Source organism: Compostibacter hankyongensis (assembly GCF_039541075.1).
Lineage (GTDB): Bacteria > Bacteroidota > Bacteroidia > Chitinophagales > Chitinophagaceae > Compostibacter > Compostibacter hankyongensis.
This window is the reverse complement of sequence record NZ_BAABFN010000006.1, coordinates 57,672-173,014: the sequence shown is the minus strand read 5'-3', so window position 1 is coordinate 173,014 and position 115,343 is coordinate 57,672. Positions and strand designations below refer to the sequence as shown.

Sequence of the window (115,343 nt, the reverse complement as noted above, 5' to 3'; positions counted from 1 at the left end):
TCCGGGGTAAAAGGCTGGGAGATGGCCGGCAGCTGCTGGATACCGGGGTCCAGGTCGAAATCCAGCGCGGGTGTGATGCTGAAGCGTGCCAGGGCATGCTTCAGGGCCGACTGTACAAAAGCATAGATGAGCTTTTCGTCTTCAAACTTGATCTCCTGCTTGGTGGGATGGACGTTAATGTCCACATGAGCGGGGTCCAGCTCGATAAACAGCACATAAGGCGGAAAGGTATCGGCCGGGATCATATCGCTGAAGGCGCCCATCACGGCATGATGCAGGTAGGCGCTCCGGATAAAGCGGTTGTTCACAAAGAAGAACTGATCGCCCCGGGTTTTCTTTGCAGTTTCGGGCTTGCCGGCAAACCCGTATATATTCATGTAGTCGGTACTTTCCCGGATGCTGATCAGCTTGGCGTTGTAGGCGCTGCCGAGCAGGGCAACGATCCGTTGCTTGGCCGAGCCTTTTTCAAGATGATACTGCTCCTGCCCGTCCTGGTTCAGCGAGAAGCTGATGTGGGGAAAGGCCAGCGCCACCCGGATAAACTCCTCGGTGATATGGCGTATCTCTACGTTGTTGCTCTTCAGGAAATTGCGGCGCGCCGGTATGTTGAAGAACAGGTTTTTCATGGCGATGCTGGTGCCGGCCGGGCACTGGCAGGGCTCCTGTCGCTTTACGATGCTGTTGTCGACCTCCAGAAGGACGCCCAGCTCTTCTTCGGCCCGTCGCGTTTTCAGCTCTACCTGCGATACGGCGGCGATGGAGGCCAGGGCCTCGCCGCGAAAACCCATGGTACGGATCCGGAAAAGATCATCTATGGAACGGATTTTGGAGGTAGCATGCCGTTCGAAGCAAAGGCGGGCATCGGTTTCGCTCATGCCGCAGCCGTTATCCACAACCTGTACGAGTGATTTGCCGGCATCCCCGATAAACAGCTGGATCTGGTCAGCGCCCGCATCTACGGCGTTTTCCAGCAGCTCCTTTACCGCGGAGGCCGGTCGCTGAATCACTTCCCCGGCCGCAATCTGGTTGGCCAGGTTATCGGGTAAAAGCTGGATGATATCCGCCACTGCACGTACTTTTTGAATAAAAACCTGTTGTAAAAATAAAGATTAATTGCCTTAGAACCACATGCTGTCCCTGTACTGCACCTATATCCGGCCTTGCTGCGGAATAATCCGGCCCCCGGGATGACGAAATGACCGGCAACGGATGATCCGTGTCGGTGATCCGTAGCCGATAATGTTACATCAAAAACCTCTGAAACCCTTTACCATGCCCGCATTCACCGATTTGTTCATTTTGTTCATTTTAGTCCATCGCACTATAAATGACCATTCAGTACCTGTACCTTTAGCATTTTACCATACGCAAAATGCTTATGAACATTTTCTAAACCTGGAGAGGAAGCGGGAAGCCAGGCGTGCCGGGTAGCCGGGGCTGGCTGATTGGTACATATTTCGGCAATTTTCTGACCCTGTTTATGCTGACACGAATCTTATTTCTGCTAACCCATGAATGAAGACTTACCCTACTACGTTGACCTCCTCAAAAAATATGTCCGCTCCAAGGCCGGGGTCAGCGCGTTGTCGCCCGGGGATTGCCGCCGGATCGTACTCGATGTCCAAAAGACCACCGGAAAGCAGGTTTCGGAAACGACGCTGAAACGGTTTTTCGGTTTTGCCTCCCGCAAATACAATTTTTCCCGTTTCACCGTTAACGCCTTGTGCGAATATGTGGGGTTCAACGGCTGGGACGCCTTTATACAGGCGCTGGAAGGTATGAGCCAGGAGGAGATCACCATACAGTCCACCCACTGGCGGAACCTTCGCCACAAGGCCTCCGTGATCTCCGATATCACCCTGAAAACGATCCGCCATCGCTGCGGTATTCCCTTCGAGCTGACCATTCCGCGCCAGTTTGCGGAGACCGACTTCGCCCATTTTATTCAGAGCCCTTACCGGCTTACCGCCTTCATTGCCCCTCCGGGGGCCGGCAAATCCGTGCTGCTGGCCCATCTTACGGAGAAATTCTTCAACGACCCTTCTTCCCCCTATCATAACAGCATCGTGTGGTTCGTGAATGCGGGGATCATCAGCAGCCTGGGAAATTACGGGTTTCAGCTGGACGACTGGTTCAACGAGCAGATGGGTCTTGTGGGCGAAGTCAGCTTCCGGGAGTATTTTCAGAAACATCCCGAGGAAGTGAACGGAAAGGTTTTTCTCATCCTCGACGGCTTTGACGAATACATATTTAATAACGGTCAGCTTGGAAAGCTCTTCAGCAACATCACCGACCTGATCTGCTATAACGACAACCTGAGCTGGATGAAGCTCGTGATCGCCGTGCGCTCTACCACCTGGATGATGCTGGAGGAGCAGCTGAACAGCTCCGAGTACCTGAAAAGGAGCTGGTACCCGGGCCTGTACTTCCGGAAAGAGACCCATTCCAACATTCCGCCCCTGAGCAATGACGAGGTCGGCGCCCTGCTCACCCAGATCGAAGGGCGGCCTGTGACGGTGGACCGGTTGCCCGCGCGGCTGCTTTCGCAGCTGCGCAGCACCTTTTATATGCAGCTGTATTACCAGCTGCGGGAAAAGGAGAAGGATTTTGGTTACACGCGGCGGCATACCGCTTACGAGCTGGTATCCGAGTTCGTGCTCAAAAAGATATATCTCACCAAGCGCAGTACCGAAAAGCTGGTGCTGATCAACCGCTTTATCCGGCTGTCCGGCGAAGGGCAGGTGGAAAAAAACCAGCTGCTGCAGGAGATCATCCGTTATCCCGAAGCTTACGAGGAGCTCATCAGCAACGGCATCTGGATGGAGGAGAACCGCAGCGATACCATGCGTCACCGCGAGGTCATCCGTTTTGTCTACGACAACCTGTTCGAATATTTTGTAGCGCAGGACCTGATACAGCGGCATCAGCAGCAGTTCTCCCGTTCCCTTTTCAGGGAGGTGGAACGGGAGTACGGGCGCTCCCCGTTAAAGCTCGTCCTGCTGCAATGGATCGTCCGCCATGCGGCCCGCTCCGGCGAGTTTGCGGCCATAGGCGAATTGTTCCGCACCGGCCTGTCGCCCGCGGAAAAACACCAGCTGCTGCTCTTCACCGGCGACCTGCTCTCGCAGGAAAGACCGGCAGGGCAGGAGCAGGACATCGCCCAGGGCCACCTCATGCGGATCAGCCAGCTCTGCCCGGGCGCGCTGTTGCTCGATTTTGACGTGGCCGTGGCGGGTTACGAAGGCGCCCTGCTTTCTCTGGCGGCTTTCTCCAGCTTCCCGGAGGACCGCTCCGAGCTGTATTGCGTGCTGGCGTTGAATGCCCTTGCACGGCTGGATAAGGAAAAGCTCCTGTATTACCTCCGTTTGCTGAAACAGCATGCCGCTTCCGAACCCCTCCGTCTCCAGTATCCGATATCTCCCCTGAAGTGCCTGCAGTTTCTCGCGGGTTATTATACCCAGGCGGGGCAACCCGCCGAGCACGAGATCCTCTCTGCTATCGCCCATTTTATTCAGCAGCCTCCCGCGCAGCTCCGGGGAAAGCAGATGAACGGCTCCCAGGCCCTGTCCTACCGCCTGGCCCTGATGGTATACGTCCTGGTCCGTCCTCCCGCCGAGGTGATCCGCTTTATTGCGGCGATCCGCGAACTGCACCCCTATCTTTTTTCGCACCGCGACGATACGGGAATATCCCTCTTCCTGCTGGTGGAGCTGGGGCAGGCGTATATGCGGCTGAAGCAATACAAGAATGCCCGCCGCATACACCGGCACCTGCAGCGCCGCTATGCGCTGAGGGGAGAGACTTATTTTACCGCTTCGCAGCTGATCTGGATGCACCTGCTGGACAGCCTGCTGCTGCAGCACGACGGACAGTTCCGCAAAGCCGAAGCCCTGCGCAGCAAGGCCTGGCAGCTGGCGGGTCGCGCCGGGCTGCCCCTGGTAAAGCTGTATGCCGGCATCTGGCTCGTGGAAGGTTACAAGCGGCAGGACGATTTTGAAAAGGTGGCCCATTACATGCGGGAAATGGCCCTGCTCATGAAAAAACCCGGCTTTGCCCTCGAGGAGCGGCTGATGGACCGTCTGGCAGAAGCCTCCTGAGTCCTTACCTAACGTTTACGGATATTTCACAATGGCCGGTGAGGAAATCCTTCCGCACTGCTGTCCTTTGGGCAAAAAGCTGCCTTGCCGGCGGGGGATGCCGCCGGCAAGGCCCGGCTTCAGCTGCGGGCGTTGAATGAAGCTCACCGGTCCGGAACACATGAGCCGGAAATCTGAACAGGGCGCCCGTTTGCATCTCATGCCGTCTCAGCGGCCATGCCGGTAGACTATAGTCCCTTCAAAAACGGTACGCACGTTCACAATCCTGAATAAACTGAACAGGCTGTGCCCCTTGTGTAACGATATCTTTGTTACGGTATGTAATGTGTAGTCGTATGGCGTGTGGCAACTATGAACAGCGTATGAACGGCAGCTAACCCGTTCGCCTATTTGCCGCATGCTGAAACAGTACCTCAAAAAAATTATAAAACTATCTCCTGTAAAGGGCTAGCCTATGAAACCGACATCTACCCTTGCTTCTTTCAAGCGGGTTCTCCACAGCACGAAATGGCATCTGTTTCTCCTGCCGATAGCATGTCTTTTCCTGAACAGCAGCGTATTTGCACAGACCCACCGGGTATATGCCAATACAGAGCAACATAGCGATAAGCAGGTGCTGTTGGTAACCTTGTCGGAGGTGCAGAATCCCGCAGAGTCTGTTACAAAGAACAGCCTCTCCGATGCGATAAACAGGCATTCTACGCTCCGCGCCAATGTAGGAGCGTTGGCGCTTATACAGGCCTGGCAGAATCTTCAGTTTACAGGTGCCGATAAGCCGGCCCCTACTGATCCGGTGACGGTGAAGATAGGTCTTGGTGCATCCATCCTGGATCTGCTGGGTGGCGTGGAAATACAGGCTACGCTCAACGGTAATCCGGTAGGTACTGTATATACCGGTAATTCACTGCTTACCCTTCTTGGAGGAGCCAACCAGACAGAAGTGACGTTTACACCAGGTGTATCCTATGACGGGGTACGTGTTCTGGTAAAGCCAACCCTCGGTGTAGGGGTTACACTCGATCTCTATCACGCCTACTTTAATAAAGCCGGAGCCGCCTCCGGTTGCAGCGCTACGCCTATCGATCTGCTGACCGGCGTAGGGAAATATATTCCAAGCGTAGACTTAGCGGGCTTTACCGGCAGCGTAACGAATCCGCAAAATGCCATAGATGGGAATGAAAGTACCTCCGCAACGATTCTGGCACAGGCCGGCGTAGCCGCCTATACCCAGGAAACAGTTATCTTCTCCGGGCTTTCCCAGCCGGGCGATTCCGTACGCATGCTGATTTCCGTACCCGGCACGCTTCTGGAAGCCGACCTGCTGAATTCCATCCAGCTCGAAACCTTTAATGGCAATACCAGCACCGGTGTGATCGGCAGCGGTTCCGGCCTGCTGAAGCTCCGTCTGCTGAGTGGATCCTCGAACAAAGCCTATATTTCGTTTGCGCCAAATGCCGTGTTCAACAAAGTGCAGCTGCGGCTGGGCGGCCTGGCCGACGTATTTGCCTCGCTGAACCTCTTTGAAGTAAAAATTGTACCTGCCCGCCCGCAGATAAGTATAGGCGGCACGGTAGGCGATTCCATAAGCATCTGCCTGGATCAGGAACAAAAGCTGGACATCCAGAATCCTGACCCCGCCAATACCTATAACTGGTATGACGCTCCCACCGGCGGCACCCTCGTTACCACCGGCACGTCCTATACCGCTAAAGGAAGCGATCTGGGACTTGGTCGCCATAAGCTTTATGTAGAAGCTGCAAGAACGGCTTGTCCTGGTATGGTCTCCGACAGGACCGAATTCACGGTAAATGTAGTAGAAGCCAGCCAGCCCGGCATCGATCCTGCCGGCCCCATTAACCTTTGTCTCGGCGACACCGTCACCCTTACTGCTTCTTCCAATATTGATAGCGCTACTTACCGCTGGTACAGCGCCGCCACCGGCGGCACCCTCATCCGGGATAACGGCACCGATACCCTGCAGTATATCGCTACCCGCCTCGGGGACGATTCGCTGTTTGCGGAAACCGTGGCCCCTGCAGGCTGCGTGAGCGCCACCCGTACAGGGGTAAAAATCCACATAACCGAAGCACCGGTTGCCCCGCATGCTACGCCTGCGGATACCGTGAGCATACTTGAGGGAAGCACCCAGACCTTCGAGGTGGCCAATCCGGAGACCGGCGTCACCTACAAGTGGTACGACGTTTCGGACGGCAGCCTGGCCGGTACGGGTACCTCCTTCACCACGCCCGCGCTGACTGCGGACCATGCCTATGAGCTTGAAGCCACCAATGCCGGCGGCTGTGCCAGCCCGCGTAGCCCCTTGCTGGTGATGGTCAGCTCCGCAAATCCGAACACGCCCTGCAGCTATGCCAACCAGCAGCAGAGCCCTGTATACACGGGAACCATAAATATATGTCTGCTCTGCGGCGTGACCAACCCCGATAACGCAGTGGATGAGGATGACAATACCGCCTCCACGATCCGGGCTAATGTCGGCGTAGGATATATCGGACAGCTGCTGAAGTTCCCGCACACGTATGCTGCCGGCGACAGCGTGTCCCTCGTGCTCGAAGTGCCGGGCGGCGTGATCGACGCCCAGCTCCTGGGGAACATCCGCTTTGAAACCTACAGGGGTACTACGGCCAACGATGACCACATCAACCTCGATAATTCCCTGGTGCGTCTTTCGCTGCTCGCCGGAGGCAACAAGTTCCGGGTTACCCTGCCCGCTTCCAAGTCCTTTGACGGGGTATTGGTGAGCCTCGGCGGCGCCCTGACTGCGCTGACCAGCTTAAATGTATACCTGGCCTCGGCCGCCCCGCCTACTCCGGTGCCGGTTGACTCCGCTTATACGACCTGCCCGGGCGATTCCGTGACCCTCTCGGTCAACCCGATCCCCGGCGCTACCATCAGCTGGTACAAAGATGCCGTAGGCGGTCCGCCGCTCGATACCGGCGTTACCTTTACCACGCCGGCCCTCACGGCTACGACTACCTATTATGTTGGCGCCACCCGCTTCGACTGCGAAAATCCGCAGCGTACCCCGGTGACCGTAACCATAGCCAATCCGGAAGATCCTACCGTGGATCCCGCCGGCCCGCTGGACGTATGTGTCGGCGATACCGTGGTGCTTACCGCTTCTTCCAACATCGACAGCGCCGGCTACCGCTGGTATGATGCCGCCACCGGCGGCGCCCTCATCCGCGACAACGGCACCGATACGCTCCGTTATATCGTAACCGATACCGGCACCGTGAACCTGTATGTGGAAACCGTAGCCTCCGCAGGCTGCGTAAGCCCGGGCCGTACCCAGGTGGTGCTGCATGTCGGGGCCGCTCCGGCCGCACCGCATGTATTGGCCGCCGACACGGTGAGCGTAACCAAGGGCGATACCTATACTTTCCATATCGCCGGTCCGAACTCCGCCTATACTTATAAATGGTATGACGCCGCCGGCAATCCTGTTACCGCAGGAGTGAGCGGCGCCGACTTCACCACGCCGGAAGTGACCGCCGACCAGGTTTACTACCTCGAAGCCGTCAACGCCGGCGGCTGCGCCAGCCCGCGTACCCGCGTACTGGTGATGATGATCCCGCCGGGTACCAACCTGCCCTGTAATGCGGCCGACGCCCAGACGAGCCCCGTCTTCACGGGCGGCGCCCTGACCGTGAGCATCGGTAATGTATACAATGCCGGCAATGCTGTGGATAACGACAAAACCACCGCTTCAGATATCCGGTTGCTGCTCGGTGCAGGCATTCTCCTTGATGGACAATATATCGGACAGCTGGTGCGCTTCCAGCATGCCGGGATAAAAGGAGATTCCATCCGCCTCATCATCGGCGAAACCACCGGCCTCCTGGATGCCGGCCTGAACGACAATATCCGCTTCCGCCTCTATCAGGGCAATGCTCCCGCTCCGGGCAGCGCCAACCAAAGCTACAACCCGCAGATCCTGGATGTTAACCTGCTGACGGGCACTTCCCGCTACTCGGTAGTCCTGCCGGCCGATGCCGATTACGACGGTATCCTGGTAAGCATCGGCGGTACGCTGAATGCAGCCAAGACGCTCAATCTCTATTACGCCGAGCAGTACTTCTCACCGGCCGTACCCGCCGGCGGAGAAGATACGGTAACCATATGTAAAGGCGAGAAGGCCACGCTCGAAGTCACCGCGGCTGCCGGCGATATCGTCAACTGGTACGATGTGCCCACCGGCGGTACAGCGCTGCAGCAGAACAGCCTTACCTTCGAAACACCGAACCTGAGCGCTAATACCGTCTACTACGCGGAAGTGGAACGCGACGGATGTCCCAGCCCGGTGCGTACGCCCGTTACCGTGATCGTAACCAACCCGCCTGCCGACCCCGTTCCGGCGTCTGCCAACGTGGCTGTCTGCCTCGGCGATTCCGCCACCCTCTCTGTGACCAATGCCGAAGCCGGTATCACCTATAACTGGTACAGCGCCGACAGCGTGCTGCTGCATACCGGCGCCAGCATCACCACCGGACCGGTTATGGCCGACTCCGTATTCTACCTGGAGGCTGCCAACGGCGGCGGCTGTGTGAACGGCGGCGGTCGCGTAAAGGTGACCGTAACCGCCAATCCGCTGCCGGCTCAGCCGAAGGTAAGCCCGCATAACCTCAGCGTTCCCGCCGGTACGGATGCCACCTTTACGGTACAGGCTCCGCAGACGGGGATCAAATACAACTGGTACAACGCAGCTACCGGCGGTACCCTGGTGCACAGCGGTACTACCTTTACCATCAATAATCCCACGGCCAACGCTACCTATTACGTGGAAGCGGTGAGCGACAACGGCAACGGCTGTCCCAGCGCTACCCGCGATACCGTGGTGCTTGAAGTGATCGGCGGCGGCAACAGCCATTGCAGCTGGGCCACCTCCGCAGAAGAATACTTCACCGGCATCGCCCTTGGCAACCTGACCAGCGGAGCGCAGGCGATAGACGACAATGCCAATACGGCTTCCGATATCCGTCCTATCCTGACGGCGCTGAATGCCCGCTATGGTCAGAAGCTGACCTTCCCCTTCACCGGTAAGGCAGGAGATACCATCCGCATCAAGCTGAGCACCGGGTCTACCACCCTCTCGCTCGGCCTGCTGCAGAGCATTTCCGTGAGGACCTTCAACGGAACAACCGATAATAACGATGAGCTTGACCTGGATGACAATACGCTCGTGAAGCTGCGCCTGCTGACCAGCAGCTCCGATGCGGGTATCATCAGCTTTAAAGCGACCAAGGACTTCAACGGTCTTGCGCTCTACGCACATGGCACCCTGAGCCTGAGCATCGGCGGCAAGCTGCATATCTATTATGCCGAAGCACAGGTGCCGGATCCGGAAGTAACGTATACGGATACTACCGTATGCCAGAACGAAAGCGTAACGCTCCAGGTAAAAGACCCGGTTGCCGGCGTATCCTATAAATGGTATGACCAGGAGACCGGCGGCACCCCGCTGGCCAACAGCGACGCCAGCGGTAAGACCTTCACGGTCGATTCCCTGAGCGCCGACGCTACCTACTGGGTAGAAGCCGTACGCAGTGCCACCGGCTGCGCCAACCCGACCCGCGCTTCCGTAACCGTACATGTGAAACCGGGCGCTACCGCCGACGATATCACCGTCAATGCTCCCGCCGCCCTTTGCGTCGGAGAACAGGCCACGCTGAAAGCCAGCGCCACCGGCATCACCAACCCCGTATTCAGCTGGTACAGCGACAAAGAACTGACCCATAAAGTATTTACCGGCGCTACCTATGCGCCCGAGCTCAGCGCCACCACCACCTACTACGTGACCGTACAGGGTGAGGGCGTTTGCGAAAACACGCCGGGCAATGCCAAGGAAGTGCAGGTAAAAGTGAATCCGGCGCCCGACAAGCCCGTCGTAGCTTCGGATAACGTCATCACCTGCGTAGGTGTTCCGGCCATCCTGAAAGTGACCAACCCCCAGGCCGGTGTGACCTTTAAATGGTATACCGCCGAAACCGGCGGCACTGCCCTGCCCAATACCAGCAGTCCCGACGGCAGCACCTATACCATCAGCAGCCCCGCCGCAGCTGATGCCGGCAGCTACTGGGTGGAAGCCGTGAACAATACTACCGGCTGTATCGATACCGCCGGCCGTGTGAAAGTTGAGGTAATCGTAAATGCCCTGCCCCAGGCGCCCGAAGTGGATTCCGCCGTGGTGACGGTATGCTTCGGCAGCCCGGCCACCCTGAAGGTGAAGGACCCGCAGACCGGCGTCATCTATAAATGGTATACCACCGCCACCGGCGGCGCCCCCGTATACCAGGGCGCTTCGGTAACGACCTCGGCCCTGCAGCACGACTCCACTTATTATGTGGAAGCCACCAACACCAACGGATGCGCCAGCACCGACGACCGCACCCAGGTGAAGGTATCGGTAACCCCGCTGCCCGATGCTCCGGTCATCGACAGCGCCAACAGCAACCTGACCGTCTGCGCCGGCGAAAAAGCCGTGCTGGTACTGCAGGCTCCGCAGACCGGGGTTACCTATAACTGGTACGATGCGCCCACTGGCGGTACCAAGGTCGGCACCGGCGCTACCTTTACCACGCCTGTGCTAAATACCGCAGGGACGAAGAAGTATTATGCAGAAGCGGTAAATACCAAGGGCGGCTGTATCAATGACGGCGGCCGTACCGAAGTGGATGTAACGGTAAATGCCCTGCCGTCCAAACCGGTGATCGATCCCGCCAACAGTACCCTCTCGCTTTGCGAGGGCGAAAACGTAACGCTCACCCTGCTGAACCCGCAGACCGGGGTCACCTATTCGTGGTACAGCTCGGCCACCGGCGGCACCGCCCTGGCTACCGGTACCAGCTTCAGCCCCGTACCGGCGCCGACCGCTAACACCAGCTACTGGGTGGAAGCCGTAAACGCCAACGACTGCGGCGCTGCCGGCGGCCGCGTGGAAGTGCCGGTAACGGTAAATCCGAAACCGGATGCCCCGCAGGTGGACCCGACGACCCAAAAAGTACTGTCCGGTAACACCGCGACCTTTACCATAAGCAATCCTGTAACCGGCGTACAATACCGCTGGTACGATGCCTCCGGCAACGAGATCACGTCTGCCCGCGGCAAGATCAGCTTTACTACCCCCGCCATCACCGCCCCCGCTACCTTCAGCGTGGAAGCGGTGAGCGATAACGGCAACGGCTGCGCCGGCGCACGTACCCAGCTGAGCGTACAGCTCCTCGCACCGGGCGAAGTGCCCTGCGACTGGGCCACCATGCAGGAAGAATACAGCACCGGCATCAGCCTGGGTAACCTCACGGACGGTGACGCCGCCGTGGATGCCGACGCCAACAGCTTCTCCCAGATCCGTCCGATCGCCAATGTGCTGGGCCGCTACGGTCAGCAGCTGAGCTTCCCCTTCACCATACATGCCGGGGATACCGTACGGATCAAGCTGGGCAGCGGAGCGACCACCCTGTCCCTCGGTCTGCTGGAAAACATCTCCGTACGTACCTTCAACGGCACAGCGGATAATAACGACGAGCTGGATCTGGACAACAACGTCCTCGTGAAACTGCACCTCCTGACCGGCAGCGCCAATGCAGGAGAGCTGAGCTTTGCCGCCACCAAGGACTTCAATAAGCTGGCTATCTACGCTCACGGCGCCGTGAACGTCAGCATCGGCGGCAAGATATATGTGTACTACGCTTCTGCGCCGGTGCCCGATCCTGTTGCGGACTCTGCAAACGTGCGGATCTGTCACGACCAGTCCGCCACCCTCCGCGTGAAAGACCCCGCAGACGGCATTACCTATAAATGGTATGAACAGGCCAGCGGCGGCACCGCCGTAGCTACCGGAACCAGCTTCACCACACCGAAGCTGACGGCAGACATGACCTACTGGCTGGAAGCCCTGCGCGGCACCTGCGCCAACCCGACCCGCGTGCCGGTGAAGGTAACCGTGGACGAAGGCGCCATGTCTTCCGATATCACCGCCAAAGGCGATACCCTCTGCGCCGGTGAAAGCGCTGCGCTGACCGCCTCCAGCACCACCGTGAAGAATGCGGTATTCAGCTGGTACAGCGATAAGGACCTGCAGCATAAGGTACATACCGGCGCTACCTATCCCGTATCGCCCGCAACCACCACCACCTACTATGTAACGGTGCAGGGTACCGATAATGCCGGCAACATCGTTTGTGAAAACAAACCGGAAAATGCCCTGTCGGTGACCGTGAAGGTGAACCCGAAAGCTACCGCTGCCGATATTACGGCCCCGGCCCCGGCTCCGGTATGCAAAGGAGAAGACGTGACCCTGAGCGCCAGCTCCAAGATCCCCGATGCCGTATTCAGCTGGTACAGCGACGCCGCCCTGACCCAAAAGGTACATACGGGAGCAACGTATACCGTTACCCCGACCGCGGACGTCACTTATTATGTGACCGTAATAGGCGACGGGTATTGCGAGAATGCTCCGAATACCGGCAAGGCCGTGAAGGTGACGGTGAACCCGTCCCCGGCCAGACCCACCGTGGAATCTGCCAATGTGGTGACCTGCAACGGCGAACCGGCAGTACTGACAGTAACCAACCCGCAAACCGGGGTTGACTATAAATGGTACAGAAACGCCACCGGCGGCGCCGCCATATTCACCGGCGCTTCCTTTGAGATCGCTGCTCCCGCAGCTGCCGATGCCGGCGAGTACTGGGTGGAAGCCGTGAACAGCGCTACCGGCTGTATCAACGAAGGCGGCCGCGTGAAAGTGACCGTGACGGTGAATCCGAAACCGGCGCCGCCGACCGTGGAATCTGCTGCGATCGAAATCTGCAGCGGTGAAAAGGCTACCCTGGCCATCAGCAATCCGGTGACCGACGGATCGGTGACCTATAACTGGTATGATGCCGCTACCGGCGGGAAGATCGTATATACCGGCGCCAGCGTGACCACCGGCGCCCTGACAAAAGATTCTACCTATTACGTGGAAGCGGTGAATGCCAGCGGTTGCGGTAACGGCGGCGGACGTACCCAGGTAGCCGTAACCGTACACCCGCGCCCGGATGCACCGGTGATCGATGCCGCAGGCAGCGATCTGACCGTCTGCGTGGGTCAAAAGGCTACCCTCGTCCTGCAGGCTCCGGCCACCGGCGTAATCTATAACTGGTATGAGCAGGCTACCGGCGGTACCAAGGTGGCTACCGGCACCAGCTTTACAACGCCGGCGCTCACCCAGCCCGGCGTGAAGAAATATTATGTGGAAGCCGTAAGCACTACCGGAGGCTGCACCAACGAAGGCGGCCGTACCGTAGTGAATATCACGGTGAATGCGTTGCCGGCTCCGCCGGTGATCGATCCGGCAGCCAGCACCCTGGAGATCTGCTCGGACGAAAAAGCCACCCTGGCGCTTAAGGGTCCGCAGAGCGGGGTGACCTACAACTGGTATGCCTCCGAAACCGGCGGTACGCCCATCGCTACGGGTTCCACCTTTACCACGGCTATGGGTCTTACGGCCACCACCAGCTTCTGGGTGGAAGCCATCAACGACAACGACTGCGGCGCAGCCGGCGGCCGTGTACAGGTAACCGTAACGGTGAACCCGCTGCCCGATGCCCCGGCCGTAACGCCGACCACCGCCAGCATACCCGACGGTCAGACCGTGACCTTCCAGGTATTGGGGACCACGCCGGCGGGCATTACCTATAAGTGGTACGATGCCTCCGGCAACGAAATCACCGCAGCCCGCGGCAAGAGCAGCTATACCACGCCGGCCCTTCACAGCAGCACCACCTACAGCGTGGAAGCGGTGAACGCCAGCGGCTGCAGCAGCCAGCGGGTACAGCTGTCCGTACAGATACTGGGCAGCGGTGAAATGCCCTGTAGCTGGGCTACTTCCGAACAGGAATACAGCACCGGCATCAGCCTCGGCAATACCAACGACGGCGGCCTGGCCGTGGATAACGATGGCAATACCGCTTCGGATGTCCGCCCGATCGCCAATGTGCTGGGCCGCTACGGCCAGCGCCTGATCTTCCCCTTCACCGTAAGGAAAGGCGACAGCGTACACATCAAGCTGGGCACAGGCTCCACCACGCTTTCGCTGGGCATACTGAACAACGTCTCGGTGCGGACCTTTAACGGCACCACCGATAATAATGATGAAACCGATCTGGATGACAACGCACTGATCAACCTCCGGCTGCTGACCGGCGGCAACGGGGCCGGCATCCTCAGCTTCGTGGCCACGAAGGACTTTACCTCCATGGCCATCTATGCCCACGGCGCGGTGAATGTAGCCATCGGCGGCAAGCTGCATATCTACTACAGCTCCGCCCTGGTGCCCATACCCGCAAAAGCCGATGTGCCGGATGTAACCATCTGCCACGATCAGAAAGCGACGCTGGAAGTGAAGAAGCCCGCAGCAGGCGTGGACTACAAGTGGTACGATCAGGCCAGCGGCGGTACCCTGGTGGGCACAGGCGCCAAAATAACGACCCCGGATTCGCTCACCGCCAGCACTACCTACTGGGTAGAAGCCAGCCGTCATGACGATGGCTGCGCCAACCCGACGCGCGTGCCGGTGAAAGTGACCGTCGAAGACGGCGCTCAGGCCAGCGATATCGTCGCCAAGGGCGATACCATCTGCGCCGGTGAATCCGTAACCCTCACGGCTTCCAGCACCACGGTGACGGATAGTCCGGTATTCACCTGGTACAGCGACAAGGACCTGAAGACGAAAGCGCATACCGGCGCCAGCTTTACCCTCACGCCCGCCGCTACCGTCACCTACTATGTAACGGTACAGAGCGCCAGCATGTGTGAGAACAAGCCCGCCAATGCAAAGGCGGTGACCGTAACGGTAAATCCGAAGGCTACTGCCGCCGATATCACCGTAAGCGCCGGAGATACGCTCTGCATCGGTGAATCGGTGACCCTGACGGCCAGCAGCACAAAGGTGAAGAACGGTATCTTCTCCTGGTATACCGACAGCAAGCTCACGCATAAGGTACATACGGGCGCTTCCTATACCACCAGCCCCACCGCTACCACCACTTATTATGTGACGGTACAGGGCAACGGCTTCTGCGAAAACGCACCGGACGATGCGAAGAGCGTGAAGGTGACCGTAAATCCGAAAGCAACGGCAGCCGATATCAAGCTGGAAGGCGGAGGCATCATCTGTAAGGGTCTGAAGGCTGTGCTCGGCGCCAGCAGCACTACGGTATCCAACCCCGTATTCAGCTGGTATACCGATAAGAACCTTACGCATAAGGTGTTCACCGGGGCTACTTTTGAAACAACGCCCGCCACGACCACCACCTACTATGTGACGGTACAGGGCGACGGCTTCTGTGAAAATGCGGTAGGCGATGCAGCCAGCGTCACCATCACGGTGAACCCGAGGGCTACCGCCGGAGATATCAGCGTAAGCGGCAACACCGATGCCCTCTGTGCCGGTGGAAAAGCCACGCTGACGGCCAGCAGCACCACAGTACCCAACCCGGTATTCAGCTGGTACACCGACAGCAAGCTGACGAATAAGGTGTTCACCGGAGCGGCCTATACCACCGGCCCGCTGGATAAGACCACCACTTTCTACGTGACGGTACAGGGCGACGGCTTCTGTGAAAACGCCCCGGATCAGGCCAAGGCCATCACCGTAACCGTAAATCCGGAAGGTCAGCCGGGCGATATTACCGTGAACGGTAACAGCGACCCGATCTGTGCCGGTGAAAAGGCTACGCTGACCGCCAGCAGCGCCAAGGTGCCCAATGCAGTATTTACCTGGTACAGCGACAGCAAGCTCACCCATAAGGTGTTCACCGGGGCTACCTATACTACCGGCGCACTGGATAAGACCACCACTTACTATGTGGCGGTACAGGGCGATGGCTTCTGCGAAAATGGTGCGGATCAGGCCAAGGCCGTAACGGTGACCGTGAATCCGCATGCCACTGCCGGCGACATTACGGTAAGCGGCAACGACGCAGCCATCTGCGCCGGCACTACCGCTACCCTGATGGCCAGCAGCACCACCGTGCCGAACCCGGTATTCAACTGGTATACAGACAGCAAGCTGACCGACAAGGTGTTCACCGGAGCTACCTTCGAACCGACCCTGGATAAGACCACCACTTACTATGTGACGGTACAGGGCGATGGATTCTGTGAAAATGCGCCGGATCAGGCCAAAGCTGTAACCGTAACGGTGACGCCGTTGCCCAATCCGCCGGTAATCGACATCGCCGGCAGCAACCTGAGTATCTGCAGCGGGGAATCCGCCACCATAAAAATCCGGAATCCGGAATCCGGGATCACCTATAACTGGTACGATGCTCCCACGGGCGGTACCCAGGTAGGTACGGGCGTTTCCCTTACCACACCGGCGCTGACGGCCACCACGGACTACTATGTAGAAGCCGTGAATGCCGGCGGCTGCGGAAGCGCCACAGGTCGGGTGAAAGTAACGGTTAAAGTGAACCCCCTGCCTGCACCGCCGACGATAGATGTGGCCGCCAGCGACCTGTCTGTTTGCACGGGTCAGACAGCCACGGTAAAGATCAAGGATCCGGATGCCGACATAACATACAACTGGTATATAACGGAAAAAGGAGGAACCCCGGTGGCAACCGGGACCTCCTTTACCACTCCCGTACTGACCAAGGATGCTACCTATTATGTAGAAGCCGTGAATAAGAACGGCTGCGGATCCAGTGACAATCGTGCCGCCGTTACCGTTAAGGTGAGCGAGGTTCCCGACGCACCGGTGATCGATGCCGATGCCAGCGATCTGACCGTCTGCAAAGGCATGACGGCCACCCTGAAGATCAAGGATGCCGAAGCGGATGTGGTTTACGACTGGTATGATGCGCCCACCGGCGGCAACAAAGTCGGCAGCGGATCCAGCTTTACCACGCCGTCCCTGAGCGTTTCCACGGATTACTACGTGGAAGCCACCAACAAGAACGGTTGCGGCAGCGGCACGGCCCGTACAAAGGTTACCGTAAATGTGGTAGAAGCTCCGGCAGCGCCCAAGGTGGACGTGACGACGGATAACATCTGCCCGGGAACCCCGGCTACGCTCAAGGCCAGCTCCGACGATCCGGGTGTGATCTTCAAATGGTATACGCAGGCATCGGGCGGGGACGCCGTATTTACCGGCGCCGAATTTACCACCCCCGGGCTGGACGCCACCACTGATTATTATGTGGAAGCCGTGTCCGGCGACGGCGGATGCAGCAGCACCACCCGTACACAGGCCACCGTGCACGTAAGGACCCAGCTGCCGGCTCCGGTGATCCGTACGGATAAGAAAACCGGTACCAGCATCACCTTTGCCTGGAACGCGGTAGCCGGTGCGGAAGGCTATCAGGTGACGGTCAGCAAAGACGGCGGAACCACCTTCGGCGATACCCTCTCCGTAGACGGCACCACCTATACGGTGGACGAGCTCGAGCCTACCCAGAAGGTAACGATCAAGGTAAGGGCCATCGGTGAAACCGAATGTGAAAACAGCGCATGGTCCGAGCCGTATACCGATGGTTCCGACAATCCGCTGGGTGATGAGATCTTCGTGCCGAATGCCTTTACGCCGAACGGCGACGGTAACAACGATATCTTACTGGTTTACGGTAATACCATCACCAGCATGCGCCTGGTCGTATACAACCAGTGGGGTCAGAAGGTGTTTGAATCCCGCGATCAGAAGACCGGCTGGGATGGCACCATGAACGGCAGGAAACAACCGGTAGGCGTGTATGTATACTATCTGGAAGCAACGCTGCAGGATGGTAAGAAAGTAGAAAAGAAAGGGTCGATTACCCTGATACGATGACCATAAAAAGATCCCTATGAAGAAAATTTTAGCATCATTGGGCTGCCTTGCGGCAGTTATCCTGGCAGCGCTTCCCCAGCGGTCGCTGGCCCAGGTGGATGCGCATTTCTCGCAATATTACTCTAACCCGATGTGGCTGAACCCGGCCCTTACCGGGGTGATCGACGGGGATTACCGGATAACGGCCAACTATAAACGGCAATGGGCGGAGCTGTCCGATCCTTATTCGACGGGCTCCATATCCTTTGATACCTATCCGTTTAACAATCTGGGAGTCGGGGGGACCATCCTCAACCAGTCTGCGGGCGACGGAGGATGGAATTATACCAACGCCCTGCTCTCTGCGGCCTATCGTGTGCTGCTGGATGCCAGCGGGATGAATGCGCTCAGCATCGGGATACAGGGCGGGATCATCAACCGGCATGTGGATATAAGCAAGCTGCGCTTTGGCAGCCAGTATAATCCCATTACCGGCTTCGATCCGGGCGCCTCCTCCGGGGAGACGTTTCCCAAAACGTCTTCCACGGCCTTTGATGCCAACTTCGGGATCATGTACTTTAACGGCAATCCCAACAATACCCTTAACCCGTTTGCCGGGGCGGCGGTTTATCACCTCTCCCGCCCGGACGATCCCTTCCTGGGTACGGAAAACGAACGGCTGCCTATGCGTTTCGACGTGCATGGCGGGGTGCGGATCAAGGCTTCCGATGTGATCAACATTACGCCCCAGGCCCTGTACATGCGGCAGGGCAACGCGCATGAAACGGCCCTGGGCCTTTATGGGCAGTATATGCTCGAATCGCAGCTCACCGACCTGATATTCGGGGCCACCTGGCGCCTCCAGGATGCCGTAGTACCCTATGTAGGATTTCACCTCGGTGATTTTGTGCTGGGGGTAAGCTATGATGTCAATGTATCAAAGCTCCGGACAGCCTCGGAAGGAAAAGGGGGGATCGAGTTTTCCCTGTCCTTTATTCCGCATAAACGGATAACGGATCCCAAGTTTATCTGTCCGCGGCTGTAAGCGCCGGAAGGGATGCTTTTGCTTGCTTCCATCGTATGATGACCTAAAGAAACAAAATATTGCACATGAAGCCTTCTTTTACAACATATCGCTCTCCGCTTTTCGCTTCGCGCTCCGGGCTGACCCTGGGTGGCGTGATGCTGGTCAGCCTCCTCCTTCTGCTGTCCGTAAAGCCGGCTCATTCCCAGTTTGTGGTGGACTACAAAAAGCAGGGCGATCAGTTCTTTTCCGAGGGTAAGTACTATGCGGCAGCTGTGCTCTATCAGAAGGCCCTCGGTATCTTGCCCGATACCATGATGTCTCATTACGTGTATCCCTATACGATAACGCCGAAATCCAAAAAGCAGGAAAAGAACAAGAAGGAGTACGCCTACCTGGTTTATCAGCTCGGTGACGCCTTCCGGCTGTATAAGGATTACAAGAGCGCGTTGGACTGGTATCAGAAGGCCGAGCAGCTGAGCACGGGGGAATTCCCGATGCTGCCGCTGTGGGAAGGAGTATGCCTGCGTGCAAACAAACGGTATGAAGAGGCCATCACCCACCTGGAAGCCTTCAAATCGGCATACGGTAAATCGGATGAGTACAGCAGACAGGCCGACCTGGAGCTGAAATCCTGCCGGTTTGCCCTGGACCAGATGGAGTATCCCCGGCTTTCCGACATTGCGAAGCTGCCGGCTCCGGTCAACTCAGGGGAATCCGGATCCAACTACGCCCCCCTGCTGAAGGATCAGCAGCTGTATTTCACCTCCTCCCGCCCGCTGCGGGATATCAACGAGAAAAAGGACGATCCTTTTGTCAATAAGCTTTACAGTGCCGCCGAAGCGGGTACCGGTTCATTTGACAGCGTGGAAATGCTCGCGCTGAAAAACACGGCCAAGACCATGCAGCTGGCGGCCATGACCTTCACGCCCGACGGCGGTAAGGCCTTTATCACCGGCTGGACGAACAAGGCGAAAGGCGAAAAACAGCATAAGGCCATCTATATGATCAGTAAGGACGGCGACGGCACCTGGTCTGAGCCGGGCGCCCCGGTGGCCAATCTGAACATCGCCGGCTCCGATGCTATGGAGCCCTTTGTGACGGCCGACGGCAAATACGTGTTCTTCAGCTCCAACCGTCCCGGCGGACAGGGCGGATACGATATCTGGTACAGCGAGCTGGGCGCCGACGGCGCGCCGGCTACGGCGATCAATCTCGGGAATACCGTCAACACCCTCGGGGACGAGGAAGCCCCCTTTTATGATCCCGCGGAAAAAAAGCTGGTGTTCAGCAGCAACGGCCGTGTAGGCATGGGCGGATACGACCTGTTTGTCAGCCGCGGCATGGCCGACAACTGGACGATGCCCGTAAACATGGGCGCCCCGGTTAACTCCGAAAAGGACGATATCTTTTACAGCCCGCGACCCGAGGATACCACGGTTTTCTATACCAGCTCCGACCGGCAGTCTGTCTGCTGTCTGGAGGTGTTCCGGATAAAGCTGAAGCACATTACCATTGGCGGTACCCTGCTCGACTGCGATACCCAGCAGCCTATCGCCGGGGCCAAGGTAGAGCTCCGGGATTCCGCATCCGGCGAAGTGCTGAAAACGCAGATACTGGATGAATCCGGCCGCTATCGCCTTGAAGTCAATAATGTGAAGGCCCTTAAAATGACGGCCTCCAAACAAAATTACTTTACCAAATCGGTGGATATCAGCTCCAACGAGCTGCGCCGGACCGACACGCTCTTCAGCCCGGACCTCTGTCTGAAGGCATATGAGATCAACAAGCCCATCGTGATCCCGAATGTGTATTACGACTTTGACAAGGCCACCCTGCGGCCGGAATCGAAGGTCGTGCTGGATACTCTGTACGAGGTGCTCATGGAAAATCCGAAGATGCAGGTAGAGCTGAGCGCGCATACGGATAGTAAGGGTTCCGATAAGTATAACATGGGTCTCAGCCAGCGACGCGCTCAATCCTGCGTGGATTACCTGATCAGCAAGGGCATAGATGCCGGACGGCTGACCGCCAAGGGCTATGGTGAAAGCCGGCCCATTGCGCCCAACACCAACCCGGATGGCAGCGATAACCCCGAAGGACGTCAGAAGAACCGGCGTACCGAATTTGTGGTGCTGAAGAACGAGTAAGTACCTGCCGGAGCGTTTCCGGTAACCGACAATGCCTTCATTTTCCCATCCGTTCCGGATGGCATTTATAGGATCAGCTGCAACAACAGGGCTTCGGCCCTGTTGTTTGTTTGGGGACGCTCCCCGGCCATTTTTCTGTTGCCCAAAAATCTTGTAAGTTTATCGCATGATCCGGAAAACAATGTTAAGCATCGCATTATCATGGTTGTTGGGTTCGGCCGCGCAGGGGCAGCAGCCTGCCGCCCGGTCTTCCGCGGTAAATCCCGGCAAAGAGCCGGCGGCTTCGTCTGCCGCACGGCACTGGGCCGACAGCGTATTCAGGACCCTCAGCCCCGAGCAGCGGATTGCACAGCTTATTTTTGTGCGGGCCTATTCCAACCAGGGGGCGGCGCATGTTCGTGAAGTGACCCGGCTGGTGCGCGACAAGCATGTGGGAGGACTCGTCTTCTTCCAGGGCGGGCCGGTAAGGCAGGCCTCCCTTACCAATTATTACCAGCGTTTGGCGAAAGTGCCGCTCTTTGTCAGCATAGACGGAGAATGGGGCCTGGGTATGCGGCTGGACAGCGTGATCTCCTTTCCCCGGCAGCTGCAGCTGGGCGCGGTGCAGGACAGCTCGCTGATCTACCGGATGGGCGTGGCGGTAGGCGAGCAGTGCAGGCGCATGGGTATACAGATCAACTTTGCCCCGGTAGTGGATATTAATAACAATCCTGAAAACCCGGTGATCAACGACCGCTCCTTTGGCGAGAACAAATACCGCGTAGCCCGCTGGGGAATACAATACATGCAGGGCATGCAGCGCATGGGCATACTGGCCTGCGCCAAGCATTTTCCCGGCCACGGGGATACCAATACGGATTCCCATAAGGCCCTTCCGACCATCAACAAGAGCATGGCGCAGCTACACGCGCTGGAGCTCTATCCTTTCCAGCAAATGGTGCGTGCCGGGGTAGCTGCCGTAATGGTCGCCCACCTGGACATACCGGCCATTGACAAGCGGCCTCATCGCCCCACCTCGCTTTCGTACAAGAATGTAACCGGTCTCCTGAAGGGAGAGCTGGGCTTTACCGGCATCGTGTTTACCGATGCGCTGGGCATGCAGGGCGTAGCCGGTTATTTCACTCATGGCCAGGCCTCGGTGGAGGCGCTGCGCGCCGGTAACGATGCGCTGCTGCTTCCCCAGGATGTAGATGAAAGCATCACCGCCGTGAGGGCCGCCATCGGCAAAGGGATACTGCGGCAGTCGGAGATCGACGCCCGGGTGAAAAAGATCCTGATGGCCAAATATGCTGCAGGCCTCTCGCAGTGGGAACCCGTGGAGACCGCTCACCTGGTAGAAGATCTGAACAGCCACACCGCCGCCCTCAAGGATTCCCTGTGCCGCGCCTCCTTTACTGCGCTGCGGAACGAAAACAACATGCTGCCCCTGCGCGCCGAAAAAAAGGAGAAGCTTGCCTGTCTTATTATCGGTACGGCCGGTAATCATCCCTTGGTGCAGGAGCTGAAAAAATACCGGTCCGTGGATGCCTATTATTTTTCAGGAGGGACCTATGCGGCAGGTGCTGCGCTGGCGGACCGTCTGAAAAAAGGCTATGACCGCGTTATCGTTGCCGTTACGGGCTACAGCCGCTATCCCGCCCATAACTACGGCATTAGCCAACCCGAAGTGCAGCTCGTAAAGCAGCTCACCCAGGAAATGCCCTCGGTGGCCGTGGCCTTCGGCAATCCCTATGCTATCCGTAACTTCTGTGAAGCTCCGGCTTTGCTGGCTGCTTATGAAGACGATGCTACAATGAGTCGTATAGCCGCATCCGTTATATTCGGAAAAACCGACCCCCGGGGACGGTTGCCGGTAACGGTATGCCCGGGATTGCCATCCGGGAAAGGGCTTACCGACTTCGCCAGCTACCGGGGCTATCTGCCCTATGTGCCGCCGGAGAAGCTGGGTATGAACCCGGCCTTGCTGAAGGAGGTGGACTCCATCGCCAGGGACGGCATTGCCCGCGGCGCGTATCCGGGCTGTGTGATACTGGGGGTTAGGGACGGGCGCATCTTTTATCAGAAGGCCTTCGGCACGTTCAGCTATACAGATAAGCGGCCGATGACCACAGAAACCGTGTTTGACCTGGCCTCGGTGACCAAGATATGCGCCACCACCCTGTCCTGCATGCGTCTGTATGACGAAGGAGCGCTACGGTTGGACAAAACGCTGGGCGATTATCTCCCCTGGTTACGGGGTACGGATAAAGCCCGTCTGACCATTAAAAATGTAATGCTGCATCAGGCCGGCTTTATTCCTGATTTTCCTTACCGGGAGCTGTTGCTTACCGATGACCGGCAACCCAATACCGACATTTTTCATACCGTACGCGACTCCGCTTATTCCGTCCGGGTAGCGGAAAATATGTATATGCGAAAGGACTATGAAGATACCCTCAAAGCGGAAATACGGGATAGCAAATTGAATCACCGGCCCGGTTATGTTTATAGCGACATTGATTTTCAGCTGATGGGTTATATCGTGGAGGAAATTACGGGGTTAAGGCTGGATGAATATGTAAGAAAGACATTTTATGGCCCGATAGGAATGATCTCAACCGGTTTTCTGCCCCGCGAGCGTTACCCGCCGGACGAAATTGCTCCTACCGAATGTGAAAAAGAGTTCCGTATGCAATGTCTCCGTGGCGATGTGCATGATCCGCGCGCGGCCATGTTCGGCGGCGTGGCAGGCCATGCGGGCCTGTTTTCCACTGCCTATGATCTCGGCATGCTGATGCAGATGCTGCTGAACGGCGGCAGCTGGAACGGCAGGCAGTACATAAAGCCCGGAACCATCAAGCTGTTCACCGACTACAGCACAAGTCTCAGCCGCCGCGGCATCGGGTTTGACAAACCGGAAAAAGACCGCAGCGGAGACCCCAGTCCTTATCCTTCTGCAAAGTGCTCGGACCAAACATTCGGCCATACCGGCTATACCGGCACCTGCGTCTGGGTAGACCCCCAATACCGGTTTACCTACGTCTTTCTCTCCAACCGCGTGAACCCCGACGGCGGCGCCAATCTGAAGCTTTCCCACATGGACATACGCGGTAAGATACAGGATGCCTTTTATACCGCGATGGGGCGGTAGCCGCTCCCTTCCTGCCGCCCGGAAAGGCGGAAAGAATTCTCCTTATCTTTGTCCTCATATATGGAAGACATCACACAGCAGATCGCTGCCTACAAAACCGAAATTGCTGCTTTCCGTCCGTCCGGCGAGGCGGCCCTGGAGGCTTTTCGCGTCCGGTTTCTCGGCTCGAAAGGCATCCTCAAGGAGCTTTTTGCCGGTATGAAGACCGTAGCCCCGGAACAGCGTAAGGATTTCGGGCTCGTGCTGAATGAGCTGAAGCAGCTCGCCGAAGAGCAGTACCATAACGGCCGGGAACAGCTGCAGGACCGGCCGGGAGAATCCGGCGGCAGGGAAGCCGACCATACCCTGCCCGCCGAGCCGCAGCGGCTGGGCGCCCGTCACCCCATTAGCCTGGTGCGGAGCCGTATCATCTCCATCTTTGAAAAGATCGGCTTTTCCATTGCCGAAGGCCCTGAGATAGAAGACGACTGGCACAACTTCTCTGCGCTGAACATGCCTGAAAACCATCCTGCCCGCGACATGCAGGATACTTTTTATGTAGCCAAAGCGCCCGACTGGGTGCTGCGTACACATACGTCTTCCGTGCAGGTGAGGGTCATGGAGCAGGGAAAGCTTCCCATCCGTATTATCTGTCCCGGCCGCGTATTCCGCAACGAAACGATCTCCGCCAGGGCTCATTGCTTCTTTCATCAGGTGGAAGGGTTGTATATCGACGAAAACGTTTCCTTTGCCGATCTGAAGCAGACGCTGTATTATTTTGTGCAGGAAATGTTCGGAGAAGAAAGCCGGGTGCGTTTCCGCCCTTCCTATTTTCCTTTTACGGAACCCAGCGCGGAGATGGATATCTCCTGTCTGATCTGCGGCGGAAAAGGCTGCAGCGTCTGCAAGCAGACGGGCTGGGTGGAGATACTCGGATGCGGTATGGTGCACCCCAGGCTGCTTGAGAACTGCGGTATCGACAGCCGCCGTTATACCGGGTTTGCCTTCGGTATGGGTATCGAGCGCATTACCATGCTGAAATACCAGATAAGGGACCTGCGTTTGTTTTCAGAAAACGACGTACGCTTCTTAAAGCAATTCGAAGGCGCGGTCTGAAGTTTAAACTTTAGACTCCCGAAACCTCAAACGCAAAGCGTTCACGGAGACCGCTGAAAAACTTTGTGAACGCCGTAAACCAGAAACCTCAAATCCGAAACTTTGATATTAGTAACCGGCGGTACCGGATTTTTAGGGTCGGCCCTGATACAGTCGTTGCTGGAAACGGGGCAGCCGCTGCGTTGTATCTGCCGGCAGAAGCCGGCGGACCTTTCTGCTTCCACGGCAGGCGGTGTGGACTGGCGGCAGGGCGACCTGCTGGATGTGGACAGCCTGACTGCGGCCATGGAAGGCGTGGACCGGGTCTTTCATTGTGCAGGGATGGTTTCCTTTCAGCCCGGCGACCGGGACCGTATGCAGGCGGTAAACGTATCGGGTACGGCCAATGTGGTCAACACGGCGCTCGTCTGCGGGATAAAGAAGCTGATGCATGTCAGCTCGGTAGCGGCCATCGGGCGCGCCGTATCCGGCAAGACGATCAACGAGCACTGCAAATGGGAAGACAGTCCCCATAACGCTGCCTATGCGAAGAGCAAATACCTCGCCGAGATGGAGGTCTGGCGGGGCATCGGGGAAGGCCTGAATGCCGTTATCGTAAATCCTTCCGTTATACTGGGTCCCGCGGGAGACTGGCGCAGCGGATCTGCCGCGCTGGTGCAAAATGCCTTTGACGAATTCCCCTGGTATACCTGCGGGATAAACGGCTTCGTGGATCTTCGCGACGTGGTCCGCGCGATGCTGCTGCTGATGGATAGCGGGATAACGGCAGAGCGCTTTATCCTCAACGGAGACAACTGGTCGTACCGGCAGCTCTTTACCGCTATGGCGCAGGCCTTGGGAAAACAACCGCCCTCCCGCGAAGCCAAACCCTGGATGGGCGCTCTGGTCTGGCGCTGGGAAAAGATAAAGAGCCTGTTTACCGGAAGCGCCCCGCTGCTTACCCGGGAAACGGCACATACCGCGCAGCTGAAGGTGTATTACGACAACAGCAAAATTCAACAGTTTCTTCCTGACTTCCGGTTCACTCCCCTTGAAGAAACGGTGCGGTATACCTGCGAAGCTTATCTGAAAGGAGGTTGAGGTTTCCGGTTTCTGATTTCCAGTTTTGGGTTTGAGGTTTGAGGTTTACGGCGTTCACAAAGTTTTTTTAGCGGTCTCCGTGAACGCTGCGCGTTTCCGGAGTCTAAGGTCTAAAGTTCCATTCCAGACAGATAACCTTAGATGTTAAACTTTGAAATGCCTTTCATCCTTCGCCTGACCTTTTTCTGGTTTCTGTAATCATCAAATCATCAAATTTCCAAATCATCAAATCATTAAAATGCCCTTCACCCTTTACCTTTCACCTTTCTCCTTTGACCTTTCCCCTGCGTCCTGTGACAGTCCCTTGATCTTTTCCCATATCTCGGGAATCCGCTTGATCCAGGCCAGCTCTCTTCTTTTATACCGCGCATCCTCTGCCGGGTACCCGAAGAAAACCTTTCCCCCTTTCAGCGAGCTGGGCACGCCGCTCTGTGCCAGCACCACCGCGCCGGCACCGATGGTAAGGTCCTTGGATACGCCCACCTGTCCCCATAAGGTGACGTTGTCTTCTATTATGGTCTTTCCGCCGATGCCCACCTGTGCGGCAAACAGACAGTTCTTCCCTATTACCGCACCGTGGCCGATATGCACCAGGTTGTCCAGCTTTGAGCCACGGCCGATAATCGTATCTCCACTCACCCCTTTGTCGACCGTGCTGCCTGCCCCTATTTCCACATCGTCTTCGATAACTACCCGCCCGCAGCTTTCCAGCTTATCATAAGCCACTTCCCGATCGCCGCGTTTCTTATAATAAAAGGCATCGGCCCCGATTACGGCGCCCGCATGGATGATCACGTTGTTGCCGATGACCGTATGATCGTACAGGGTAACGTTGGGATGGATAATACAGTGGTCCCCTATCCGGACCCCATGGCCGATAAATACATTAGGCTGTATGACCGTGTCTTCTCCGATAAGGACATCGTCGGCGATCATTTTTGCAGCGGGGACAAAAGGCCGGAAATGTTTTACCAGCTTTACATAAGCGCTAAAGGGATCTTCGGTGACCAGCAGGGCTTTGCCCTCCGGGCACTCCACCTCTTTATCGATGATGATGATCGAAGCACTGGAACGCAGGCAGGCGTCGTAATATTTCTCCAGGTCGACAAAAGAGATATCGCCGGGTCTTACCTTGTGTATCTCGTTCAGCCCGGTAGCCTGCAGGTTTTGATTACCCGAAAGAACGGCGCCGATAAAACCGGCTACCCAGGTTACCGGTACAGGTTGTTCGAATTGCATGATCCTTTTGTTTAGCCGATAATGCCGCGGTTAAGATTCGCATACGCGCCTATTCCGGCAGCTTATAATAAAAGACATACAAAGTTAAGCGTTCGGCCCGATTCGTTTTTAAGCAATCTAAAGGATACTTTTCTTTATCGTTATCCACAGCCCCGTAAAAAATGTGAATAAAAATTTCACAAAAATGTTCTTTTGTGAGAAAATTATTTTTAATATTGTGTAGGGAAAATTTTATCCCTGTACTTACTAACCCATTCACATAACAAGAAAGCTCGGTTATCCTGCCGGGCTTTTTTTATGGACTGCTTTTAAAGGCCTTACTCCCGCTGCTTTTTCTGATGTTTTCCGTTTATCTTTAAAGTCATGCTACGTTACTACAGCGTTTATAAACCCTTCCGGGTAATGTGTCAGTTCTCACCGGTTCCCGGCAAACAAACGCTTGCCGACATCTTTGATCTTCCCCGCGATGTTTACCCGGTAGGGCGGTTGGATTACGACAGCGAAGGACTGCTGCTGCTTACCAACGACGGTCAGCTGAACCGGCGTTTGCTTCATCCTGCGGAGCGGCATGAGCGGGCTTACCGGGTACAGGTGGAAGGAGTGCCCACCGCCGGGGCGCTGCATCAGCTGGAACAGGGCGTAACGATTCATCTCGACGGAAAACCTTACCATACCCTTCCGGCCCGGGCTGAGATCTTTTCCGTACGGCCGGCGGTGGCGGAACGCCATCCCCCCATCCGTTACCGCAAATCGGTACCCGATACATGGATATCCCTTACGCTGCACGAAGGAAAGAACCGACAGGTGCGCAGGATGACCGCAGCGGTGGGTTATCCTACCCTGCGCCTTATCCGTTACCGCATCGGAGGGCTGGAGCTTGGCGATATGCAGCCGGGCGATGTCCGGGAATGGGAACGCGGCCCTTTCTTTCGTTTATTGTTCGGCGCATAGCGCCGCAACATACTGCCCGCCGTCTGCAAAAGGCGGTCGCCCTCCAGGCTTTACGTAAAACCAACTTTTTCATGTAGGTTTGTATGCAAACAGCGTGACCATATGTTGAGATCCATGACAGGTTTCGGCCGTGCGGAGACCCAGGTAGGAGATAAAACGATCAGCGTAGACATCAAATCACTGAACGGAAAACAGCTGGACATCAATCTGAAGATGCCGCCCCTGCTGAAGCCCTATGAGTTTGATATCCGCAACCTTATTCAGCAGACGTTGCAACGGGGATCGGTGGAGGTGATGGTGACGGTGAAGCAGAATGGTACGGCCAAGCCGGTAACCATCAATACGCTGCTGGCCAGGCAATATTATCATACCATCGCTTCGCTCGCCGGAGAGCTGCAGCTGCCGCAAACCGATATCCTCAATGCGTTGCTAAAGCTGCCGGAGGTGGTCGCCCCCGCCGCGGAGGAGCTTGCCGAAGAAGAATGGGAGGCGGTAAAGCAGGTTTTTACGACCGCCTTGCAGAAAACGGATGAGCACCGGCAGAACGAAGGCGGGACCCTGGAGCAGGATCTTGAGCTGCGCATCCGCAACATCCTTCTTTTGCAGGAGAAAGTGCAGGCCCAGGAACCGGCCAGACGGGAGCGGATACGTTCCCGCCTGGAAGCGTCGCTGCAGGAAAATACACCGAAAGAGAACCTCGACCAGAACCGTCTGGAGCAGGAGCTGATCTATTATGTGGAGAAGCTGGATATCTCCGAAGAGCAGGTGCGCCTCTCCAACCACTGCCGCTATTTTAAAGAAGTACTGGAGACGCCGGAGTTCAGCAAGGGGAAAAAGCTGGGGTTCATCCTGCAGGAGGTAGGGCGGGAGATCAATACCACCGGTTCGAAGGCCAACGATGCGGCCATACAGCAATGGGTGGTGATGATGAAAGATGAGCTGGAAAAAGCCAAGGAACAGGTGTTAAACGTCTTGTAAAAAAAAGCCGATGAGGTTGCTGGGGGGATGCTTACTTTTTGCGCTCGTAACGGCATGTTGCGGATGCCGCGGATGGGATACGCTGCGCGTATATGAAAAGAACGAAACCATTCCCGGTTATGCCTGGGATTACCAGTTCAGGCCCTCTTATGAGGTATCCATAACCGATACGGCGGCACGTTATAATATCTATGTTACCCTCCGGCATACCGATGCTTACCCGTTCAGCAACATCTGGCTGCTGATCCGTACGCGGCACGCGGGCGATTCCACACTTTCCCGCAGGGTGGAGCTACCCCTGGCCGACCGGCAGGGCCGTTGGCTGGGCAGCGGGGTGGACGATATCTTTGAACACCGGATACCCATACAGGAAAACGCACGTTTCGGCAAGCCGGGAACCTGGTTCTTCTCCCTCGAGCAGAACATGCGGCTCAATCCGCTTCCGCATGTGATGAACGTGGGCATACGCATAGAAAAGCTGCCGCCGGCCGCGAGACCGCCGGTTAACCGATAACCCCTCCAACCGACAAGCATGAGCTCCCGGAGCCGCAGAAAGATCGATACAAAACGGATTTCTGTCTTTTACTTCTTCCTCTTCATCTACACCATTGCCGCACTGATCTGGTGGGGCTATCTTTTGTTCGAGCAAAGCCGGGACATCACCCAATACGAAAAAAACAATCTCGAGCTGAAGATCGACCGCGACAAACACCCCGCGGCCTACCGTTATGAGCTGCTGCAGATCGAGCATCGCGAGAACCTGCGTTCCCTCAAGTACTGGGGCGAGGGGCTTACCTTCCTGGTGGTGATCCTGATCGGGTCCGCCTTTGTATACCGCGCTGTCCGGAAGCAGATGCGGCTTTCCCGGCAGCAGCATAATTTTATGATGGCCGTCACCCATGAGCTGAAATCGCCCATTGCCGTTACCAAGCTGAACCTGGAGACCCTGCTGAAGCGGCAGCTGGATGACGGTCGCCGGCAAAAGCTGCTGGAGAATACGTTGCGGGAGACCAACCGGCTCAACCATCTTTGTAATAACATGCTGCTGGCCTCGCAGATGGAAAACCGGCAGTATCATATGGTAAAGGAGCCCCTTGATTTCTCGCGCCTGTTGCAGCAGTGCATCGAAGACAACAAGGCCCGCATCAGCGATCATGAGATCAAGGGAGAAGTAATACCGGAAGTGTGGGTCAGCGGGGACGATATCCTGCTGCGGATAGCCGTCAATAACCTGGTGGAAAACGCCGCCAAATATTCCCCCCGGGATACGGAAATTGATGTGCGTCTTTCCCAGGACGATGCGCAGCTGCTGCTGCAGGTGGCCGACCAGGGAATGGGCGTTGCCGACGTGGAGAAGAAAAAGATATTTGACCGGTTTTACCGAGTGGGTAACGAAAATACCCGTAAAACAAAAGGGACCGGTTTGGGGTTATTTCTTACAAAGAAGATCGTACAGCAGCATGGCGGCATCATACGGGTGGTCGATAATATACCCAAAGGCAGTATTTTTGAGATCGTAATACCCGTTCACCGCTGACAGACCTGACAACGCCCATGAAGACACCGGCAAAAGCATCCATATTACTGGTGGAAGACGAGGAGAACCTGCAGGAGGCCCTGAAGCTGAACCTGGAGCTGGAGGAGTACGAGGTGACCACTGCAGACACCGGCACTGCCGCCCTCAAAGCGGTAAAGCAGGAGTATTTTGACCTCATCATCCTGGATATCATGCTGCCGGAAATGGATGGACTTACCGTATGTGAGAATATCCGCATGCAGAATAACGATGTGCCCATCCTGTTCCTGAGCGCCCGGAACAGCAGCGCCGACCGGGTGCTCGGGCTGAAAAAGGGCGGGGACGACTACATCACCAAGCCGTTTAACCTCGAAGAGCTGCTGCTGCGCGTGGACAAGCTGATCATCAAGAACAAGCGGCTCCGGAGCAAGGACAGTAACCTCAGCCAGTACCGGTTCGGAAACTGTATGATCGACTTCTCGGCACAGGAATGCATCGGTAAGGACGGTAACAAATACGAGCTCAGCAAAAAGGAAGCCATGCTGCTGAAGCTGCTGATCGAATACCGGGGAGAGGTGGTCACCCGCGAGAAGATACTCCAGGTGGTATGGGGATATAACGTGTATCCCACCACCCGCACCATCGATAACTTTATCCTCAACTTCCGGAAATATTTCGAGGAGGACAGCCGCCATCCCCGGCATTTCCACTCCGTCCGCGGAGTAGGATATAAGTTCACGGACTGATCCGTCCTGTACGCTCCGGGCTGTATCGGCCGTTCCCGCGCGGCATTATTCCTCCGGAAGGGTGCTTTATCTGTTTTTCGTATCTTTATAAAAAGAACAGTGATGCTGACCAGGATGTATGAAGTAAAGGGAATGAGCTGCAGCTATTGCGTAGCTACGGTAAAGCAGCGGCTGCAGGCCGTACCCGGTGTGATCGGGGTGGTCGTGCAGCTGGACAGCCCGCAGGTGATCCTTTCCGCCGAAGCGCCCCCGGAGCCGGCTGTCCTGCAGGAGCAGCTGGGAGAAGATTATACCATCAGCCTCCTGCCGGTGACGCCCGCTGCGGCATCTTCCCGGCAGGAACCGCAGTCCGGCGCCCTGCGCCGCCTCGGCGGTCTTTTCCACAAAAAGGACTGCTGCCGTTAACTGCCTTTGCCGGACGGATGCACGGTTGATGAGATGGAAGTTCCCGAATCCATTTCCACCATAAAACCCTCTCGCTATGAAAGCGCTCCTTCCGATAATTCTGCTGTTTTGCCCGCTTCTCCATGCCCGTGCCCAGGATAGTTCTGGAACGTATACCGTTGTCAAGAAAACAGCAATGCTCCGGGAAAATAATGATCAGGCTGCATTGACTGCGGCATTAGATGCGGCTCCGAGAACACGGGAAGCGAGAGTAGCGGTGTATTTAAAATTTGTCCGTACCCACCCTGATTCACAGGCAAGCGGCGATGCCTTGCGGGTGATCCAGAGCGAGATCTCCTGGCGGGAACTGGAAAGCCTGTACCAGGGTCTTTCGGAAGAGGTCAGGAACAGCAAGCCCTGCCGTAATATCCCCTATACTATCGCCGCCGGGAAAAGAACCGATATCGGCCGGCCGGCTCCTGACTTTACACTGGCGGATGTCAAAGGTGATTCCGTAAAATTGTCTTCTTTAAGGGGAAAATATGTACTGCTGGATTTCTGGGCCAGCTGGTGCAAACCCTGCCGGGCGGAAAATCCTTATATCCTGAAAGCTTACCGACACTTCAAAGACCGGGGTTTCACAGTGCTGGGCGTTTCCCGGGATGAGGACAGCGAGAAATGGAAGGCCGCGGTGAGAGAAGACGGGATGCCCTGGCAGAACACAATAGACCGTCAGCCCTGGGAGAAAAGCGTGATATGGCTGTACGGTGTGTACCCCATCCCCGATAACTTCCTGATCGATCCTTCGGGAAAGATCATCGCACGTGATCTCCGGGGCGATGATCTGGAGAAAAAGCTCGCGGAAGTGATGAACTGAGCTGCCGCTCAGCTTTCCCGCTTGTCGTGCAGCAGCATGTGCATGGCATGGTCCAGGGAGCCGGCGTTGACGACATTGCCGGCGTTTACAAAATAGATCTCATCCGCATTTTCAATGGTATTCAGCCGGTGGGCGATGATGACCCGCGTGGTCTCCGCAGGCAGCTGCTGCAGGATATCTTCCAGCAGCTGCTCGGTTACGGTATCGATGTTGGCCGTAGCCTCGTCGAGGATCAGCAGCTCCGGACGGCGCAGCACGGCGCGGATAAAAGCGATCAGCTGCTTCTGCCCCAGGCTGATGCTGTCGCCCGTGGCGGCCACTTCGGTATCCAGTCCCTTTTCAAACCGCTCCAGCAGATGACTGAGTCCCGCTCCGGCAATGACGGCTTCCAGCTGCTCGCGGGAAAGGCTTTCCAACTGCGCGTCCCCGTATACGATATTGTCCCGCAGGGTGCCGGTGAACAGGAAAGGGTCCTGCAGGATGAACCCTATCTTCGCGCTGCGCTCTTCCGGCGTATAGCTGCGGATGTCTTTTCCCGCCAGCAGCACTTCTCCTTCCGTAGGATCGTACAGCCGCGCGATCAGCGAGGCCGTCGTGGTCTTGCCGCCGCCGGTAGGTCCTACCAGCGCATAGGTCTTCCCCGGCTTGAGGTCCAGGTTGATATGATGCAGCACCTCTTTTCCGTCGGGATACCGGAAAGATACATCCTCAAAGCGGAGCAGCGAGGCCGGGGCTTCGGGTAAGGCGGCGGCCGCGGGAGCCGGCAGGGTCAGCAGGTCCGTCCTGAACGAAAGTATCCTGGAGATGCGGTCCCAGGCCGCCATGGCGATCTGGAAGTTGGCCCACAGGGCAGCCAGCTGCCGCAGCGGCATATAAAAGCTGTTGACATAGGCCAGGAAGCTGATCAGCAGACCGATGGTAAAATGCCCGGCAGCGATCAGGTAGATGCCGAAAGCCAGCACCACGAGCTGTGCGATATTGGCGCAGAAGGTAAATACCGGCATAAACAGGTTATTGGCCAGTCCGGCGCCCAGGGCGCTGCGGTAATTGTCGCGGTTGGCCTCGTCAAAGCGTTGCCTGAAATAGTCGCGGCGGTTGAAAGCAATGATCACCTTGAAGTTGTTCAGGCTCTCCTGTATCTCCGAGCTCAGCCCACCGGTGCTTTTCATGCTGGCGGCATTTTTCCGTTTCACCCAGGGCGAGATCACCTTCGTAAAGATCAGCAGCAGCAGGGCGGGACCCAGGGATGCGGCCCCCAGCTCCGTATTGATGGACAGCAGAAAGATGCCTGCGCCCAGCATGATGAATATGCTGTCGATAAACTGCACCAGCGACTGGGAGAAAAACTGGTTGACCTTGTCGGTATCGTTGTTGATACGGGAGATGAGGTCCCCCGCCTTGTTCTGGTTGAAAAAAGCCACGGGCAGCTCCTGCAGCTTGCCGAAGACGGCATTGCGCAGGCTGAACAGCATCCGTTGCCCCACGCCGCCCATGAGCTGGGTCTGCCAGTAGCGGGTAGCCAGCCCGATCAGGTACAATCCCAGCAGCAGCGCCGAAAAGGTCAGCACTCCGGAATATTGCTTGGTTTGTACATAATGATCGATCGTATAGCCGAGCAGGAAAGGGGCCAGCAGGTTGATCCCCGAATTTATCATGATAATGCCCATGGCCAGGAAAAGGTTTTTCTTTTCCTCGGCCATAAAATGCAGCAGCTTGTTCAGCGCCGCACGGGTGCTGGTTTTTTCTTCTGCCTGGCTGTATAGATTATAGTCCATTATGGATGATGTGCTGATTTACTTCGTACAGAATCTTTTTTATTGGTCTCAGTGAAGGCTTCGCCTTTGATGATTTGATGATGTGCTGATTTCAGACCGTCGCCTGTCCCGCTTCATAATAGCTGGTGCTTCTTTGCGAATTGTAGATCTGCACATATTCCGGGCAGCGCTGCATCAGCTCCGTATGTGTGCCCGCCGCGATCAGCTCCCCTTCCATCAGCAGGATGATCTGGTCGTACTGTTCCACCGAGCTGATCTTCTGGGTCACCGAAAGCAGGGTGAGGTCGGGATAATTGTTTTGCACCTGCTGTAATATCTTACGTTCGGTATGCGGGTCCACCCTGGCGGTAAAATCGTCCAGCAGCAGTATCCCCGGCCGGATGGCCAAAGCGCGGGCCAGCATGATACGCTGTTTCTGGCCCCCGGAAAGGCTGGTGCCGCGTTCGGAGACCACCGTGTCCAGTCCTTGGGGGAGGGTATGTATAAAATCTTTCAGCTCTGCCGTGGTAATGGCTTTGTCCATCGCCTCATCGGTAACCCGGGTATTAAAGGCGATGTTTTCGCGCAGGGTCATGTTAAAGATGATGCTGTCCTGGAACACCATGCCGGTCTGCTGCAAAAGGCTTTCTCGGTTATAGTCGGCGATCGGTCTTCCGTCGTACAGCACAATGCCTTCATCCGGCTGTAAAAGACCGGTCAGCAGGTAGAGCAGCTGTGTTTTGCCGGCGGCGGTGGGGCCGATTACGGCGGTACGGCTGCCGGCCGGTATATCGAAAGAGACGTTGTGCAGCGCCGCTTTTTCCCCGTAACGCACCGTAATTCCTTCAAGGCGGATATTGCCGTGCGGCGGTACGCTGAGCGCGCCGGTCTCTGCAGTTTCCGGGGCGTGCAGCACCACGTGCACACGCTGGTAGGCGGCGGAAGCCTGCGCGATGACGTTGCTCATAAATCCGATGACGAGTATCGGGAAGATAAGGATGGCCACATAGCTGTTGAAGGCGGCGAAGTCGCCCAGCGTCATGCTGCCATTGATCACAAAATGCCCGCCCAGCGCCAGGATGGTCAGGATGGCCATGTTGGATACAAAAACGATGATCGGGATCAGGGTGGCAAAGAGCTTTACGATGCTGATGCCCAGGTCCCGGGCCCGGGTGCTGGCGCCGATGAACTTTTCATATTCCGGCTGTTGCGAGTTCAGCACGCGGATCAGGGCGGCGCCCAGGATGCTTTCATTGATGACCTTGTTGAGCCAGTCCACCACCTCGCGGCTTTTTACAAAAAGCGCTTTCACCTTCTTGAGCACGACAAAAAACGATACGCCGATCAGCGGTATGATGGTCAGCACGGCCAGGCCGAGCTTCCAGTTTACCGACAATAACAGGACGCTGGCTCCGATGATGATGACGGCGGAGGATACGATCGATACGATGGCCTGCGATACGAACATCTTCACCGAATCGATATCCGAAGTGAGATTCGTCAGCAGCTTATTGGGATTCACCTGCTGGATGTAGGCATAGCTCTGGCGGGATATTTTGGCTGAAAGGGACGTGCGCAGATCCCTGGCCACCCGTTCGGAGGCAAAGGTCTGCACGATGCTCTGCAGATAGGTGAACACAAAGATCAGCAGCGTAGCCACCGAAAATTCCAGGATGATATCGCGAAAGGACCAGTGTCCCGCTGTGTAATTATCGATGCTGTTGGCGATGATCTTCGGCAATACGAGGTTCAGCCCGTTGCTGAGCAGGGCAAAGAGCAGCAGCATGAACAGCATGCGGGAATAGGGCTTCAGCAGCACCAGCATATTCGGCTTTGCCGGTGGCGGAGTTCCTTCCTGGCCGGTTTTTTTATTCATCACATTTTTTTAACGAATGATGCAAAAGTAGGCGGTCCGCACGGCAGGACAAAATCATTTCGGTCAACAAGACCATTTTACCGGTGAATCGCCGGGGTCAGGCTTCGTCGTCCGCATAGCGGATCTCGCGGACGCCTTCCGCTTCCCGCAGCTGTTCTGCCGCCCGGGTGATGTTGTTGAGGGCGGCATCGCGGGTGAGGATAAATTCCACATCATCCTCCTCCGGCTTGTCGCCGCGTTGGATGACGACCTGGGCCACATGCAGGCTGTTGTTTTCCAGGATATCCCGGATGCTTTGCAGGGAAGCCTGCCGCCGGTAGAGGATCATCTTGAGGATGCGTTGCCGGTTCTGGTTGAAAAGCCGTTTCTCCACCGGCTTGATGAGCGCCAGGATGATCAGGGTCAGGAAGGTGGTGACCACAGCCGCCAGGAAAAGGCCGGCGCCTACGGCAAGCCCCACGCCCGCCACCGTCCACAGGCCGGCCGCCGTGGTGAGGCCGCGGATGACCTCGCGCCGGAGGAACAGGATGGTACCGGCGCCCAGGAAGCCGATGCCGCTGACCACCTGTGCGGCAATACGGGAAGGGTCCAGCGTAACATGCGGAGTGCCCAGAATATCGGAGAAGCCGAAGGCGGATACGATCATGACCAGGGCGGATCCGAGGCATACCTGCATATGGGTACGCAGGCCGGCTGCCCAGTCGCGGCGCTGCCGCTCCAGCCCGACCACGCTGCCCAGCAGGGCGGCCACGCACAGCCGTATGACGATCTGTTCAGTGCTGATCACAGTATCCCTGTAGTTTAAACAATAAAATTAACGCAAAAAACATTGTTGTCATTCATCCGTATCCCGGATATACACCTTGTTGCTGAGCAGGCTTTCGTTGTGCAGCCGGTCCAGCGCGGTGATAAAATAGATATAAGGCTGCCCTTTGCGGTAGCTGCGGTCGGTAAAGGTCTGGATATGCGCGGTGTCCGGCGTATTATCTTTACCGACAACGGAGAGGATATAACGCGGATCGTTCAGGTTGCCGATGACGTTGCCGGGATAGCGGTATACGACATATTGATAAGTTTGCCGGCTGGTGTCGCCGTCCTGCCACAGCAGGTGCAGCCCGTCCGGTCCCTTACGGGCGCCGGTAATGCGGGGCGGCAGCGGCGGGATGCTGTCTAACCAGGGCATGGCCGGCGGGATGGCGGGATATCTGTACAGGTGATTACGCAGCGTATCGTCGAATCCCAGCGTATTCTTGTAAAAGGAGGTGGCGCTGAAGTAAATGCTGCCTTTCACCTCGGGGTAAGTACGGTTGGCCTTGATCTGGTTGGGCAACTCGGCAGGATTACGCCAGGCCCTGCTGCTGCCGATACGGTAAAGCGCCTGTCCGATATACAGATCGCGACCGTAAGTATGATGCGCCCACCAATCCACCAGCGTTTCATAGGCTACGGTAGGATGACCGAACTCCCAGTACAGCTGCGGCGTTATATAATCGATCCAGCCTTTCTTCAGCCAGAGCAGTATGTCCGCATACAGATCGTCGTAATTGGTGGTGCTGGCTTGGGTATCCGAGCCCCGGGGGTCGCTGTCCCTGTTGCGCCATACGCCGAAAGGACTGATGCCGAATTTGACCCAGGGCTTTTCTTCCTTGATGGCCTTGCTGAGCATCCGGATCACCGTGTCCACGTTATGCCGGCGCCAGGCGTCGAGCGACATGTCTTTTCCGTAGGTCCGGTAGGTGCGGTAGTCCGGAAACTCCTTTCCGCGTATACGGTAAGGGTAAAAATAATCGTCGAAATGCACTGCGTCAATATCATAACGCCGGACCACATCGCGGATCACCCGGGTCACGAAGGTCCATACTTCGGGGATGCCGGGGTTGAAATACCGGGTATCGCCATAGGTGACAAACCATTGGGGACGCAGCCGGGTGATGTGATTCGGGGCAACGGTCATGCTGGTCCGGAATACGGCGCGGTAAGGATTGAACCAGGCATGGAATTCCATTCCGCGTTTATGCGTTTCCGTTATCATGAACTGCAACGGATCATAATAAGGTGAAGGCGCATCTCCCTGTTTGCCGGTAAGCCAGTAGCTCCACGGCTCCAGATCGGAAGCATACAGGGCATCGGCGGCGGGGCGTACCTGTACCACCACGGCATTCATGCCGTTGCGTTTCAGCATATCGAGCAGGCGGATGTATTCGGCCTTCTGCTCGTCTGCCGGCAAACCGGGCCGCGAAGGCCAGTCGATGTTGGCGACCGTGGCGATCCAGGCGGCGCGCAGCTCTCTTTTCGGAGGGGTCTGGGCGTGCGTCCGTGCAGCGATCCCCGTCATCAGCAATACTGCGGTAAAGACAACGATTTTTTTAACCATGTGAACCATCCCTGCAAAATACATGCTAATGCGGAGAAGTGAATACCGTGGCCGGAAAAAAGTGAAAAAAGCAGCTTTTGGGTATAAAAAGGCGGAACTTTTGTACTTTACGGTTCTAATCCATCAAAGGTAAAAAAAGAACATTATGCAAAAGAAGACCTTGTTTATTGCATTGTTACTTACCGGCGGGGCGCTGGCCTCCTGTCAGCCTGGAAGCGGCAGCGCTTCCGGCAACGGGGATGATACTACGGCGCAGGCCGCAGGCGACGCCTCCGCAGCCTCTGCAGCAGCCGGGCAGAATCAGCTCAGCGACCAGGAGAAATCCGACGGCTGGCAGCTGCTGTTCAACGGGCAGAACCTGGACGGCTGGCGCGGTTATAAAAACGGCGCTACCACGGCCTGGGAAGCCATGAACGGGACGCTGCATTGCGACGGGCATAAAAAAGATGCGCCGGCAGTGGACCTGATCACCAACGACGAGTACCAGAGCTTTGAGCTTTCGCTGGCCTGGAAGATCTCCCCGGCGTCGAACAGCGGCATCATGTTCCATGTCAACGAAAAATATCCGACTTCCTCCGTCAGCGGTCCCGAATTTCAGATCATCGATGACGAAGGATGGCCGGGCAAGCTGGAAGATTGGCAGCATACGGGCTGTAACTATGCCATGCAGCTTCCTACCAGCCGCCCCGTAAAGGCCGTCGGAGAATGGAACACCACCCGCATCGTGGTCAACGGCGCGCATGTGGAGCATTGGCTCAACGGAGAAAAGATACTGGAATACGAAATGTGGAGCCCGGAATGGGAAAAACAAAAAGCCTCCGGCAAGTGGAAAGACCATCCGGAGTACGGGATGTCCAAAAGCGGCCATATCGCCCTGCAGTACCATGGCGGCGACGTGTGGTTCCGCGATATCAAGCTGAAGAAGCTGTAACCGCTTTTTGCGAAAACGCCCACTTCCTGTAGCCGGGAAGTGGGCGTTTTGGTTGGGCGCCCCGCCACAATTTTGTACCTTTCATCCTTCGTGATAGCAAAAGTATGGTCATGGGGCGTATCAAATTCTTATTCTTTGCAGGCATGATGATGCTGAACTTGAAGACCTTTGCCGGGCTGAACGAAGATGCGGCAAAGGCACTGATCAGACGTGTGGTTCCCGAAGCGGCAGACCGGTTTGAGGTGGCGGAAATTCCGCAGGAAAACGGGAAAGATGTATTTGAGGTGGAAAGCAGCGGCGGCAGGATCATCCTCCGCGGAAGCAGCGGCGTATCGGTAGCCTCGGCCCTGCATTATTATCTTAAGGAATACTGTCACTGCAGCATCACCTGGAACGGTACCAACCTGCAGCTTCCGGACCCGCTTCCGGCCGTGGAGAAAAAAGTACACAAGGTCACCCCTTATACCTACCGGTACTACATCAACTACTGCACGTTCAACTATACCATGGCCTGGTGGAACTGGGACCGCTGGCAGCGCGAGATCGACTGGATGGCCATGAACGGCATCAATATGCCGCTGGCATTGACCGGCGAAGAAGCGGTCTGGCAGGAGGTATACAAAGAGCTGGGCTTTTCCGATGAAGACCTGAAAAGCTTTTTCAGCGGACCTGCCTATTTTGCCTGGCTCTGGATGGGCAACCTCGACGGGTGGGGAGGCCCCCTGCCCCAGCACTGGATAGATACCCACAAGGCGCTGCAGAAAAAGATACTGGCACAGGAACGCGCCCTTGGGATGAAACCGGTGCTGCCCGCCTTCACCGGTCATGTGCCGCCTTCGTTCCGGAAAAAATTCCCGCAGGCCAGGCTGAAGAAGACCAACTGGGGCGTAGGATTTAACGATGTATATATCCTGGATCCGGAAGACCCCCTGTTCGAGACCATCGGTCGCAAGTTCATCGAAGCCCAGACGCGGGAATACGGTACCGATCATCTTTATTCCGCCGATACATTCAACGAGAACGTGCCCCCCACCAACGATTCCACCTTCCTGGATGCCATGAGCAAAAAGGTATATCATTCCATGGCCCTGGCCGATCCTGAGGCGGTATGGGTGATGCAGGGCTGGATGTTTTCCTATAACGCCCGCTTCTGGCATGCGCCGCAGATCAGGGCGCTGCTGAATGCCGTGCCCGATGATCACGTGATCGTGCTGGACCTGTGGAGCGAGTCTCATCCCGTGTGGAACCGTACGGAAGGCTATTATGGCAAGCCCTGGATATGGAACATGCTGCACAACTTCGGGGGCAACATCAGCCTGTTCGGCCGGATGCGCCATGTGGCTTCCGATCCGGCGATGGCGCTGCACGATCCCGAATCCGGTAATATGGTCGGCATAGGGCTAACGCCGGAGGCCATCGAGCAGAACCCCGCGCTGTATGAGCTGATGGCGGACAATATATGGCGCAGCGATATCATCGACCTGAACGACTGGCTGCCCGCCTATGCCCGGCGGCGTTACGGCGCGGCAGACGACAGTATCAACGAAGCCTGGAAGATACTTGAGAATACGGTATACAGCGGAGGGATCACCGAAGGAGGGCCGGAGTCCATCGTCGCCGGCCGCCCCACCTTTGAAAAAAATACCGCCTGGGTAAATACAGGGCTTACTTACGATCCGAAAGCGCTGCTCAGGGCCTGGGACCTCTTTATCCAGGCCGCGGACCGCCTGGGCGGGAGCGACGGGTTCCGGTACGACCTGGTGGACCTTACCCGGCAGGTGCTGGCCAACTATGCCACGCCGCTGCAGCAGAAATTTTCCGCCGCCTTCAGAAGGAAGGATGTAAAATCCTTTAACCAGTACAGCCGCCAGTTCCTGGAGCTGATAGACGATATGGATGAGCTGCTGGCCACGCGAAGCGATTTTCTGCTGGGCAGCTGGCTGGCGGATGCCCGCAGCTGGGGCGTCACCGAAGCGGAAAAAGATATTTATGAGTTCAACGCCCGTGACCTGATCACCTTATGGGGCGGCAAAAACTGTCCCCTGCACGAGTATGCCTGCCGGCAATGGAGCGGGTTGCTGAAGGGATTTTACCGGCCGCGCTGGAACGCTTTTTTCCAATATGCCGGCAAGTGCCTGGCCGGGCGGCGGGATGTGGACATGCGCAGCTTTGACGCGCAGATAAGGGAGTGGGAGTGGAAATGGGTGAACAGCCACGAAGAATATCCTACCGCCGCAAAAGGAGATGCCGTGGCGGCGGCAAAGGCGCTTTATCAAAAATACCGGAAAACCATTGAAGCCAGTTATCACTGAAGCATAAAATCAAATACTAACGGATGAAAAAATCCATTTTACTGTTGAGCGCCGCCCTGCTGGGATGTGCGCCGCTTGTCCGGGCACAGGACTACCACCTCAGCGCTCCGGATGGTAAAACCACCGTCGATATTCGAGCAAAAGGATCCCTGCAACTTTCTGTGCAGCATAACGGCAGCGCCGTTGTTCCCGGTCTGAGGCTCGCCATGGAGCTGGGCGACGGCACGGCTCTCAACGGAGAAAGCAAGGTGCGCAAAACGCAGAAACAAAGTGTGAAGGAAACGATCCAGGCACCGGTGGCGATCAAGAATTCATCGATATCCAACGAATATAATGAGCTGCGGGTGCAGTACCGCGATCACTATGCGATAACCTTCCGCGTATATAACGATGCGGTAGCCTACCGTTTCGAAACGGATTTCCCGGACAGCATCACCGTAAAGAACGAAACCTGCGATCTGCAGGTACCGGCAGGCAGCGAGGCTTTTTTCCAGTGGGCGGATCTTGCATTCAACAGCTATGAGCACCTCTACGACAAAGCGCCGCTCGACAGCCTGACCGCTTCGAGGAACACCCAGCTGCCCCTGTTGTTGAATGCTCCGGGGGGACAAAAGATACTCTTTACCGAATCGGACCTGCGGGATTACCCGGGCTTGTATTTTACCGGACAGGGCGGGCAGACGCTGCACGGCGTATTCCCTCCCGCCGTTAAGACGGAGCGGAAAAACGATCCGTCAGACGGCGGCTGGGACCGGAACTTTTATCCCGGCAGCACCTATGACTATATTGCCCGCACCGCCGGCAAGCGCAGCTTCCCCTGGCGTATCATAGCGCTGGCGGACAACGACGCCCGGCTGCTGAACAACGAGATCGTATACAAGCTGGGCGCTCCCTCCAGGCTGCAGGATGTAAGCTGGATCAAGCCGGGGCAGGTGGCCTGGGATTGGTGGAACCACTGGAACGTCACCGGCGTTGACTTCCGCGCAGGCGTAAACACGGATACCTACAAGTACTATATCGATTTTGCCGCCCGGCACCGTATCCCCTACATCATTATGGATGAAGGCTGGTACAAGCTGGGCAATATCCTGGAGCGGACCCCGGATGTGGACATGAAGGCCATTACCGATTACGGCCGGCAGAAAGGGGTGGGTGTGATCCTCTGGTGCGTATGGCGCACGCTCGATGAGCAGATGGAGCCGGCGATGCAGCTCTTTGCGCAATGGGGCGTCAAAGGGGTGAAGGTGGACTTTATGAACCGCGACGACCAGGCGGTGGTGAATTTTTACTGGCGTTGTGCAGAGGCGGCGGCCCGGCATCATATGCTGGTGGATTTCCACGGCGCGCACAAGCCTGCCGGTATCCTGCGTACTTATCCCAACGTCATCAACTTCGAAGGCGTAGCCGGGCTGGAAAACGATAAATGGACGGACAAGCTGGCCACCCCCCAGATGGCGGTAACGTTGCCCTATATACGTATGTTTGCCGGTCCGATGGATTATACCCCCGGCGCCATGCGTAACGCGCAGCAAAGGGATTTTGCCGCCATCAACGACAACCCGATGAGCCTGGGTACCCGCTGTCAGCAGCTGGCCATGTATGTGGTGTTCGATGCGCCGCTGCAGATGCTGGCCGACAACCCTACGGCCTATGAGAACGAGAAAGAAAGCCTGGACTTCATTACCCGCGTACCCACCACCTGGGACCAGACCATACCCCTGGACGGTAAGGTAGGCGAATATGTGGCCATGGCCCGCCGGAAGGGAAATACTTATTTTATCGGCGCCATGACCAACTGGACGGCCCGCGACATCACGCTGGACCTTTCCTTCCTGCCCGCCGGCAACCATCGTATGGTGCTTTTCCGCGACGGCGTCAATGCCGACCGCAACGGTACGGATTACAAGCGGGAGGAACGCAGCGTTACGCGTAACGATAAGCTGACCGTGCACCTGGCGCCGGGCGGCGGATGGGCGGCCCGCATAGAGTAATGCCCGGATGGGGTGGCGGCTCAGAGGACCTTCAGCGTATTTTCGGCTACCCAGCCTTCTTTTTCGTCCCCGAAGCGGATCTTGACCCAGCCGGGGGCGTTGCCGAGGATGCTTACCTTGTAGCCCTCGTGGATATCCTGCAGATCGGTGCTGTTGTTATCCGGGGCCGATTTGACCGCCGCTTCGGATACCATCACGATGGCGGTATCGTGTTGCATCTGCTGCCTGTAGGTGAGTATGCCGCCTATGAGCGCCAGTACAAAAAGCACGGCGGCCAGACGGGTGCCCCACCGTACCCAGCGGGAAGCGCTGCCCCGGAAGAAATGCAGGGCGACGCCCGCGATCGTCAGCCAGCAAAGCAGCAACCCGGCCAGGAGCCATCCGTTGGGTGAAAAGAGATGCAGGATATGCTGTTCCCACTGTACAAATATGATCGTCGGCGGCAGGTCCGTCCTATCTGCGACACGCTGCCGGGCCAGCTGCAGGTTGTGCAGGACGGCAGCGTTGCCGGGATCCTGTTGCAGCGCTTTTTCAAAATAATAAACGGCATAGCCGGTACGGCCTGCCTGATAGCTGGCATTGCCGGCATTGTACCAAAGCGCTGTATTGCGGTAGCCTTCACCGATCAGGCGCCCGTAAAGCTGCGCCGCGGAGTCGTACTGCCTCTGCCGGTACAGTCCGTTCGCCTGCTCAAACAGCTGCTGGGGCCGCTGGGCAGCGGCGGTGAGCGTGCCGGCGGACAATAACAGGATCAGCAGGTAGGTTCGCATGGTTCCGTTACTTTAATTGTTCTTCCAGTCTCCCGATCAGGGTGGCGGCCTGGTTATAGGTTTCCTGCATCTTTTCGTGGCCGCTCATCCCCGCATAGAGGGCCATCTCGCAGTTGTCGAACAGGGCAAAGAGCTGACCGGTAATGGCCGGCGGTATCTCCCTTTCGTGCAGCTTGTCCGTAGCCTTTTGCCGGCTGAGCTCGGCAAAAGGAATATTGAGTTTATGCGAAAGATATCCCCAGAGGGCTTTGGACACCTCTTCATAGAAAGCCCTGCTGTCGTCTTTCGCCAGGAACCTGGCCGCGAGGCTGAGCCGTTTGCGGGCTACCTTGTTGGCCCGTTTGTTTTTCAGCAATACCTGGTCGGACTGCAGCTTTTCCCGGCGGCGGCGTGTAGCCAGCAGGATCAGCAGCACCAGCAGGGGCAAGGCCAGCAATATCCAGTACAGGGGCGCGGTCAGCCAGAAGGCGCCGCGCCGGCTCCAGGCCAGCTTTCCGCTGTGGATGGGCTGCAGCACATTATCGGGTAAGGCGTAATCGGCCCCGGTGCCCCGTCCCCGGTTTTTTCCCTGGGTGACGTGCAGGGTAAAGGGCTGGGAGGTCGCGGTTTTGTAAGCCTTTTCCTGCGGGTCGAAATACGAAAAACGGATGGCCGGTATGGTATAATCCCCGGGCGTCCTGGGCATAAATACATATTCGAAGGTACGGCTGCCCGAGAGCGGGTTGTCATTTTTATTGACCTGATCGCTGATCTTGGGATCATACCGGTCGAAGTCGGCGGGCAGGTCTATCTTGGGTGCATTCAGCAGGGTGATGTTGCCGCTTCCTTTCAGGGTTATCTTCAGCGTGGCCGCATCGTCGGTGCTGAGGGCGGACTTGTTCAGGCCCGCCTGTATGGTAAAATTACCCACGGCGCCGCTGAAATCGGCGGGCCGTCCCTCTTCGGGCAGGGGCTTCACATGAATGGAAACGGGCTGGCTCCGGATATTGTAATTATAGTCGTGGTACGATCCGCCCTGCTGGTTAAAGAAGTCGTCAAAGAAGGAATCGTCGAAAGGATCTTTGCCGAAAGGGTCGTCAAAGAAATCATCGAGGGGATCGCGGCGGGGCCTGCTGCGGTCTACCTCGTAAAGATGGACGACATTTTCCACCGTTACCGAGTCCAGCTCCAGGTCGCCGGGCTGCAGCGGAAAAAGCATGGTTTTCCGGATGGTGAACACCTTAAAAGGCACCCCGTCGACCTGTTCTATGGTCGCCTGGGGCGGGTTGGGCAGATCGATATCGTGGGCCGAGAACCCGGAGAACGCCGGCACGCGGGTTACCTTTGAGGAGGTCGGCATACGGGTATAGAGTTTATACGTAGCCGTTAGCTGCTCCCCGACATAGACGTCTTTTTTGTCGACCTCTACTTTTGCGTACAGGTTTTTCCTGATCTTGTCGCGTACGTTTTCACCCTTGCGCACCATCCCGGGAACATCGCGCGAGCGCTCATCCGGCCGGGGACGGGGGTCAAAAGGAGAGGGGGAAGGGGAGGCGCTGCCGGCGCTTACGGTAATGGTTATGGGGTTGGACTTTACCTTTTTCCCGTCGAGCCGGGCGGAGGCTCCGGCAAGGGTATAACGTCCCGGTGCGGTAGCCTGCAGGATATAGATGATGCTGACGCTCTGGCTGACATGCCCGTTGGTGATGTTCATGGAGCTGCCCTGGGATTGGGACAGTACCGAAAAGCCGGTGAAGGCGGGGGGCTGGAAACCGGAGATGTCCGAAGCGTTTTCGAGGGTAAAGCGGAGCTGGAAGGGTTCGTTTACGGCCGGGGTGGTGGTGCTGGCACTGGCCGTGAACTGTGCATCCTGGGCCCGGGCTTTCCCCATCATCCCTGTCCACAACAGGGCTATTAGGCAAAATATCCTGAAACCTGAAAGCTCCCTCATAGCTCTGCAAAATTATCCAATGCTGTACCAGTCTTGCGGCGCGCCGCAGTTAAAAGTTAGTTAAAATGCCGTCCGGCGGCGGTTCCGGCTCAGCCAAGATCGCCGGGAAGGGGCCGCAGCACGATGTCTTCCACGACGGTTTGCGAAGCGAGGTTGCAGGTCATCCAGATGGCCTCGGCTACGTCTTCCGGCGGCATCAGCCGTTCGGGCGGGCCTTCGTAGCCGGCCCAGGAATCGGTAAGCGTAGGCCCGGGGCATACGGCGGTAACCTTGATGTTATGGGGTTTGAGCTCTTCGCGGAGGTTCCTGGAAAAGCCCAGCAGGGCGAATTTGCTGATGCTGTAGGCTCCCCCGTTGGGATAAGCGCGCAGGCTGGCGGTAGAGCACAGGTTGATGATATGACCCCGCCCGGCCGTTTTCATCGCCGGCAGGAGGGCCCTTGTCAGGTGATAGGCGCTGTACAGGTTCACCGCCATGGTGGTTTCTAGCACGCCGTCGGCTTCTTCGTGAACGGCTCCGGGGATGAAGATGCCGGCATTGTTCACCAGCACGTCCGGCACGGGGAAGACGGCTTTGACCTTTTCCGCAAAATCCAGTACGGCATCCTTCGTGCCCAGGTCGGCGCTGGCCGTCATAACCGTTATGGCCGGGTTGAGCTGGAGCAGCACTTCGCGGGTGCGGGCCAGGGCGTCCTTATCCCGCGCGCACAGGGCGATATCCCATCCTTCCCGTGCAAAGCGCATGGCGACGGATCTGCCGATACCCCGGCTCCCTCCGGTGATGATGATGTTCATGAACGAATCGGTTAATCCCACGCTTTCTCCAGAAAGCGGATCCAGTTTTGATAAAAAATATGATCGATATCCGTATCGCTGTATCCCCGCTGCAGCAGGATGGGCTCCAGCTGCTGCAGGCCGGCGATGGTATCCAGGTCGCCCGGGGATTGCTCCCTGCCGTAGCCCCCGTCCAGGTCGGTGCCGATGGCGGCGTGCAGCGCATTGCCGGCCAGCTGGCAGACATGATCGATATGATCGGCCACATGCTGCAGGCTTACCCCGCTGGATTCCGGCGTGGTCTTTCCCCGCAGCCATCCGGGGATCAGCATCCAGGCGTCGAAGGCGGCGCCGATGACCGCATCCCGCTCAAGGAGGACCTTGATCTGCTCATCGGAGAGCTGGCGGTTGTGGGGCACCAGCGCCCGGCAGTTATGATGGCTGGCCCATACCGGACCTTTGAAAATATCGAGCGCTTCCCGGAAGCAGGTATCGCAGAGGTGGGTGATGTCGAGGATGATGCCCAGCCGGTCCATCTCCTGCAGCAGCGCCCTGCCCCGCGCCCCGAGCGGCCCTTCGGAATCGGTGCCGTAAGCATATACACCCGGTCCGTAATGGGCGGGTCCGAGGGCGCGCAGGCCGGCGGCATAGGCTTTTTCCAGATAGCTGAGGTCTATGATGGAGTCGGCGCCTTCCAGGCTCAGGATATAGCCGATGGGTAGCTGATCCGGCGCGTCGTTTTCCCAGCGCCGCAGGTGAGCGGCCAGGGCGGCCCTGTCGGTGATGGGCGTCATCTCGCCCCGGGCTTCCATGGCCCGGTACCAGGCCAGCTGCCCCTGGGTCTGCGCCCAGGCCTGCTCCGGGGAGTGCCAGCCCGGCAGCGGGTTGCCCGGCTTTACATAGCGGGCGATGAGGGTGGCGGTGCAGAGCCCGATATTTCCCTCGCGCATGGCGGGAAGAGAAACGGTATTCCTGCCGCGGTCCGGCTTGTCGTGCTGTCCTTTTTCGCGCTCCCGCAGGACCGGCACGGGCTGGGTCAGGTCGCGGTTCCACTCCAGCGCATTCATGCTGAGGTCGAGATGGGCGTCAAAAATAAACCGGGGCCGGCGGGATGTCTTGCTCGTCATACGGCGGATCAGTATCAATGAAGCCTTAAATATCGGAAATTTTCATCGCAACCACAGGCGCAAACTACACAGTAAGCTTTCTCCCGCGCGCAGTGACGGGCCAGGCGCCGGCAGTACGGCCTTCTTTCACCACTACCGCTTCATCGTACAGGGCTACGGTAGGGCAGATATGATAAGGTATGCCGTAGAGCACATCGCCGGTCTGCCATCGCTCCCATTCGGGCGGGGATACGCTGAGCACAAGGTGCTCTTCGCTTTGTCCGGATACCGTATAGCCGTCGAGGTTCAGCAAAAAGATCCGCCGGTCGGGGGGATTTTCGGCGGCCACCGCCTTATGGCCAAGGTCGGCGGTGAGGAGGCCGGGCGCAGGCTTTGAGATGATGCGGGTGAGGAGCACGGCGGCATGCAGGAAGGGTTGCTCCGGCAGCCCGAGGCGGTAGCCTTCATCCCAGAGCAGACAGGTACCGGGACTGCATTGCCGTTCCGGGTGTAGGGCATGCACGGGAAAGGTGGGCGTGCCGCCGGCGACGATCTGCAGCGGCGGCAGGCCTTTTTCCGCGATCTTTTGTAGTATTTCGTTTACCGGTGCGAAGGCGGCCTCTGTCAGACTACGGCGTTTCTCAAACTCCTTTTCACGGATATGTCCGTCATAGACGTGCAGCCCGTAGCAACGGATATGACTATACGACAACAGTTGTTCATACAGGGTTAGGAGGCTGTCGTCCGGGGGGAGACCGCTGCGATGCATGCCGTTGTCCACGTCGATCCACACCTGCGCTTCCAGCCCCGCCGTCGCAAACTGTGCTTCGAGGAGCCGCGCCGAAGCCGTATTGTCGATGAGAGAGGCAAAGCGGGTCCCGGGATAGGTCCGGATCAGCCGGATCAGCCGCCCGATGCGGGGCAGGGGCAGCTGGTAGGCCAGCAGCACATCCGGCGCACCGGCGGCGGCCAGCATCTCCGCTTCGGCGATGGTGGCGCACTTGAATTTCCGGATGCCCTGGTCCAGCTGCATTTTCACGACGGCCTCCATCTTGTGGGTTTTTACATGCGGGCGCAGCCGCGCTGCTCCGCCGGCCATCTGTATCATGGTGCGGATATTGGCGGCTATTCTTTCGGGATAAACCAGCAGGGCGGGAGAATCGGTATCTTCAGGAGCTGCTAAGGCATACCAGGGACGCATATCAGGATGCTTTTAATTCAAATACGGCCTCTATCTCCACCGGGATATTGTCGGGCAGGGAGCCCATGCCTACCGCGCTGCGTACGCCTACCCCGTTGTCGCTGCCCCAGACGGCGGCAAAGAGCTCGCTGCAGCCGTTGATCACGAAGGGATGCCGGCCGAAATCGGGGGTGGCGTTGACCATGCCCAATACCTTGACGACCCGTTTTACACGGTCCAGTCCGCCCGGCTGTGCCTGCAGGGTGGCCAGTATGGCGAGTCCTACCTGGCGGGCGGCCAGCTTGGCGGCTTCGGCGTCGAGGTCGGCGCCCACCTTGCCTTTGATCAGGGTGCCGTCGGTTTGTACCGGTCCGTGACCGGACACATAGGCCATGTTGCCGCTGATCAGCAGGGGCTTATATACTCCTGCGGGCGCAGGGGCGGGCGGCAGGGCGAGGCCGAGCTGCTGTAGCGTTTCACGGGGGGATACGGTTTGCATAGGTCGGTTGATTTTAGAAAACGGTAACCGCCGCAGCTTTGTGCGATGCGGGCTAAGAAGGTTCTGTCGCTAAATTACAGCAATGTCTGTAATATCAGCACCCCGCAGAGGCCGGCGACGGAAACGATGGTCTCCATAACGCTCCAGGTACGGAAGGTATCTTTCATGGACAGGTTGAAATATTCCTTGAACATCCAGAACCCGCCGTCGTTGACATGAGAGAACATCAGGCTGCCCGCGCCGATGGAGAGCACCATCAGCTCCGGGTGAACAGGCTGCTGCTGCAGCAGGGGGAGTATCATGCCCACGGTGGTAAGCCCCGCTACGGTGGCCGAACCGATACATACCCTGATGATGGCGGCGATCAGCCATCCCAGGATCAGCGGAGGCACGGCGAGGTGCCGCAGCGCTTCCCCGAGATCGGTATTGATACCGCCTTCCTTCATCACTTCCATGAATACGCCGGAGCCGGCGATGATCAGCATCAGCGGGGCGATATTTTTGAAGGCGTCTTCCAGCGCCTTCATCACCGTTTTCATGCTGTTGCCCCGCCGGATGCCCAGGAACCAGGTCGCAAAGAGCACGGAGATGAGCATCGCCATATTGGCGTTGCCCACAAAGTCGATGAACCGCTTGAAGGGGCCGTCCTTTACCTGGAATACATTGAACAGGGTGGACAGGGAGAGCAGGATCACGGGGAGCAGGGCGCTGAGCAGGCTGATCCCCAGCCCGGGCAGCTCGGATTCCGGAAGCTGCTTCAGCCGCAGGATCTCGTTGTTGGGCTCCGGCCTGAACCGTTTCAGCGTTCTTCCGAAAAGGGGGCCGGCCAGTATAATGGCGGGTACGGCCACGATAAGACCGTACAGCAAGGTCTTGCCCAGGTCGGCATGCAGCTGGGCGGAGATGGCGGTCGGCGAGGGATGCGGCGGGAGATAGCCGTGTGCGACCGAAAGGGCCGACAGCATGGGGATGCCGACATACAAAAGCGGCAGCCTGGTGGTATTGGCGATGGCAAAGATCAGCGGCACCACGATCACGAAACCCGCGGTATAGAAGATCGGAATGCCCACGATCAGCCCGGCCAGCGCCATGCCCCATTGCAGATGCCGCACGCCGAAGGCCCGTGTAAGCGAAAGCGTGATGCGCTGGGCCGCTCCGCTGTCGGCCACCAGCCTGCCCAGCATGGCGCCGAAGCCGAGAATGATGACCAGCGATCCGAGGATATTGCCGATGCCGGTTTCGAGGGCGGCGGACAGGCGGCCGACGGGCATACCGCAGGCCAGGCCCATCCCTATGCTGACCACGATAAAGGAAATAAACGGATCCAGCTTCAGATACAGGATCAGCAGGATCAGGGCAATAATACCGGCCAGGGGGATAAGGAGGGTCATGCTGTCAGTTTAAAAGTATGATGCTCCGGCGTCGCATTCGTCCGGGACTATGCATATCCGTTATGACGGAACGGCGACTAAAGATAATAGAACAGGCCGGTTTATAAAAACGTACCCCGGCCGCAGCCGCAGGCGGCGGTACAACAAGCCCTCGGGGATCGGAATGGGGTGTCTGTATATATGCCCCCTCAGCGACGGGCAGCGGATACTTTCAGCAGCAGCACCCCATGGGAAGGAATATGCTGTGCGTGGTAGATGCCGGAAAAAGTACCCAGGTCCTGCTGCCGCCAGAGATCGCGCAGCGTCTGTTTGCCGCTGCGGTGCAGCCGGCTGAGGTCCAGGTCAGCATCGGTCATTTTGGGGCCCAGGTTAAAGATGCCCACGGCCTTGGAGCCGTCTTCGAGGTTTTTGGCCCATATCTGGATGTTTCCTTTTTCGGCTACTTTTTTTGCCTGGTTTCCGAGCGGGTCCTGGTCTACGGCCAGCACTTCGTCGTTGGTCAGCAGGCTGAGGGTAAAGTCGTCCAGCTGGCTCATGTCGCAGCCGATCAGGAGGGGCGACGACAGCAGGCACCAGAGGCTGATATGGGTATACTGCTCGTCGGGGCTGAGCCGGGTATTGTGCAGGTTGGGTCCCCAGCCTACCTTACCCACCACCAGCATATCGGGATCGTTCCAGTTGCCCGGCTTGGCGTAAGGAGAGCTGATGTACTGGCGGAACCCGATGTCGGACATGCTTTTCCAGGTGTCCCGGATATCGCCGGTGGTCCTCCAGGAATTGCCGCCGACATGGTCGCCCCATTTCCATACATCACCCATACCGTACTGGCAGAGGCTGAAATAGATATCCCGGTCGATCTGCTTAAAGGCTGACTGCATGACCCGGTAGGGTTTCTGCAGCGCTTCGAGGTCGGGGTTCTTCGGGGCGATGTTGCCGTAAGAGCACCAGTCGTATTTGAGATAGTCGATACCCCAGCGCGCATAGGTCTTCGCGTCCTGCAGCTCATGCTGATAGCTGCCCAGGAATCCCCCGCAGGTACGGGGGCCGGGAGAAGAGTAGATGCCGATCTTCAGACCTTTATCGTGCACGTAGTCCGCCAGCTTTTTCATGTCGGGAAATTTATCGTTGGTAACGATCTCCCCGTTGGCGGCCCGTGTTTCCCGTTCCCAGCCGTCGTCTATGTTGATATAGGTCCATCCGTGACTTACCAGTCCCTTACTGACCATGGCGTCTGCGGAGGCCTTCACCTTGGCATCGCTGACGCTCAGCCCCCAGCAGTTCCAGCTGTTCCATCCCATGGCGGGCGTGAGGGCAATGCGCGCGCCTGCCACGATGCGAAAATCTTCGGTGGCCTTTCCACGTTTATTCGACACCGTTAGCTTTACGGTATAGGCGCCGGCCTGGTCTATGCTGCCGGTGATGATACCGCTGGCCGGATCCAGCTTCAGCCCTGCGGGCAGCCCTGCGGCTGAAAAGCGCAAGGGCGCGGCTCCCGTGGCCGGTATCCTGAACAGGAAGGGGTGGCCGGGGCGTACGCCGGCGATCTTTGCCCCGTTGATGCGCGGGGTAGGCGGGGCCGGCGGCGTCAGGATGTAGGGGATGCCTTCTACGGCCGTAACGTCTTTGTCCGAGCGACTGTCCCGGAAGGTGTAGCGCAGCTGGTAGGACCGCTGCTCCGGCACGGACGCTGTGAAGGTATAGTGAAAATCCTTTCCGGCGGAGAAGGCGGCGGGCACGGTTTTTTCCCACACCGTTTTTCCGTCTTGCGGATCGATAACGGCGAGGTGCAGCATGCCTGAAAAGCGGTAGGTGTCATGCGAGGAATGCAGCGTAACGGATTTGCCGGCCTGGTGATCGCCCAGTGAAAAACCGGATGCGCCCGGGTCTATCTGCACGTCGTCGGTGATATCCGTGATGCTGAGGCGGTAAGGACCTTCCCACATGCCGCCGTTTCCGCTGTGGTCGTATACGCGTACCGCGATCACGTTATCCCCGTCCCAGCGGATAGCCGGATCGTTCTGGCCGACGCGGTATACGCGCAGGGCGTCATACGGCCCTTTTTTGATCGAGCCTTTTTTGCCGGCGTTGGCGCCGATCCTTTTTCCGTTCAGGTATACCTCGTCGCCGTCGTCTATTTTGCCCAGCTCGATACGAAGGTCTCCCGGGTTGGCGGAGCCGGATCTCAGGGAAGCGGGGATCTTCACATGGAGGCGGTACCACCCGTAACCGTCGTAATTATCATATCCCTGGTATTCCCAGGGCGTGCCGACCTTAATGGCTTTCCAACCGTCATCGTTAAAGGCGGGGGCAGCCCAGGCCGTATCATCGCCCTGGCGGAATTTCCAGCCGTTGTCGAGCGATACCTGCGCCTGTGCCTGCAGGCACAGGGATAAACCTGCGGCTATCCAGCACAGGAGTTTTTTCCGGTGAAGCATGTTCGATGATTTAGATCGCAGGGCTTAAGCGGCGGAAAAAGTACGATTTTCTGCAGTTAAACAAAGCTTCTTTTTGACGACCGGCGTTAGGTTGCCGGGCGGGCCGGCGGTGTTCCTGCACGCCGGTTGTGGCTTATTTTTACTTTTGAATGTAAGAAGCGGAAGGATAAATAGTTTATGAATGTACATTTTAACGGCGTTAATCGCCGTAATTTCAGTTTTTGGTAAACAATATATTTACTTCGCCTTTTCTAAGATAAATTTATCCCCTGTTATCTGCTGCAGGGAGAACAGGAGCTTGTCAAAATGCTGTAAAATGAAACCGGATGTGAAACATATCATTCTGCTTCGCGGCGTTAACGTCGGCGGCCGGACCATCAAAATGGCCGATCTGAAAACCTGTATGGAGAACGGCGGCTTCCGGAATGTGATCACCGTATTGCAGACCGGCAATGTGGTGGTGGATGCCGGTAAGGCAGATTCGGAAAAGCTGCGGCTTCGTGTGGAAAAGCTACTGGGCGATACCTTTCATTATCCGGCGAAGGTGCTGGCGCTCTCCCCCGCCGAGCTGGAAACGGTCATCCGCGGATATCCTTTTCAAAATCCCGGGCCGGACGTTCACCGCTATGTGGTATTTACCGAAAAGGGCTTTGAGGAAACATTGGCGCATCAGGCCCCTCCGCTGGACGCGTCGGTTGAGGCCGTCAGTCCCGGCGAAGGCGTGGTCTACTGGCGGGTCCGCAAAGGACAGACCCTCGACAGCGTTTTTGGAAAATACATGGCCAAAGCCGCCGCCAAACAGTTTATCACCAACCGTAACCTGAATACGCTCGAAAAGATCCTGGCAAAGTGCGGCTGACCCGTCCGCCGCTCAGGCGTTGGTGCCGCCGTCGACGGTAAATCCGGCGCCGGTGATGTAGCCGCTTTCCGGTCCGGCCAGGTAGGCGGCCATGGCGGCGATATCTTCACCGGAACCATATTCCGGTATGGCCATGAGGGAGCGCTGATAACCGGCCGAAGGACCGTCTGCCGGGTTCATGTCCGTATCCACGGGGCCGGGATGGATGATGTTTACCGTGATCCCCCGGGGACCCAGATCGCGGGCCATTCCTTTGGTAAGACCCACGAGCGCGCTTTTGCTCATCGCGTACAGCGATCCTCCCGGTCCGGGCATCCGCTCTGCCTGGCAGCTGCCGATATGGATAATACGCCCCCCTTTTCCAAGGTATTTCAGCGCAGCATGCGAAGCGGCGAATACGGCGCGGACGTTGACCGACATGATCCGGTCGAAATCCCCGACGGTAAACTCGGCTATGGGCTTGTACATACCGATGCCCGCATTGTTGACCAGGATGTTGAGCCGGCCCAGTTCCGCCTGTGTGCGGTCCACCGCCTTCATGACGGCTTCCGGATCGGCGCTGTCGGCCCGGATGGCCAATGCCTTAACCCCTTCGTTCCGGATCTGCCGCACCACCGCTTCCGCTTTTTCCTCCGCGTGCTGATAGGTGAGGGCTACGTCGGCCCCTTCGCGGGCCAGTCTTTTTGCAATGGCGGCGCCGATGCCGCGGCTGCCTCCTGTTATCAGGGCGGCTTGTTGTGATAGCTTTTTCATACCGCAAAAGTAAATCAGAGCAGGTATCTTTGCCGGTACGGATAAAATTGTTAGGTACTGACAAAAAAGTAAGTATGAGAAAAGAAAATTCCACCAATGCGCAGAACGAAGCCTACCTCGTCCGCAACTGCGGTATGGATTATGCCTTGTCCATCATCGGCGGGCGGTGGAAGCCCACCATCCTGTTCAGCCTGCTGCAGCGCAGCATGCGTTACAGCGAACTGCGAAGATCCATTCCCCATATTTCGGAGCGGATGCTGGTGGCACAGCTGAGAGAGCTGGAGCAGGACGGGCTGGTAGAAAGGACCGTATATCCGGAAGTGCCGCCGAAGGTGTCGTATGCGCTGACTACGCTGGGGCTGTCCACGCGCCCCGTGCTGAAAACCCTTTCGGAGTGGGGCAATAAGCACCGCTCCATAATTTCTTAATGGCGGCTGTCGCATTCCCCCTACCTTTGTTGTTGTTAAAAAAGACGGCTATGGATCTACAACTGAAAGGAAAAACAGCGCTGGTCACGGGCTCTACGGCGGGCATCGGGCTGGCCATCGCCCAAAAGCTGCTGGAGGAAGGCGCCACCGTATACGTCAACGGCAGAACGCAGGCCCGGGTGGACGCGGCTTTATCGCGACTTCGGCAGGAGGTTCCCGGTGCGGCGGCCCGCGGCGTGGCGGCGGATTTTTCGAAAGTGCAGGAAGTAAATGCCCTGCTGAAGGAAATACCGGAGGTGGATATCCTGGTCAACAATGTCGGCATGTTCACGATAAAGGATTTTACCGATATCAGCGATGCGGACTGGCTGGGTATTTACGAGGTCAATGTGCTGAGCGGCATCCGCCTGAGCCGGCATTATTTCCCCGGCATGCTCAAAAATAACTGGGGGAGGATCATCTTCATCTCCAGCGAGTCCGCCCTCCATATTCCCGCGGAGATGATCCATTACGGCGTCACCAAAACGGCGCAGCTGGCGGTAAGCCGCGGTCTGGCGGAGCTGACGAAGGGTACGGCCGTCACGGTCAATGCCGTGCTGCCGGGCCCCACCCGTTCCGAGGGCCTGGAAGGCTTTGTGGAGGAGATGAGCGCGCAGCAAAACAAGCCGCAGGCCGAGGTGGAAAAAGAATTTTTTGAGCTGGCGCGGCCTACTTCCCTGCTACAGCGGTTTACCACCACGGAAGAGATCGCCAATCTTGTCGCCTTTGTGGCCAGCCCTCTGTCTTCCGGTACCAACGGCGCCGCGTTGCGGGTAGACGGCGGCGTGGTGAAGACGATAGCCTGAATACCGTCTCAATGAATACCCATGCCGGAATTCTTCGATGCTATTTCCCGGTTCACGGCGCTCGGCCCTGAAAGCAGGGCCGCGCTGGAAGCCGTATTGGAGACCCGGGACGCGCCGCGGGGAACGATGCTGGTGCGACCCGGATCCGTATGCCCTACTATTTATTTTGTTGAAAAAGGCCTTACCCGTACCTTTTATTACAAGGACGACAGGGACATCACCGACTGGATCAGCACGGAGGGGTCTTTTGCCGGCTCCATGGTGAGCTTCCTTTCGGGATACCCGGACCGGCGGGGCGTGGAAACGCTGGAGGACAGCACCCTGCAGGCCCTGCAGCGGGAGGATCTGCAACGGCTCTGCGCTTCCCACCACGAGGTGGAAAGGCTGGCGCGCCTGCTGGTAGAGTCGGGTCTTATCCAGATGCAGCAGCGGTTCGACGATCTTCACTTTGCCACGGCGGCGGAGCGGTACGGGAAGCTTGTGCAGGAGCAGCCGGATCTCATCCGCCGCGTTCCCCTGGGCATGCTGGCTTCTTATCTCGGCATTACGCCGGAAACGCTGAGCCGTATCCGCGGCCGGCGGTAATTTTTTGACAAATATCAAGCGGGGCGGCGGCCATAAGCCGCAATTTTGCAGTATAAAAATTGCACCGATGCGACTTACTTCCGTTGAAAAGCCCGGGACCCTGTTTTTGAAGATCGCTTATTATCTGAGCCGGCGCCGGTTCGGCAAGCCGCTGGCCGCGCTGCGTATCATCTATGCCCGCTTCCCGCCCGCCCTGAAGGTGGCCCTCCGTATCCTGCGGACCGAAAAGCAGCTTGTTTTGCCCCGGCGGCTGCAGCTCTTTATCCGTTATTATACTTCCCATCTCAACGATTGCCCTTTCTGCTCCAATGCGATCGACTATGCGGTGGCCAGGGAGAACGAGGCTTTCCAGGAATGGAAGGAATTCTTGGATTTCCGCAACAGCAGCCGCTTTTCGGAAAAGGAAAAAGCCCTGCTCACTTACCTGGAGGAGGTGAATTTCTCCAAGACGGCCACCGAAGAGACCTTTTCTGCGCTTAAGCGTCATTTCTCCGAGCGGGAGATCGTAGAGCTCACCTGGATCAACGCCACGGAGAACTATTTCAACCTGATGGCCAAGCCGCTCGGGCTCAGCTCGGATCAGCTGCAGTTCGGAGGGTAAGCCCCAGCCTGAATCCGGGCTTTGCCCTTTCCTTGTTTTATCGCTGAAAGCCCAAAAAAATAATCAAAAATAGATATATATTTCCCTTATGGTGTTTTGTTTCTTTTTATATTTGTAAAGGGAAAATATCATATACAATTCAGCTTTCATAGTTATTGCTCCCCGCGACAGGCATTTGTTCTTGCCGAAAGGCCTCAGACCGGCTTCGTTTCCCGTTTATGATCACCCATAGCTGCAGGAGTCATCTTCCGGCTGTAAAACCCTTGCTTATGAAACTATGGCTACCCGACCGGTATTTATCGCAGAGTGTGATTACCCGGCAGACGCCCCGGCAATTCCGCAAATACCGGATCGCCGGGGCCCGCGTACGGTGCCTTTACGGGCCCTTCGGTGCGGTGTACTACCAGCTTTTCGGCAATGCGGATTTCAGCATACAGGTGAACCATATCGTTGTCCGCCAGCCGCAGCTGTGGCTGTATATCCGGGCGGAGCGTCCGGTGATCACGTTGCATTGTATGCTGGTGGGCGATGTATGGGGTCATCTGAACGGACTTGCGCCCATGCTTTTCTGCGAAGGAAGGTACCGGCTCATCTATGTGCCTGCGGATGACCTCCACCGGGCCCGTTTCCGGCGAGGGAGCTATGAATCGGTGCATATCGATCTTTCGGGGAAGGCGTTGCGTTTGCTGGGTGAAAAATACACCGGTATCGGGCAGCTGCTCCGGCATTCCGCCGGCTTCCCCGGTCGTGGCATGCTGCTGCAGGATGCGGCGATCGGCCGCGGGGTACGTATGCACCTCGAAGATATCCGGCATGGTCCCGGGGAAGAGCCCGAAAGGAGCCTATACCTCGAAGCCCGCATTGCGGACCTTCTCTTGCAGTATGTGAAGGATGTATTTCATGAGGAGCCGCTGCCGTTGCAGTCTATACGGCATATGGAAGATATAAAGCGATACCTGCTTTCCCGGCCCGAACTATCCCATACCCTTTCGTCGCTTGCGAGGAAATTCCGCGTGAGCGAAAGCACGTTAAAAAGACAGTTTCGCCGGTACACCGGGCAGAGCGTGCATGGCTTTCTTTTTGAAGAAAGGATGAAATATGCCATGCAGCTGGTGGTGCGTACGGATATTCCTTTCGGAGAGATCGCCGATAAGTCAGGCTACCGGGATTTTTCCAGCTTCGACCGGGCCTTTCATCATAAGTTCGGTCATCCGCCAGGTCACTTCCGGAAGTGAAGCAGGCTGAAAGCGCCTGTGGGAGGGAACTTCCGCCGCACTTTGACCCGGAATGCTAAAAAATAAATACCCGAAATGCTAAGTGGGTGGGGAGAGGTCTGTGCTATTTTTAGGATGCGGCACGGGCGATGCGGCCCGGGCTGTTTCCTGAAAAGCACAACATGAAAAAAGCCATCCTCATCCAAGCCATTGCCGCTGTACTGATCCTGCTGCTGGTGTATGCGGCCGTTAGCAAGTTGCTGGATCATCATTTGTTTGTTGCACAGCTGCATACCCACCCTTATCTGAAACCGATGGCCGGGTTCATATCATGGGCAGTACCCCTATCTGAACTGGCCGTTAGCGGGCTGTTAATGCTTCGTTCTACGCAATATGCCGGACTGTGGTGTGCCGCCGGTTTGCTGACGGTATTTACGGTATACCTGTCTATGATGCTGCTTTCGGGCAAAGATCTGCCCTGCAGCTGCGGCGGGATCATCTCCGGGCTCAGCTGGCGGCAGCACCTGCTCTTCAACCTGTTCTTTATCATACTGGCGGGGATAGGGATAGGGTTGATGCGTAAACGGGATGCCAGACTGGAGATCGCCGGTTATGCCTCTGACCTGCCGGCCATAAAATGACTCGTGCGCGCTATGCGCGACAAAGATATTGTTGCAACAATGCGTCCCAACTCGAGTACGGACGTTACGGCAGTTTGCCGGTCTGTTCAAAGCCGGCCAGGTCAACTATTATTTCACATCTTAGAGTTTAGCCTTTTGAGATTTAAAAGGCGCCCCGAACTATGAATATTAAAAAAATAGCTTTGCCAGTCCTTGCTGCTATAGTAGGGATTGTGGCCAGTGCATTCACCACCGTTCGATCTACCAGTCAACAGCCCCTCGCGGATGCTTGGTTTGAACTCAGCGGGCCGGACAGAACACAGGCAAGTAGTTATACGCTTGCTGTCAATGGTTCCGGACAAGACCCAGATTGCCCCACAGAACCAGATGAAGTGTGTGCCATTTTTGCCACGCAGGAGGGCTCGGGAGCTAATGCACATCCCGATCAGGATGATCTGGACGATATCATTGCTGACAGTGACAACTTTACGAAGTCGGCAGATAACCTGGAATACAAGGAACCGCAAAATTGATCGTTGCAAGGAGACCGGCAGGCCACCGGTCTCTTTCCTTGAAAACGTGTCGTCTCCAGAAAGCATGCAGCGTCTATCTTGCGTTTTGGGACATTCCGGTAAAATCTATTACCGTTTGAGGAATATAGAAAGTATACCGAGGATCATTGGGTGGCAATTCATAGCGCTTGCCGTTTGTTTCACGAATCAAAGTATGTGCAAGCCTTTCATCCTGATTGAATCTTCGCAGATCATACCATCTCAGGCCTCTTCCTACTAATTCTTTTCGTCTTTCTATTAATATTATTTCCAAGGCATCTTCCGGAGTCGACGCAGTAAGCGGCACGAAAGTGTTCGCTTTCCACCTATTTTTAAGGAGCATATTTAAATCTTTCATTGCCTCCATCGCCTTTCCCAGTCGGGCAGCACATTCAGCCCGCATCAGAAACACTTCATCTACAGCAATTCCGTTAAAATGAACGCCGGAAGTGCCGCTATAGCTTCCCTTGAAACCGTAGGGATTGGAGCCGATCCCCTTAAAAAAAAGTAAACGCCGCAAATCGTCATGAGCATAAGATTGGTAGAGCAGAGAGTCCACACGCCAGTGGGTAACACCAAGCATGCCTGCCCCGATCATTTCGCTGTGAAAGACTTCTTCCTCATTGAACCGGGGGAACGGCGCACTTGATGAGGTATCCAGCTGATTATAATCAAGCAGCGTATGATAAAGCTGTAAAGAAGAATCTGCATACATATAGGCGGACTTATAATCCTGCATTACAAGAAAAGTTCGCGCCATTGCAGCAAATGCCGCTTTCCGGTTGGGCCTTGATATCGGATCAGAGGTTGTCGGCAGTAGTAAAGACGCTTCTTTATAGTCTTTAAGTATTTGCTGCCAGGTATCTTCCAGATTGGAGCGGACGTTCTGCGCGTTCACATCACTCGTCAACCGAAGGGGGATACCCAGTTCTTTTTCTGCATTCCGGGGATCATAAGGGACCGCATAATATTGGGCGATCTGATAAAACGCATAAGCCCTGAAAAACAGGGCTTCTCCTTTTACCCTATTCCACTCTGCCAAGGTCTGGACGGAAGGCTTGTTCTTTTCCACGGTTTCCAATGCGAGATTTGCATATTGTACTACCGAATATAAATCACTCCAATCAGCATCTTCACTAAGCGCATCCTTGTTCCAAATATATCTATCCCGAAATTTCACTTCTATCGTATTATAATAATCGTCCAAAATATAAAAGTCATCATCCGATTGGGAACCCATTGATGTATAGAATGCATTTAGCCGGGTATAATAATCTAATAATGCGCTTGCGTCACTTAAAGTGGTTGGCACCACTAATTTTTTATCCGGTTTCGCATCTAAATATTTTTTACATCCGGTGCTTAATCCTACTGTTAGGACAAAAAGGAAGCGCAGCCAAAGACGTTTGTTTATATTGTAATAATGCATACAGTTAATTTTGGTGTGAAATCAATCATCAAAAGTCTGCCTTGAAACCCAAAGAACAACTAAAAGGAGCCGGCAATCCCAAACCATAATCAGGATCAATCCCTTCTTTATTTGCACGCCATAAAAGACCTATATTGGTTGCGTAGAGAGATATTCTTATATTTTTTATAGCATGTCTCCCTAAACCTATCTTTCCGGTATTGTAACTGATGCTAACATCTTGCAATCGGATGAAATCGCCTTTTTCCACAGTTGCTTCAGAATAGTTGTAAACCCTGTCCCGGTTGCTATCTGAAGGATATATCATAGATGGGATATTTGTTTTCTTTTCGTCTCCCGTATTCTGCCAACGCTTTGTATAATCTACATTTCCCTGCCAGGAATCAAAAAGACTGCTGTAATTGATAGAGCTTCTCCGAAAATAAAAACCGAATTTATAGCCGATATTTGCAGAAAGCTCAAATCTCTTCCAGGAAAAGGAGTTAATCAAGCTACCATAGAACGGCGGCCGCGTTGTTCCGCCAATAACCAAGTCGTCCAAGGTTGATTTTCTGGTGATGTTTCTATAATCTTCGCTGGGCTTACCGTCGAGATATCCAACAGGATTTCCCAAAGAATCAAGACCAGCCCACCGGTAGCTTATCAATGCATAAGGATTTTCCCCTTCGATAGGAGTGATATTATAATTGAACCCGGCCAAGCCGCCTATGTTAGTGATATCCTTCAGATAACGGCTGACCTTATTCCGGACGTAAGCAAAAAAGGCCTGTGTCTGCCAATTGAATTTTCCTCTTATCCACCTGACTTTGAGCTTGACATCAACGCCCTTCCCGGTCAGGTTGGCTGAGTTCAGAGTCATCGTGGAGAAGCCCGTTGTCGGATCAATAGGGGTTGGGCTCAATAAATCGGTTGATTTTTTTTGATAATATTCCAGGCTACCCTCCAGGTATCCATCCCTTAAACTAAAGTCCAACCCTGCGTTAAAGATATTTACCCTTTCCCAGCGCAATTCCGGATTGGGGAGGCTATTGATATTGGCATAAGGAATATTGGTTTTTATTCCCAAAGGCGAGTTATATTGGATGGTAGGAACCGCTGCCAGATCATTTTTTACATTGCCGTTGTAGCCATAGGTAATACGAAAACGTAATGCAGGAAGCCAATTTACCCGGTAAAAAGGCTCCCGTGAAAGATCCCAGCCCAGACCGGCCGACCAAAACGGGTTCCATTTTTGATTGGTGCTGATACCAAAAAGATTAGAAGCATCCTTTCGAAAGCTGGCTGTGGCGGTATACCTTCTTTTGTACCGATAAGAGGCGTTTCCATAAAAGGAAACAAAGCGGTCTGTCAGATCTGTGAAATCCCGGGTATCTATAATCTGGCTATATCCTAACTGATCCCAGAGCTGAAAGTCCGTTATATAATCTACATTAGAAAAGGTCAGGAGGGCATCGTCATATCCATAAGTCCTGTCACTGTGTGAATTGTGATGTGCATGCCTGACTTCCACCCCGCCGAGTACAGTGAGCTGATGATCCTGCCAGCGGCCATCATAATTAGCCTGCCCTCTTAGGGCGTATGCAGACAGCTCACTCATGGATTGGTCCAAAATTCCCCCTACCGGTAGATTATGAATAATCCCGGAGCCTTGTCTTTGAGAAAACCGGTTGATTTGATCCCTGCTGAAATAACTTTCTATACTATAGTAATTCCTGGATCCCTGACGGCTCTGTTCCGCTTGCCCATTTATAGTAAGGATCAGCCCTCTGAGAGGCCGGTAACTAATCATAGCTTTCAATAACACATCTTGTAGCCCGATTTGAATATCATTTAGTCTTTGCTCTTCCAATGGACGGTATTTCCAGTCCAGCAGCTGTCCTTGACCAGCCGTGTCCGTAAATCCGCTGCGATATTCATAGGCCACCGATAAGGGCGTACCATCCTTACCGGAAAGCTTTGCGTAAGGATACAGGGTACTTTTCCCAGATGAAATAACGTTTTCCTTACCGTTGTTGACAGATTGCTGAGAAGTATAGTTTATGCCTGCTTTTATTTCCAGACCAGGAAGCGGCTTGAAGCTCGTCATCGAATTTATTGTGACCCTTTTGTTACTATTTCCCACTATATTGATGAGATCGTTGTCATATCCAATACTTAGCATTGTATTGAGAGTATTGCTTCCTGCGCTAAAGTTGACGGCATACTGTTGATTAATTGCCGTACGGTAAAAATATTTTTGGTATTCTTTTCTTAGATCCAGAGAGCGGAGCTGGTCAATCTGAGCATCGGCTTCCTGTTGGGAAAGCTGACCTCCCCGTTGTCGTGCGAGGATTTCAACTACTGGCGAGACAACAGGGAAAGTACTTAAGTTATTGAGGTCATCATCATAAGCACCTTGTGAAAAAAGGAATCTTTCCACGTCAATAAAATTAGAGGCATCCAGATAGTTGCGATTGTAGAAAAGATCAGGCTTTTTCTGTAAAGTCACATTGGAGACCAAAGAAAGCTTCGGGGCTGAGTTATACTTTCCCTGACTCGTGGTGATCACAATAACTCCATTTCCGGAACGGGCGCCCCAGATGGAGGCTGCGGCGGCATCCTTAAGAATAGTTATACTTTCTATATCGTTTGGGTTGATGTTATTGATATCACCCTCATAAGGAAAGTTATCGACGACAATCAAGGGAGCTGTCCCCGCGTCCAGCGTACTGATCCCCCGGATGAACAGCTCATTCTCCGTCCCGGTTTTTGAAAAATATAGGCTGCTGGAAATGCCCTCCAGCCTGCTGAGTACATCCGGGCTAACAACACGGTTGAAAAGTTTCTTGTCTATCTTTTCAAAAGAGCCTGTAGCCCGTTCTTTACTGATCTGTTGATAACCTGTGTTGATAACAACTTCCTCAAGTTGAGCGCTGACAGGTACTAACCGGATGAGCAGCGGAGCAGCTGTATACTCATTTACAATGATATGCTGTGTTTTATACCCGATATGCCTTATGATCAAGGTATCGTTGTCCGCAGGTAAGCGAAGTGAAAAACGGCCGTGACTATCTGCAACCAAAGCCAACTGTTCATGCCTCAACAGTAATGTAGCTCCCGAAAGTGGATTGTCCCTCCCGGCAGACAATACCTGACCTTCTATTTTTTTGCCCGGACGGATCTGGGCCTGAGCCGTTAAACAAGAAGTAATGATTAAAAATATTGCTGTAAAAAAGTAGATTTGTTTCATAGACAAAATCATTTATTCTGTGAGTACAAACATTTCAATAATCCGGTTTTTCCGTTCTAATAACAGGCCGTGGCGAGTCAATGTCTTCCTCAAAGCATCTGGAGACAAGTTCTCCATTTCTTTTAGAGGGAGATATCTTCTGTCGTTAAATCCGGTTTCATCCAGCACCGGGAGGTTATAATAAGTTTGATTCAAATTGTTTATCAGCGCAGATATTGAAATGTACAGCTGATAACCATGCGGTATTTGGCTTACTTCCTTTTCTGTTCTTAGGTGAAATTTTTGGACATCGTCAGCCTGCTTTAATACGAGACATGGTGTGTTTCTCTTTTCTATGCTACCCTGCAAACCAAAATAAAAATCAAGATCCGTCTTCATTTTTCTCAGGCGTTGATCCCGTGAGAGCGTATCGGGCAAGACAGCCTCATAGCAGTAGCAGTTGTTCTTTTTCCATACGTCCCTGTATCCCGCAGACGAATTATAAAAAAATCGATCCAGACTTTTTACCTTGAGGAACATCCTGCTCTTAGGAAAGGCCATTGAACGATCCAAAGCTTTTAGATAGAGACTTATGATCGGCAGATTGATCCAACTGATTATTATACGATGTTGATCACTGTCGGTCAGTTCCGACGTTTCAAGGCTAACCCCATCCAAATAACCTGTCAGGGTGGTATGATACTGGATATCCGGCGTACTCCATGTAGAGATATTTGCATGATTAAGTACTAATATTGGTTGGGTATAATTGTAAAGTGGCATTTCCCGCTTTACCACCCAATTTACTTTTCTGCCCTTTAGCAGTTTCCGAATGTTTCTTTCCGTTACATATTGTGTATGTGTAATCCCGCTCACGATACCTTGGGCGTTTATCCATACTTCATGAGGAATAAATTCATGGGGGAAATATCTGGAAAGCAGGGTATCATTAGCTGCAATTGGAAGGCTTAGGTCTTTTGCATATTTATTTCGTCTTAAAAAAGTGTTTATCCGGTCCGGGTTATCAGGTGTGATGAGAATGATCTGCAAGGTATCCCTAAATTGATTGGTCAAAGAGTCAAACCTGGGTAATACGCGGATGCATCCGCCACATCCTGTGGACATGAAGTCCAGTATCAACAGCTTTCCCCGGAGGCTGGAAGTGCTTAGAGAGGGACTTTTATAGTTGATAATATTATTAATAGCAATATCCGGTACGGTATCACCGACGGTGAGTGGCCTGACAGGAAAGGACTGGGCGGAGATGCATAAAGGACATGCTATTCCCGCCAGGAGAAATGTAAATTTCTTCATTTATAGAGAGGTTTGGAGTATAAAGCAATTAGACTGAAAAGCCCCGGAAGGGTGCCACTATGTCGGACACGGTATAGTGGTACCCTTCGTAAAAGGCTGGCAATGGCTTATACCGGTCCTTTCGGCTTTTTGCTCCATTGACGGAGCAACAGATGAAGTTCGTTATTATGGTAAGCTACTTCCATGGCATATCGCCGCGAAGCCTGCCAGGAAGCCGTACGTGGAAAAGCCTGATATAAAAAGGGCGTGGGACTCCACTTACCGGTTTGAGGCCCTCGGAGAGCCCTGGAACAATAAGAACAGAGTAGCCCACGCCCGGGTCGTGAGCCATCCACTTATCATCTTGTTCCTTTGAAATTTCCGAGGTTTCAAACCAAGACTCCAAGCGAATAGCTTCAAATCAGCTTATTGAAGTATCGCAAATTTAATTGTTTTCAGTACGCCGGCAACGCCTCGTCACCGGCGCACATAATCATAAAGGTAAGATTTTATTTTGGAATGTGAGCTATAACACAATTTTATTTTTTCTGATTTGGCTGACTTTTCCTGAAAGTCAGTTTTATGGTTTGGGAGAAGCGCTACAATGATGAAATCCAGCTATTAGGAGAACGTGTCTGCAAGACCAGGAAATCTCTTGGCTTACGGCAGGAAGACCTGACGATGGCTTGCGGTATCTCCCGCACGGAGATAAGCCGGATCGAACACGGAAAGAACAACGTGGAACTGCATACCCTTACCCGGCTGGGCATGGTCTTCAAAGCCGAACTGCATACCTTTTTTGCCGCAGAAGCCGCCGCGATCGCTCCCGTGAAGCAGAAACGGAGCCTGGCCGGGCGGCTGACCTTTGAAAAGAAAGCGCTGGGCAAACGTTTATACCAGCTAAGAAAACACAGAAAGCTGAGCCAGCTGGACCTGAATGTCCTCAGTGATATAGATTCCGGAGAGATAAGCCGCTATGAAAACGGACAGATAAACATCGTCTTTTCTACCCTTGTTAAGTTTGCAACCGCCCTGGAGGTGTCGCTGGCCACTCTTTTTGATTACGAGGGTCCCTTGCCGGAGAATACGCATTATAAAGGGATGAAACCGGATTGAATACGTTGCTCCTAAAATTAAATAAAAATAAATTTGCAAACAATAAAAATTTATTTTTATTTAATTTTTCTATTAAATTATCCTTTAAACCTTTATTTGCCATATGCGACCTTTGCTACTCCCTATCAAGGCCGGTACGGTCATGTCCTGCTTCTATTTTATCTCTCATGCCGGTCCGGAATTCTCCGGGAGGAAGGCCGGGTGTGCTACGTGCCGGCCCATGTCAGCACCGCCGCTACTTACTATTACGATTACTTCCTCAAAGACCTTCTGGCAATATCTGGGTAGTACTGACAGACCGACTTCTCTCAGTACACGGCCATGGAACCCCAGAACACAGCCCAGGACGACGCCCTGTTCTATAACATCTAACCTCCTCTCTAAAAACTAAAGCATTGTAAATTAGAAAAATCGGGTGCGGTCTCAGCTTTGTTGAAAAACTTTAAATTAGCAGACCAACATACTGTACAAAATGGCTAAATCTCCAAAAACAATACGGAACAAAAGCTATTCGTTGATATTGCTTCGTTGATAGAAGAAAGTAGAAAATATGTAGCTCAGACCGTAAATGCAACGCTTGGTTTTTTGTACTGGAAAATCGGGAAAAGAATTAATTCGGATATACTTCAAAACAAAAGAGCCGAATACGGAAAACAAATTGTCGCATCGCTGGCGCGACAATTGACTGAACGGTATGGACGGGGCTGGGACGAAAAAAATATCCGCAGAATGATGCAGTTTTCTCCGATGAACAAATTGTCGTATCGGCAATACGACAATTAAGCTGGACCCATTTTATTGCATTAATTCCTTTGAAAGACCCGCTTCAACGGGAGTTTTATACAGAAATGTGCAAGGTAGAAAAATGGAGCGTGAAAGCCCTCCGCGAAAAAATCGATGGTATGTTGTATGAACGTGCGGACATCAGCATAATTTATTTAAATTCAAATAATTGTAAAAGTTGCCCCCCAAATGAGGTGTTTTTTACTGAATATTGCTGTCAAAATGGGTATAAAAGCTCGTAATTTTACCCCCAAACAATACGATGCTTGATAGGAATATTTTAAATGAGCTGAAGCAGTGGAAAAGCAGCAATCAGCGTAAGCCGCTAATCCTGCGGGGAGCCAGGCAGGTGGGTAAAACGACCGTTGTAGAAATGTTGGGCCAGACTTATGTTCAGTTCATCAGCCTGAATCTGGAACTCCAGGAAGACGCAGCCCCTTTCAAAGCCTTTAAGAATATCCGCCAATTGGTGGAACAACTCTTCTTTTTGCGCGACCGGATATAAGCAAAATCGGCGAGACACTGCTGTTCATTGATGAAATTCAGGAGGTACCCCAGGCGATCAATATACTCCGCTACTTTCATGAACAGGTGCCTGAACTTCATGTGATCGCTGCCGGTTCCTTGCTGGAAGCCGCGCTTACTGGTAACGTAAAAATTCCGGTGGGAAGAGTTGAATATAAGATCGTCCGCCCGCTTTCCTTTGACGAGTTTTTGCAGGCTAACGCAGACAGAGCTGCTTTGGAGCAATTCCGGAAAACACCAATGGACGAATATGCGCATGAAAAACTGCTCAGCCTCTTTCATACCTACACCCTGATAGGAGGTATGCCAGCCATTGTAGATAATTACCTGGCACACAGAAACCTCACCGCCTTACGGAGCATTTACGAATCACTGATCGTTTCTTATATTAACGACGTGGAAAAATACGGGCGCACTTCTAATTTAGTTCAGGTTATCAGGCACGTTATACAGTCGTCTTACCGGGAAGCCGGAAGCAGGATCAAGTTTAATCATTTTGGTAATTCCAACTATGCATCGAAAGAAGTAGGCGAAGCAATGCGCACCCTTGAGAAAGTCATGCTTCTTCACCTCGTTTACCCCACCACCAATACAGCCATACCTATAATCCCTGATCAAAAAAAATCACCAAGGTTACAGGTGTTGGATACAGGCATGATGAATCACTTCGCCGGATTACAAAAAGAGATTATCGGTACTGATAACCTGGATAAATTATACCAGGGAAAAATCGCTGAACATATCGTAGGACAAGAATTACTGGCAGCCCAATCACATGTTTTAAACAGCCTTTTTTTCTGGGTGCGCCAAAAGATAGATGCTACAGCCGAAGTTGATTTTGTCATTCAATATGATGGTCAAATCATTCCCATAGAAGTAAAATCCGGTGCAAGTGGCACACTGCGCTCACTCCACCTTTTTATAGATGCCGCACCTCATAATCTGGCTGTAAGGTTATATAATGGCAAAATAAAGCGTGATAAGTTAATTACGCTCAACGGCAAGGAGTATGTCTTGCTGAACCTGCCTTATTACCTGGCCTCACGCACTGAAGAATATCTGCATTGGGCACAAACGGTTTAACGGAAATTATCGAAAGAATATTATCAAAAGTAATGTTATTGATCAGATAGTTATGAGTAAACTTGAAAGGTCGCTTTTGATAACGATTTGGTCTATATCTCATGGAGCTCTTAATGACGATATGTCTAAGGGGTTAGGAGGCATGGCATCAGTAGGTTTTGACTTTTTTGGTGGAGAACTTTTTAGATTAGGAGGAATTGCCGCAAAGGGGGTGAGCGTGATAGGACCAAGGGCAACTTACAGAGGATTTGCTAAAAAGATCGGTGCTAATTCCTTGATATAACCGATGAAGCATGGACGATGCGTAAAAATGTAAATTTTTTGCAAGGAGTTGTCGAGAGAGGAGATGATGTGATATTCTCAGCAAAATATAATCCAGCAAAGCTTGATCCAAATTCAGTTCTTGCCCAAGAAATTAGGTATTTACAAAGGCATGGCTACTCATGGGATAAAGATTTTACAAAACTAATCAGAAAATAGAATTGACGTGGAACAAAATTTCAATAAATACATCTGTGATTTTTTTAAAAGACTCGTTGAAGTATATCGCTTTCAGATGGGAAAAGAATTGAATGAAGGACAATCTTATATGGTTGAATATAGCTCAGATAATTTTGTAATTAAAATTGAAAAATACTTTCGAGAGTTTTATACATCAATCTATAAGATAAATAAGCCAGATGATGAGATAAATCTTTTTAATCTGTTGGAATATCTGAAGTGGGATGATGCAAAGGCTGATAAGTCAGCGTATTTTCGTAACGAAAAAGACCTTGAAGAATGTTACAAGAAACAGTTGAAGCACATATCGAGCATTATTTATGAAAATTACAATTTGATCAATGATTTCTTTAGTAGTGATGAGTATGAATTAAAGATGGCTGAATTTGAATGGTATTGGAAGAATAAGCATCCGGAATTCTATAAAAAGGCTTAATGTAGTATTGTCATTAAGGGAAGAGCGTCACAATCTGTGTCTGCGGTAGACGCTTTGTTGCCAATACAGCCAACAATCAGCAAAAAGCCAACGCGATGGGTGAGGAAGAGATTTTAACTACCTTTGTAGTACGACGAATGTGTGAACCCAGCTGAATACATAGCATGTACTATAGATGCTCCCTCCAAAGGGTATCTATTTACCCATGCTGATCTTGCCCGATAGATCGGTCGGAAAAGTGGTCATAAATGCAGTTATGAAAGCGTTTTTATTATACGAGGCCGGAGGGCCCGATAAGCTGGTTCCCGGCGAAGCACCGAAACCTACTTTGAAAAAGGGGGAAGTACTGGTTAAAGTAAAAGCCATCGGCATAAACCCGGCCGATACCATTTATCGGAACTCTTCTGCATTTATTACCGCTTTATTTGGCGAAGAAAGACCCGTAATATTGGGTTGGGATATATCGGGGGAAATTGTAGAAAAAACGGAAGACTCCGGGGAATTTGCAGTAGGCGATGCGGTTTTTGCACTTTTACCCGCTGCGCGTGGATATGCTGAGTTCGTTGCGGTGAATGCAGGACTGTTGGCCCGCAAACCGGAAAATATCAGCTTTGAAGAAGCTGCTGCTACACCGATGGCCTGCTTGACAGCGTGGCAGCCGCTGATTCGCGGGATGAAGATCAAAAAAGGAGACAAAGTGCTTATTCACGCAGCATCAGGTGGTGTGGGTCACTTTGCCGTACAAATAGCGAAGTATTTAGGTGCAGAAGTAATGGCAACATCTTCCGCAAAAAACCGTGACTTTGTGATATCGCTCGGCGCCGATAAACATATTGATTATAGAAATGAGGATTTTTGGGAAGTAATTAAAGATATTGATTTTGTTTTGGATACAGTGGGCGGAGAAACCCTGGAACATTCCATTGATGTGGTAAATCCCGGCGGTACTATTATCTCAATTTTGGGTCTCACGAACGAACGTTTGAAGTCTAAAGCAAAAGAAAAAGGCGTGAATCTGTCTTTATGGGGAATGCAAGGCAATGGAGAGGACTTGAGAGCAGTTGCAGATTTAATGTCGAAAGGTATAATTAAGGTTCATATTGCAAAAGAATATCCATTTAGCGCCATGGCCGAGGCCCATACTCAGGTAGAGACCCGTCGGACTGCCGGGAAAATTGTACTTACCGTGTAGGACGTAAGGCGGAGGTTTGTAATCGTCATCTTAAAAAATCACTACCATGTTTAAGAAATATATATTCCCGGTGCTGACGGCGCTGGCGTTGTCTCCCCTGCTGATCAAAGACGGCTTCGCCCAATCCCCCGCCACAAAGAAATTCTTTGCCCCTGCGTTTACGGCCAGGGCCAGCCTGGCGGGTCATGAATTTGACTTTTCTTTGAAAGACGCGCTCGCCAAAGGGCCTGTGGTGCTCTATTTCTATCCGGCAGCGTATACCGGAGGTTGTGATATAGAAGCTCACACCTTTGCCGAACTAAAAGATAAATTTACGGCAGCCGGCGCTACGATCATCGGTGTATCTGCGGATGATATCCAGCGGCTGAATTCATTTTCTTCGGACCCCGATTACTGTGCCGGAAAATTTCCGGTAGCGGCCGATCCCGGGGGAAAGATTGCGGCGGCCTATGGCTTAAAATTGATGCCCCCCAAAAGTGGAGCCAAAGATGTGCGGGGCCAGGTCATCGACCATGGTTTTATTCCCAGAACCACCTATGTGATCAATAAACAAGGTACTATTGTGGCTACCTTTTCCTCGGACACCGATCAGCTGAAGCCGGATGAACATGTTACAAAAGCGTTGGCAATCGTCCAGAAAATGTAAACCAGGAGTGCCTTCTCTACCACGATTTTATCAACATTATGCTTATCCCTGGATATCTGAATAAGCCACTCTCTCGATATTTCTTTTTGATTGATCATTATCTATATATTGGCAGGAAATATTTATTGCTGCCGTAAATTAGTTATTGAATCTATAGATTTACCAAAACTCTTTTTTTTCTTCGCCTGTCTGCATACCGAAGCGCCTTGCTAAGGTTTATGGTGTACTTTTTAAAATAAATTTGGAGATAATAAAAATTTCTCTTATAATTGTTTTACGAAATTACCCTTTAACCTATTTATCATCATATGCAACCTATTCTACTCCCTATCAAGGCCGGTACGGCCATGCCCTGCTTCGATTTTATCTCTCACGCCGGTCCGGAGTTCTCCGGGTAACTGACGCATTGATATTTTCATAAGACCCTTTCTTTTCAGGTATCCTTGCCTGACAAGGGTCATTGCTGCAGCAATCCATACATCAAGGCGAAATAAACCGGATGATATAAGCCGGAAATAATTCTGTCATCCCTTGTCAAAGCTATGGGGTGATGTCACCCGTTCAATTGTTTGTCGTCATGCGTCAGATCATAAGCGCTGTGCTGGCATGTCTCCTTGCCCTTCCGGCAATGGGGCAGACCCTGTTTGCCCCCTCCGGCACATTGGGTTCTTCCACTACCGCCAATGTCGGTATCGGTGCCAGCAACCCTTCCGCCAGGCTGCAGATCAAAGGCAGCGATACCTATGATGCCGTCTTGCGGCTGACCAACTCCGGAACCACCGGTGGAGACTGGTCGCTGATCAGCACGAATGCACACTGGACCGCAGGCGGCAATAAGCTGTTGATATCCTACAAAGCGCCGGGGACCACGACCACGAAGTTTTCCATAGACAGCCTGGGTAGTGTGGGCATAGGAACGGCCTATCCGGAGACCAGATTATTTGTGGAGGGCGGAGCGGTAACGCTGCACAATCCCACGGATTCTCCTTTCGGGTACAATATCGACATGGACATTGCAGGCGGCTGGGCCCGGGAATATAGCTTTAGCTATGGGGGTACGGGGAAACTTTTTTCCTTTGGAGTTTTTGCCACAAGCGGCACGTTGTATTATGGTTATATCGGCGGCAATACAACTACCGGAACCGTTCATCCCCATCCCTGGATGGCCTTTCTTCCCTCGGGAAATGTCCTGATCGGCAAGACGGCGCAGACCAACGCTGCTTACAAGCTGGACGTAAACGGCAACGTCCGGGCCAATAAAGTAGTAGTCAATACTACGGGGGCGGATTTCGTATTTGATCCGGGTTATGCATTGCCTTCCCTGGATTCGCTGAACGGGTATATACAAACCTACCGGCACCTACCCGATGTATCCCCCGCAGAAACGATGCAACGCGAAGGTCTCGATGTCGGCGATAACCAGATAAAGCTTCTTCAGAAGGTCGAAGAGCTCACCTTGTATGTAATTGATCTTTATAAGCAGCAGCAATTGCAAAACAAAGAAATAGCCGCCTTGAAGAAAGAGAATCTTGCGCTAAAGCAACAGCTTCAAATTAAATGTCTTAACCGAAAGCAAACCTTTCCCAACAGGTAAGTCTATGGAACACTTGTATTCAATAAGATCTTTTCGGCTCTTAATGCTCTTTGCCCTGGTGCTCGGGACATCCGTTGCGAGCGGCCAGACCACCAATACCTTCCCCGCTACAGGCAATGCAGGTATAGGCACACTTACGCCGTCGCAACCGCTGGAGATAAGAAAAGATATGGACAGCAGCATTGTGCCTACGTTGTTGTTACACAATAATCAGTATAACTATTCGCAGGGGGCCGGGTCGGCGATCTGGTTCCAGGGCGCGCTGGCCGACCGGTATATTTCCATGGAAAGTATGATGCGGGGCGATGCTATGCCGGACCGGCTGATCTTCAAGTTCAACAATGACGGGACAATCATTTCTCCGTTTACAATCCGCTATAATGGAAATGTGGGTATAGGTACTACCGTGCCCAACGCGAAATTAGAGGTGGAAGGCGGCAGCATTCGCTTAACCAACCCGGGGAGCTATCCTTACGGCTATAATCTTGATGTCGATTATCCCGGTAGCTGGAAGAGAGAGTACAGCTTCAGCTATAATCATACCGGAAAGCTCTTTGTTTTTGGCGTCTACGGTACTGCGGGAACGTTAAATTATGGCTATATCGGAGGCAATACTACAGCTACCACGGCGTCTCCCTGGATGGCGTTTCTTCCTTCAGGAAATGTCCTGATCGGCAAGACCTACCAGACCAATACTTCCTATAAGCTGGATGTGAATGGCAACGTCAGGGCTAATAAGGTGGTAGTCAATACCACAGGGGCGGATTTTGTTTTCGATCCTGCTTACCGGTTGCCCACCCTGGACTCCCTGAACGGATATATAGCAACTCACCGGCACCTGCCTGATGTCCCATCCGCAGAAACCATGCAACGCGAAGGGCTCGATGTCGGCGATAACCAGGTAACGCTACTTCAGAAGATCGAGGAGCTGACCCTGTACCTTATTGACCAGCAAAAAGAGATTATGGCGCTGAAAAAAGAGATCGCAGCATTAAAGAAAAAACAATAACAGCATAAATTTTCCGGACATGAAGAAAAGCTTTTACTTCTTGATCTTTTACCTGTTCTTGCATATACCGCTCTCCGCCCAGACGAACAGCGGCACGATCACCCAATCCGGCTGGTACCGGATCGCCATTAACGGGCCGTTGGTCTCCGGCAGCACCGGTGGGAGCCGGGCCGCCGCGCGGTTTATATTGAAAGATGTAACTGCAGGGCTGCATCAAACGGTTGAGTTCCTGGGTTATGTGCATTTCGGAGGAAGACCCGCCATTGCCGTGCTGAACAACAGCTATTTTAGCAGCGCGACTCCCACATTTAAAAAGATCAGGATCATAGAAGGAAGCACCTACAGCGGATCGGCTGTCGAAGTATATATAATAAAGAATTCCTCCCGGGATAGCGATGTCTCCTACTATTTGGAGAACAATATCCAGGATGCCGGATGGACAGCGGTAGATTGGCAATTGATCACCACCGCCTCCAGCGACAATGGCGGTGTCCCTTCAGGATTCAATGCCCGGGTAATCGATCTGAATGAGCTGGTTCAGGGATATGTAACCGACAGCGGGCAACATAAGTCCTTTTTTAACGGAGACTTTTATACCTCCGGCAGTATAGGCATCGGCGTCGCCTCTCCCCAGGCCCCGCTGGATGTCCGCAAACCCCGTCAGGTGATCCAGTTCGCGACCGGAGACAATACATCCGCATATACACTTAAGGTAGGCCTTCAAGATGACGGGGTCAACATGGAGAACTCCTCCAGCATCCGCGGCTTCAATTTCAAGAACCACAATGGTACCCTGATGACCATTACCAGCGCCGGCAACGTGGGGATCGGCACCATTACCCCTAATGCTAAGCTGGCCGTGAACGGCGCGGTAAGCGCCAAGAAGATCACGGTGACCCAGAACGGGTGGCCGGATTACGTCTTTGGTCCGGAATATTCCCTGCCTTCCCTGGATTCCTTAGACGCTTATGTCCGGGAAAGACGTCACCTGCCCGATCTTCCTTCTGCCGATGAAATTTCTCAAAAAGGCAATGATCTCGGTCAGACCGATGTTCTTTTGTTAAAGAAAATCGAAGAATTGACATTGTATGTCATCCAGCAGAACAGGCGGATTGACTCCCTTGAAAAAAAGCTATCTGAACAAAATACGGCCGGAAATGAAAAATAAGATTTCTACAAAATACTTCTGCATACTGCCCTTGTTGCTGTTTGTTTCCGTCGCTTCGCCGGCCCAGACCACCTATGATGAAACGACCAGCATCGTAGATATACCTCATGGCATACTATATCAGAGTGGCCCCGGAGCTGCTAACCAAAAGAACTGGAAATATTTTTACGGTACTAAGCTGACTGTTAATGGTAATGGCACTACTCGAAATTTTGAAATATGTATCACCAAATATCCTTATGGTGAGATGGTTCTTCGTCAGTGGGATCCTTATACGGATCAGTGGACGCCCTGGCGTCGATTCGTACTGCAGGATACTTTAGGTGCTGCCTATGTTTCGGGTAGCTTTTCAGTGGGATCAACATCCAAGTTGGGCACCTTTGATGTTGTTTATGATAAAACAGCTGGCGATCGTCATTTTTATACTAGATCAGGTGTTCGATTACGGCGCACCGGAGATAATGGTAACTGGGCCTCTTCGTATGGATTTGTCACCAATAACAACAAGGACTATGGCGGATGGGGAGCCTATGGAGGAAACGATACGGTTTACTTCTATTATCTGGGCAAAACATTCCAGGATAATATTATGGCCTGGTTCCCCAATGGAAATGTAGGCATCGGCACCAGTCATCCCCAATCGAAACTGTCAGTTAATGGTACGGTAACGGCCAAGAAGGTTACCGTTACCCAAAGCGGTTGGGCCGATTATGTGTTTGACCCCGGATATTCTCCGATCTCCCTGGATTCTCTAAATATCTACATCCGGAACAATCATCACCTGCCTGAAATTCCCGCTTCGGCTGAAATAGCAAAACAAGGTCTTGACCTGGGCGATAACCAGACAAAATTGCTGCAGAAGATCGAGGAGCTGACCTTGTATGCGATAGACCAGGATAAGCAAATTTCTGCTCAAGAGATAAAGTTGAGCAAACAAGAAAGGCAGCTTAAGGAACAGCAGAATCTGCTTCGAGGTCAGACCGCTCAATTGAAAATATTGCGCGACCAGAATGCGGCCCAGCAGCAGAAGTTAACCACCCAGAAATCCCGGCTTGCGACCCAGCAACAGCTGATCGACCAGCTTTCGGCGGTGGTCAAAGCGCAGGAAACCCGCTTAAAAACCCTGGAAGAAAAACTGACCCGATGACGCATTTTTAATGTAATACCGTGAAAACACTTTTTACCATCCTCTTGCTGACGGCCACGCTGACGCTGCGGGCCCAGGTCGCGGATACCCCTCAGCCGTCCGGCGCGGTCCCGGCGGACAACCCCGGTCTGAACGCCGGACCACCCGCCGGAGGCCTTTCATCCAATACCCCACCTTCTACTGATATTCAGCAGAGCGATCCGTCCGCTTCTGCCGGCCTGCAGCGATCCGGCGGCCCTTTACCTTTTACCTTTAACCCTTCGCCTGCTCTGCAGCAACTGCCTACCCGCGCCCTGACCCAGATCAATGCCAAGACCGCCAAACTCCAACGCCGGCTGAACCGGGCCTCTGAAAAAGCGCTGCGTCGCTTCTCCCGCACGCAGGCGAAGCTCTATGATAAGCTCTCCCGGGTCGACTCCCTGGCCGCAAACAATCTCTTTACGAAGGAGGCCGACAAGCTCAGCCAGCTGCCCGGCTCCCTGGAAGGTAAGCTGGCCGCCCGGACCGGCAAAGCCGGGGCCCTGGCCTCGAAGATCAACCAATTCACCGGCGGCCAGCTCAAAAACACCGCCCACAGCTACTTCCCTTACCTGGATACCCTCAAAAATGCCCTGGGCTTCCTCCGGGGGAAAGGAAAAGGCTATCTCAGCCAGGCCAAAGACGTCCAAAGCCAGCTGCAGGGCTCCCTGGACCGGGTACAAACCGCCCGGCAGCAGCTGGACCAGGCCGCCCGGCTCCAAACCTACCTGCAACAGCGGCAGCAGCAGCTCCTGGACCAGCTGGGTAACCTCAGCAGCCTCGGCAACTCCTCCCGGTACGGCTTTCTCCAAAAAGACCTGCTCCGGCTGAACAAAGAAGCCTATTACTATGCCGCCCGGCTCAAAAACTACAAGGAGCTGTTCTCCGACAAGCAAAAGGCCGAAGCCGAAGCCCTGGCCCTGGTGCAAAAGATCCCCGCGTTCCGGGACTTCATGAAAAAGCACTCCGCCCTGGCCGGACTGTTCAACCTGCCGGGCACGGGACTCACCCCCACCGGCGCCACCCCGGATCTGACCGGGTTGCAGACCCGGGAGATGGTGGCCCGGGAGCTGCAGCAGCGCCTGGCTACAGCAGATGCCGGGGGACGCCGGCAGATCTCCCAACAAATGCAGCAGGCCCGGGAAAAGCTCCGGGACCTGAAAAACAAGTTCCCCGGCGGCGGCAGTACAGCCGAGATGCCCAACTTCCAGCCCAAAGAGCTGAAATCAAAGACCTTCTTCCAGCGGCTGGCCTTCGGCGGCAACCTCCAGTTTGCCAAATCCACCAGCGGGTACCCGACGACCAGCGACCTCGCCGGACAGGTAGCCTACAAGTTCTCCAAGAACGGCAGCGCCGGTGTCGGGGCCTCCTTCAAGCTGGGCTGGGGCAGCAGCATCCAGAAGATACACTTCACCGCCCAGGGCGCCGGCCTCCGGTCCTTCCTGGACTACAAGCTGAAGGGCACCTTCTACGTCAACGGCGGAGCCGAGCTGAACTATCTGAAAACCCAACCCGACGTCCCGGCCCTGAAAAGCCTGAACGGGTGGACGGGCAGCGCCCTGATCGGGCTGGAGAAGAAGTACCGGGTCTCGAGCAAACTAAAAGGCACCCTGATGCTGCTGTACGACTTCCTGCACAACCAGCACACCCCGGTCACCCCGCCGGTACTGTTCAGGATGGGGTATGAGTTTTAAAAAAAGTAGACAAATCATCAAATATGAAAAGATTATACAAAAAGGCCCTGCTTCTGTTGTTTTGGTTGCCGGTAATGTTAAAAAGCGCCGATGGACAAAGTGTAAACAGTATTGCGCCACCGTCGCCCAATAACAGCTTTCTGGGTGGCGGAGGCGCAAGCGCCTCTCCCGTAAGCGTAGATCTTTATACGGGTACTGCTCTTGTCAATATCCCCGTTTCCAGCTTGAGCTCAAGAGCATTGACGATTCCCATTGGAATAAGTTATAAAGACGGGAGGGGAATAAAGGTACAGGATTATGCCACCTGTGTAGGACTGGGCTGGCAGTTAAATGCCGGCGGAGGAATATCCCGGGTTGTCCGTGGGCTTCCCGATGAACAATACCAGGGTTACTTAGGGCAATTACAATGGGGGCAGGAAATCACTGATGCAATTACAAATGGCACACCCATACCCAGTGAAGTCAAGGGAGGAGCCGGCTCTCCTCCAACCGCCGATGGGGAACCCGACATATATTACCTGAAAACACCTTTTTTTTCCGTACAATTCACTTTTGATGGAAATGGAGATCCTGTCTTTTCAAACAGTACAGGTTTGAAAATACTTTCTACGAATTTTTACCATAGCTACGCCCCTGATTATAATAACAGCTCATTTGAAGTAATAGATGACAAAGGAAATCATTATTACTTCGGCACTACTTCCCAGTCTAGGGAAAATACGACAACCAAGCTGCTTGGTACAGATTACACCTTTCCAACAACGTGGTATTTGGACAGAATCGTCACATCCAACTCATCAGATACCATTCTATTCAATTATACTACGCTAAATAAGCCGGACACGCTTTATCACTACCGATCGGCAATTACCTATCTATACAGTACCAATCCGGACGATACTAATCCAGACTATACTACATGGCTGTATATAATTGATGATCCGAAGATAATTACCAATATCATTTCAAAATCGGGAGAGGCAGATTTTAACTATATAATGGACCGTAAGGATGATCCCCATGCCGCCCGGTTATCCGCTATAAACCTGAAGGCGTATGATCCGCTGACAGGATCAAATAGCCACTTACTTTCCACCTTTAACTTCTACTATGGTTATTTTGGAGGGTCAACGACAGACCTTAACTTCTTAAGGCTTCGGTTAGATAGCGTGTCTATCCTGCCCACCACTTCCCCTGCTTTACCCTTGACAATTGCATCGTTCAAATATAATACCAACAAAAATCTGCCTTCCAGGACGGCATTAAAAACGACAGACTACTGGGGATATAACTCCTATACAGGGCTTTCCAACCCCCTTAACACCCCCATCCCCCCTGTTCAAGACTATGCAATGGCTAATATCCTGACCGAAGTAAAGGACCTGGCTGGAGGTAATTACGATATTTATTATGAACTTAATTCTTATTATGATAGCACCTCAAATAGTAACATACAGGTAGGTGGATTAAGGGTAAATAAAATATCGCATATTCTTCCTTCCAGCCAATCCTTGTCTACTTATTACACCTATACAGATGAGAATGGAAATTCAAGTGGTGAAATCCTGAGCAAGGCTTATTTGATTTATATTCTCGATTTTTCTTGCGGCATTCATCAGGCACTTTCTGAATCTCAGACGGATTATTATGATCTGAATGGAAACTTTATCGGATACTCCAACGTAAAAGAAACAAATCCGAATGGAGGATATACGATATATAATTTTTCAAATTTTTCCACCCCAGGCTGTAACGATATCTTTACCTATTATCCCGATGGAAGTTATCCCATACCGGATATCAGCTCATCCGTCAGCAATGCTTTCAAAAGAGGACTGTTATTAAATACGGCGGCTTATGACGTATTCGGGAAAAAGGTTTCTGAGGATATCAATACCTATACTTCCCTAACGAGCCCCGTTTCGAAAAGGGCCTGGGCTTATAAGTGGAATTATCGGGCCGGAAGCGTAGATGGCTATACCTGCTGGTTTTCCGCCTCTTCCGCCTATTGGACCAATGTGGAAAATTACCGCCTGGCACAGACGGTACATAAAGACTACGACCAAAACACGCCCACCGCTAATATCCAAACCACCGTCAACTATACCTATGCTCCGGATAAAAGAAAGATCCGAAGTGTTACCACCACCAACTCTAAAGGGAATAACCATACCCAGACTTTCTATTACACCGACGATACCAACATCCCTATGATCACCTCAGGTGAACAGGCAACACTCAATACGATGCTGGAGTCGAATATCACTGGAATACCCGTGCATAGTATTGAAAATAAAAATGGAAAAGTTCATCAAGTTCACTATTCCTATGCATCGCAACCCTATGAATCCAGTACGAGGACATTATTGGCACATACCAAGTATTACACCGGAAATACGTTGGAAAAAGAAGAATCATATAGTTACGATCCGGCCACTTCTCAGCCTATTTCATCGGAACAACAAGGGGGAGCAAAAACTTCCATTTTATATGGTTACAAAACTTCCATGCCGGTTGCAGAGATCAGAAATGCTTCTTATAAAGTCGATTATACCAGTGAAACCATCGATAAGGATACGACCTTTTATTTAGCTGCGGGGAGCGAGGATACTAAAACCGTTAATTTTGAAACATTTACCGCGGGCAATGTTGAAGTAAGTTTTGACCAGCTTGCTCCTTATTTGAGTGTCCCCGGAGGAGCCAAGGTTAACTGTACACTCTTTTTGGACGGTTATTCGACAGGTTTCTGTATTAGTACGGACCCCACTTATAATTGTACCAGTAACTTTCGTTATATTCACGAGCTGCCTGCGGGGAATCATACAGTAAGCGTCCATCCCTTAATAAACACCGCGACCTCTGAAGTGCCCATAGATATAATTTATCCCTCCTTCCAGACTACTCGAACGGACAGCACGGAAGTGTTTTATGAAGGGTTTGAAGAAGGAAACACTCAGGTTACCGCAGGTAATGCACACACTGGAAAAGCCTATTGGGACGGCGCAGTTCATTCCGCATACCAAGTCGGATTTTCTCCACCCAATAATAGAAAGTATATCATACAATGGTGGTCTTTTAGCGGTGGAAAATGGTCCATGAATGAGCAGGCATATACCGGTCCAAGAACTATTTCCGGTGTTATTGACGACGTCCGTATCTTCCCTTCAGACGCACAAATGACGACATATACATATACTCCACTAATGGGAAAAACAAGTGAAATTGACGCAGCGGGACATACGACAATCTATGAATATGACGGGCTGGGCCGATTGAAGCTTACACGAGACGGTGACCGTAATATCCTTTCTAAAAATCTCTATCACTACGCCGGACAACCCTAACTATCATATTAGATATATAAAACTATGAGAAAGTACACATTATATCTTGGCCTCCTACTTGCATGGCTTCCCAGGCTTTGTCTGGGGCAAGGAACCAATATGAGCGACCCCATTATCGTAGGCACATACGGCAATGGCACCTATACCTATAATGATACAAGGAATAGCAGCAGTTATGGCGATGACTACGGGCAGCCCAGTCCTGATGTCTGGTACCGGTTTTCGGTAGCCGGTAATGCCCAGATCAGTATTTCGACCTGTAATTCAAGTTTTGATGATATTATCTACCTATATGGCGTTGACGGGCATCTGATTACCTATAATGACGATAATGGTCCGCTTTGTTCCGGCCTTCAGGCCTCTATATCGACCACCCTTCAGGCTGGCACTTATTATCTCATGGTTGAGGGGTATAATTTAAATACCGGCGACATTCAATTAACGATTAACCTAACAGTCCAAGGTGAGCCCTCTACGGGTGACGATTCCCATAATTTTTCCCGTACCTGGACCCCCAATAAACCCATTACAGATGAAGCAGTAATTAGCGCCAGCACGGATATCCCTGGAGAGGTTTCTCAGGTAACCAATTACCTCGATGCCTTCGGAAGATCTGAACAAAGCGTAGCTAAGAAAATGAGCCCATTGGGAAAGGATGTAGTAAGTATGCACGTATATGACAGCCGGGGCCTAGAAGAAAAATCCTATTTGCCCTTTGTTTCCAATACGGCGCAAACCGGAGATGTGGTAAACGATGGCAATTATAAAAAAGATGCTCTGCAGCAACAGACTGCCTTTAATCAGACAATATATCCCGATGAAAGCTCCTATTATTATGCGCAATCCAACATTGAAAACTCACCGCTTAACCGAACATTGAATACTTATGCACCCGGCACAAGTTGGGTAGGCGGTTCGCGGGGAGTTGAAATGAAATACCTTGTAAATACCGCAGCTGATAATATCCGTATCTGGAATATTGCTCAGGCCGCAGGCAGTATTCCAACCAGCACAGCCATATATCCCGTCGGTAAGCTTTATAAAAATATTTCCACTGACGAAAAAGGCATACAATCTATTACCTATACCAATACAGATGGACAAGCCATATTAAAGAAAACCCAGTTGACTGCTTCCGCCGATAACGGAACAGGCAGTTCGCATAGTGGCTGGTTGTGCACTTATTATGTTTATGATGACAATAATAATCTGCGGTTTATTATTCCGCCTAAAGTAGTACAATTAATCGATGGCTCCTGGGTCATATCGCAGGCTGTGGCTAATGAGCTCTGCTTCCGGTATGAATACGACGATAAAAGCAGAATGACTATCAAAAAATCACCCGGAGCGGCAGAGGTGCAAATGGTTTACGACCAGCGAGACCGGCTGGTCTTTAGCCAGAATGGTAATCAGCGTAGCCATCACCAATGGATAGTGACCTATTATGACGTATTGGATAGACCGGTAGAAACCGGATTATATACCAATTCCAGTGCTACCCGGCTATCCTTGCAGAACAATATGGACACCATTTCGACGTCGTTTTCCCAGATAGCCGCACCTGCTGATCTTACCGTAAATTCCCGTAGTAGCAACACCCCAATTAACTATATTGCCCGCAACAGTATTACTTTTAATCCAGGATTTCAAAGTGGCAGTGGGGATCATTTTAATGCCTTTGTCGATCCGAATGCCATGGTTGATGATGTTAACGGAAGCATTACCCATAACCCACTTCCGCCCATTGATCCTGCAGAAGTTGAACCGATTACCTACACCTATTATGACGACTATACTTGGACCGGTCATCAAAGTTTTCAGAGCAGCTACTTGTCTAAAACTACCGATGGAGGAAATCCTTACGTAGAAAGCCCGTCTACTTATAGCAAAAAAACGCGTGGCTTAGTTACCGGATCCAAAACAAAGATATTAAACAGCGCTCCAGAGAAATGGATTACCAGCACGTCCTATTACGATGATAATGGGCGGTTACTACAGAGTATTTCAACCAATATTACGGGAGGCGCTGACATCGTCACGAATAAATATGATTTTTCAGGTAAACTGTTGAGCAGCTATATCGTCAATCATAACAGTCAAAGTACGGTGACCCCGGAAACGAGGGTGCTTACCGAAAACAAATATGATGAGGGTGGCAGATTGCTCAATATCACAAAGACGATCAACGATAACAGCACTACAAGGCAGGTCATTGCCGATTATGCTTATGACGAATTAGGTCAGCTAAAGACAAAGACGCTGGGCGATGATCTGGAAACGCTCACCTATGATTATAACATCCGCGGCTGGCTTACCGGCGTCAACAAAGCGTTTACCCAGGCAGGAAATACCGACCATTATTTCGGCATGGAGCTTGGATACGATAAATCTGTCACCGAGAATGGCACAACAACCTTTACCCCTGTCTATAATGGTAATATCAGCGGGGAAATATGGAAAAGTAAGTCCGATAATGTACTGCGGAAATACAGCTTCACTTATGATAAAGCCAACCGGTTGACTGCTGCAAGCTTCCTGCAGAGCAGTAGCGGAACCTGGAATAACAGTACAGTTAATTTTTCGGTCAATAACCTCACCTATGATGCCAATGGCAACATTACCCATATGAATCAATATGGGTTAAAAGGTACTTCTTCTTTCCTGATTGACCAGTTAACCTATACTTATCAGACCAATAGTAACAAGCTTACTAAGGTAGCCGATGCGGTCAGCGATCCGAACACTTCCCTGGGGGATTTCCATGACGGCACCAATAGTGGAAATGATTATGTCTATGATTCTACCGGTAATTTGATAAAAGACTTAAATAAAAATATTCCCACTATTACTTATAATTACCTTGATTTACCGGAACAAATTACGGTTACGGACAAAGGGAGCATACAATTTGTATATGATGCGTCGGGTAATAAGCTTAGGAAAATTGTAACGGATAATACCACGACTCCTTCTACTGTTACGACTACAGATTATATAGATGGGTTTGTCTATCAATCGTCATCTACAAGTGGAAGTATTTCGGATACCTTGCAGTTTTTTCCCACTAAAGAAGGAAGAGCACGTTATGTACCGGCACATGGGAGCGTAGCCGCAGCCTATACATACGATTATTTTGTTCCGGATCATTTGGGTAATATCCGGATGGTGCTTACTGAACAGACTGACTTCTCCCAGTACATGGCTACCATGGAGCCGCAGCAGGCACAGACAGAAAACGCATTATTTTACAATATTGACAATACAAGAGAGGCCAAACCTTTGGATTATCCTGAAGACAATACCACTACGCCCAATACGGCGGTGGCCAAGCTCAACGGAAAAGATCCAAACAGGCGGATAGGACCTTCGATTATCCTAAAGGTAATGGCTGGAGATACCATACAGGCGGCCGTACGGGCTTTCTACCGCCAGAAAGCCACTCCGGATCACCAGTCGGGAGTTCCCGCTGAGCAAATGCTGGCTGGCCTATTGCAGGCGTTGACCGCCCCGGGCATACAGGCAGCGGCAGCCCACAGCGATGCCATAGCTACCAATTCCCGCGAAACCCTTCGCGGCCTCACAGCGAATGATCTTCAAAAATTAAAAAATAAAGCTCCGCAAAAGAAAATACAGGAAGAGCCCCGGGCGTATTTAAATTATGTCTTTTTCGATGATCAGCTTAACTTCGTAGAAGAAGGAAGCGGGATAAAACAGCTGAGTGCAGAACCAGGCAAGCTGGAGACCCTGAGCAGCGGAAAAGTGGTTGCTAAAAAGTCTGGCTATGTGTATGTATATACCAGCAACGAAAGCCCGCAGGATGTGCTCTTTGACAACTTTGGGGTAATGGATATTACAGGTCCCGTACTGGAGGAAACCCATTACTATCCCAACGGATTGGCTATGGCGGGAATCAGCACTACAGCTCCGCTGAAATTGGCCAACAAAATTCGATACCAGGGTAAAGAACTGCAAAGCAGGGAATTTGCTGACGGTACTGGATTGGAAGAATATGACTTTGGAGCAAGGTTCTACGATCCGCAGCTTGGAAGATGGTGGGCACAGGACCCTGCCGAGCAGTTTTCGAGCCCATATCTTGCTATGGGGAATAACTGGATGAATGGAACAGATCCTGATGGACAAGTCTTTGGCATAGATGATGCTGTTGCAGCCCTTATTGGAGGCTTATTTAATACTATTACGAACATTGGGAATATCAATAGTATCGGAAGCTTTTTGGGATATTTTGGAACGGGGTTAGCAGCTGGAGTAGCTACATATTATGGTGGGCCATTAGCGGGAGGGGCTGTACTTGGATTAGGGAATAACTTAACTCAACAAGTATCTCAAAATGGATGGAATAATATAAGCTGGGGACAAGCTGCTATAAGTACAGTTGTATCTACAGCGACTTCATATGCAGGAAGTGCGCTGGGGAATGCCGTGACGCCTTATGCCTCTAAGGCTTTTTCGGGTATAGCTAGCCCAGTCTTGCGAAAGGCTGCTATAAACGCAGCAAGTGGTTCTGTGGTGGGCTTTTCGCTTGGTACCGGCGTTTCCTTGATACAAGGGAATAGCATAGGGGCTTCTCTAAAAAATGGCGAACAGGGAGCGTTAGCTGGATTAAGTATAGGAGCAATAACAGGTGCTGTAGATGGATTGAAAACAAGTAAAGAGCTGGGGCTGAACCCTTGGACCGGGAAATCGAAGAGCTATGATTTACCTGAGCTAAAATCACTCAGTGCCCAATTCCCATCTCCCCTCAGTCCATATGAGAAAGGGCAGGTTGGATTACGAATGAATGGCATCGAACAAAATAATGTAAGAATAGAATCTCCGTCAGGAACAGTTTCATATAGGATACCTGATGAATTTGATCCAGGTAATCAAATAATAGGAGAAGTAAAACATTATTCTATTGGTAGAACAGTTAGATTTACAAGACAAATATCAGACTTTATGAGATATGCATATAAGAACGGATTTACTTTTAAGCTATATGTCCCTACTGGAGTTAATTTGGCTCCAGCAATTCAATATTTTAGAGCGAAAGGATACATACAAGTTGTTAATTACTAAACTCGGATAATATGAAAAAACTTAGTGAGGATAAAAGAAAGCTAATTGAAATGGGAGGATTTTATAGGAAGGAATGGAATCCTTTGTTGAAGAAGGAGGTTGAGGTATTTGTGCCTAATTACATAGATGACTCCATTATGAAAAGGGAAAATGAGATGAAAAAACGGCTTCAGGATGCGAAAAAAGAGAACGAAAAGCTATACCAAGAATTGAGAGATAATAATTATATTACTCCTGATTCAATGGAATGGTCTGAATATATATCTAAATATCGTCCTTTTGATAAACAATATATTCAAATAGTTTTAAAATGGTTACCATCTTTAAATAATAAAGATGTGGCATTAGGCCTTTTGCATTACCCTAAGCATAAATATGATGGAAAGATTTTAACTGAAACTTTTGAATTAGGCAAAGACAGAGAATACAGATGGAGGATATGTGAACTTATTGATTTTGTATTGCCAATTAATATTGATGAATGGATTGTGAACGCTTTTTTGAATCCGGAATATGGTAATACTACAGAAATGCTAGGATTGGCAATCAGCAAATTATTCCCTTACCCAAAAGCAAGTGACTTCCTTTGCCGAGGGTTTTTTCTTCATCCTATGCACGCGTCCAAAGCATTAGGAGAAATTGGGAAGGATAAGGAATTGTCTTTTTTAAATCAGCATAAGGAGATGGTTGACAAATACACTCAAAAGGAGATAACAAAATCGATACAGAAAATAAATAAACGGCTAGAACAAAAGAATCCGAAATGATCTAAAACACCGAATTCCCGCGAAACTCTTCTCGGTCTCACCCACGAATGAACTTCAGCAGCTAAAAAATAAGACTCAGCAAAACAAATTATAGGAATATTGGTGGCAATTTGTTATCAGATAATGGCAAGATCAAACACACGAATAGGAGACGTTTTCTCAGTTGACATCGAAGGTAACTACAAGAAGTATTTCCAGTTAGTTGCTTTTGATTTAGCACAGCTAAACAGTGACGTCATTAGAGTTTTTGAAAGAAAGTATCCTTTAAATGCGGATCCCGGCTTATCAGAAATCACAAATGAAGAAGTGGTATTTTATGCGCATTGTGTTACAAAGCTTGGAATAAAAATGAACCTTTGGAAAAAAATTGGAAATTTCCATAACATAGGAAGAATAGACCACGTTTTATTCAAGGGCTCTCGTTGACCTCCTCCCGAAATATATTCATCTTGTAAATATAACAAAGGGAACAGCATTAGTAGAACTGAAGGAAATCAAATCTTTATTTGAAAAAATGGTATTATCCTCTAAGGAACTTCAAGAGTTTATTGTAGGTAGACAAATAAAGTTTAATCTTGATTTTGATTATGGTATGGGAGATATAAGAATATGCTCTGAGAAGAATGGAGTAGTTAAGTGGAAAGCTGAAATTAAGGATTATTAGGAATTTCCGCTAAGAGTGGAGGAATTTTTTATACCATTATACATATCTACTGGTTTGTCAATGGTATTACTTCCCAGTTTACTGGACAGGATTATCTTACTGCAGCTCCTATGTCACATGCAGAAGGGGCTTTGGAAATTGCTTCGGTAATACCTATCGGAAAAGTAGCGAGGGTAGCTTCGGTAGCAGGAGAGGTGGTAGAAAAGGCGATAGTTAATACTACAAAAGAGGCCGCCGCTAAGGGGGGAGGACGCGTGTTTTGGTCAGGTGGCGGTAACGAAGCAGTTGAAGCTGCAGCACGGAAATTTGCAACTAATAATGGCATGACTACTTTGGAAATGACAAATGCTGGTAAAAACCTTACCAATCTAACTCAAGGTATGTCATGGGCTGAAAAAGGCCCGATGTGGCAAAGGTTATCCACGCAATTTGCCAAGGGTGCAAACGGCACAGTACATGTTTTTCAAAATGCAGGCGGTATAAATATTAAAAGTGTTTGGGGAGCCATTGAGTACCCAATTCTTAAGCAAAACGGAGTTAATATTATTTATCACACAGTTCCATAAATTAAAGATGATTACTTTAAAGCATATTGAGATATATAAATCTTATAATGGGGACGGTGATGGGTTTGTCCGTTGTGCTACTCCAGAAGAAAAAGCTATTATGGACTATAAGCATTGGTCATTGATAGAAAGTCTTATCCAAGACATTAGTCTTGTTAAAAAGGGACTTGCCTCGGAAACTTATATGAAAACTATTGATGAAAGATTAAAAGAAAATTGTGATAGCAAGGAAACCATTCGAGCCTTAAGGGATATGGCATAAATAACAATTGCCGCGAAGGGGGGAGTTCAATATACCAAGTCCAGTCTGAAGCTCGGACAGGAGATGCATAAATCTTACGAGATAGGAGCAGAAGGGATTAAAGAGTTTAGGTTACCAAGCGGCAGACGTATTGATTTCCTTGATATTAAAAACAGTACCATTTATGAGTTGAAGCCATTCAACCCAAGAGCTATTGAAGAAGGTTTCCAAACACTTGGACAAACAAGAGCAGGAAGGAATTTGGCAAGAATGACAGAAGGAATGCCTTATTATGGTCCTATAAATGGTCAACCTGCTTCTCAAGCATGGCAATGGTGGGCGAGATTATCCAAAACGTATGCAAATGGCATTCCCAAAAAGTACCTGTGATAGTATTATTCAAAGCCATGTTACTGGCCCAATGAGTTTAGTAGAATTTAATCATGAAAAAAGAGTATTGAAAATAAGGTTGACTTTTAAATGACTATTTCAATAGAAGATATTCTATCAATATGTGGCGAATGATTCGATTGCAAACATTGACGTGGACGGGTTAGTGCCATTCGGCATTCCCTGCCCCGGCACCTCTTCGCTGGCGATATTTTTTGAGAAGGTAGGTGCAGGCGTTTCGCAATTTGCCAATTCGCCGTTAGCACGTGCGTTAAGCATATCGATACATACCCTGCAAGATGCCGGTATGGTCCAGAATGCAATATCCACCAGCAATATGATCAACAATGCCTTCACAGCTGTAGGGGTGGGGATTGCGTCACAAGTCAGCAATTTGGGAGGTATGAAAAATGAACCGGATGACAAGTTTCGATTAAATAACGATGGAAGCGTCACCTTATTACAACGAACCAATAAGAAAAGTCACGAGTTTTATAATACGCAAGGCCAGTATTTGTTTGAAATATCCGAGAAATTAGAGCCTAGAAAAGATTGGTCTAATTTATCAGGCGATTTTCAAAAAGAGATTGCGTGGTCAATTGCAAAAGTAGGATTACAAGTTAATGTAAATGATAATTTAGCCTCTTACATGAAAGTTAGGGCAGAAGAAGTCGGATGGGACGCTATGCCTGGCCTAAATATGTTAGATAAGTTAGGTCATCATAATAGAAATATGCTTGGGGTAGACGCCTTGGTTAGTTTCACGAGAATTCCTTACAACCAATCTACAAGAGAAGGCAAACCATCTAGTTTAATCGGACTCATTCCTTATATAAAAACCATTGATGCCTTCTATCCTTTTTTAAATAGTGGAAGAGATTTACAATATGATATTATTCATCCCAAAAGTCTTATAGACGCTACATACAGTATTGAAGGAACTTCCATATGGGAAAGAATAAAAGAGATATATCAGCAAGGCTTAAATAACACATTATACAAACTAAACCACATGTATTATTATAATAAATAAACAATTGCTTTATTTGAAAATAATTTTCAACAATTCAATATGATTAAAATCACCTTTATTTTATCAATAGTAATGCTATTTGGAGCATGTATTAACAGCACCAAAGAAACAAGACGTAATAAAATAGAAAAAACTTACTATGTTACCGGAGAGTTAAAATCTATAAAAGAATTCCAGGGCAATAACAATTGGCATGTTACTGAATATTATAAGAATGGTAATATTGCATCAATGGCTAATTATTACAATCAAAAATTCATTGGAAAGGTTAGGTTTTATTATCTCAATGGAAAAATAAACTTTGAAGAAAATTATGATTCTTCGGGTATATCTCAAGGAATGTTCCATTTGTGGTATGAAAATGGACAGTTAAAGCAAGTGGGCTTAAATGAAAAAGGGAAAATAGTTGGCGAATGGAGAAATTACTACGAAGATGGAAAAATAGAACGGATTGAAAATTATAATTTGAATGAAAAGTCTGGTACTTGGCTATATTTTAATCATAAAGGAGACACTATAAAAAGGGAAGAATACAAAAATGATCATTTGATTAAATAACCTTGATTGAAATTTCTAAATGAGGGTGGGTGGGTACCCGGCAGATCATCATGATCTTAAAGCAAAACCTTACAAATCATATTATTGTTTTCGGATTTATCTGGTCAGCGGCTTTAATGGTTGGGCTAGGATGGTATTATTTCCGATTTGATACAGATTACATTTTTGTGATGGGCATTTTTTACTTTATATTTATCTTACCAGCTATATATCTTCACATTGAATATTATCTAGAGAATAGAGGAGAGGAAATAGAAATAAGACCTAACGCCATGACAATAAGAAGAAAGGGAGTAGAAAGAACTTTTCAGATTAATGAACTGGACAAAATAATCCTGTATAAATCTGCCAATCTTGACAAATTTAGTATACCTCTTTCCGCAATGGAATATTATAGATATCTGCGAATAATTACTAAAGGGGGTGAACAGATTATTGTAACCTGTTTGATGACTAGGAATTTAGAGGAAGTCATCAGACTATTTGATGGAGTGAAGTTTGAAAGAAAGAAAAGTTTTTTTTGTACATTAAAATGGAAATAAAAGAGATATCAAGCCCCTTTGAATATCAGGAAACTTTTTGATTCAATTAAAACTTAAAAGTACATTACCACCATGCAGGCTATTGGCATTTTCTGTCTCCACCCTGTCCGTATAAATGATAAAAGTGGCAGGAGCCGCATTTGTGTATTCCCGGTTAATAAAACCAGTGACCGGTTAATGCGTTTGCCGCCCCGCGGCCTCAGATCTATGTATAGGGAGAACTTTACGGCTACCTGACCACTAATGCCCGGCTAGCCGGTAGGAAGATCGACCGGAAGGGGTGAAGACGGGGTTGCGAAAAATAAATTTGGAGATAATAAAAATTTCTCTTATAATTGTTTTACGAAATTACCCTTTAACCTATTTATCATCATATGCAACCTTCTCTACTCCCTATCAAGGCCGGTACGGCCATGCCCTGCTTCGATTTTATCTCTCACGCCGGTCCGGAGTTCTCCGGGTAGCTGACGCATTGATATTTTCAAAAAGCCCTTTGTTTCCAGGTATCCTTGCCTGATAAGGGTCATTGCTGCAGCAATCCATACAACAAGGCGAAATCAACCGGCGGATATAAGCCGGAAATAATTCTGTCATCCCTTTCAAAACGATGGGTGGCTTCATAAGTTCAATTGTTTGTCGTCATGCGTCAGATCATAAGCGCTGTGCTGGCATGTCTCCTTGCCCTTCCGGCAATGGGGCAGACCCTGTTTGCCCCCTCCGGCACATTGGGTTCTTCCACTATCGCCAATGTCGGTATCGGGACGAGTAACCCTTCTTCCTGGCTGCAAAAAGAGAATCACGCGCTGAAACAACAGCTTCACGTCCTAAAGACAACCGGTAGATGAAACCATTATTTACGCTTTTGATCCTGCTGATCAGCGGCCGTGAGATCCTGGCCCAGAACCTTGTTCCCGATAGCGGCAATGTGGGCATCGGCACCCTAACTCCGGCTGGAAACCTGGATGTATACAACGCCTATTATACCCATGGGTATAAGTTTATGGACATCAGGATGTCCAATCCTTCCGTAGGCTTTCTCAATCCCATCGCCCTGGCCCTGCGGCAGGGAAAGAAGCTGCTTATGGATGAGGAATTCGCTTTAGGGATGAATGGTATTATCGTATATGACAATGCGCATTCCGGAAAGGTAACCATCACCCGTACCGATACCATCAGCGACCTGCCCAACAATAGTGGATATGGGCTGGAGATCCGGCATAACGGGACGGGCGAAAGCCCCGGATACGGCGGTTTTGTGCAGACCGTGTTTTCGGCAATGAATAAAACGCTTATTCAGATCTTTCGGGCCAAGCTGCCTGCCGGATATGAGTTTATTTATAACAATAACAGCATGGGCACGGGTGGTGGTAATTACTGGCTCAGCAGCAGTAAGGGTACCGGCAGATGGGAATGGTATATCCGGGTGATGCAATGCGGTAACGGAGGCAGCTTTTCTACCACAGGACATATGCATGTGACGGGGAGTCCCGCACCGACCGCTGCTGCGCCGCTCATCTGGTATATGGCATCCTGCACCACTTTTGATGCGACTAATCTGAACGGTTATAGCGGAGATCATATCCTGAATCAAACGGCGGTAGCGCAAACTGCATCTTTACGGATCGCGGGAAAAGGGATATTTGGCGACAAGGTGCTGATCGGTAAGGCAACCCAGACCAATGCTGACTACAAGTTGGATGTAAACGGAAACGTCAGGGCTAATAAGGTGGTCGTCAATACTACCGGGGCGGATTTTGTATTCGACTCCACGTATCATCTGCCCTCCCTGAAAGAAGTCAAACATTATATAGAGATGAACGGTCATCTGCCCGACGTCCGCTCTGCAAAAACAATGCGCAATGAAGGGGTGGATCTGGGACAGAATCAGATGAAATTATTGCAAAAGATCGAGGAGCTGACGCTGTACATGATTGCGCAGGATAAAAAGATCTCCGAACAGCAAAAGCTGATCCGACAGCTTTCAGCCCGTTTGAATGCCCCTAAGGAAGTAATAAATCGTTAAAATGCAGGCTTGTTCTGATCGCTAACTTTTTAATTATAGCTTATTATGAAGAAAATATGTCGTGTTATACTGGCCGTCGGAGCAATGATGCCCTCTGCAACCTTCGGGCAAACCAATATCTTTCCTGCTACTGGGAAGGTAGGCATAGGAACGGTAACTCCTACAACAGACCTCGAAGTGAGGAACGACGTAGCCAGCGACATCGGGCCGACGCTGTTGCTTCATAATAATCAATATGCTAATTCTATCGGCGCAGGGGCATCCTTGAAATTTATCGGAGCACTTTCCGACCGGTATATTTCCCTGGAAAGTGTCATGCGGGTCAATGCACTGCCCGACCGGCTGGACTTTAAATTCAACAATGACGGAAGTATCATTACTCCTTTGACTATTACTTACAGCGGCAATGTGGGGGTTGGTACGCTTACTCCACATACTCCGTTGGAGATCAGTGGAGCAGGACAACATATTTTGTTCGGTGGCGGAACAAATAGCTCCGGCTATTCACTGCAGATGAGCCTGAATGATGATGGTGTCAACATGGAGAACAGCTCCAGTATCCGGGGATATAATTTCAAAAACTATAACGGTACCCTCATGACCATTACCAGTGCCGGTAATGTAGGGATCGGCACCATTTCTCCTAATGCTAAGCTGGCTGTCAACGGATCTGTGAGCGCGAAAAAGATCACAGTTACCCAGAACGGGTGGCCGGATTATGTCTTTGCTCCGGAGTATTCCCTGCCTTCCCTGGATTCCTTAAACGCTTACCTCCGGAAACGACGTCACCTGCCCGATCTTCCTTCTGCCGCTGAAATCTCCAAGAAAGGCAATGATCTCGGTCAGACCGATGCGCTTTTATTAAAGAAGATCGAGGAACTGACATTATACGTCATAAAGCTCAATGAGCAGCAAACCAGTCAGCAGTCGCAGATCAATGTGCTCAGCCGGGAAAATGCAGCATTAAGGCAAAAGAATGATGCATTGGAATCCGCAATAACCACGTCTATAAAAAGAAAAAGATAACCATGAAATATAATGCTACCCTCATTAGGTTGTTCCTTTTGCTGTGCATGACTTGTAGCCTGCGCCTGTCCGCACAGACGAACAGCGCCACGATCACCCAATCGGGGTGGTACCGTATTGCCATTAACGGGTCGTTGACTTCCGGAGGCACATCCGGAACCCGTGCCGCGGCCAGGTTTATCCTCACTGACGTCACTTCCGGTCAGCATCAGACGGTAGAGTTCCTGGGATATGAACATTTCGGACGCCGACCTTCGCTTGCCGTATTAAATAATAGCTATTATAATTCTACTGCGCCGCCTTTTACCAAGCTCAGAATTGTAGCTCACGACACCTATGAAGGAGCGGCTATTGAAGTGTATGTAAAAAAACCGGCGACCACAGATAATAATACAGCCTGTTACATGGAAAATAATGTGCAGCAGACCGGCTGGACGGCTGTGGACTGGCAGCTGATCAGCGCTGACCCAGGAGACAATGCTGGGGTGCCCACCGGTTTTAAAGCCAGCGTGATCAGCTTAGCTGATATCGTGCAGGGATATGTTACGGACTCAGGTCAGCAAAAATCCTTTTTCAATGGTAATTTTTATACTTCCGGCAATATAGGTATCGGCACCCCTGCTCCCGACACGAAGCTATTTGTAGAAGGCGGGGCGGTAAAGCTGCACAATCCTGCGGGATACCCTTCGGGATATAATCTGAATATGGATGTACAGGGCGGTTGGGCCAGAGAGTACAGTTTCAGTTATGGGGATACCGGAAAGCTGTTCTCTTTTGGTGCGTATGCCAACAGCGGCTCATTGCATTATGGCTATATCGGCGGAAATGTAGCAGCCGGATCTGTCTACACGAGTCCCTGGATGGTTTTTCTTCCCAATGGGAATGTCGGTATCGGTACTAAAACCCCTCAATCAAAATTTGCGGTGAACGGCACGGTAACGGCCAAGCAGATCAAGGTGACACAAACCGGCTGGGCCGATTATGTTTTTGAGCCGGGATATTCTTTACCCTCGCTGGATTCCGTAGCGGCTTATGTCCGGAAACGAAGACGTCTGCCCGGCATTCCCTCTGCTGCCGAAGTCTCTCAAAAAGGCAATGATCTCGGTCAGACGGACGCTCTCTTGCTTAAGAAGATCGAAGAGCTGACCTTGTATACGATAGATCAGGATAAACAACTGCAAACCTTGCGCAACCAGAATAAGGACCAGCAATCTCAACTGCAAACCCAGCAACAGCTGATCGACCGGCTATCGGCTGTGGTGGAAGCGCAGGAAACCCGGTTAAAGACCCTGGAAACCCAACTGACCCGATGACGCATTTTTAACAGTATACCGTGAAAACACTTTTCATCCTCTTACTGCTGTCGATGGCGCTTCCCCTGACGCCTCGGGCCCAGGTTGCAGATATCGGGCAGCCCCCCGGAGCGGTCCCTGCCGACAGCCCGAGCCTAAGCCCCGAACAAACCGAAGGCCTTTCATCCCATAGCTCATCCGACACCCCAACCCCCGCCGGCATCCCGGAGGATGCCGGCTATTTGCCCTCCTCGCTTTCTCCGCTAAAGGACAGCGTGCAATCCCGCATCCGGCAAGTGCAGCAACTGCCCACCCGCGCCCTGACCCAGATCAATGCCAAGACCGCCAGGCTGCAACGGCGGTTGAACCGGGCATCCGAAAAAGCGCTCCGCCGCTTTTCTCGGACCCAGGCAAAGCTCTATGACAAACTCTCCCGGGTGGACTCCCTGGCGGCCAACAACCTCTTTACGAAAGAAGCCGACAAGCTGAGTCAACTGCCCGGCTCCCTGCAGGGTAAGCTGACGGCCAGGACCGGCAAAGCCGGGGCCCTGGCCTCGAAGATCAACCAGCTCACCGGGGGCAAGTTCTCCGCCGCGACCCACAGCTACTTCCCTTACCTGGATACCCTCAAAAATGCCCTGGGCTTTCTCCAGGGGAAAGGAAAAGGCTATCTCAACCAGGCCCGGGGCATCCGGAACCAGCTGCAGGGCTCCCTGGACCGGGTACAAACGGCCCGGCGGCAGCTGGACCAGGCCGCCCAGCTCCAAACCTACCTGCAACAGCGGCAGCAGCAGCTCCTGGATCAGCTGGGTAACCTCAGCAGCCTCGGCAACTCCTCCCGGTACGGCTTTCTCCAAAAAGACCTGCTCCGGCTCAACAAAGAAGCCTATTACTATGCCGCCCGGCTCAAAAACTACAAGGAGCTGTTCTCCGATAAACAAAAGGCCGAAGCCGAAGCCCTGGCCCTGGTGCAAAAGATCCCCGCGTTCAAAGATTTTATGAAAAAGCACTCCGCCCTGGCCGGACTGTTCAACCTGCCGGGCACGGGGATCATCCCCTCCGGCGCCACCCCCGACCTGACCGGTCTGCAGACCCGGGATATGGTCGCCCGGGAGCTGCAGCAGCGCCTGGATGGAGCCGGACCCGGAGGACGACAGCAGATCTCCCAACAAATGCAGCAGGCAAGACAGAAGCTCCGGGACCTGAAAAACAAGCTGCCCGGTGGGGGCTCCACCGCCGAGATGCCCAACTTCCAACCCAAGGAGCTGAAATCAAAGACCTTCTTCCAGCGGCTGGCCTTCGGCGGCAATGTCCAGTTTGCCAAATCCACCAGCGGGTACCCGACGACCAGCGATGTGGCCGGGCAGGTGGCCTACAAGTTCTCCGAAAGCGGCAGCGCCGGTGTCGGCGCCTCCTTCAAGCTGGGCTGGGGCAGCAGCATCCAAAAGATACACTTCACCGCCCAGGGAGCCGGACTCCGGTCCTTCCTGGACTATAAGCTAAAGGGCACCTTCTACGTCAATGGCGGAGCCGAGTTGAACTACCTGAAAACCCAACCCGACGTCCCGGCCCTGAAAAGCCTGAACGGGTGGACGGGCAGCGCCCTGATCGGGCTGGAGAAGAAGTACCGGGTCTCGAGCAAACTAAAAGGCACCCTGATGCTGCTGTACGACTTCCTGCACAACCAGCATACCCCCGCCACCCCACCGGTACTATTCAGGATGGGGTATGAGTTTTAAAAATGAAAGCAAAGACAAAAAATACAGACCTATTCAACCTAAATAAGAGATTACCATGAGATCAAAGCATTACTTCTTCATCGCTTGTCTGCTCACAGCCACCGGCCTAACCCGGACCCTCCATGGACAAGACCAACAAATCATTCCAGTCTCTCCGGAAGCCGCTGCCCTGGCCAAAGAAGTAAACTATCCGGTTAACTATAACACCGGCGTTCCGGATATCAATATTCCCTTCTACACGATCAAGGTCGGTGGTATGGAGCTGCCCATCAATTTCGACTACCATGCAGGCGGTTTCCGGATCAACGAGCAGGCCACCCGGGTAGGACTGGGATGGAGCCTGAGCGCGGATATTCAGATATCCCGCAGCATTAATGGATTAGATGATTTTACGCCAAGCACCGGATATATAGGAAATACATTAATGAAGAATTACGACCCTTATGCATGTTCCTCTTGCTTATATCCTTTGTGGAGTGCATCTCCATGGCCATACGCTAACGCCTATGATCTTGCAACCGGGGCAAAAGATGGCATGCCGGATAAGTTCAATTACAGGCTGTTAAATAAATCCGGATCCTTCTATTTCCTGAAAAGTTCGACAGGAACGGGATATACCATTGTACCGGTTCCCTATAATAACATACGGATTACCTACAACAACGGTCAGTTCATCATTGTCGACACGGATGGAACAGTCTATTATTTCGGAGAGCAGGGGGCAGGGGGAGATGTAAGTTCAATACTTGCCCAGGATAAAGAGGTGTCGGGTACGATGGGGTTGGATGGTGGATGCACAAGTTGCCATGTCACCACCTGGAAATGCAAACAGATCGAAAACAATACAGGAACGGATCAGATCACGTTTACTTACACGCCTAAGGCTATCGCCACTTATCGCACCTATAATGACTATATAGAATTATACAATAATCCCGAGCCCTGCGGTCTGGACGTTTACCACACCTCTGACCAACAAATAATGACGCAATATCATACCTATGAAGACTTGACCGCACACATTCCTTTTTATTCGATATCCTCTCCCAAATACCTGGAAGTATTTGGCAATGGCCCCAAGGCGGTGTTTCATGTGCCCTATCTAAATTCTCAACTCAATTTTGTCGACTATACCTTCGAAAAAGACAATTATGCCAGTACAGCTTCGCAAAGGGTGGCCGGGCTATCGCTTTCAGAAATAAATTTTCGTGGTGGTAAAGTCCAGTTCAACGGAGCAGATCAGCTTAGTTCTATTACTATAAAAGATGATAAAAATGCTGAAGTAAAATCCGTTTATCTTTTTCAGTCGTATGCAAATGCAATTTATACCAATGAAGCCAAAACATATAACGGAGATAATTTTATAGGCACCCGATATCTGGATTCACTTCATGTGCAGAACGGGAGTACAACTTATGAACGGTATGCTTTACTCTATAAAGATAAATTCTGCTTTGGAAACCATCTAAAAGGCCATGATGCCTGGGGTTATCCCAATCTCAGCACAGTTGAGATTGCGGCAGCAAATAATACTTTCGGAAATCTTCAAACGGTACCCAAAAAAAGCATTACCCAAGCTCGCTATTATCGTGATATAGCGGGTTGTCAAAATCCCGCGACAGATATTCCATTAAGCTTTGGCGGTGATACCTGGGCAGAGGCGCCAAATGAAGAGAAAATGCAGCATGGCATCCTGAAGCGGATCATTTATCCTACGGGAGGGTTCGTGGACTTTGATTTTGAGTCTAATAAATATCTTCAAAAGTTCAGCAATGAATGGGAGTTTCTCCAACTTCCTCAGCTGAGTGGAGGGCTGAGAATCAGAAGCATAAATTATTACAATGACGGAAACGCTAATCTGCCTCAAACTCAGAAATACTACCGTTATGGTGATCTTGAGGATGGGACTGGTCAATTGGCGGTAAGCCCCCATTTACCGCTTGAACCCTATTTGTATCACCTCGATGCGGTAAGCTACACCCAACAAATTGCTTATCTGAAAGGCCCCTCATCAAGTTGTTCCAATAGGGGTTGTCTTAGTGTGCTGGCTGTAGAATCTAAAACTACATACCATCCCGCTTCTTATCTGGATTATACTTATGGAAGTGGCGCGCCCATTTATTATACCAAAGTAACGGAGTATAACCAGGATTTAGGGACAAAAACGGGAAAAACGGTGTATGAGTATTATCCACCGGAGGAATTTCATGATGCATATAACCCCTTAATTACAGAATCAAATATAGAGGGAACCAATATTCCTTATCTAAAAACAGACGGGTTAGAAGGAGCGCAAAAATCCATCAGCACCTACAAATTTGATCCCAATACAGGATACCATCTGTTGCATCAGAAAGAATTTGAGTATAGCCGCTTTCTGACATCGGAGCAGGTACATGTTGCGTATGCATTTTTGAAAGTAGAGTATCAGGTGGTTCAGGGTAGCTTTTCCGGTACTAATCGGGATCTGTATAACCGTACTTATTCATTTCCTTATACCCCACCAGATATTGATGAGGACTACATTGCCGGGGAATATGGCATCCCGGTTGGAAAACTTCTGCTTACCCGGGAAACGGATGACTCGTTTGAAGATTCAGGTTATGTGTTGACCAATACTACTGATTATTATTACGATAATCCGACCTATCTGCAACCCTCGCGTATTGTTACTACCGATAGCCGGAATCGCATCTTTACAAAAAGCTTGAAATATTCCTATGACTTTGACGGAATTCATGACCAGATGGAAGCAAAGAATATGGTTAGTCAGGTGATAGAAGAATTCCTGATTAATAATGCTATAAACCAGGAAGTTTATCGAAAAAGGACCAATTATGATCAAATCTCTGCCGGCGCCGGTTTTATTGCTCCGGTATCCCTGCAAAGCTCTACAGGCGGACAGCCTTTCGTTACTGATGTGACATTTGATAAATATGATCAATATGGGAATATACTTCAGCAGACCGCCCGGGACGGCATTCCCATTTCTTATTTATGGGGATATGGCGGATTGTATCCGGTAGCTGAATTAAAAGGGGTAAAATATAGCGAAATACCAGCTTCGTTTGTTTCCAATACACAGATTTTAAATCCAACAGACGACAATTCGTTACGTACAGTATTGACGAATCTACGGAATTCATTCTCCGGGAACAAACAAATAAGCACTTATACCTATAAACGGTCGGTAGGAATGACGAGTCACACTAGTCCTAATGGCTATACGAGTTATTATGAATACGACCCATTGGGACGTATGATAGCTGAAAAAGACTATAATCAGCGTCTTATAAAGGCTTATGATTATCATACCCAGGAGTTCTCCCCTCTGAGCCTGACATCCTTTTATGTCAACATTCCCATGATGCAAACTGAAACTTATCCTTGTGATCTTGAACCGACAGATCTCTACCAAATACGTAATAATTTTGTACCGGGTGGATGGTATTCTAACTATACCATGGAGGGCGCAAATAGCAATGCTGAGAATGACTTGCCTTTTTCACCACCAGAAGTACTTCCCCCCTGTGATAGCAATACAGCATCTATAAATTTGCTGGGAATTTATAATACCCTATATGGATATCCCGAAAGAGTAGATATTGATTTTATTAAAGACGGCCATATCGTTGCGACGCAAAAATGTCCTTTCAATCAATCATATCAGGGAGCCCCACCTCCTGTTTCTGTTAACCTTCATCTACCGGAAGGGGAATACCAGGTAAGCATCCGTCCTAGTGCAGCTACTCATTATCACGACACTTTTCTTATCTATTCCTTTACGGCTGTAGAAGATAATTATTATCCTCATTTACAACAAGGAGCGACCATTACACTTGAAAAGGGGAAGCATTATGAAATCATGGTTAATAATATAATGTAAATAGCCTGCTTTATGAGGTGCTATCAAACAATTTTAAAGTCATTCTAAATAAATATAGATATGAATTGCTTCCTCTCTCATAATAAAATGGTTGGCCGGCTGTCCTTATTTACAGGGATATTTATTGTGTGCTGCATGAGACCTGCCACAGCTCAGGTAAAGCCGGATACGGTTTCTGCTCCGCCTTCCAAAACTCCTGAGTATCTGCTTCCGGAGATCATTTCATCGAAAAGTTATGTACGCATTTATGAGCCATCCATGCCTGCTACGGACAGGGCGGTTGTGGTGTCACCCAGCCGTACAACCGGTGAGGTAAAACAAACAACACAATATGTAAACGGATTGGGTAGGCCTCTGCAGACTGTAACGAAGCGAATTACTCCCAGTGGCCATGACTTAGTGGCTCCTGTGGCTTACGACCCCTATGGCAGAGAAGCATATCATTATCTGCCCTATCCTCAGACCGTGCACAATACCGACGACGGTCAGATTAAAACAACCCCCCTGCATGATCAGCAAGCTGCCCTCTCCGACCCCGATCTGAAGTTTTATCCCGGCGAGCAGATCTACTATGGTCAGACCGATTATGAAGCCTCCCCCCTGAACCGGGTACTGAAAGAAAAAGCTGCTGGCAACAGTTGGGAAGGCTCGGAAAGGGGAGTAGCTCAGTCCTATGAAATTAACACCCTTGCCGACAGTGTCCATATTTGCACTATTGCCCTTGCCCCAGGCAGTCTTCCCGTCTGTACCAGCCGGTATGATATCGAGGCTTTATACAAAAATACAGCTACTGATGAAGACGGTAGAAAGGTGATTCAGTATAAAGATAAAAGCGGGCATGTGGTGCTGAGAAAAGTACAGGCCGCCACATCTCCCGGTACCGCTCACCTGGGCTGGCTTTGCACCTACTACGTGTATGACGACCTGGACAACCTCCGTTTTGTACTGCCACCTTTGGCCGTGGAGTACCTCCAGGCCCACAGCTGGACGCTGACCCAGACAGTAGCCGACGCCCTCTGCTTCCGCTATGAGTATGACAGCAGAAAAAGGATGACCATTAAAAAGGTGCCCGGCGCGGGAGAGCAGCAGATGGTCTATGACAACCGGGACCGGCTGGTTTTCAGTCAGGATGGTAATCAACGGGCTAAGCTGCCTACCCACGAATGGACCGTCACCTACTACGACGCCCTGAACCGCCCGGTCATGACGGGGCTCTATGCCAGTAACAGCACTCAGACGAGCCTGCAAACCACCATGGACGGGACCACCGGCGGCAGTACGGTTACCTATACCGTCCCTGCTCCGGGGGATCTTTCGGTCAACAGCCGCTCAGGCAATACGCCGGCGACCTATACCGCCAGAAACAGCATCACCTTCTATCCCGGCTTTACCAGCGGCACAAGTGACAACTTTACCACCAATATCGATCCCGATGCTACCACCGGCAGCGGTACACTCTTGCCGGCCGATGCCAGTAACCCCACCCCACCGATCTCGGCTTCGGCGGTGACCCCGCTGACCTATACTTACTATGACGACTACACCTGGGCCGGCCACCAGGCCTTCCAGAGCAGCTACCTGGCCAAAACCACCGATGGCACCAATCCCTATCCGGAAAGCCCCTCTACCTACAGCACCCAGACCCGGGGGATGGTGACCGGCACCCGGGTACGGGTGCTGAACACCACCCCCGAGCAATGGATCACCACCACTACCTACTATGACGATAAGGGAAGGGTATTACAGACCCTTTCGGACAACATCACCGGGGGACAGGATATCCAGACCAACCAATACGACTTTTCCGGTAAGCTGCTCAGCAGCTATCTGGTGGTACACAACAGCAAAAGCGGGGTCACGCCGGAAACCCGGGTGTTGACCGAAAACAAGTACGATGCCGGCGGAAGACTACTGACCGTCACCAAGACCCTGAATGACCAGTCCACGACCAAAAGGATCATTGCCACCAACAGCTATGATGAGCTGGGAAGACTAAAAACCAAGGAGCTGGGAAAGAAGAGCAGTACCGGGGCTCCCCTGGAGACGCTTGGGTACACCTACAATATCCGGGGCTGGCTGACGGGGATCAATAAAGACTATGCCCGTACCGGTACTCCTACTTCCGGAGAAGGCCAGTACTTCGGCATGGAGCTGGACTATGACTACGGCTTTACCCAATCCCAGTACAACGGCAATATTGCCGGCACCCGCTGGCGGACGGCTGGGGATGACATCGCCCGGGCCTACGGCTACAGCTATGATGCCCCCAACCGGCTCACCAAGGCTGACTTTACCCAGCAGAATACCACTGGCGCCTCCTGGAGCCAAAGCCCGGCCAATTTCTCAGTCTCCGGCCTCACCTATGATGCCAATGGTAATATTACCCATATGAACCAGTATGGGTTAAAAGGCACTTCCTCACCGCTGATTGATCAACTGACCTACACCTATCCGGCTAACAGTAACCAGTTATCCAAGGTAGCTGATGGCTCTAATGATCCTTCCAGCACCCTGGGAGACTTTCATTACAGTGGAACCAAGGGGAGCACAGATTATACCTACGATGCCAACGGCAATCTTATCTCCGATGCCAACAAAAAGATCACCTCCATCACCTACAACCACCTGAACCTGCCGGAGCAGATCACTGTCAACGGCAAAGGTACTATCCGTTTCACCTATGATGCAGTGGGCAACAAGCTCAGAAAGACCGTCACCCAGACCATGAGCCCGGTGAAGACCACTACGACGGACTACCTGGAAAAATTTGTCTACCAGCAGGACACCCTGCAGTTTCTTCCCACCGAAGAAGGCAGGGTACGCTACGTGCCGGCTCATGGCAGCACCGCCGCTACTTATTACTACGATTACTTCCTCAAAGACCACCTGGGTAATACCCGGGTCGTACTGACAGACCAGACGGACTTTTCCCAGTACATGGCGACCATGGAGCCCCAGAACACGGCCCAGGAAAATGCCCTGTTCTACAACATCGACCAGACCCGGACCACCAAGCCCCAGGGCTACCCCGAGGATGAGACCACGACTCCCAATACCGCTGTCGCCCGGCTGAATGCCCGGGAACCGGACCGGAGGGTCGGTCCGTCGATCATCCTGAAGGTCATGGCCGGGGATACCATCCAGGCAGCTGCCCGGGCCTACTACCACCAGCAGGGCACCGATCCAGATAATCCCTCCATCCCGGCCGAGGAGATGGTCAACTCGCTGATCGCCGCCCTGCCCGGATTGGCCGGACCCGCAGATCCGGGACACCAAACATCCGCGTTCGTCGCCGGTCAGGACCAGGGGCCCAGGTTCACGGCCAACGACCTGCAGCAGCTCAAGCAGAAGGACACCAAGAACCTGAACGCTCAAAAGCCCAGAGCTTACCTCAATTATGTATTCTTTGACAATCAGCTTAACTTCGTAGAAGAGGGCAGTGGGGTGAAACAGGTGCAGGCAGAACCCGATGAGCTGGAGACGCTTTCCAGCGGACAAGTCATAGCCAAAAAGTCCGGCTATGTGTATGTCTATACCAGCAATGAGTCCCAACAAGATGTGTTCTTTGACAATGTCGTAGTAGAAGACCTCGCCAGCCCCATGCTGGAAGAGACCCATTACTATCCCTTCGGGCTCACCATGGCGGGTATCTCCCAGACAAGGGTGGCCAGGCTGGAGAATAAGTTCAGATACAACGGCAAGGAACTACAGAACAAGGAGTTCTCAGACGAATCCGGGTTAGACTGGTACGACTATGGTGCAAGGATGCAGGATCCGCAGATCGGAAGATGGCACAGCATAGATCCGCTATCTGAAAAAAGCAGAAGATTTTCACCTTATCACTATGGAGCTGATAATCCTATCCGGTTTATAGATCCGGACGGGATGTCTAGTGAGACCTTCAGTGATCGTGGCAGTATTATGGGCTTATTGATTTGGGCTAGAAGTCAAGGAAGTGACGATAATGACGACAATAACGAAGATGATACTGAGGATCAGGATCAGAGTGAGAGCAAAAAGGATGAACCCAATGACTGGTATAGGAATCAAAACGGAAAACTTAGATATAGCTTTAAAGTTCACAATCAACAGGATGTCGACCGCTTATTTGGTGGAGGAGAGTATTTGGGTAAAACGCTTTCTTTATCGGATGGATTAGCATTAACCGCATCTGGTTTAGAATTATCAGGTTATGCAAGTGAAGGTTCGGAATTGGGGGTAAAGTATCTTAATAAAATGGCGCAGAAAAGAGGATTAGAAATCGTTGAAAAAACTGCCGGTCGATTTGGTTATTTTGCTGGAGGACTAAGTATTGTAATTAATGCCGTAAGATACAATCAGGGCGACATAAGTGGAGTTGAATTTGGTATTAATAGCGGGGTAACAGCATCCGCAATTGGGGTCTCTCTTGCTGCAGGGCCAGAAGCTGGGATAGTAGTTGAACTATCAGCATTCAGTGCCCAATCTTTATATAAAGGTACAAAAGCTGCTTTGGAACAAGCATCTATGGGAATAACTAATTGGAAACAGAATTTTGAAAACTCGATTGCCAGCCGAATAATAAATCATTGAAATGACTATGAAATTTCAGATTACAAAAAGAGCTAAATGGCGAATATTTTTCAGACAAGTTTGCATCAGTTGTACTATTTGCGGCGTCGCTATCGCCGTATTAGTTGCTATGATACCAGAGCTGTGGTGGATATGTGTTATAGCGATGTTGATATGGATGTTTCTTTTTGATATAGGCCCTGGTATTTATTTATATAATGAATATATAAAACATAATAAATATGATTTATTGTGTGTCGATATAGAAAATGAAACAATCCGTTATCAAAACATTAAAGAAGAGGCCATTTCAGTAAATTTATCAGAAATAAAAAAAATTTCCATATACATCCCCCCTAATAATTTTCGAAATACAATTACTCTTATCAGCATGGAAGAATTTTCTTTCGCACGATTCGAGCTGAAAGATGGGAAAACATTTTTGATTACTTGTCTAATGATTCCTAAATTAAAAGATTTTATCATAAAAAATTTCCCTGAAACTTTTATAGACTTTCACAAAGGATGGATTTTTCCGAGCATACGATTGGTAAATCGTTTTTATAACAAATAGTGATACCGATATCTTGCAGATATCATGCATAATATGCATGCTTGTTATATCACCCTCAACAAGTTTATGTAAACGTTCTAGATGCGGCCTACCTCAATTATGTATTCTTTGACAATCAGCTTAACTTCGTAGACCAAGGCAGGGGGTCAAGCAGGTGCAGACGGAACCCGACGAGCTGGAGACCTTATCCAGTGGCCAGGTAGTGGCCAAAAAGTCAGGCTATGTGTATGTCTACACCAGCAACGAATCCCAGCAGGATGTGAGAATAAGTTCAGATACAACGGCAAGGAACTACAGAACAAGGAGTTCTCAGACGAATCCGGGTTAGACTGGTACGACTATGGGGCACGGATGCAGGATCCACAGATCGGAAGGTGGCACAGCATAGATCCGATGGCGGAACAAAGCCGGAGGTTTTCACCGTACCATTATGGTGCTGATAATCCCATCCGGTTTATAGATCCGGACGGGATGTCTAGTGAGACCTTCAGTGATCGTGGCAGTATTATGGGATTATTAATCTGGGCCAGAAGTCAGGGAAGTGACGATAGCAACGATAGCCAAGACGATACTAATGAAGACCAAGAGGATAATGACCCGGGAGATAAATTTAAAAAACCTGAAGATGCGGCTAAAGATTTCGGAATGTTATACAATGATAATTCTATAGCAAAAAGCAAGGAATTCGCCACATATATTGTAAAAATCAAAGAAGGGAATAGCGTATTTTATACTTATTTAAAACCGAATGAAGGTACAGAAGCATCATCGAAACCTAAAGGTTTAGGGTTATCAAACGAAGGAGATGCTGAGGTGATTGCTAGAGCTCATACTCATGGTTCTTATGATCCAAAATATGACAATAATGTATTTTCTCCAGCAGATATAGATAACGCTAAATATCAGGGTGTCGATAGCTATGTAGCAACGCCCAACGGCACTTTACAAAAATTCAGTAATTTAATTATCAAAACAACAACAATCAGTGCTTCAATGCCAAGTGATCCTGCAGATCCAACAAGACGAAACACAATCAATTTTGTCATTTTACCTAAAAATGAACCAGTTTATGGAGGGTGGGACTGGATAAAGCGTAATGTAATAGCCCCATTTTTAATAGGGTCAACTAAAATAAAAGATTAGAATCATGGCAAAAAACCTTATTCCTTTTATAAATATCGCGTTATTAACATTTGGTGCTGGTAATTTAAATTGTACGCATCATTCTGCCAAGCAACGACAGATGCAATATTCTACGACGAAGGATGCTTTAGAAAGAGATGAGGTATTAAAGATTGCCAAAGAAATTGCAGAAAAAAAATACGGCAACATAATTAAGAAAGAGATGCCATTAAAAGCACGATTAATTAGAGACTCGATATGGGTTATCGAAGGAACTTTAAAGAAAGGCGCGGATGGGGGAACTGTATACATAGAATTGAGAAAGGGTGATCATGAATTATTAAAAATAACTCATTATAAATAATCATGAATTACCGTCAACGGGAAAGGTACCATCCGGTTCACCTACGACGCCGCCGGCAACAAGCTGAGCAAGACCGTCACCCAAACCATGAGCCCGGCAAAAACCACCAGAACGGACTATCTGTCGGGCTTTGTCTACCAGCAGGATACCCTGCAGTTCTTCCCCACCGAAGAAGGACGGGTACGGTATGAACCAGCCCATGGCAGCACCGCCTCCACCTACTACTACGATTACTTCATCAAAGACCACCTGGGTAATACCCGCGTCGTCCTGACCGACCAAACGGACTTTTCCCAATACATGGCTACCATGGAGCCGCAGAACACGGCCCAGGAAAATGCCCTGTTCTACAACATTGATCAGACCCGGACCACCAAGCCCCAGGGTTACCCCGAGGATGAGACCACGACCCCCAATACGGCTGTCGCCCGGCTGAATGCCCGGGAACCGGACAGGAGGATCGGGCCTTCCATCATCTTGAAGGTGATGGCCGGAGACACGATCCAGGCAGCAGCCCGGGCCTACTACCACCAGCAAGGCACCGACCCAGATAATCCTTCCATCCCGGCTGAGGAGATGGTCAGCTCGCTGATCGCTGCCCTACCCGGATTGGCAGGCCCCACCGATCCCGGACACCAGGCCAACGCTCTAATCAGCAACCAGAGCCAGGGACCCCGGTTCACCGCCAACGACCTCCAGCAGCTCAAGCAGAAGGACACCAAGAACCTGAACGCTCAAAAGCCCAGAGCTTACCTCAATTATGTATTCTTTGACAATCAGCTTAACTTCGTAGAAGAAGGCAGTGGGGTGAAACAGGTGCAGGCGGAGCCGGATGAGCTGGAGACGCTCTCCAGCGGGCAGGTGATAGCTAAAAAGTCCGGCTACGTATATGTCTACACCAGCAACGAAAGCCAGCAGGATGTGTTCTTTGACAATGTTGTAGTGGAAGACCTCGCCAGTCCCATGCTGGAGGAGACCCACTATTATCCCTTCGGCCTGACTATGGCGGGAATCTCACAAACCCGGGTAGCTAAGCTGGAAAATAAGTTCAGATATAATGGCAAGGAACTGCAGAATAAGGAATTCAGCGATGAGTCTGGATTGGATATATACACTGCACAATTCCGGAGTTTGGATCCCCAGATCGGAAGGTGGTGGCAGATCGACCCCGAGGTAGAAACACTTGCCAGCCTATCGCCCTATCATTCTAATTTTAACAATCCGGTCAATTTCAGCGATCCATATGGAGATTTTCCGATAGGACCAATATCTCCTTTTGCATTCTTCAACGGTATACAGCATATCTGGAATAAGATAGAGAATAAGATAGAAAGTATATTTAATCATGGATTATATTTTGAACGTAATTTACCAGAAGTAGTAATAACTGATAAACGTCCTTTATATCCAAAATATACCTCTAGTTCGTGGCATAAAGCTGAAAATTTATACAGAAGGTTTACAACAAATGGGTTTTACTTAGTTGGCAATCGAGCCATTTCAGAGATATCGCAAGAGATTAATACATTCGATAACTCTTTTACATCTCAAATCCATCCATTGCCGCCAGATGGGGAAATACGGCCCTATGAACCGGATTTCTTTGATAATTGGTCCGAGAGTAATAATGCCCTCCTTCAAAGCACTTATTCTTCCGTAGACAACTTGTGGATTACTTTGGAAAATTTCAATCCAGTAAAAGGCCATATTCAGCATTTAAATGGTAGCTTAGCAAATAATAATGAACGGGTGGATGCATTTGGAGGAGCAACCGCAGATATCACTACGACAATAATCGGCGAGAGGCTATTCGCGGAATTGGGAGTATTGATAAAAGCAAGATTTGCCGTTAAGGGAGGGACAACTGTTTTAGGTCATTATCCTGAATATATAAACTTAGCAAGTAAAATCAATGCAAAAAGATTTAACATTCCTACTAAGGTCTGGGAAGGAATGACAGATGTTCAACGATGGGCGGCTAATCAAAAGTTCCTTGATAGAATGATATTGCGTGGTGATAATATCAGATTGGCTACGCCTTTGAATCGGGTTAAGCCAGGTAGTTACTACCAGAAGGAGTTGAACTATCTATTTGAGAAAGGTTATAAGGTAAGTTCTGACGGACTTTGGTTAGTCAAATAGAAAACTATGAAGAATAACGAAAAAACATATGGCTTTCTAAAGTCAAATGGTTTTGAGCTAATTCAAAAAGACACATCTGCGTTTTTTGGGGACTACTACGATATATTTTCTAATGACTTTCTTCAAATACGCTTTAGCAAGTCTAAATCTTTTGAAACAGTTGATATACGGAGTAATCAATCAAATGAGAATTGGTATGATTTGGCGTTAGTCAAAGCTTTGTTGTATAAGGAAAGAGATCTCAATTATGTAACGACTATTGAAACACATAAGGACTTTATACACAAAGAGCTAGGCAACATTGTCGAACTATTTAACGACAAGAATTATCTAACCACAAAAAAGAGATTAGATGAATTAGGAAATGAGCGAGCAGAACAAATGTTTCCCGGAATAAGAGAGTAATAATAATCTTTGTTTTTTTTTGGGGGCTTTGAAAAAAATGGAATGAAACTTTTTAGTAAAATATTGTTGTTGGTTTTAGTTTCACTTGTTACTAAAGTGAACGCGGCTATTCTATCAGGAAACACCAACCCTTTTTTATTTCGCAATGAAACACCAAAGATGGTTTTCAAAGTCATTGAAAATGATTTAGAAAATTGTTGTCAAAATAGGAATGGTTTAATAGATTATAGAAACGAGGTACTGGAGTTGAAGCGGTTGCTGCTAAGGTAGGAGTTAATTCCCCTAAAGACCATATTCAGCATTTAAATGGTAGCTTAGCAAATAATAGTGAACGGGTAGATGCCTTTGGAGGAGCAACCGCAGATATCACTACGACAATAATCGGCGAGAGGCTATTCGCGGAATTAGGAGTATTGATAAAAGCAAGATTTGCTGTTAAGGAGGTAAGTGTAATAGGGCCACGGGCAACTTATAGAGAATTTGCTAAAAAGATAGGTACCAATTTCCTTGACGTAACAGATGAAGCGTGGATGATGCGTAAGAATGTCGAGTTTTTGCAGGGAGTTGTAAAAAGAGGAGATGATGTAATATTTTCTGGCAAGTTTAATCCCGCCAAACTTGACCCCAAATCAGTCCTTGCACAAGAGATTAGGTATTTGCAAAGACACGGTTATTCATGGACGGACGATTTCTCAAGAATGATTAAAAAATAGAATTGACATGGAACAGCGTTTTATAAAATACACCTATGGACTTTTTAAAAGGCTTATTGAGGTATATGGTTTTCAGATAAAAACAGAATTGAACGAAGGACAATATTATATGATTGAATATAGTTCAGATAATTTTATAATTAAAATTGAAAAGTACTTCCGAGAGTTCTACTCGACTCTTTATAAAATAGATAAGCCGGATAGTGAAATAAATCTTTTTAATTTATTGGAGTATCTGAAGCAAGGTAATGCACAAGTACCTAAATCAGAATATTTTCGTAAGGAAAAGAACATCGAAGAATGCTACAAAAAACAGTTAGCTCATATATCCGCAGTGATCTATGATAATTATGATTTTTTTCATAAAAAAAATTATGAATTAAAGATGATGGAATTTGAAAAATATTGGAGGAAAGAGCATCCTGAGTTCTATAAAAAAGCTTGATAAAATATGCCTTAAAGAGACAACTGTTTTAAATAAAAAATCAGGATTACTAACCCTTACAGGAGAGTTAGGAGCTAAGCGGTTTAATATCCCAACAAACATTTAGAACAGGATCACGGCGGCTGAACAGTGGGTGGCTAGTGTTAAGTCCCTTGATAGATTGATAGCCGGAGGAGATAAAATTATCTTATCAAATCGTGTTATAGATAAAGGTAAGCGGCTTTCCAAAAGAACTTGATTATTTAATCAGCAGAGGTTATAGGCTTAGCTCTAATCGACAGCAAATGATAAAATAATTATGAAGAGTTCTAAGGTTATAAAAATGTTATTTTCCTTCTCAAAATTTTTTTGACGGAAACGCTTCAATCTTTGCTAAAGGGAAGCGATTATTTTGAATTACACCACCAAATTAGTGAAGCAGGCATTTTTGAAGAATTTACTCAACATTTAGAATATATAAAGCGGTAGATGAGCTTGTCAGAAGACAAGGAAAGGCTTAAAAACAATCTATACCATCCAGGTAGCTATCCGGGCTTGCTATCACCAGTAGCGGTACTGATCCGTATTATCCCTCTGTCCAGCAGAAGACATAGTTAGTTAGTCCATGGCTGCCTCGCCCGTATTGGCGGCCCCACATATCTGAAATATCAGGCTAAGCCCTGATCAACAATCGGCCTTAGGGAACTCGGCTCACGGCAAACGACTTGCAGTAACTCAACCCGATAAAAGGCCATATTCAGCATTTAAATGGTAGCTTAGCAAATAATAATGAACGAGTAGATGTCTTTGGAGGAGCAGCCGAAGATATCACTACGACAATAATTGGCGAGAAGCTATTTGCAGAATTGGGATTATTGGCAAAAGCAAGATTTGCCGTTAAGGAGATAATTCGCTCTTTAGATGACCTTTCTTCATTAAGAGGCGCCACATGGGAGGAAGCAGAATCTCTGATTCCGAAGGATTGGATTAGAGGGGATATGAAAAAAGGAGAAGGAGTAAAATTTGTGAACCCTGCAAAAAAGGAGAACAAATACTACTAAAAAAAGGTTGGCAAGGAGCAAAAGATCCATTACATGTTGGTCCTTATATGAAAATAAGTAGAAATGGCCAAGTAACCCGAATTCCATTATCAGGAAATCCAACATTAAAATAAGTATGAAAGACATCATTTATAAAATTCTTTGGAGTACAATAGAAGACTTTGTTGGTCTTTGGGAAATCTTATGGGAATTAAATTCTTTATTGCCCGGAAAAGGGTATAAAGAAAATTTAGAAAGTGCAAAGAAGATATTAAAGTATTTTTTAGAACAAAACCTTGTAATTTTTTATATGAATAGATGGGGAAATGATGAACTTGAAGAGTTGTCTTTTAATGAAACGTTAAAGTTTCTTGGAGATGAAAAATATTGGAATGCCCCTTCTATAAATGAATTGTGTATCAAAAGTGGGAATACCGAAAAAGGTGAGAAATTTTATAATGAAGAATTGCTAAGTGATTTCATCTAAGGATTGTTTAAATTGCTGCTAAGAGGGTAAGTGTGATAGGATCAAGATCTACACAGAGAATCTGTTTAAAGGCAGGCTTCCTGTATTTATCTACTCAGGTATAGAAGATTTCGTTATCAATAATAAATTCCGATTAGCGAATAATGACTATAATGATATAGACTCCATTCAGCATGCTATGTCTTGGTCCTTTATAAAAACAAAAGATTCCTTCTACCTCGTCAAGGAAGAATGGCATCCATTTATTAATTTTAAAGGAAGTTACAAGAACTGACCAATTTGGAATAATATATAATACGATGGGGCCTCTCTCAACAGAGTTAGATGTACCTGCAGCAATTATTTCAACCCATCCCAATCAAAAAGATGATGACGATGATGAATAACACTTTATTAGCCTTTCTTTTCTTTTCTTTTTTTATTATCGCCAGTTCAAGTTGTGCTCAAAATACATATGTAATTGATAACAAGATAATAAAGGAGATTAAAATAGAACATGTAGATATAGGCATTGAAACTCCCATGAATGTTTCTTGTAAAGGATTTGAAGCTTATTTTCAAAGCCAAATCAAAGCAGAAAAGGTATTGGCCATTCGTGAAATAAATGATATTAGTAAGATAACTAATGATTTTCTATCCTCTGCAAAAAAATATTCTGATCCGCCAGACGTAAGAGTTAA

At 51.3% G+C, this 115,343-nt stretch carries 83 protein-coding genes and 1 pseudogene (2 of these 84 cut by a window edge); 66 read left to right on the top strand and 18 right to left on the bottom strand.

What is annotated here, in order from left to right; all coding sequences use genetic code 11:
* Positions 1 to 1,067 carry the 5' portion of a DNA mismatch repair endonuclease MutL gene (gene mutL, locus ABD851_RS13090; protein WP_344979987.1) on the bottom strand. The gene continues 769 nt to the left of window position 1, outside the view, so the window shows 1,067 of its 1,836 coding nt (coding positions 1–1,067); its start codon is at positions 1,065 to 1,067; the stop codon falls past the left edge of the window.
* 444 nt (positions 1,068 to 1,511) lie between these two features.
* Here mutL and ABD851_RS13085 point away from each other — a divergent pair, with 444 nt between their 5' ends.
* The 7 genes from ABD851_RS13085 (at position 1,512) to ABD851_RS13055 (ending at position 26,383) form a co-directional block, all read left to right on the top strand.
* Positions 1,512 to 4,097 (top strand): NACHT domain-containing protein, encoded by a 2,586-nt coding sequence (locus ABD851_RS13085; RefSeq protein WP_344979985.1) that lies wholly within the window; start codon positions 1,512 to 1,514, stop codon positions 4,095 to 4,097.
* Positions 4,098 to 4,551: 454 nt separating this feature from the next.
* Positions 4,552 to 17,925: a T9SS type B sorting domain-containing protein gene (locus ABD851_RS13080; protein ID WP_344979983.1), complete on the top strand. Its 13,374-nt coding sequence runs from the start codon at positions 4,552 to 4,554 to the stop codon at positions 17,923 to 17,925.
* A gap of 16 nt (positions 17,926 to 17,941) precedes the next feature.
* Positions 17,942 to 18,949 carry a PorP/SprF family type IX secretion system membrane protein gene (locus ABD851_RS13075; protein WP_344979981.1) on the top strand — a complete coding sequence of 336 codons (1,008 nt, stop codon included), beginning with the start codon at positions 17,942 to 17,944 and terminating at the stop codon, positions 18,947 to 18,949.
* Positions 18,950 to 19,014: 65 nt separating this feature from the next.
* On the top strand, positions 19,015 to 21,078 hold the full coding sequence (locus tag ABD851_RS13070; protein ID WP_344979979.1) for an OmpA family protein: 2,064 nt from the start codon (positions 19,015 to 19,017) through the stop codon (positions 21,076 to 21,078).
* 181 nt (positions 21,079 to 21,259) lie between these two features.
* The gene (locus ABD851_RS13065; RefSeq protein WP_344979977.1) at positions 21,260 to 24,208 is read left to right on the top strand and encodes a serine hydrolase domain-containing protein; all 2,949 of its coding nucleotides are present in this window, start codon (positions 21,260 to 21,262) and stop codon (positions 24,206 to 24,208) included.
* Positions 24,209 to 24,268: 60 nt separating this feature from the next.
* Entirely contained in the window at positions 24,269 to 25,303 is a 1,035-nt protein-coding gene (gene pheS / locus ABD851_RS13060; protein ID WP_344979976.1) for a phenylalanine--tRNA ligase subunit alpha, read from the top strand.
* A gap of 102 nt (positions 25,304 to 25,405) precedes the next feature.
* Entirely contained in the window at positions 25,406 to 26,383 is a 978-nt protein-coding gene (locus ABD851_RS13055) for an NAD-dependent epimerase/dehydratase family protein (protein WP_344979974.1), read from the top strand.
* Between the two features lie 252 nt (positions 26,384 to 26,635).
* Here the strand turns inward: ABD851_RS13055 and ABD851_RS13050 are convergent, their stop codons facing one another.
* Positions 26,636 to 27,622 carry a UDP-3-O-(3-hydroxymyristoyl)glucosamine N-acyltransferase gene (locus ABD851_RS13050; RefSeq protein WP_344979972.1) on the bottom strand — a complete coding sequence of 329 codons (987 nt, stop codon included), beginning with the start codon at positions 27,620 to 27,622 and terminating at the stop codon, positions 26,636 to 26,638.
* A gap of 363 nt (positions 27,623 to 27,985) precedes the next feature.
* On the opposite strand from ABD851_RS13050, the gene ABD851_RS13045 reads away from it, so the two are divergent.
* From ABD851_RS13045 to ABD851_RS13015, 7 genes are all read left to right on the top strand, one after another.
* Positions 27,986 to 28,573 (top strand): pseudouridine synthase, encoded by a 588-nt coding sequence (locus ABD851_RS13045; protein WP_344979970.1) that lies wholly within the window; start codon positions 27,986 to 27,988, stop codon positions 28,571 to 28,573.
* A 102-nt stretch (positions 28,574 to 28,675) separates the two neighbouring features.
* Positions 28,676 to 29,551, top strand: a complete 876-nt coding sequence (locus tag ABD851_RS13040; protein WP_344979968.1) for a YicC/YloC family endoribonuclease — start codon at positions 28,676 to 28,678, stop codon at positions 29,549 to 29,551.
* A 10-nt stretch (positions 29,552 to 29,561) separates the two neighbouring features.
* Positions 29,562 to 30,065: a gliding motility lipoprotein GldH gene (locus ABD851_RS13035; RefSeq protein ID WP_344979965.1), complete on the top strand. Its 504-nt coding sequence runs from the start codon at positions 29,562 to 29,564 to the stop codon at positions 30,063 to 30,065.
* A gap of 18 nt (positions 30,066 to 30,083) precedes the next feature.
* Entirely contained in the window at positions 30,084 to 31,088 is a 1,005-nt protein-coding gene (locus ABD851_RS13030) for a sensor histidine kinase (RefSeq protein ID WP_344979963.1), read from the top strand.
* 17 nt (positions 31,089 to 31,105) lie between these two features.
* Positions 31,106 to 31,813: a response regulator transcription factor gene (locus ABD851_RS13025; RefSeq protein WP_344979961.1), complete on the top strand. Its 708-nt coding sequence runs from the start codon at positions 31,106 to 31,108 to the stop codon at positions 31,811 to 31,813.
* 102 nt (positions 31,814 to 31,915) lie between these two features.
* Positions 31,916 to 32,218, top strand: a complete 303-nt coding sequence (locus tag ABD851_RS13020) for a heavy-metal-associated domain-containing protein (protein WP_344979959.1) — start codon at positions 31,916 to 31,918, stop codon at positions 32,216 to 32,218.
* Positions 32,219 to 32,294: 76 nt separating this feature from the next.
* Positions 32,295 to 33,074, top strand: coding sequence for a peroxiredoxin family protein (locus ABD851_RS13015; protein WP_344979957.1), 780 nt, complete (start codon positions 32,295 to 32,297; stop codon positions 33,072 to 33,074).
* Positions 33,075 to 33,082: 8 nt separating this feature from the next.
* Here the strand turns inward: ABD851_RS13015 and ABD851_RS13010 are convergent, their stop codons facing one another.
* The 4 genes from ABD851_RS13010 to ABD851_RS12995 form a co-directional block, all read right to left on the bottom strand.
* Positions 33,083 to 34,849 (bottom strand): ABC transporter ATP-binding protein, encoded by a 1,767-nt coding sequence (locus ABD851_RS13010; protein WP_344979955.1) that lies wholly within the window; start codon positions 34,847 to 34,849, stop codon positions 33,083 to 33,085.
* A gap of 91 nt (positions 34,850 to 34,940) precedes the next feature.
* The gene (locus ABD851_RS13005; protein WP_344979953.1) at positions 34,941 to 36,704 is read right to left on the bottom strand and encodes an ABC transporter ATP-binding protein; all 1,764 of its coding nucleotides are present in this window, start codon (positions 36,702 to 36,704) and stop codon (positions 34,941 to 34,943) included.
* 97 nt (positions 36,705 to 36,801) lie between these two features.
* The gene (locus tag ABD851_RS13000; RefSeq protein ID WP_344979951.1) at positions 36,802 to 37,491 is read right to left on the bottom strand and encodes an MgtC/SapB family protein; all 690 of its coding nucleotides are present in this window, start codon (positions 37,489 to 37,491) and stop codon (positions 36,802 to 36,804) included.
* Positions 37,492 to 37,539: 48 nt separating this feature from the next.
* Entirely contained in the window at positions 37,540 to 39,078 is a 1,539-nt protein-coding gene (locus ABD851_RS12995) for a glycoside hydrolase family 10-like protein (protein ID WP_344979949.1), read from the bottom strand.
* A gap of 145 nt (positions 39,079 to 39,223) precedes the next feature.
* Here ABD851_RS12995 and ABD851_RS12990 point away from each other — a divergent pair, with 145 nt between their 5' ends.
* From ABD851_RS12990 to ABD851_RS12980, 3 genes are all read left to right on the top strand, one after another.
* The gene (locus tag ABD851_RS12990) at positions 39,224 to 40,009 is read left to right on the top strand and encodes a 3-keto-disaccharide hydrolase (RefSeq protein ID WP_344979947.1); all 786 of its coding nucleotides are present in this window, start codon (positions 39,224 to 39,226) and stop codon (positions 40,007 to 40,009) included.
* A 110-nt stretch (positions 40,010 to 40,119) separates the two neighbouring features.
* Complete coding sequence (locus ABD851_RS12985) at positions 40,120 to 42,321, top strand: alpha-N-acetylglucosaminidase (RefSeq protein WP_344979945.1); 2,202 nt, start codon at positions 40,120 to 40,122, stop codon at positions 42,319 to 42,321.
* Between the two features lie 23 nt (positions 42,322 to 42,344).
* Positions 42,345 to 44,312 (top strand): glycoside hydrolase family 97 protein, encoded by a 1,968-nt coding sequence (locus ABD851_RS12980; RefSeq protein ID WP_344979943.1) that lies wholly within the window; start codon positions 42,345 to 42,347, stop codon positions 44,310 to 44,312.
* Between the two features lie 20 nt (positions 44,313 to 44,332).
* Here ABD851_RS12980 and ABD851_RS12975 read toward each other — a convergent pair whose 3' ends face one another.
* The 8 genes from ABD851_RS12975 to ABD851_RS12940 form a co-directional block, all read right to left on the bottom strand.
* Positions 44,333 to 45,082, bottom strand: a complete 750-nt coding sequence (locus ABD851_RS12975) for an SH3 domain-containing protein (RefSeq protein ID WP_344979941.1) — start codon at positions 45,080 to 45,082, stop codon at positions 44,333 to 44,335.
* Positions 45,083 to 45,089: 7 nt separating this feature from the next.
* Positions 45,090 to 47,012: a BatD family protein gene (locus ABD851_RS12970; protein ID WP_344979939.1), complete on the bottom strand. Its 1,923-nt coding sequence runs from the start codon at positions 47,010 to 47,012 to the stop codon at positions 45,090 to 45,092.
* Between the two features lie 89 nt (positions 47,013 to 47,101).
* Positions 47,102 to 47,806 (bottom strand): SDR family NAD(P)-dependent oxidoreductase, encoded by a 705-nt coding sequence (locus ABD851_RS12965; RefSeq protein ID WP_344979937.1) that lies wholly within the window; start codon positions 47,804 to 47,806, stop codon positions 47,102 to 47,104.
* Positions 47,807 to 47,817: 11 nt separating this feature from the next.
* Positions 47,818 to 48,912 (bottom strand): dipeptidase, encoded by a 1,095-nt coding sequence (locus tag ABD851_RS12960; RefSeq protein ID WP_344979935.1) that lies wholly within the window; start codon positions 48,910 to 48,912, stop codon positions 47,818 to 47,820.
* Between the two features lie 64 nt (positions 48,913 to 48,976).
* Positions 48,977 to 50,092 (bottom strand): D-TA family PLP-dependent enzyme, encoded by a 1,116-nt coding sequence (locus ABD851_RS12955; RefSeq protein WP_344979933.1) that lies wholly within the window; start codon positions 50,090 to 50,092, stop codon positions 48,977 to 48,979.
* Between the two features lies 1 nt (position 50,093).
* Positions 50,094 to 50,570, bottom strand: coding sequence for a RidA family protein (locus tag ABD851_RS12950; RefSeq protein WP_344979931.1), 477 nt, complete (start codon positions 50,568 to 50,570; stop codon positions 50,094 to 50,096).
* A gap of 74 nt (positions 50,571 to 50,644) precedes the next feature.
* Entirely contained in the window at positions 50,645 to 51,961 is a 1,317-nt protein-coding gene (locus tag ABD851_RS12945) for a gluconate:H+ symporter (RefSeq protein WP_344979929.1), read from the bottom strand.
* Positions 51,962 to 52,149: 188 nt separating this feature from the next.
* Positions 52,150 to 54,396: a putative Ig domain-containing protein gene (locus ABD851_RS12940; protein ID WP_344979927.1), complete on the bottom strand. Its 2,247-nt coding sequence runs from the start codon at positions 54,394 to 54,396 to the stop codon at positions 52,150 to 52,152.
* Positions 54,397 to 54,724: 328 nt separating this feature from the next.
* Here ABD851_RS12940 and ABD851_RS12935 point away from each other — a divergent pair, with 328 nt between their 5' ends.
* Positions 54,725 to 55,255 (top strand): DUF1697 domain-containing protein, encoded by a 531-nt coding sequence (locus ABD851_RS12935; RefSeq protein ID WP_344979925.1) that lies wholly within the window; start codon positions 54,725 to 54,727, stop codon positions 55,253 to 55,255.
* Between the two features lie 12 nt (positions 55,256 to 55,267).
* On the opposite strand, the gene ABD851_RS12930 is transcribed toward ABD851_RS12935, so the two are convergent.
* Positions 55,268 to 56,008: a 3-oxoacyl-ACP reductase family protein gene (locus ABD851_RS12930; protein ID WP_344979923.1), complete on the bottom strand. Its 741-nt coding sequence runs from the start codon at positions 56,006 to 56,008 to the stop codon at positions 55,268 to 55,270.
* A gap of 74 nt (positions 56,009 to 56,082) precedes the next feature.
* Here ABD851_RS12930 and ABD851_RS12925 point away from each other — a divergent pair, with 74 nt between their 5' ends.
* The 7 genes from ABD851_RS12925 to ABD851_RS12895 all read left to right on the top strand — a co-directional run bounded on the left by ABD851_RS12925 (position 56,083) and on the right by ABD851_RS12895 (position 60,834).
* Positions 56,083 to 56,436: a winged helix-turn-helix transcriptional regulator gene (locus ABD851_RS12925; RefSeq protein WP_344979921.1), complete on the top strand. Its 354-nt coding sequence runs from the start codon at positions 56,083 to 56,085 to the stop codon at positions 56,434 to 56,436.
* A 50-nt stretch (positions 56,437 to 56,486) separates the two neighbouring features.
* The gene (locus ABD851_RS12920; RefSeq protein WP_344979919.1) at positions 56,487 to 57,281 is read left to right on the top strand and encodes an SDR family NAD(P)-dependent oxidoreductase; all 795 of its coding nucleotides are present in this window, start codon (positions 56,487 to 56,489) and stop codon (positions 57,279 to 57,281) included.
* Positions 57,282 to 57,302: 21 nt separating this feature from the next.
* Positions 57,303 to 57,866 (top strand): Crp/Fnr family transcriptional regulator, encoded by a 564-nt coding sequence (locus tag ABD851_RS12915; protein ID WP_344979917.1) that lies wholly within the window; start codon positions 57,303 to 57,305, stop codon positions 57,864 to 57,866.
* 67 nt (positions 57,867 to 57,933) lie between these two features.
* Positions 57,934 to 58,467 (top strand): carboxymuconolactone decarboxylase family protein, encoded by a 534-nt coding sequence (locus ABD851_RS12910; RefSeq protein WP_344979915.1) that lies wholly within the window; start codon positions 57,934 to 57,936, stop codon positions 58,465 to 58,467.
* A gap of 269 nt (positions 58,468 to 58,736) precedes the next feature.
* Complete coding sequence (locus ABD851_RS12905) at positions 58,737 to 59,702, top strand: helix-turn-helix transcriptional regulator (protein ID WP_344979913.1); 966 nt, start codon at positions 58,737 to 58,739, stop codon at positions 59,700 to 59,702.
* Between the two features lie 161 nt (positions 59,703 to 59,863).
* The gene (locus ABD851_RS12900) at positions 59,864 to 60,322 is read left to right on the top strand and encodes a MauE/DoxX family redox-associated membrane protein (protein ID WP_344979911.1); all 459 of its coding nucleotides are present in this window, start codon (positions 59,864 to 59,866) and stop codon (positions 60,320 to 60,322) included.
* Between the two features lie 161 nt (positions 60,323 to 60,483).
* Positions 60,484 to 60,834: a DUF6520 family protein gene (locus tag ABD851_RS12895; protein WP_344979909.1), complete on the top strand. Its 351-nt coding sequence runs from the start codon at positions 60,484 to 60,486 to the stop codon at positions 60,832 to 60,834.
* 73 nt (positions 60,835 to 60,907) lie between these two features.
* Here the strand turns inward: ABD851_RS12895 and ABD851_RS12890 are convergent, their stop codons facing one another.
* Genes ABD851_RS12890 through ABD851_RS12880 form a run of 3 tightly spaced genes read right to left on the bottom strand, consistent with a single transcriptional unit; the run spans position 60,908 to position 66,803 of the window.
* A complete protein-coding gene (locus ABD851_RS12890; RefSeq protein WP_344979907.1) occupies positions 60,908 to 62,281 on the bottom strand; it encodes a RagB/SusD family nutrient uptake outer membrane protein in 1,374 nt (457 codons plus the stop codon).
* A gap of 28 nt (positions 62,282 to 62,309) precedes the next feature.
* Complete coding sequence (locus tag ABD851_RS12885) at positions 62,310 to 65,510, bottom strand: SusC/RagA family TonB-linked outer membrane protein (protein WP_344979905.1); 3,201 nt, start codon at positions 65,508 to 65,510, stop codon at positions 62,310 to 62,312.
* A gap of 12 nt (positions 65,511 to 65,522) precedes the next feature.
* Positions 65,523 to 66,803, bottom strand: a complete 1,281-nt coding sequence (locus tag ABD851_RS12880) for a TlpA family protein disulfide reductase (RefSeq protein ID WP_344979903.1) — start codon at positions 66,801 to 66,803, stop codon at positions 65,523 to 65,525.
* Between the two features lie 561 nt (positions 66,804 to 67,364).
* Between ABD851_RS12880 and ABD851_RS12875 the strand changes: the two genes are divergently transcribed.
* The 41 genes and pseudogenes from ABD851_RS12875 to ABD851_RS12680 form a co-directional block, all read left to right on the top strand.
* Positions 67,365 to 67,898 carry a helix-turn-helix domain-containing protein gene (locus ABD851_RS12875; RefSeq protein WP_344979901.1) on the top strand — a complete coding sequence of 178 codons (534 nt, stop codon included), beginning with the start codon at positions 67,365 to 67,367 and terminating at the stop codon, positions 67,896 to 67,898.
* A 528-nt stretch (positions 67,899 to 68,426) separates the two neighbouring features.
* A pseudogene (locus ABD851_RS18035) lies at positions 68,427 to 68,923 on the top strand (DUF1016 N-terminal domain-containing protein).
* 20 nt (positions 68,924 to 68,943) lie between these two features.
* Positions 68,944 to 69,186, top strand: coding sequence for an AAA family ATPase (locus tag ABD851_RS12870; RefSeq protein ID WP_344979899.1), 243 nt, complete (start codon positions 68,944 to 68,946; stop codon positions 69,184 to 69,186).
* Positions 69,147 to 70,289 carry an ATP-binding protein gene (locus ABD851_RS12865; RefSeq protein ID WP_344980126.1) on the top strand — a complete coding sequence of 381 codons (1,143 nt, stop codon included), beginning with the start codon at positions 69,147 to 69,149 and terminating at the stop codon, positions 70,287 to 70,289. The genes ABD851_RS12870 and ABD851_RS12865 overlap by 40 nt, the downstream gene beginning before the upstream one ends.
* A gap of 52 nt (positions 70,290 to 70,341) precedes the next feature.
* Positions 70,342 to 70,572: a hypothetical protein gene (locus ABD851_RS12860; protein ID WP_344979898.1), complete on the top strand. Its 231-nt coding sequence runs from the start codon at positions 70,342 to 70,344 to the stop codon at positions 70,570 to 70,572.
* A 17-nt stretch (positions 70,573 to 70,589) separates the two neighbouring features.
* Positions 70,590 to 70,769 (top strand): hypothetical protein, encoded by a 180-nt coding sequence (locus ABD851_RS12855; RefSeq protein ID WP_344979896.1) that lies wholly within the window; start codon positions 70,590 to 70,592, stop codon positions 70,767 to 70,769.
* Between the two features lie 76 nt (positions 70,770 to 70,845).
* The gene (locus ABD851_RS12850; RefSeq protein ID WP_344979894.1) at positions 70,846 to 71,226 is read left to right on the top strand and encodes a hypothetical protein; all 381 of its coding nucleotides are present in this window, start codon (positions 70,846 to 70,848) and stop codon (positions 71,224 to 71,226) included.
* 256 nt (positions 71,227 to 71,482) lie between these two features.
* The gene (locus tag ABD851_RS12845) at positions 71,483 to 72,418 is read left to right on the top strand and encodes an NADP-dependent oxidoreductase (RefSeq protein ID WP_344979892.1); all 936 of its coding nucleotides are present in this window, start codon (positions 71,483 to 71,485) and stop codon (positions 72,416 to 72,418) included.
* A gap of 46 nt (positions 72,419 to 72,464) precedes the next feature.
* Positions 72,465 to 73,064 carry a peroxiredoxin gene (locus ABD851_RS12840; protein ID WP_344979890.1) on the top strand — a complete coding sequence of 200 codons (600 nt, stop codon included), beginning with the start codon at positions 72,465 to 72,467 and terminating at the stop codon, positions 73,062 to 73,064.
* Between the two features lie 577 nt (positions 73,065 to 73,641).
* Positions 73,642 to 74,658, top strand: coding sequence for a hypothetical protein (locus ABD851_RS12835; protein WP_344979888.1), 1,017 nt, complete (start codon positions 73,642 to 73,644; stop codon positions 74,656 to 74,658).
* 43 nt (positions 74,659 to 74,701) lie between these two features.
* Positions 74,702 to 75,667 carry a hypothetical protein gene (locus ABD851_RS12830; RefSeq protein WP_344979886.1) on the top strand — a complete coding sequence of 322 codons (966 nt, stop codon included), beginning with the start codon at positions 74,702 to 74,704 and terminating at the stop codon, positions 75,665 to 75,667.
* A gap of 19 nt (positions 75,668 to 75,686) precedes the next feature.
* Positions 75,687 to 76,835, top strand: a complete 1,149-nt coding sequence (locus ABD851_RS12825) for a hypothetical protein (protein ID WP_344979884.1) — start codon at positions 75,687 to 75,689, stop codon at positions 76,833 to 76,835.
* Entirely contained in the window at positions 76,825 to 77,982 is a 1,158-nt protein-coding gene (locus tag ABD851_RS12820; protein ID WP_344979882.1) for a hypothetical protein, read from the top strand. Before ABD851_RS12825 ends, ABD851_RS12820 begins: the two co-directional genes overlap by 11 nt.
* Before the next feature lie 20 nt (positions 77,983 to 78,002).
* Positions 78,003 to 79,694 (top strand): hypothetical protein, encoded by a 1,692-nt coding sequence (locus ABD851_RS12815; protein WP_344979880.1) that lies wholly within the window; start codon positions 78,003 to 78,005, stop codon positions 79,692 to 79,694.
* A gap of 23 nt (positions 79,695 to 79,717) precedes the next feature.
* Complete coding sequence (locus ABD851_RS12810; protein WP_344979878.1) at positions 79,718 to 83,038, top strand: RHS repeat domain-containing protein; 3,321 nt, start codon at positions 79,718 to 79,720, stop codon at positions 83,036 to 83,038.
* Positions 83,039 to 83,062: 24 nt separating this feature from the next.
* On the top strand, positions 83,063 to 88,114 hold the full coding sequence (locus ABD851_RS12805; RefSeq protein ID WP_344979876.1) for a DUF6443 domain-containing protein: 5,052 nt from the start codon (positions 83,063 to 83,065) through the stop codon (positions 88,112 to 88,114).
* A gap of 11 nt (positions 88,115 to 88,125) precedes the next feature.
* Complete coding sequence (locus ABD851_RS12800; RefSeq protein ID WP_344979874.1) at positions 88,126 to 88,881, top strand: hypothetical protein; 756 nt, start codon at positions 88,126 to 88,128, stop codon at positions 88,879 to 88,881.
* 123 nt (positions 88,882 to 89,004) lie between these two features.
* Positions 89,005 to 89,307 carry an Imm26 family immunity protein gene (locus tag ABD851_RS12795; protein WP_344979872.1) on the top strand — a complete coding sequence of 101 codons (303 nt, stop codon included), beginning with the start codon at positions 89,005 to 89,007 and terminating at the stop codon, positions 89,305 to 89,307.
* Positions 89,308 to 89,655: 348 nt separating this feature from the next.
* Complete coding sequence (locus ABD851_RS12790) at positions 89,656 to 90,111, top strand: hypothetical protein (RefSeq protein WP_344979870.1); 456 nt, start codon at positions 89,656 to 89,658, stop codon at positions 90,109 to 90,111.
* 7 nt (positions 90,112 to 90,118) lie between these two features.
* The gene (locus tag ABD851_RS12785) at positions 90,119 to 90,373 is read left to right on the top strand and encodes a hypothetical protein (protein ID WP_344979868.1); all 255 of its coding nucleotides are present in this window, start codon (positions 90,119 to 90,121) and stop codon (positions 90,371 to 90,373) included.
* The gene (locus ABD851_RS12780) at positions 90,374 to 90,742 is read left to right on the top strand and encodes a hypothetical protein (RefSeq protein ID WP_344980125.1); all 369 of its coding nucleotides are present in this window, start codon (positions 90,374 to 90,376) and stop codon (positions 90,740 to 90,742) included. It begins immediately after the preceding gene.
* A gap of 124 nt (positions 90,743 to 90,866) precedes the next feature.
* Positions 90,867 to 91,775 (top strand): hypothetical protein, encoded by a 909-nt coding sequence (locus ABD851_RS12775; RefSeq protein WP_344979866.1) that lies wholly within the window; start codon positions 90,867 to 90,869, stop codon positions 91,773 to 91,775.
* Positions 91,776 to 91,814: 39 nt separating this feature from the next.
* On the top strand, positions 91,815 to 92,333 hold the full coding sequence (locus ABD851_RS12770; RefSeq protein WP_344979864.1) for a toxin-antitoxin system YwqK family antitoxin: 519 nt from the start codon (positions 91,815 to 91,817) through the stop codon (positions 92,331 to 92,333).
* Between the two features lie 50 nt (positions 92,334 to 92,383).
* A complete protein-coding gene (locus ABD851_RS12765; protein WP_344979862.1) occupies positions 92,384 to 92,875 on the top strand; it encodes a PH domain-containing protein in 492 nt (163 codons plus the stop codon).
* A 641-nt stretch (positions 92,876 to 93,516) separates the two neighbouring features.
* Positions 93,517 to 93,720 (top strand): hypothetical protein, encoded by a 204-nt coding sequence (locus ABD851_RS12760; protein ID WP_344979860.1) that lies wholly within the window; start codon positions 93,517 to 93,519, stop codon positions 93,718 to 93,720.
* Positions 93,717 to 94,898 (top strand): hypothetical protein, encoded by a 1,182-nt coding sequence (locus tag ABD851_RS12755; RefSeq protein WP_344979858.1) that lies wholly within the window; start codon positions 93,717 to 93,719, stop codon positions 94,896 to 94,898. The genes ABD851_RS12760 and ABD851_RS12755 overlap by 4 nt, the downstream gene beginning before the upstream one ends.
* A gap of 45 nt (positions 94,899 to 94,943) precedes the next feature.
* Positions 94,944 to 95,924, top strand: coding sequence for a hypothetical protein (locus ABD851_RS12750; RefSeq protein ID WP_344979856.1), 981 nt, complete (start codon positions 94,944 to 94,946; stop codon positions 95,922 to 95,924).
* A 2-nt stretch (positions 95,925 to 95,926) separates the two neighbouring features.
* Positions 95,927 to 97,237, top strand: coding sequence for a hypothetical protein (locus ABD851_RS12745; RefSeq protein WP_344979854.1), 1,311 nt, complete (start codon positions 95,927 to 95,929; stop codon positions 97,235 to 97,237).
* 20 nt (positions 97,238 to 97,257) lie between these two features.
* Positions 97,258 to 98,955 carry a hypothetical protein gene (locus ABD851_RS12740; RefSeq protein ID WP_344979852.1) on the top strand — a complete coding sequence of 566 codons (1,698 nt, stop codon included), beginning with the start codon at positions 97,258 to 97,260 and terminating at the stop codon, positions 98,953 to 98,955.
* 55 nt (positions 98,956 to 99,010) lie between these two features.
* On the top strand, positions 99,011 to 102,841 hold the full coding sequence (locus ABD851_RS12735) for a hypothetical protein (RefSeq protein WP_344979850.1): 3,831 nt from the start codon (positions 99,011 to 99,013) through the stop codon (positions 102,839 to 102,841).
* A gap of 135 nt (positions 102,842 to 102,976) precedes the next feature.
* On the top strand, positions 102,977 to 107,413 hold the full coding sequence (locus ABD851_RS12730; protein WP_344979849.1) for a DUF6443 domain-containing protein: 4,437 nt from the start codon (positions 102,977 to 102,979) through the stop codon (positions 107,411 to 107,413).
* Positions 107,414 to 107,420: 7 nt separating this feature from the next.
* Positions 107,421 to 107,966, top strand: a complete 546-nt coding sequence (locus ABD851_RS12725; RefSeq protein WP_344979847.1) for a PH domain-containing protein — start codon at positions 107,421 to 107,423, stop codon at positions 107,964 to 107,966.
* Between the two features lie 186 nt (positions 107,967 to 108,152).
* On the top strand, positions 108,153 to 109,109 hold the full coding sequence (locus ABD851_RS12720) for a DUF4329 domain-containing protein (RefSeq protein WP_344980123.1): 957 nt from the start codon (positions 108,153 to 108,155) through the stop codon (positions 109,107 to 109,109).
* Between the two features lie 4 nt (positions 109,110 to 109,113).
* Positions 109,114 to 109,452 (top strand): NTF2 fold immunity protein, encoded by a 339-nt coding sequence (locus tag ABD851_RS12715; protein WP_344979845.1) that lies wholly within the window; start codon positions 109,114 to 109,116, stop codon positions 109,450 to 109,452.
* A gap of 87 nt (positions 109,453 to 109,539) precedes the next feature.
* Positions 109,540 to 111,594, top strand: coding sequence for an RHS repeat domain-containing protein (locus ABD851_RS12710; protein ID WP_344979843.1), 2,055 nt, complete (start codon positions 109,540 to 109,542; stop codon positions 111,592 to 111,594).
* A gap of 6 nt (positions 111,595 to 111,600) precedes the next feature.
* Complete coding sequence (locus ABD851_RS12705; protein WP_344979841.1) at positions 111,601 to 111,999, top strand: hypothetical protein; 399 nt, start codon at positions 111,601 to 111,603, stop codon at positions 111,997 to 111,999.
* A 413-nt stretch (positions 112,000 to 112,412) separates the two neighbouring features.
* Complete coding sequence (locus ABD851_RS12700; RefSeq protein ID WP_344979840.1) at positions 112,413 to 112,712, top strand: regulatory protein RecX; 300 nt, start codon at positions 112,413 to 112,415, stop codon at positions 112,710 to 112,712.
* Positions 112,713 to 112,719: 7 nt separating this feature from the next.
* Positions 112,720 to 113,157: a hypothetical protein gene (locus tag ABD851_RS12695; RefSeq protein ID WP_344979838.1), complete on the top strand. Its 438-nt coding sequence runs from the start codon at positions 112,720 to 112,722 to the stop codon at positions 113,155 to 113,157.
* 854 nt (positions 113,158 to 114,011) lie between these two features.
* Positions 114,012 to 114,197, top strand: a complete 186-nt coding sequence (locus ABD851_RS12690; protein ID WP_344979836.1) for a hypothetical protein — start codon at positions 114,012 to 114,014, stop codon at positions 114,195 to 114,197.
* A 115-nt stretch (positions 114,198 to 114,312) separates the two neighbouring features.
* Positions 114,313 to 114,663: a hypothetical protein gene (locus ABD851_RS12685; RefSeq protein WP_344979834.1), complete on the top strand. Its 351-nt coding sequence runs from the start codon at positions 114,313 to 114,315 to the stop codon at positions 114,661 to 114,663.
* Between the two features lie 324 nt (positions 114,664 to 114,987).
* Positions 114,988 to 115,343: the 5' portion of a hypothetical protein gene (locus ABD851_RS12680; protein ID WP_344979832.1), read on the top strand. The gene runs 136 nt beyond the window's last position; 356 of the gene's 492 nt are visible here — the first part of the coding sequence; its start codon is at positions 114,988 to 114,990; its stop codon lies off the right edge, out of view.

Excerpts from the sequence above, each read along its gene's own strand:
- ABD851_RS12705 (WP_344979841.1), top strand. The coding sequence starts at position 111,601 with ATGAAGAATAACGAAAAAACATATGGCTTTCTAAAGTCAAATGGTTTT.
- ABD851_RS12965 (WP_344979937.1), bottom strand. The coding sequence starts at position 47,806 with ATGAACATCATCATCACCGGAGGGAGCCGGGGTATCGGCAGATCCGTC.
- ABD851_RS12885 (WP_344979905.1), bottom strand. The coding sequence starts at position 65,510 with ATGAAACAAATCTACTTTTTTACAGCAATATTTTTAATCATTACTTCT.
- ABD851_RS12955 (WP_344979933.1), bottom strand. The coding sequence starts at position 50,092 with ATGCGTCCCTGGTATGCCTTAGCAGCTCCTGAAGATACCGATTCTCCC.
- ABD851_RS12970 (WP_344979939.1), bottom strand. The coding sequence starts at position 47,012 with ATGAGGGAGCTTTCAGGTTTCAGGATATTTTGCCTAATAGCCCTGTTG.
- ABD851_RS13065 (WP_344979977.1), top strand. The coding sequence starts at position 21,260 with ATGTTAAGCATCGCATTATCATGGTTGTTGGGTTCGGCCGCGCAGGGG.
- ABD851_RS12730 (WP_344979849.1), top strand. The coding sequence starts at position 102,977 with ATGAGACCTGCCACAGCTCAGGTAAAGCCGGATACGGTTTCTGCTCCG.
- ABD851_RS12710 (WP_344979843.1), top strand. The coding sequence starts at position 109,540 with ATGAGCCCGGCAAAAACCACCAGAACGGACTATCTGTCGGGCTTTGTC.
- ABD851_RS12895 (WP_344979909.1), top strand. The coding sequence starts at position 60,484 with ATGAATATTAAAAAAATAGCTTTGCCAGTCCTTGCTGCTATAGTAGGG.
- ABD851_RS13015 (WP_344979957.1), top strand. The coding sequence starts at position 32,295 with ATGAAAGCGCTCCTTCCGATAATTCTGCTGTTTTGCCCGCTTCTCCAT.
- ABD851_RS12825 (WP_344979884.1), top strand. The coding sequence starts at position 75,687 with ATGAAGAAAAGCTTTTACTTCTTGATCTTTTACCTGTTCTTGCATATA.
- ABD851_RS12985 (WP_344979945.1), top strand. The coding sequence starts at position 40,120 with ATGGGGCGTATCAAATTCTTATTCTTTGCAGGCATGATGATGCTGAAC.
- ABD851_RS12810 (WP_344979878.1), top strand. The coding sequence starts at position 79,718 with ATGAAAAGATTATACAAAAAGGCCCTGCTTCTGTTGTTTTGGTTGCCG.
- ABD851_RS12750 (WP_344979856.1), top strand. The coding sequence starts at position 94,944 with ATGAAGAAAATATGTCGTGTTATACTGGCCGTCGGAGCAATGATGCCC.
- ABD851_RS12830 (WP_344979886.1), top strand. The coding sequence starts at position 74,702 with ATGCTCTTTGCCCTGGTGCTCGGGACATCCGTTGCGAGCGGCCAGACC.
- pheS (WP_344979976.1), top strand. The coding sequence starts at position 24,269 with ATGGAAGACATCACACAGCAGATCGCTGCCTACAAAACCGAAATTGCT.
- ABD851_RS13075 (WP_344979981.1), top strand. The coding sequence starts at position 17,942 with ATGAAGAAAATTTTAGCATCATTGGGCTGCCTTGCGGCAGTTATCCTG.
- ABD851_RS12840 (WP_344979890.1), top strand. The coding sequence starts at position 72,465 with ATGTTTAAGAAATATATATTCCCGGTGCTGACGGCGCTGGCGTTGTCT.
- ABD851_RS12755 (WP_344979858.1), top strand. The coding sequence starts at position 93,717 with ATGAAACCATTATTTACGCTTTTGATCCTGCTGATCAGCGGCCGTGAG.
- ABD851_RS12835 (WP_344979888.1), top strand. The coding sequence starts at position 73,642 with ATGCGTCAGATCATAAGCGCTGTGCTGGCATGTCTCCTTGCCCTTCCG.
- ABD851_RS12925 (WP_344979921.1), top strand. The coding sequence starts at position 56,083 with ATGAGAAAAGAAAATTCCACCAATGCGCAGAACGAAGCCTACCTCGTC.
- ABD851_RS13070 (WP_344979979.1), top strand. The coding sequence starts at position 19,015 with ATGAAGCCTTCTTTTACAACATATCGCTCTCCGCTTTTCGCTTCGCGC.
- ABD851_RS12920 (WP_344979919.1), top strand. The coding sequence starts at position 56,487 with ATGGATCTACAACTGAAAGGAAAAACAGCGCTGGTCACGGGCTCTACG.
- ABD851_RS12875 (WP_344979901.1), top strand. The coding sequence starts at position 67,365 with ATGGTTTGGGAGAAGCGCTACAATGATGAAATCCAGCTATTAGGAGAA.
- ABD851_RS12990 (WP_344979947.1), top strand. The coding sequence starts at position 39,224 with ATGCAAAAGAAGACCTTGTTTATTGCATTGTTACTTACCGGCGGGGCG.
- ABD851_RS13030 (WP_344979963.1), top strand. The coding sequence starts at position 30,084 with ATGAGCTCCCGGAGCCGCAGAAAGATCGATACAAAACGGATTTCTGTC.
- ABD851_RS12930 (WP_344979923.1), bottom strand. The coding sequence starts at position 56,008 with ATGAAAAAGCTATCACAACAAGCCGCCCTGATAACAGGAGGCAGCCGC.
- ABD851_RS12860 (WP_344979898.1), top strand. The coding sequence starts at position 70,342 with ATGAGTAAACTTGAAAGGTCGCTTTTGATAACGATTTGGTCTATATCT.
- ABD851_RS12890 (WP_344979907.1), bottom strand. The coding sequence starts at position 62,281 with ATGCATTATTACAATATAAACAAACGTCTTTGGCTGCGCTTCCTTTTT.
- ABD851_RS13010 (WP_344979955.1), bottom strand. The coding sequence starts at position 34,849 with ATGGACTATAATCTATACAGCCAGGCAGAAGAAAAAACCAGCACCCGT.
- ABD851_RS13045 (WP_344979970.1), top strand. The coding sequence starts at position 27,986 with ATGCTACGTTACTACAGCGTTTATAAACCCTTCCGGGTAATGTGTCAG.
- ABD851_RS12790 (WP_344979870.1), top strand. The coding sequence starts at position 89,656 with ATGTCACATGCAGAAGGGGCTTTGGAAATTGCTTCGGTAATACCTATC.
- ABD851_RS12770 (WP_344979864.1), top strand. The coding sequence starts at position 91,815 with ATGATTAAAATCACCTTTATTTTATCAATAGTAATGCTATTTGGAGCA.
- ABD851_RS12800 (WP_344979874.1), top strand. The coding sequence starts at position 88,126 with ATGAAAAAACTTAGTGAGGATAAAAGAAAGCTAATTGAAATGGGAGGA.
- ABD851_RS13040 (WP_344979968.1), top strand. The coding sequence starts at position 28,676 with ATGTTGAGATCCATGACAGGTTTCGGCCGTGCGGAGACCCAGGTAGGA.
- ABD851_RS12685 (WP_344979834.1), top strand. The coding sequence starts at position 114,313 with ATGAAAGACATCATTTATAAAATTCTTTGGAGTACAATAGAAGACTTT.
- ABD851_RS13035 (WP_344979965.1), top strand. The coding sequence starts at position 29,562 with ATGAGGTTGCTGGGGGGATGCTTACTTTTTGCGCTCGTAACGGCATGT.
- ABD851_RS12870 (WP_344979899.1), top strand. The coding sequence starts at position 68,944 with ATGCTTGATAGGAATATTTTAAATGAGCTGAAGCAGTGGAAAAGCAGC.
- ABD851_RS12820 (WP_344979882.1), top strand. The coding sequence starts at position 76,825 with ATGAAAAATAAGATTTCTACAAAATACTTCTGCATACTGCCCTTGTTG.
- ABD851_RS12910 (WP_344979915.1), top strand. The coding sequence starts at position 57,934 with ATGCGACTTACTTCCGTTGAAAAGCCCGGGACCCTGTTTTTGAAGATC.
- ABD851_RS12785 (WP_344979868.1), top strand. The coding sequence starts at position 90,119 with ATGATTACTTTAAAGCATATTGAGATATATAAATCTTATAATGGGGAC.
- ABD851_RS12805 (WP_344979876.1), top strand. The coding sequence starts at position 83,063 with ATGAGAAAGTACACATTATATCTTGGCCTCCTACTTGCATGGCTTCCC.
- ABD851_RS12905 (WP_344979913.1), top strand. The coding sequence starts at position 58,737 with ATGAAACTATGGCTACCCGACCGGTATTTATCGCAGAGTGTGATTACC.
- ABD851_RS12850 (WP_344979894.1), top strand. The coding sequence starts at position 70,846 with ATGGGAAAAGAATTGAATGAAGGACAATCTTATATGGTTGAATATAGC.
- ABD851_RS12995 (WP_344979949.1), bottom strand. The coding sequence starts at position 39,078 with ATGGTTAAAAAAATCGTTGTCTTTACCGCAGTATTGCTGATGACGGGG.
- ABD851_RS12960 (WP_344979935.1), bottom strand. The coding sequence starts at position 48,912 with ATGACGAGCAAGACATCCCGCCGGCCCCGGTTTATTTTTGACGCCCAT.
- ABD851_RS12900 (WP_344979911.1), top strand. The coding sequence starts at position 59,864 with ATGAAAAAAGCCATCCTCATCCAAGCCATTGCCGCTGTACTGATCCTG.
- ABD851_RS13085 (WP_344979985.1), top strand. The coding sequence starts at position 1,512 with ATGAATGAAGACTTACCCTACTACGTTGACCTCCTCAAAAAATATGTC.
- ABD851_RS12845 (WP_344979892.1), top strand. The coding sequence starts at position 71,483 with ATGAAAGCGTTTTTATTATACGAGGCCGGAGGGCCCGATAAGCTGGTT.
- ABD851_RS12915 (WP_344979917.1), top strand. The coding sequence starts at position 57,303 with ATGCCGGAATTCTTCGATGCTATTTCCCGGTTCACGGCGCTCGGCCCT.
- ABD851_RS12745 (WP_344979854.1), top strand. The coding sequence starts at position 95,927 with ATGAAATATAATGCTACCCTCATTAGGTTGTTCCTTTTGCTGTGCATG.
- ABD851_RS12760 (WP_344979860.1), top strand. The coding sequence starts at position 93,517 with ATGCGTCAGATCATAAGCGCTGTGCTGGCATGTCTCCTTGCCCTTCCG.
- ABD851_RS12855 (WP_344979896.1), top strand. The coding sequence starts at position 70,590 with ATGCGTAAAAATGTAAATTTTTTGCAAGGAGTTGTCGAGAGAGGAGAT.
- ABD851_RS12795 (WP_344979872.1), top strand. The coding sequence starts at position 89,005 with ATGGCAAGATCAAACACACGAATAGGAGACGTTTTCTCAGTTGACATC.
- ABD851_RS12695 (WP_344979838.1), top strand. The coding sequence starts at position 112,720 with ATGGAACAGCGTTTTATAAAATACACCTATGGACTTTTTAAAAGGCTT.
- ABD851_RS13050 (WP_344979972.1), bottom strand. The coding sequence starts at position 27,622 with ATGCAATTCGAACAACCTGTACCGGTAACCTGGGTAGCCGGTTTTATC.
- ABD851_RS13020 (WP_344979959.1), top strand. The coding sequence starts at position 31,916 with ATGCTGACCAGGATGTATGAAGTAAAGGGAATGAGCTGCAGCTATTGC.
- ABD851_RS12940 (WP_344979927.1), bottom strand. The coding sequence starts at position 54,396 with ATGCTTCACCGGAAAAAACTCCTGTGCTGGATAGCCGCAGGTTTATCC.
- ABD851_RS12735 (WP_344979850.1), top strand. The coding sequence starts at position 99,011 with ATGAGATCAAAGCATTACTTCTTCATCGCTTGTCTGCTCACAGCCACC.
- ABD851_RS12880 (WP_344979903.1), bottom strand. The coding sequence starts at position 66,803 with ATGAAGAAATTTACATTTCTCCTGGCGGGAATAGCATGTCCTTTATGC.
- ABD851_RS12980 (WP_344979943.1), top strand. The coding sequence starts at position 42,345 with ATGAAAAAATCCATTTTACTGTTGAGCGCCGCCCTGCTGGGATGTGCG.
- ABD851_RS12950 (WP_344979931.1), bottom strand. The coding sequence starts at position 50,570 with ATGCAAACCGTATCCCCCCGTGAAACGCTACAGCAGCTCGGCCTCGCC.
- ABD851_RS13025 (WP_344979961.1), top strand. The coding sequence starts at position 31,106 with ATGAAGACACCGGCAAAAGCATCCATATTACTGGTGGAAGACGAGGAG.
- ABD851_RS12725 (WP_344979847.1), top strand. The coding sequence starts at position 107,421 with ATGAAATTTCAGATTACAAAAAGAGCTAAATGGCGAATATTTTTCAGA.
- ABD851_RS12765 (WP_344979862.1), top strand. The coding sequence starts at position 92,384 with ATGATCTTAAAGCAAAACCTTACAAATCATATTATTGTTTTCGGATTT.
- ABD851_RS13080 (WP_344979983.1), top strand. The coding sequence starts at position 4,552 with ATGAAACCGACATCTACCCTTGCTTCTTTCAAGCGGGTTCTCCACAGC.
- ABD851_RS12945 (WP_344979929.1), bottom strand. The coding sequence starts at position 51,961 with ATGACCCTCCTTATCCCCCTGGCCGGTATTATTGCCCTGATCCTGCTG.
- ABD851_RS12975 (WP_344979941.1), bottom strand. The coding sequence starts at position 45,082 with ATGCGAACCTACCTGCTGATCCTGTTATTGTCCGCCGGCACGCTCACC.
- ABD851_RS13005 (WP_344979953.1), bottom strand. The coding sequence starts at position 36,704 with ATGAATAAAAAAACCGGCCAGGAAGGAACTCCGCCACCGGCAAAGCCG.
- ABD851_RS12715 (WP_344979845.1), top strand. The coding sequence starts at position 109,114 with ATGGCAAAAAACCTTATTCCTTTTATAAATATCGCGTTATTAACATTT.